The organism is Nostoc sp. (genome assembly GCF_036917375.1).
Taxonomy (GTDB): Bacteria; Cyanobacteriota; Cyanobacteriia; order Cyanobacteriales; family Nostocaceae; genus Nostoc.
Genome location: NZ_JBALDN010000005.1, coordinates 57672 through 166960 on the forward strand (window position 1 = coordinate 57672; position 109289 = coordinate 166960).

Sequence of the window (109289 nt, forward strand, 5' to 3'; positions counted from 1 at the left end):
AAGTCTACCTTAACGGTCAACCCTTGGCAGAAGACTACATCGCTGAACCTCCAAATCAGCCATACCAACCAGTGAAAGTCCCAGAAGACGAGTTTTTTGTTATGGGAGATAATCGCAACGATAGTAATGATTCTCGCTATTGGGGCTTTTTACCCAGAAAAAATGTCATCGGTCGGGCAACGTTTCGCTTTTGGCCTCTCGATCGCATTGGGTTCATTTAATCAGTTTTGGATTTAAGATTTTTCTTTCAATCCAAAATTGCTAGAGTTAGGAGTTATTTTAAGACTTCTAACTTTTAACTTAAAACCTCAAATAATACATTATCTGGGCGATCGCATCACCAGTTAACTCCAGTCGTCGCTGGAAATCAGCCAGGTTACGGTAAGGCCCGGCTGATTGCCGATTTTGCACCACTGCTTCTGCCAAAGACAAATCTATAAATGGAATTTGTGCTAATTTTTCAACGGTTGCTGTGTTCGGGTTGAGTAAATGGGTAGGATTTTCTAAAGACTCGTGGTCATAGTAAATAAAATTCAGCAGAGGCTTTAATGGCTCTAGACGCGTTGCTGGTATACCCAAAGCCGCAGCGATATCTTCAATACAGTAAAATTTCACACCTGAATGTGAAAGTTCCACAAGCGATCGCGCTTGGTGAATTGACAAACCTGGTAGGCGTAACCAATCATCTACAGTGGCTTGATTAGCATCAATGCGGATACCTAATTGGGCCGCTATCTGAATTTCTTCCCCAGATTGTAGGCGATAGTAGGGATCGTTGAGGAGCTTGGCGCGAAGTTTTTGCAGTCTGGAATTTAAAGGTAGCCAATTATTCATGATTGTCGCTTACCTCAAGAAATCTGGTCTAGCAATTGGCGGCGCTTTTGTTCAAATTCATACTCTGAAATCAGTCCATCCTGGCGCAAAGCATCTAATTCCCGCATTGCATCAGCGATCGCTCCTACTTGATTAATCGCCTTTTGTGAAGTCTTCGCTGCTGACTTGCCTAGATTAAAATTGCGATCGAAAGCTTCTTCATCTTGGGCTAAATACCAAACTCCCTCAATCGCACTAGCTACCTTGGGGATCGGTGTCCAGGAAAGCAACACATACAAAACACCCCACAGCGGCTGTCCCAAATAGAATTTATGTAATCCTGAAATTGTCAGCGTGCCAGAAAAAGCTAAAACAGCGGCAACACTTCGACTTTTGCGCTTAGTCAACATATTTCTAATAAATATACGAATACCATAGTTCCTACAATAAGACAGCCAAAAGGCAGAGAAACAATTAAAAATGTTCGCGCAGCGTTTCGTAGAGAAAAACGCATGGCTGCCCCTAAGCTTTAAGGAAAACAAATTGAATAAATTTCGCCATGTCGAGCATATACGCCAAAACCATCAGCAAATTGAATTGCAGGCTCTTCATCAGCATGGAGTTTACCTCGATCGTCAAGCAGTAATTTTGTTGGCCGATCGCAAATTATGTAATGTCTAGGCGATGGTAGAAACCACCAGCCACACTCACTACATACAGCTTGGTAAACATTCCATTCCTCTTGATCGTGTTGATAACTTAGTTCGTTGATACAAAAATCAAATAACCCAGCGTAACTTGCCCATTCTGAGTCACGATCAATAAAGTTATTGTAAAAACAGTAATAAGCATCAGGAGTATCTTTCAACTCACTCCATAACCTTTCGGTAAGCCAATTCCATAAAACTTTCCACAACTGTTCATGAATTGTCATACCTACTTCATCTACAAGACTTTTTGTTAAAACTTCCCAAAGCTCCTGATTAATTTGGGGATTCAATTTGAGAGGAGATAAATACGTATGCAAATCAAACCATAAATCAGTTCTTACCTGACCTTCACCACGAAGAGTTTGTAAACTAGCTACTTCATTGATTATCTCATCATCAGTCAGACCGTTAAAGTTAGCTGTTGCAACTATCAACTCAGCACTAAAAGCACCATAAGGACTCTCAAAAAAAATGACTTCAGGCATTGGGCCTTCGGGATACAAACTATATACATCCTCAAGTACAGCTAATAGTCGCTTGCGGTCAATACGCTCTGTTGATAAGCTAATTGCTTTCCATTTTCGTTGATATGATGCAATCAACTCTTGTTGTTGAGGTGTAAATTTTGTAATCATTACTTGAATTTATGTTCTTTTATTTAGCTCGACTTTATCCAAATTAAGAACTCAGTTTTCGGTATCCAGCAAAAACCCTGACTCATTTATGTTTTGCGGATGAGTCTATTTTAGTCAACCACCCCGTTTTGCCCTTCCGACTTTTGAGTGGTAAGCCCCACAATTTAATATTTGAAGAAATTTGAGTAAGTTTCACATGACTGTGCATTGAGCTTTGATGTTAATTTTAAGTTTTTAACAGATCAGATTACTGCAATGTCACAGACCTTCCTACCGCCAGAATGGTTTAAACAGCTTTGCGATCCTTACGCTGTGCTAGGAATTTCTGTGAGTGCTGACGATCGCCAGATTTTTAAACGCTATCACACTTTAGCGAAGCTGCTACATCCCGATCGCTATGCTAAAAGCTGCAATTCAGACGAAGGATTAGCAACGGCAATACTCAGCTATTTAATCAATCCAGCTTACGAACAACTCAAAAATCGACACAAGCGCTTGATTGCCATAGCTATGCTGCGATCGGACGCAAGAGTATTACAGCAGGAAGCTTTGTGTGGGAAAAGTGCCATAGCTCAAGAACTTAGAGAAATGTCTGCACCCCAAGCAGAATTATTTTACGAAGAAGCGATCGCCTCTTATGCAGAAGCTCAATACAAATCACTCCATCAGTTCTATCAAATTACACAACAAATTAGCATACTGAATTTAGTTTACTTACAGTTGCATAAACCTGACTTGTTTCTACCACAAAAACCCGTTCGCATCATTCCTGAAATAGAAGTAAAGCCAGTTAAATTAACATTAGATGAAAAAACTAATGTCGAACCAGTTTTGACAAACTACGCTCAACGTCACTACCAGCGAGCTATTGAGTACGTCAGGCTAGCCAATTGGGCCCTAGCTGTGCAAGAACTGCGCGATGCCATCAAGTTAGAGCCAAATAACAGCGACTATTATGCCTTATTAGGTTTAGTACATCTAAAACAGAAATTTATCGGGATGGCCAGGGTTTACATCCGTCAAGCATTAAAACTTAACCCGCAAGATTTACTAGCTCAGAAATACGCTACCAGACTGAAAATTGAACCGGGTGAAAATACCAATCCGAAATCAATGGCTAAAGCTCTGAGTATCGCGGCTTTATTAAGTCGATTTAACAAGGGGAAACCTTCTCAAGTCAAGTGTTGAAATTTCGGTAACAAACCGTACCAAAACCGAAGCTTCGTGACTAGATTACTCCCCTAGACTAAAATAATAAATAGAAGTAAAACTATTAAGCTACTGAGTCTAGGCGCTCAGTTTAATATAAGCAATATGGGATTCTTCGATTCTGAAATAGTTCAGCAAGAAGCAAAACAGCTGTTTGAGGATTATCAAGCGCTGATCAAGCTTGGCAACAGCTACGGTAAATTTGACCGCGATGGGAAAAAGCTGTTTATTGAGCAAATGGAAACCATGATGGATCGGTACCGCATCTTTATGAAGCGCTTCGAGCTATCAGAAGATTTCATGGCACAAATGACAGTGGAACAACTGAAAACGCAATTAGGTCAGTTCGGTGTCACCCCGCAACAAATGTTTGACCAAATGCACCTCACTTTAGAACGGATGAAAGCCGAGCTAGAAAAACAGCCCTAGTCAATTTTAGATTTTGCGGAAAGTCAGATCGCCGGAAGTCGGCGCTCCAACCTTCCCAGACATATTTTGGATTCATTGGCAATCCAAAATTCAAAATCTAAAATTAAATTATTGTGACTTGGGACGAGAAAACTGGGAAGGTGACTTGAAGTTTTCTACGGGTACGTTCTTAAGTGCCTTCTCCATAAAATCTTTCCAAATGGGAGCGACCATAACACCACCTGTGGCATGGTCAGCTAATTGTCTGTTGTCATCTCTTCCTACCCAGACAGCAGTTGTCAACTGTGGTACAGTCCCAACAAACCAAATATCTTTTTCTGATGATGTTGTTCCCGTTTTCCCAGCGGCTGGGCGACCGATGGCAGCACCTTTACCTGTACCTTCAGAGATTACCGATCGCATCACATCGATAATTGCTGCTGATGCCCAAGGATCGAGAACTAGTTGCGGTTTCGGGGTATTATCCAGCAACACATTACCACTACTATCGGTGACACGAGCAATTACAGTTGGTGGAGATTGCCAGCCGTAATTAGCAAAGGTAGCATAAGCACTAGCCATTTCCAAAGGTGTGACACCAATTGCCCCAAGTGGCAAGGAAGTCACAGGTTCCATCGGACTTGTAATTCCTAAAGTCCGGCAGGTTTCTATGACTCTATTCATCCCTACAGCCTTACCAATCTTGATCACGGGAATATTTCGCGATTGCGCTAAAGCTGTGCGGATTGGCATCGATCCCCTAAAACTACCATCATAATTTCTGGGAAAGTACCAACCGTTACCATCTCGATAACTGACTGGAGAATCATCCACCGTTGAGTCTGGCGCATATTTACCACTAGCGAAAGCAGTATAATATACAAAGGGTTTAAAAGAAGATCCGGGCTGGCGCTGAGATTGAGTCGCACGATTGAATTCACTGGTCTTAGGATCTATACCGCCCACCAATGCTTTGATAAAATGCGTGCGTGGATCGACTGCTACCAAGGCCATTTGATTCTTATATAATCCCTGATCTAAAAGTGTTTTATGCCACTTTGTAACAGTTTCTTCTGCCATAATTTGGAAGTTGGCATCAACTGTAGTTTGCACTCGCATCCCGCCTTTGAGTAGTGTCTCACGCCCAAACTTCTTAGCCAATTCCTGCGCTACGGTATTGGTTACATAAGGGAGGGCACTACCTTGAAAAGATTTGATTTTACCAAGTTTGATTTCTTGCTTGAGAGCATCGTCGTACTCTGACTGGGTAATCCAGTTCAATTCCAGCATCCGTCCCAGCACTTCTTTTTGTTTCTGTTTTGCCAGCTTCATGCTCACAAACGGGCTGAATTCTTCTGGTGCTTGGATCAACCCCGCCATCATTGCTGACTCACCCAAGCTTAAATATTCTGATGATTTATTAAAGTAACTGCGGGCTGCCGTTTGTACACCATAATTGTTATGACCCCAATAAACTTGATTGAGGTACATTTCTAATATTTGGTCTTTAGTGAGAATTTGTTCTAACCGGATTGCTAGCACAGCCTCTGCTAACTTACGGGTAAAGGCCCGCTTTTGAGACAAAAACAGGTTTTTTACCAACTGCATAGTAACAGTAGAGCCACCCTCTTTGACTCCACCTGCTACAGCGTTAACTACTATAGCCCGGCCAACACCAGTAGGGTTAATACCGTGGTGATCGTAGAAGTGGCTATCCTCACTTGCTAATACCGCCCGTTTTAAGTTCGGAGAAATTCTATCTAAAGGTACGACTTCCCGATTGGCTTCCCCGTGAATACTCGCTAAGAGCTTGCCCTTAACGTCATAAATATAAGTTGTTTCTGAGGGAAAGAAGTTACGTAGCTGTCTTACATCTGGCAAATTACGGAAACTGATGGCTAAACCAACCAGTCCTCCGGCTACAATGGAACTTGCCAGCATGGTAATTGAGAGGAGAGTACCGCCAGTTACCTGACCGACTCCTTTCAAAAACTCAAAACCTGATGAAGCCCGACGCTGTGGCTGTTTATCTTCAAAAGTCCTAGACGACGACACGGCTATTTCACTTCCTCATTTGTAAATTTAACTGTAATTGATTGGGTGAAGCAAGGCGGTTAGTTTTTTGCAATTATAGTAGTTTGGCAGATGAGAAAGTGGATAAATTGCAAGTGTTTATAACCAACTTAACTTCTAGTGTGCAAAACATAGCTAATAATGAATCTCTTAGCATGACGCCAGATTTTGCTTGGTTGCGTCGTGGTGTAGTAGAAGTTTTCCCACAATCAGTTGATGTTAACAGCGAAAGTTTAGAAAGGCTCTTACTAACTACAAACCAACCCTTGAGGGTCAAATTGGGGATTGACCCTACTGGTACTGATATTCATCTAGGTCATAGCATACCAGTACGAAAACTGCGAGGATTTCAAGATGCAGGTCATACAGCAGTTTTAATTATTGGTGATTTTACCGCGCGTATTGGCGATCCAACTGGTAAATCTGAAGTGCGTCGTCAGCTTACAGAAGCAGATGTAGCTCAAAATGCTCAGACTTATCTCGATCAAGTACGTCCTATCTTGGATTTTGACACACCAGGAAGGTTAGAGGTGCGCTATAACTCCGAATGGCTCTCTAAGCTCAACTTAGAGAAAATTTTGGAGTTACTCTCCACGATGACGGTGGGGCAGATGTTAGCGAAAGAAGGATTTGCCGATCGCTATAAAAAAGAGAATCCGATTTTTATCCATGAGTTCCTGTACCCGTTAATGCAAGGTTTTGATTCGGTTGCAGTTGAGGCAGATGTGGAATTAGGCGGCACCGATCAGAAATTTAATATTGCTGTAGGCAGAGATTTGCAGCGCCATTTTGGTCAAAAGCCCCAATTTGGTATGCTGCTGCCAATTTTGATTGGCACGGATGGCGTGCAAAAAATGTCTAAGTCTTTAGGTAATTATATCGGATTGTCAGAACACCCAGGGCAAAAGTATCAAAAGTTGCAAGGAGTTCCCGATAATCTCTTAGAACAGTATTTTGAACTGTTGACGGATTTACCTTTGGACAAGCTGCCAGAAAATCCCCGCGATCGCCAAACACTCTTAGCATGGGAAGTTGTTAAACAGTACCACGGCGAACAAGCAGCCCAAGAAGCGAAAGAAGCAGCCCAAAGCGGCGGTAAGGAAGGTGCAGTTCCAGAATTCTCTCTAGCTGGCGTGCAGCAGTTCCCTACGAAGTTAGCGTATATTCTCAATGTCACTGGCTTGTGCAAAAGTACAGGGGAAGGAAAGCGGAAAATTCAAGAGGGTGGAGTGCGCCTAGATGGCGATCGCATCACTGATGCTGATACCACTTTCGATGCTCCTAGTCAATTACAAGGTAAAGTTTTACAAGTTGGGAAAAATAAGTTCGTGCGCTTAGTACCTTAAATGGGGAGTCGGGAATGAGGAACAGGGAACAGTTAGAACAACAAGTTATTGTGGCTTTGGATGTGCCAGATGAACAAAGTGCGATCGCTCTTATAGATCGGCTACCGCAAGTAGTTTGGTGGAAAGTCGGTTTAGAGTTGTTTACCAGCACTGGCCCGACAATTCTGGAAGTGTTAAAGTCTCGGCAAAAGCGCATTTTCTTGGATTTAAAGTTTGATGATATCCCCAATACCGTTGCTGGTGCTTGCCGCAGTGCAGCTAGATACGGAGTGGATTTACTGACAATTCATGCTACTGCTGGTAGAGATGCCCTGAAAGCCGCAACTGAAGCGGCACAGGAAGGGGCTGCAAAAGCAGGTGTAGAACCACCAAAGTTAATTGCGATTACTCTGCTAACGAGCATTTCTGCTCGGCAGTTGGCATTTGATTTAAAAATCCCCCTAGAATTGCCAGAATATGCTATAGAAATGGCCCTGCTGGCTCAAGAATCTGGTTTGGATGGGGTAGTTTGTTCGCCTCAAGAGGTGGCACAGCTACGACAAAGTTGTGGAAATGACTTTTTGCTAGTTTGTCCGGGGGTTAGACCAACTTGGGCTGATATTGGCGATCAAAAGCGATCGCTGACTCCAGCCCAAGCAATTATTGCTGGTGCAGATTATCTCGTGATTGGGCGTCCTATCACCACTGCTACTGAGCCTGAGCTAGCCTGGAAGAGGATTTCTGAGGAGTTAACCACGGTGGCATGAAGCTAAGAGTCAGTGAGAAACTCAGAGTGCAGGGTGTAGGGGAGAACAATCTTGCCTCTTCGCTCAGGAAAAAAAATTATAGTTTCCTTTTTGCTTGTGGCTTCTGGGTTGTAGTCTCAAATAGCTTTGCTTACCCAGCCTTCTCGATAAACCCTACCCCTAAACCCTCGGCACTAGCAGAAACGGAAAATGTCAACAGTAGCGCGAAGTCTTTGTGTTCTGAGCAAAATTTAGAAACATTAATTATACAGCTATTGCAAAAATTACCTAGTTATACCAATCGCGCTAGTCAACGCGCCCGTCGCCTCAGTAGAAGCAGTCAGGTTTATAGTTATATGTTGGTAGCAGGAAAACCTGAGTTTACTCCTCTGCCCCTTAACCTTGAAGAATATAGTGCAGATGCGTCTAAAAGTGCTGTATCAGGAGTTAAGCAAGTTTTCTTTACTACCTTGGAGCGGCAGTATATAGGTAAGAAAGTTGTAGAATTACAACAATTTCACTGGTTGTTATTGACTAAAACTAAAAGTGGTTGGCAACTAGTGATGATGTTTTCTCAAGCTGGTTCCGATTCACAACAGCAGCCACTATCCCCACCACGCGATAGTAGTAATGGTACTGTTGCCCAAGGGGTTAAAGCTTGGTTGCGCGATTGTGAAGCTGGAAGTGTGCGTCAATAAAACCTAATTCCAAATCTTTGCAAATTAGGAGAATATTAAATCATCTCTAAAATACTCACTCAAATTCTCTATAAACAGAATTATCACTTGTGGTTAGAAACTACATTGAAACAATTGCAAGAAAAAGATTTAGAGTATCTTGATTGGGATGAATCATTTGATTGAGGAGATTGAAAGATTAGGTGATGAACAGAAGCACTAAGCTCAAAAGTGATTTACTCCAACTTCTCAAACATTTGCTTTTGTATCAACATTGGAGTCTCTCTGAATGTAAAAATCATTGGAAAGCGGAAATTGATAATTTTCAAGTGGAACTCAGGAAATTAACTAAATCTAAAAACCTCTACAACTATCTGCTTACCGTGCTTGAGGAAATTTACATTGAGGCGCTACGACAAGCAAAAAGGAAAAGTGGATTGAATTCTTTTCCGCAAACTTGTCCTTATAGCATTGAGCAAACTTTAGATGTGGATTATTTACCACCATTTGAATTTTGAATTCCGTTTTGCGGCACTAGTCCCTTTACATAAAGATAAAAATACATTATCTAATTAGCTTGGATCGGTGGAATTACACCTGTATCTTTAGGAATATTTTTAGGAAAAATAGCTGATAAATAGCTAAAAGAAGGAAACTTTATTTAAAAACCTAGACTGGCTTGAATTTAAGCGTTGTAACTCCCATTTTTTGGCGATAACATGGAAAGAAGTTTATTTCAAGCTTTATCAAACCGCCTTTAGCGTCAGTTTTTTTATGGACATTCAGTTAATCAACATCGGCTTTGGTAACATCGTGTCTGCTAACCGAGTAGTTGCCATTGTCAGTCCAGAGTCTGCCCCGATTAAGCGGATAATTACCGATGCACGAGACAGAGGTCAACTGATTGATGCAACTTACGGTCGTCGGACTAGGGCTGTAATTATCACCGATTCTAGCCACGTAATTCTGTCAGCGATTCAGCCGGAAACGGTAGCGAATCGCTTTGTGATTTCTCGCGAGCATCAAACTGTAGATAATTGATTAGCAGTGGGTTTTTCCTGCTCCTCTTTGCACCGTATCGGTAGTACCATGTGAATTAGACAAATTTTCTGTCACTCTTGCTACAAATTCCTTAGTCACCAGTGGACTAGACCAGGAACACAAGACTAATGAATAATATGTATTGATTGATTCACAGGTTGAAGGGATGATGCCAGTTTTACCCATCCAGAGTAGTGCGACTACCGAAGAATGCTTATATTTAGGCAGGTTAATTGTTTTAACTGGCCCCAGTGGGGTCGGGAAAGGCACTTTAATGCGATCGCTCCTAGAGCGTCATCCAGAACTCTATTATTCCGTATCCGTGACAACTCGTTCTCCCCGTCCAGGGGAAATCGATGGCAAAAGTTATTACTTTATCAGCCGCAGTAAGTTTGAACAATTAGTTGCTGAAGGTGAATTTTTAGAATGGGCAGAATTTGCTGGTAACTATTACGGCACACCCCGTGAAGCAGTACTTAACCAAATTCATGCCGGTAAGTTGGTGGTGCTGGAAATTGAACTAGAAGGGGCAAGACAAATTCGTGCTTCCTTTCCCAGTGCCCTCAGCATTTTTATTTTACCGCCTTCCTTTGATGAATTAGAAAAACGAATACGCTCTCGTGCCCAAGATTCTGAAGAAGCGATCGCCCGTCGTCTGCTTCGCGCCCAAGAAGAAATTCAAGCCGCAGATGAATTTGATATTCAAATCGTTAATGACGATTTTGAAACTGCTTTAAATGATATTGAAGGAGTTTTGTTTAAATAAGTTAGGAGTTAAGAGTTAGAAATTAGAATTTAACTTCCTAACTCCTAACTCCTAATTTCTAGTAATTAACCAAATAAACCTTGAATTAGTGCCAAATTACTAGTCAAAAAGTAAGCAACTACTGCACCACCAATACCACCAATCAAGAAAGAACTGCCGAAGTTGTTCCAGCTTTCTTTAGAGTTAAAAGCATCTGCTGGAGGCTTGGGTACGGTAACACTAGGAAGTGCTTTGGGTGGATTGCTATTTGCATACAGTGATAGAGCGCCTGTGAGAACTACAACCAAGCCAATGGCTGACAGTAACCCAGCTAAGTTAGCATTATCTGTGTCCCGCAGTGGGCCTAATTTGGCAAAGGGGCCAAATAACCAGTAACCATGAGCCATACCAACTTCTAAACCGCGTCTAGCAGGAGCCAGACCTGGGCGATAAGCAGGTAAATTATTAATAAACCCCTTGACCAAGGGAGAAGAATTAACCGGCGTTTCTAGGTTGCCTATCTGTGGATCGCCAAATGCGGGAAAAACAACTTCCCGATTTCTAGGATCGCTAGGAAGATTCTTTGATGCATCTACTGCTTGTGCCATATTTTATGTTCGCCTCTAAATTAAAATGGTGGCATTTTTATATTAATAATAATTGTCGCTAAAGAAGCATTTTGTTTAGGAAGTTTAGAAAAATTAATTTAGCTTATTTTAAAGCTGTGAAACTCGCGATCTGTAAACAGTATCACGAGTTTCAAAAAACTATTTTTGCCAGCTATTTTAGTGATAATTCTGCCTAACTAAGCTGAAAAAATCATCTACACAATATTAGGCAAAAAACAAGACATCGATTCAACTGTCCTAAATTCCATTTGACACTTATGGTAGTGGGTGGAAAAGTAGGTCGGGGAAAAAGCGGTTGAATTCAATCAAGATACCTGCTGTGATGAACAGCCATATCGTAGCGGCCACGGGCGCTGTGGAAATGAATTTAATCAAATAAGCTGATTGATCGCCTTTGTCTGCCATGAATTTAATCTCCAAAACGAATGAATTAGTTAAGCTGATTTAGCGTGGGGAAATGGGGATTTCTGTATCTTTGGCTGCTAATTTTCCAGACAGAAGTTCTTGGACTGCTGCTACTGGCCAAGTAAAGCCTGACGCTATGATAGGTAGTGCCAAACCAATATCGATTTGGATTTCTTTTAGTTCAGTGTTCGGGTCTTTTTTGACCGCTTGCAGATAGGCACGACCTACCCAGCCAATCCAACCAGCAATATATAGAAACAAAATGCTAGGGATCAAAAAGTCACCAGCATGATCTAGACGACCATCAACAATCAAGTGGGGATACCCCTCAGGACCACACAGTTCTTGAGAATAACGCTCAAATCGCTTTCTCCCAGATTCGGGATCGGCGGTGGTATTACGGGCATTAGCAGCTAGCTCTTGAAAAGCGGGATTGTCTTTGCACGGTGTCAAATTAGCTCCTAAAGCTTGTGCTGGGGGGGCAAAGTTGAACCAAAGACTAATCGCTAACATCAAAGCAAACAATCGTCGCATAGAGTTGTTTCCTTTTATTACAAAACAAGAAGTTTTTTGTACAAAACGAAGCGGCTTGTACAGTTGTTTATTTGCATAACTAGGAAGTCATCATACTCTTGGGTGGGAACCGAGTAAAGTTTAAGTAAATAAAAGTTAAAGCTTCTCAACCAAAATTAGCGCTGAGTGCTGAGTTCCGAGTGCCGAGTATAAGAATTGTTGTTGTAGGGTAGTAAAGAAGGAAGATTTTTTCTCTACTATTCAGGATTCAGGACTCAGACTCAGCACTCAGCACTCAGCACTCAGCACTCTCAATGACAACCGTTTTAGCAATAGAAACCAGTTGTGATGAAACAGCCGTCGCAATTGTTAACAATCGTAAAGTTTGCAGCAGTATTGTAGCCTCACAAATCCCAGTCCATCAGCAGTATGGCGGGGTAGTGCCAGAAGTCGCCTCTCGCCAGCACCTAGAAACGATAAATGTTGCGATCGCACAAGCCTTAGAGCAAGCCCAACTAAATTGGGAACAAATTGACGCAATTGCCGCCACTTGTGCCCCTGGACTTGTAGGAGCGCTATTAGTAGGGTTAACTGCTGCCAAAACCTTGGCAATGGTACACAACAAGCCATTTTTGGGAGTTCATCACCTCGAAGGTCACATTTACGCAACTTACTTGAGCGAATCAACTTTAAATCCCCCTTTTCTTAGCTTACTGGTTTCAGGGGGACATACAAGCTTGATTTATGTCAAAGATTGTGGTAATTACGAAACATTAGGACAAACCCGTGATGATGCTGCGGGTGAAGCCTTTGATAAAGTGGCGCGATTGTTAAAGCTGGGTTATCCGGGTGGGCCAGTGATTGACAAGTTGGCACAGCAGGGTAATCCTCAAGCCTTTGCTTTACCGGAAGGAAGAGTTTCTCTACCTGGTGGAGGATTTCATCGTTATGATGCGAGTTTTAGTGGGTTAAAAACGGCTGTATTACGTTTAGTGCAGCAGTTAGAAAAAGATAGTGGACAAATACCAGTGGCAGATGTAGCAGCTAGCTTTCAGGATGCGGTAGCGCGATCGCTAACCAAAAGAGCGATCGCCTGTGCCCTTGACTATGGTCTAGACACAATTGCCATTGGTGGCGGTGTAGCAGCTAATAGCGGGTTGAGAAAAAATCTCCAAGCCGCTGCCGTTAAACATAACCTACGCGTCCTATTCCCACCTCTAAAATTCTGTACCGATAACGCCGCCATGATTGGCTGTGCCGCCGCTGACCATCTATCCCGCGGTCATACATCGCCCTTCACGCTAGGCGTTGAGTCTAGGTTAGGGCTTACCCTGGTAATGAATTTATATCAACCTGTTGAGTAGTCATTTGTCATTTGTCATTTGTAATCACCAATGCCCTTCAGGAGTACTGAGTGCTGTTAGCGGATAGCTAAGGTTTAGCCCGTGCTGAGTGGGGAATTTCACTTCTTTACTCAGCACTCGGAACTCGGAACTCGGAACTGCTTTGCCCTATACCCTATAACTATTGACTATTGCCCGGATGCGATCGGCCACTGCATCCGGCTGTTCCAACATAGCCAGGTGTCCGCAATTAGGAATTTCCAGAACATTGTCACCACAATATTGAAAAAGCCTGTGAAAGCTGGCTAAATGGCGCACATACTTGGGTTCCATAACCTTGTCTTCCGCACCAGCCAAAAAATAAACTGGCTGCTTCAGTTGGGATACTAGCTCAGGTAAACGATTGATTTCTTCTTCAGTTGTGGAGTCTAACAAAGTTCCTAGAGCCGCTTCTGGGTCAGCCACAACGAAATCTATTACTCGCTGACGTGCCCAATAGCGCTCCAAAGGACGAGCTACACTAGCTCTGGTAAACAGCAAATCAATCAAAGGCAATTGGGACAGCCAGCGCGGACGGAGTTGCAAAAATTTCTGACCCGCCGAGCGAAACTGCTCAAAGGCCTCTTTGAGGTAAATACCACCGCCAGCGTTGATACAGATAACTCCCTTAACACACTCAGGCATTCGATCTGCTCCCCAAAGAGCGATCGTCCCGCCTAATGAGTGACCAATTAGCCAAGCACTCTTAATATTTAGCTGTTTCAGGAGAACTGCTAAATCCTGAGTATACGCAGCAGGAGTATAAAGAGAATCAAAAGATGAGTCAGCCGTACTACTAGAGATGGGTGTCAGACTCAAAGACGTTTGCGATCGACTAAAATCAGTTTTTACCTGGGATTGGGATTCACCAAAACCCCGCAAATCATAGGACAGGCACTGCAAATCATCTGATAGGCGGGAAATCACAGGTTGCCAATATCCACGGCTATTGAGCCAACCGTGGATAAATACTAAAGCATGGGGGCAGGAAGTGGGAGCCGTTAGCTCGTATGCGTGTGGAACGCCCAAGATTTCGATAGTTGCCATACTTGTATCGTACCCTTAAGGGCGGGTGCGACTAAATACTAAAGTAGAAAGAGTTAGAAGTTAGGAGTGAGGAATTTTAACTCATAACTGATAACTTCTCACTTTTTTTATTTACCCAGCAACCTCTGTCGCACTCCTTCAGCAATTTTGTGACCTAGATATTCAGGAATGAGACTTTCATTCGGCCCTAACAAGTAGAGAATTAGCCGTGTACGTCCGCGCCAAACCAGTAAATTCGCATTGACTACCAGAAGGTCTTCCTGCCAGATAGCGTACATTACTTTATAGAATAATCCTGGTTGATTATCAGCTTCAATCACTAAGGCAGGGAGATGAAATACCGGATCTACATAGAATTCAGTTTGTACCTGCTCTAAGCCAGTGTCAAGATTAAATTCTACTGCCAGCATCTCTTCTACCTCAAACCGACCTCCTAAAGCCTCGCGAATGGCGCGACAAACATTTTCTGCGGTTTTCTCGGTTAAGGCTTTACTACCACGAGATACCAACAGTTTGATAAAAACTAACATTGGCGGCCGGATTTGACCGTATAGACTTAAACCGTGGATAGTCAACCCATAAGCTGCTAGTACACCAAAAATATCGCTGAGGAGAAAAGACTGGTTGCGGTAAGCAAAATGCAGGGCACTTTTGCTTCCTTCCGGTTTCAGTTCAATAACAGCGCGTCTAGTTTTATAGAGACGGTAGGCTAGCCGCAAATTTTGCAGTTGAATTTCACTACTGACGAATTGCTCATAAAACTGGGGAAACGCTCGGTTAAAGCGCTTTAGGAGTTCCAGTGTCGAAGATTTTAAACCAGAAGCCATTGTTAAGGGTAAAACTCGCTTGCTTTCGTCATCTGGGGGGCTGGGGGTTGGGGGTTGGGTGTTAAGGACTAGGGACTGGGAGGACAAGGGGACAACAGAAGAGTGTTCTCGATACCTAATGCCCAATCCCTTGTATACAATTCACTTCTAAGCTAACTTGCATTTAAGCTCTATAGGAGCAATTGCCAGGATTAGGTTTTTCCATTATGAATTTTGAATTGTTTATATCCTTACCCTTTTGATGAATTTCTCCTAGCCTTTACAACAAAATGCTAAAGTTGAAAATGATTGGTGTGAAACACGCTCTAACTGGCTGTTACCATTGCAAATCCCGAAAACAACCGAAAAACTTTGAGTGTAATAGGGTAATAAATGGGGGTAGCGATGTTAAAAGTGAATCAACACTCCTAAGAGTGGAAACCAATTCAGTTATACTACCCGAACCGCGTTGGCATGGGTTTTTGGAAAACTTGGTTTAGTACTCCTGAATCTGTAGGGACAACTAGGACAAATCTCTTTGAAGAGCATACAGCAGAAACTGCGGGCAACTCTAGCCCCAGTAGTATTAGCGAAGCTGCTTCCAAGGAGGCTCGGATCGTGTTCAGCACGGAACGAGATATTGACCTATATGAGCTAGAAGAACTCTGTGATGCAGTTGGTTGGTCGCGTCGTCCTCTAAGAAAAGTAAAAAAAGCTATTGAGCATAGTTTTCTCGTTGCTTCAATGTGGCAAGTGAGAGGAAACCAAAAGCGGCTCATTGGTTTTGCCCGTGCTACCTCAGATCACGCCTTTAATGCCACTATCTGGGATGTAGTGGTTCACCCAGACTTTCAAAGTCAAGGACTGGGCAAGGCGCTGATGAAATACGTTCTCAAAAAACTTAGGAGTGAAGAAATTAGTAATGTCACTCTCTTCGCTGACCCCCATGTTGTAGATTTCTACCGGACTATGGGGTTTATGGCCGATCCAGAAGGCATCAAAGGCATGTTCTGGTATCCTCACTAATGCTCAATCCAAATAAAACCCGATTCGCACAATAAAATCAGGTATAGTAGTACAAATCTATTATTTAAATTTGGTTTGACGAGGTTTAGCCGACGAACGCACAAGTAATATTTCTTGTAAAACTAAGTCGGCAGACAAACCTTTAACCTTTATCAGTCCAAATATCTAATCTAGCTAGTATTTGCAAAAGATATAAATATATTAGGCATGAGCGATGTTATGTGATATGATTGCCTTAACGCTTTTGTGAAAGCGCGATCGCTTTGATGGGGATTTAAAACCAAACCCAAAAAAGTGAACGAGTATAACGGGATGTAGCGCAGCTTGGTAGCGCGCCTGCTTTGGGAGCAGGATGCCGCAGGTTCAAATCCTGTCATCCCGATTTAATTAATATAGTTAACAGTTAGGGCAGTTAGTTAGGTTTTCTTTACTAACATCTGCAATTTAATTAGATATTTTTATGGAGAAGACCAATTAACCTGTTGTGCTATTGAAGCTTAACAGGCAAATTTCATAATTAAGTAGTAAGGTAATTTTTAACACTGAGCTTTGTATAGATTTGAGAAGATGTTAAAGCAATCGCAGATGGAACGATTGATTAACTAATAGCGTCAACCAATTTTAGAAAAAGCCGATAAAATGGCATTTATCATCTCTAATTTTGGAGAGATGGAAAGACTTTTTGCTGTTTGAGAAGACATATAATAAGCATCTACGGCATTTCGCGGTCAATAGCGAAGCGAAACCTAGAAAAACACAACGTTAGCACAGCCAATTTGTGAAAACGATACTATAGCAGCTCTAAATAGTTAGGGAACATTGGATTTTGACCGTTGACGCTTAACACTCAACCTCAACGCGCACAATGAATTTTTCACAACTGAAATAGATTGCTATATAACTAAAGCTAGTTGGTGCTGTGCAAATCCAACCATTTGTTTAATTTAATTGGACTATTGATGCGAGGAGCAGTCATGAAATCATTTATTCGCTTAGGTGCAACATTGGGTATAGCTGGCAGTGTATTTTTAACAGGGCTTTCAGGAATAGGCAATATACCAGGAATGGGCAATCTAGAGGCGATCGCTCTGCCACAAGATCAGGTCGTGAAAAAGCTCCAAGAAGTACCTGTATTCACGCTCACCAATCCTAAAGGCGAATTCGTAGTTCTTTCAAGAAACAACGCATCCAAGCCGATCTCACAAGTGGGATTTTTTATTAGCAAGCAAGATGCTCAAAAATTCCTTGACAATCGGCTCAAAAAAGAAAATCCCCAGTTAGCAGGCACTCTACAGGTTAGACCTTTGTCATTGGCAGACTACTATAAAATAGTCCAAGAAAGCAAAAAGAAATCAGATTCTGTGATTTATACTTTAGTGCCGACGCAACAGCAAGTAGCTTCGGCAACAAGTATGCTCAATCAAAATGGTAAAAAGGTAGAGCAATTCAATGGTATTCCCTTATTTGTACCAAAATTTAAGAAAGATAATAGCTATCTGACTATTCCCCTTGCTAAAGGTAATGAGCGATACATCCCTTTCTTTTTTGAGAAAGAACAAGCAGTTGCTCTGTTAGAGGAATTCAAAAAAGCCGTTCCCAAGGAAGCAGCCAATACTGAAATTCAGGTGGTAGATTTGTACGGCGTTATGGAAGCTCTCAATAGCAGCAGCGATCCTAGTATCAATAAAATTGTTCTGTATCCATCACGGGAGTCAATCAACTTTATTCGCTCCCTGGCGCCAAATCAATCACCAGCAGCCAAGCCAGCTGCTGCCCCCGCTCCGAAAAAATAACGGATATGCGCTCCAAGGTTGAGGTATGGGGGAGAAACATCTGATAGTTTCTGGTTTACAACTTTGGCAGTGGCGGAATGCAGCTCTCAAAGCAGCGATCGCCACTGATGTCCCACCAATGGAGATAGATTGGTTGCTCCTCGAAGTTGCTGGATTAGACCGCTTGGCACTGCGTTTAGAGTCTTTTAAAAACTGGCCGCAAATTCAACTGCAATTGCCGCTAGAAGAGTTAGAACAGTTGTGGCAGAGGCGATTAAATGACCGCTTACCAGTGCAGTATATTGCGGGAGCTACAACTTGGCGTCAGTTTAAAATTGCGGTGTCGAGTGCGGTTTTGATTCCTAGACCAGAGACAGAGTGTTTAATCGATTTAGCTGAAGCATCTACTAGCAATACTTCAGGACACTGGGCAGATTTAGGGACTGGGAGTGGTGCGATCGCACTGGGATTAGCAGATGTCTTGCCAAAAGCAACAATTCATGCAGTTGATTACAGTTTAGAGGCTCTGGCGATCGCCCGATCCAACGCTGATAATTTAGGTCTTGCTGACCGGATTCAATTTTATCAAGGTTCCTGGTGGGAGCCACTGACATTCTTAAAAGGTCAGTTCAGTGGTATGGTGTCAAATCCCCCTTACATACCCACTAACACCTTACCTACTTTACAACCAGAAGTCGTTAACCACGAACCACATCTGGCTTTAGATGGTGGCGCTGATGGCTTAGATTGCATTCGTCATTTGATCGAAATCTCCCCCAGTTATTTGCAATCGGGTGGCGTGTGGCTGATTGAGATGATGGCAGGACAAGCGGATGCAGTGCGAGAACTTTTACAAAATCAAGGTAGTTATTGTAAGATTCAAATTCACGCTGATTTAGCTGGAATTGAACGTTTTGCCCTGGCCTACAAAAGTTAGGAGTGATGAGTGATGAGTTATGAGTTATAAAATTACTCACTCCTAACTTCTAACTCCTAACTTTGTAGTAAACATGACCCAAGTTTCTCTAACAAATTTAATAGCTGGCGCACGTGCTGGTCTTTTGGTGAGCTTTCCGACGGATACTGTTCCGGCACTTGCAGCGATGCCAGAAAAAGCAGCATTAATTTTTGCGGCGAAACAACGCAGTCAAGACAAACCTTTGATTTTGATGGCGGCTAGTGCTGAAGATTTGTGGCCGTATGTCAAAGGTAGTGAGAATGAATATAAAGTTTGGCAAGAAGTAGCAGATAAATATTGGCCAGGAGGGCTGACATTAGTTTTGCCAGCAAGTGAACGCTTACCAAAAGTTATGAATCCCATCGATCCAACAACAATTGGGATTCGAGTACCGAGCAGTGCGATCGCTCAAACTATTTTGGCGCAAACAGGCCCTCTTGCCACCACTAGCGCCAATTTTTCTGGTCAGCCGCCTTTGCAAACAATGACAGAAATTGAGACTCAGTTTCCCCAGGTTCTGACTTTAGCAACGACAGAATCCCAGAGTGAAATACCAGGGATGGGTATACCTTCCACCGTTGCTAAATGGACAGGGATAAATTGGCAGATTTTGCGACAAGGTGCGATCGAGTTAGATTTATCGAGTGATAACAAAGTATAGGTAGCTATGTAGCTATAATGTTGTTTTCATGATGTTAACAACAGAGAAATCTGAAATTTTAGTTTGCGCTGTTGTACTTAATTAACAAGTTAATAATTGCCAGATATGAATTGGAGCAACTGGATATATCTAGGAGCAGGAATAGCACTAGGTATGGTTTTTCATCAGTTATTTGGGCGATGGCTACGCTTAAAGCAGGCATCGCCTAATGTTTCATCTAGCTCATCCCCAGTAGCGCCATCAGCTGAACAGGATATGCCACCAATATCGCAACAGCTACAGCAAACACAACTGGCATACCTGATGGCAAAGGAAATGAGCCAGTTTAAAGCTGGTTTTTTGGCGCGGACTACCCATGAATTGCGATCGCCTTTTAATGGTTTGATTGGCTTACATCAATTAATTTTGTCAGATTTGTGTGAAAATCCAGCTGAAGAGCGAGAATTTATTGCCCAAGCTCACGAGCGAACGCTGAAGTTGCTGAAGCTAATGGATGAAATTCTCAATGTTGCTAGAACTGAACACGGCACCAATAAATTAGATATTCAGCCCAGACCCTTAGCCCAAATTTTAGAGGAGGTTCATGACTTAACTTATATGCTGGCGGCAAATCGCAATTTTCCCTTAAAATTATTACCCACCGACTCAGAAATTTATGTTTTGACAGATTACCTCTGCCTCCGCCAATTATTGATAAGTTTAATAGACACTGCCATTACTCAGATGGAGGAAGGCAGCATTTGTATTTCCACTAGCACTCTACCTACAAACAATTTTGTAAACATTTGGCTAGATTTACCAACTCATGCTGTACCTTTGAGTGAGCCGATTGATTTGCTCAAATTTGAAGAGCGGTTGACTCCGATTGACCAAAAGAACGCTGTTCTTTCCCCAGGAATGAGGCTATTAATCAATCAGACTCTACTGGAAGTTATGGGAGGAAAGTTAGAAATCCTGCCCTCGACTATTGTGAAGGAATCACTTCAACAGCTTACCAGACTACAAATCTCTATCCCTCTTGTGAGTAGTGCTGAGTGCTGTTAGCGGTAGCAGGGTGTTTAGCCCGTGCTGAGTGTAGAGATGAAATCTTGCTTTTTGATTATCCTACTACTACAACAATTCTTATACTCAGCACTCAGCACTCATTGCTCGGAACTGCTGCGTTGATTCTTGAAGCTGAACTTCTGTACCAGAAACGAAAGCATGGTTAGCTTGATTGTGTAGTATCATCGTAGTTGTGCTGTTGGTTTGAAAACCAATCTTTTCGTAGAAACCCTGCTGGTGAGTAGTCATCAGGTAAACACGCTCAACCCACTTCATACGGGGATGTCTCAAAACAGTTTCTACTAAATTGCTTCCCAAGCCACTATGTTGATACTCTGGATGAATCACAACATCCCAAATTGTGGCGCGATAGATGCCATCAGATGTTGCTCTTGCAAAGCCAATGAGCCGATCGCTATTCCAGACGGAAATCACTGGCTCACTGTTGGCAATAGCTATACCTAAGTCTTCAATACTGCGTCCTTTTGCCCAGAAAGCGGAAACGTTTAACAGTTCTTGGAGTTGATAAAGGTCAATTTCAGACTTGCGATCGCTAAATTTAATCTGAAGATCGTTCATGTATGGCATCCACTTTTGGCGTATCTTTGAGCAAACATTTGCTGAAATTAAAATACACGATCTAGAAATCCTGTAGAGACGTAGCACTGCTAAGTCTCTACATTCTTTTTCAGGAGATGTCTAGTTTGGTTAAGTCATATTTTGCTATAAATTGCTGTACGTGTAGAGAAAGAAAATTTAATGACAAACCCACTTCCATAGAGGATGAGTTGCTCCCTGTTGACGTATCCGATAAACTTGTTTTTCTAAACGTTGTTTTTCCTGTGGTGGTAGTCCAAGTAGAATATTCCGACTTTGCCAAACTAAAACAGCAGCAGTCATCCCCAGACAAAAAGCGAGACCGAAGGTAGACAGTGGATGGTAGAACAATCCAAATCTCACTGCCACCCAGGTAAAATATTGTTGCCAAAGAGCAATTTCTCCACGTAGACCCCACAAGCAGACAGGCGCAATGGTCAGCCATAAACAGCCCACAAACAGCCACCTGCCATATACTGTTAGCTGATGTAGCCTTTGTACTTGTTGAGCAAACGATGGGTCAGATTTCTCCAAGTCTGGGCCAGTATTTAATCGTTCTTCCGGTTGATCCATAGGGAATAAAATTGCAAGGCGTGGGTGAGCAATTCAAAATGCTTTCACCCAATTGTGAAATATACACAAGTTTAACTATCCTGGGAACTGGGAGATGTATCAATCGAATCAGCGTTGTCTAACACCTGAGATTCTCCTTTACGCTCTCGCCACCAAGTTAGAAGAGTACTGGCAATGAAAATACTCGAATAAGCTCCCATTGTGAAGCCAATAATCAAAGCCAGGGAAAAGTATTTCAGTGTTTCCCCGCCAAATAGAAAGATTGCAGATAATGTCAGTAATACGGTTAAGGTAGTGTTGATCGATCTTGTCAATGTTTGGTTAACCGCATCATCTACAATTTCGGCAATCGGCTGTTCGGGATGGATTTTAATGGTTTCCCGAATGCGATCGTAAATCACCACTGTATCGTTGACTGAAAAACCTGTGATCGTAAGTAAGGCAACGATAAAAAGGCTATCTACTTCGATGCCCGCCACCAAACCCAAAATTGAAAAAGCCCCTACCGTAATTAAGATATCGTGGAATAGCGCAACGATCGCAAACACAGCATAATCTAACTGGAAACGGAAGCTCATGTAGATAGTAATACCGATGAAGGAGACTATCAGAGCTAACATCCCGGATGTAAACAGTTCTTTTCCCAAGGTGGGGCCAACGGAGTCAATCTGGTTCTTTTGCGGGTCAAAAACGCCGATTTCTTCGCTCAAAGCGTTTTGTAATTTGGTACGCTGATCGACACCCAAATCTTTTGACCGAATTAGTACACCATTTTCTGCACCATTTTCCGAGACAAGTTGGATACTGCTATCACCTAGCCCCTGCGCTTTTGCTACTTCCCGAACAGCGTTGATATCAATTGGTTTGTCGCAGTTACCGGGTTTGGTGCAATCTCGAACAAACTGCAACCGCGTACCACCGATAAAATCTAAACCGGGGCGTAGGGGGGAACGAATATTCGGTTGTTGCCAAGAAATCACCATTGAGATGATACCAGCGATGATGATAACGGCAGAAATAGTCCACCAAAGCGATCGCGATTTATTAATACTTAGTTTCATTGAGTCACCTCTGCCCTATTTGATGCTGGCAGGTTTGGACAGAAAAGTTCTGTCTTCCGCAAGGAGTGAATTGAAATTGCCAAAAACAGCAATGTCCGACTACAAGTAATTGCAGTAAACATACTCACACCTACCCCCAAAGCTAAGGTAAGAGCAAAGCCTTTGACTAAACCAGACCCCAGCCAAAACAGGGCAGCGCAAGCAATCCATGTAGTGACGTTGCTATCTAAAATACTAGAAAATGCCCGATAAAAACCCGATTCTACAGAACGATACAGAGATTTACCCGCCCGCAATTCTTCCCGCGTCCTTTCAAAAATTAGCACATTGGCATCAACTGCCATCCCAATACTGAGAATAAAACCAGCAATTCCCGGCAAAGTTAGGGTAACGCCCAACAAAGCAAAGGTTGCCCAAGTTAAGAGGGAGTAGATCACTAGTGATATATCCGCAATCAATCCTGGTAGTCGATAGTAAACCACCATGAATATTAATACTAAAGTCAAACCACCGACTCCAGCATAAATACTACTTTGAATGCTATCTTTACCCAAGGTTGCTCCGACTGTCCGCCTTTCTGCGATTTCTACTGGTACGGGTAATGCGCCACCGCGTAGTTGCACACCTAAGTCATTGGCTTGTTGGGCGGTAAACCGTCCTGTAATCACGGCAGAACCACCAGTAATGCCAGTAGCAGCAAATTCTATACCCACGGTAGGAGCGCTAATCAATTCATTGTCCAGAAAAACACCAATGCTACGCCCAGTACCGGCGAGGTTTTTGGTTAAATTGGCAAACAGTTCACCACCCTTTTGGTCGAAGCGAATGGCAACATTCCAGTTGTTACCTTGAGTGGGTTCACCATAGGCATCCTTGAGGTATTTGCCAATTAGTGGTGGATTAGTGCTTTCAAATAATTCTGCGATCGCTTGATTATTTTTCTGTAAATCTTCTTGATTCTTGACAATTGCCGCTTTGTCGGTACTCTTTCTTAATTCTTCTTGCTTAAATTTCAATTCGGCTCTTGATGCTTGAAAAGCAAGTAGTTGAGTTTCTGTATTCGGCTTTTGAGTACGAAATTCTAACTGTGCCGTACCCCCTAAAACCCGTTCAGCTTGCTCTGGATCGTTAACTCCTGGTAGTTGCACCAATATTTTATCTGTGCCGACTGTTTGGATCACTGGTTCAGAAACACCCAGACCATTAATCCGGCCTTCGACAACTTTCTTCACACCTTCCAATTCTCGTTCGGTGATTTTGGGAATATCCGCTGATGGTTTCACCTGAATTGTGAGCTGTGAACCTCCCCGCAAGTCCAGTCCAAGGGGTATCGGAATTGTGGCAATCACCGTAAAAGCGGCGATTATCAGGACTAAAATCAAAATTAAAAGCGATCGCTGTCTTTGCATACCATAACTCGCAACTGACAAAGGCTATAATAGCGCTCTTTTATGGAGTTATGAGCAAGTATTGGGTACTGGGGATCGGGGATTGGGCATTGGTTATTCTCTTTGTACCCAGTTCCCAGTCCCCATTACCCGTTATCCCTAGACTCGCAAAGCTACCATTTTTTCCACAGCTTCGACTATTTGCTCTGGTTGGACAATTGTCAGTCGCTCCAGATTGCCGTTATAGGGTGTGGGGATATCTTGGGAAGAAAGCCGCAGTACGGGCGCATCCAATTCATCGAATAAGCGATCGTTTATTGAGGCGATGACTTCTGCTCCAATACCCGCAGTTCGCATGGATTCTTCCACAACAATAACTTTATGGGTTTTACGTATTGATGCGCCAATTGTATCAAAATCTAATGGTTTGAGGGATATTAGGTCGATAACTTCTGGATCGTATCCTTGTTTTTCAAGAGTTTTTACTGCTTGCACCACATGATGGCGCATCCGCGAGTAAGTAATAATGGTTACATCTTTTCCGGGGCGCACAATTTCAGCTTTATCCAGAGGTAGCAAGTATTCTTCTTCTGGTAAATCTTCTTTCAAGTTGTAAAGCAGAACGTGTTCAAAGAACAACACTGGATTATCATTGCGGATAGCGGATTTCAGTAGTCCTTTAGCGTTTCTTGGTGTGGAGCAGGCAACAATCTTCAAACCTGGCACAGCTTGAAAGTAGGTTTCTAGTCGCTGGGAATGTTCTGCGCCTAGCTGTCGTCCCACACCTCCAGGGCCTCGAATTACCATCGGAATTTTAAAGTTACCGCCAGAAGTATAGCGCAGCATCCCAGCGTTATTGGCTATTTGGTTGAAGGCGAGTAGTAAAAAGCCCATATTCATGCCTTCAATGATCGGACGCAATCCAGTCATTGCTGCTCCCACAGCCATGCCAGTAAAGCTATTTTCAGCGATGGGGGTGTCTAGAACGCGGAGTTCGCCATATTTTTGGTACAGGTCTTTGGTAACTTTATAGGAACCACCGTAGTGTCCGACATCTTCACCGAGAACAAATACGCTGGGGTCACGCGCCATTTCTTCATCAATGGCTTCCCGTAAGGCGTTGAAAAATAGTGTTTCTGCCATTTAGACCTTTTAGTACGATTATAGTTTTAGAATTTTATCGTGCGGCTGTCGCAAATACAGTTAGCGATCGCACTAGTTAGAGATTGGGTTTTTTAAACGAAATGCCCCAAACATAGAGCGAGTAATTGCCATAACTATATCAAAGCTATTTTATTTAGATTTTAGAGGTTTTATGAGCGATCGCCTGACACTCTGGCAAACGCGGCTGATTTATCTATGTAATAAGACATAGGCTTTTGTGTAAAATATACTCAAAAATTCCTGAGTGAAAAATACTAAGTTAATTCCAGTCATACCAGTGTAAAAAATTTGTTGTAGCAATAATTTAAATATGCCTACTGTAGAACAATTGAAAACGTTGTTTATCTTAAGTTTTTGGGCTACTAAAATGTATTTACCTGTGTTTTTAGTGCGAATCGATGAACGAACAAAAAATCTTGTAATTCTCGCTGGTGAAGAAAATGAAATTATAATTTACCTAGACGGGAAGTGGAGATATGTATGAGTAAGCCAGATTTTATGACAATGCCCCGTGTCCAATTGCGTCAATATATCCTTGACCACAGAGAAGATGATGAAGCCTTTCAAACTTATTTAGATCGATTCACCTCTGAAGATGCTGTAATCTTCCCTGCGCCGCAGTCAATAGATGATTTAGAAAACTTCCCAGAGTTACATGAACAGAACCTAGAAAGACTACGAAATCAAGCTTAAGCCCTCGCAACCCTTAAATCAAATTTTATCAGCGATCGCCTCTCCCTTTAGCAAACGAGGGAACATTCTACTACTATTTCTAAGATACAAGGTTGGGTTGAGGAACAAAACCCCACAAAATGTTGGGTTTGTTGGCTAACGCTTAAATTTTAGGGATCTTAGCTAGTGGTGTCCGGTGAAAAAATTATCATTAAGTAGCGATCGCATCCCTAAAACACCCGCTCAAAAGGTTTTTTCCGATAACGCCGATAAATATTAAAATCACTATCTAAAGTAGCGTAGGCGTAGCCCGCCGCAGGCATCGCAGCAATATCCAAACGCTCTGAAATGACAATCAAGGATAAATCTGCAAAATCCCCTGGTAAATCTCTGTACTGAGTATTCAACTCAGCAATGCGCGAAAAATCTTGTGGCAATAGTTGCTCACACTCGTAGAGTTGTTTAGCAACATCTAGAAGAAACTCGTTTTGTGTACGCCAATCAAAGTTGAGCAACCACACCACTTCTGCAATACAAATAGGCGTAGTCACCAGCCTAGAAGTACAGTTCTCAAAAAAACGACGCACCTGTTGGTGATACCGATCTCTGGCGCTGTAGTACGCAAACAAAAACCCGCTATCCGCGAGTATAAGCGGATAATAGGTCATGAATGCCGCTTGTTGAGATATTGAGCGATCGCTTTTTGACGGTTTGAGCGTTCCGATAAATCCGTTGGTGCATCTTGTAGCAGATATTCAGGGTGTCCACCCCGCCTTTCAACCAAAGTTTTACCCGCTTGCAAAGTTAGCCAGCGTTCCGCAATCAAGCGTCGGATTAACTCGCTCTTGTCTGTTTGCTCGTGAGCCAAGATATCAGCTAGCTCCTGTTCTGTTTCTTCGTCCAGCCTGACATTGAGTATAAATTTTATCGCGTTTGCGATATACGTATGAAAATTATAACGCAATACGGTTCAGATAAGCCCAAAACCCTCATGTAGAGACGCGATTTATCGCGTCTTAAAGACCAATTACCTACACCAATAACCCTTAACTGAACCGTATTGAATTATAACGCGGATTAGTTAGATTTTGTTTGAATTTCGCACCAACCAAACCCAAAATATAAAGAATCTCACACCCAAACGCCAAAACACAACTCTGTGTCTTCGCGCCTCTGCGTGAGATTTCCCCCTAAATTAGTATTCAGTATGCCTAGCCTACTTTAACCATCGCGCCGCATCTTTGGCATGATAAGTCAAAATCAAATCTGCACCAGCGCGTTTAAACCCAGTTAAAGTTTCCATAACCACCCGCTCTTCATCAATCCAACCATTGAGAGCCGCAGCTTTTACCATCGCATACTCACCAGAAACATTGTAAGCTGCAACTGGCAAGTTACTCGCTTCCTTAACGCGCCAGATAATATCCATATATGCCAAGGCTGGCTTAACCATGAGCATATCAGCACCTTCAGCAATATCTAATTCAATCTCTTTAATCGCTTCGCGGGCGTTACCTGGGTCCATTTGGTAAGTTCTTCTGTCCCCAAATTGTGGTGTCGAGTCTGCTGCATCTCGAAATGGGCCATAATAACCCGAAGCATACTTAGCAGCATAAGATAAAATCGGTGTATCTTGAAATCCTGCTTCATCCAAACCCTGACGAATTGCTTGCACAAACCCATCCATCATCCCCGAAGGGGCGATGATATCAGCACCGGCTTTTGCTTGAGAAACTGCCGTTTTCTTCAACAATTCCAGAGTTGGATCGTTTAAAACTCGTCCTGTTAAATCACCAGTTTGTAAATAACCACAATGACCGTGACTAGTATATTCACATAAACAAGTGTCAGCAATTACAACCAAATCTGGCATTGCTGCTTTTACCGCCGTCGCCGCCTTTTGGACGATACCGCAATCATGCCAAGCGCCAGTGGCATCCACATCTTTATCAGATGGAATCCCAAATAGAATAATCGAAGGAATGCCTAAGTCGTAAACTTCTTTTGCTTCTTCAACAATTTTATCTACCGAAAGTTGGTAGACTCCAGGCATCGATTTCACCTCATTGGCGATTCTTTCACCCGGTACAGCAAATAGTGGGTAGATTAAATCGTTTGTTGTTAAAACAGTTTCACGAACCATCCGGCGCAGTTGGGGATGAGTACGCAGACGACGGGGGCGATGTGTAGGAAACATAAAATTTTATGGAGAAAAACAACCTAAATAGACACAAAACAAAGCGTCACAAAAGCAGGCTAAAATTTTCCTGCCGTCAGACAGACTACAAACAGTGCTTAACTGTCCTTTGCCCTACTCTTAATCAAGTTGTAGGGCAATTTTGTATTTTACAGCTTGGTTGCACCTATCCGACGGACTGGAAAAAAAACAACATTATGAAGAAATTCAAAATTCAAAAATTTAAACGCAAAGTGGCGCAAAGGTAAACGCAGAGGCACGCAGAGAATTTGCTACTAAGTTTAATGAAATGTTGTGTTTGGTAGTAAATAACTGACAATTACCAATGCTCTATGCCTAATCCCATAAATTTCTGTTAAAAAACTCGGAAAATATAGGGATAACGGAAGGGTATATCAGGATTGCTGAAAACTCCAATGAGCGCCCAAATTGTTAATCCCCAGTGTAATAGATATCCCAGACCGGCTAGTGGCCCTAGCAATAATAGGGGTAACACTAACCAGCCGAATAGAAAAAATAGCGCTCCCAGAATTGCACCATAAAACCAAACATTAAAGTGGAAATTGATGGATTCTTTAGCGTTTTCTTTAACAACAGGATCGTCAGATACAAGCAGTATGGCGATAGGTATACCTACAGATACCAATGTTGTGCTGAAAAAAATCGCTCCATGAGACAAGGCAGATAGAAGCTTTCGCTTGTCTGTGTCGTACATTGCTTTCTCCTATTTAGTCAGATTGTTGGTTATACTACGACCCTATCATGAGCATCGTTGTCTTAAGATTAAAAGACTTACCAGAGTCAAAAAAAATTAAGCAAGCTTTCAAACAAATACATTTATGTCTACTGAACTTCAGTCTGAACTTATTCAAGCAGTTGAACTTCGCCGCAACTTTGCGATTATATCTCACCCCGATGCTGGTAAAACTACACTAACTGAAAAGCTACTCCTGTACGGGGGTGCAATTCACGAAGCTGGGGCCGTTAAGGCGCGACGGGCACAGCGCAAAGCTACTTCTGACTGGATGGCGATGGAGCAACAACGGGGTATTTCCATTACTTCCACAGTGTTGCAATTTGAATACCGGAATTGTCAAATCAATTTATTAGACACTCCCGGACACCAAGATTTCAGTGAAGATACTTATCGTACCCTCGCCGCCGCCGATAATGCAGTTATGTTAATTGATGCGGCCAAAGGTTTGGAACCCCAAACGCGCAAATTGTTTGAAGTGTGTAAGTTGCGGGGTATCCCAATTTTTACATTTATCAACAAGCTCGATCGCCCAGGAAGGGAACCTCTGGAATTGTTGGATGAAATTGAGCAAGAATTAGGATTGCAAACCTATGCAGTCAACTGGCCGATTGGGATGGGCGATCGCTTTAAAGGTGTTTTTGACCGACACAAGCAACAAATTCACTTGTTTGAACGCAGTGCCCACGGCAGCCGAGAAGCCCGCGATACCATAGTGGAATTAGGCGATCCGAGAATAGAAGAACAGCTAGAACAAAGCCTGTACCACCAACTGAAAAATGATTTAGAACTGTTAGAAGGAGTTGGGCCAGAGTTAGATTTACAGTTGATACACGAAGGCAAAATGACGCCTGTGTTCTTTGGTAGCGCCATGACTAACTTCGGGGTCGAGTTATTCCTCAAGTATTTCCTCGACTATGCCCTCAAACCCGGTTCTCATGTCAGCAGTGTTGGCGAAGTTCCCCCTACATACCCGGAGTTTTCGGGGTTTGTCTTTAAACTGCAAGCAAATATGGACCCGAAACACCGCGATCGCGTCGCATTTATCCGGGTTTGCACTGGTAAGTTTGAAAAAGATATGATGGTGAATCACGCTCGTATTGGTAAACTCATCCGTCTATCTCGCCCGCAAAAACTCTTTGCTCAAGAGCGAGAATCGATTGATGTGGCTTATCCTGGCGATGTGATCGGTTTGAATAATCCCGGTGTTTTTGCGATCGGGGATACAATTTACACGGGACAAAAGCTCGAATATGAGGGGATTCCGTATTTCTCGCCGGAACTGTTTGCATCTTTGAGGAATCCCAACCCCTCGAAGTCTAAACAATTCCAAAAAGGCGTTGCGGAATTGCGAGAAGAAGGTGCTGTGCAAATTATGTATTCAACTGACGAAGCCAAGCGCGATCCAATTTTGGCGGCGGTGGGTCAGTTGCAATTCGAGGTAGTACAGTTTCGCTTACAAAATGAGTATGGTGTAGAAACCATATTAGATTTATTGCCCTACAGTGTCGCCCGTTGGGTTGAGGGTGGTTGGGAAGCATTAGAAAAAGTGGGACGAATATTCAATACCACTACAGTTAAAGACAGTATGGGACGACCAGTGTTGCTATTCCGCAATGAATGGAATTGTCAACAGTTAATGGGCGACCACCCAGAGTTAAAATTAAGCGCGATCGCTCCAGTATTTTCTAGTCAACAACCAGTGGAGGAATGAAGAAGAATACAGAATTCAGAATCCAGAATTCAGATGAAGACTCAACTGAATTCTGACTCCTGACTCCTGAATTCTAATCTTTATCATTCACTTGACAAACAAAACTTGAGCGCGGTTGATTTCCACGGCATCCGAGGTTCGCGCTTTTGCACAAACGTGGATCATTTAGAAGAGATTGGAGTGCCAGAATTTGTATGCCTTCACATGCCAAACCGTCTTTGGAGGCTGGTTTAGTTGCCCTCAAGCAGGGAAATTACCAAACAGCGATCGCCCAACTAGAACCTATTGCTAGCAGCCAAAATAATGGGACTGCTAGCTTACAAGCTCAGGTTGGTTTAGTGATGGCTTATGCTCGCACTGGCGAAGTTCCCAAAGCGATCGCTATTTCCCAGAATCTCATTGAGAGTAACAATCCGCAAGTTCAAGAGTGGGCAACACGCGCTCTCGAACACCTGACAAAACGTAAAAAATCCGATCGAGAATCAACAAAAGTCGAAACTGGATTTGTTCCCTTTGAGAATTCAACACCAGATTCAACCCCCATTACTCCCCCGGAAACTCCTACATCAGAGGAAAAACCGAACGAGCGAGTCATAGAAACCAAAAGCGACGACATCCCGCCGATGGTGCCACTAGCTAGGCCCAAAGCTACATTAGCAACACCGCCACCACCGCCACCACCTGCTACACCCCTAAGCGGCTTCATGGGTTCCGTTACCCGCACGCAAGCCAAATTATTCGGTGTTATTTACTGGCGACAAGCACAACGCGCTAAAGCATGGCAACCCCTACGTAAACCAAAATTAATTCCCTTGCGGCTACTGTCCGCCGGGACATTTATCGCCCTGTTTTGGGTGATCCGAGAAATCCTCAAGTTAGCATTGGGATTAATCAACCAGACTTTAGTCAAACTACCTTATCTAGAGCCGATACAGTTTTTATACCAAGATCCTACTCAACTGTTGCTAATCGCATTGGTGATTTTAATCGGAGTATCACCTTGGTTGCTGGATCTGCTACTGGCAAACTTGTATGGTCAGCGAGAATTCTCTAAAGATGTATTGAATACCCATAGCCGCGAAGCCGTTAGGGTGCTACAACGTTGTTGCCAACAGCGGCACTGGCCGTTACCCAAACTGCGAATTTTACCAACGGCTGCACCAATTATTCTGACTTATGGTAGTCTACCACGTAATGCCAGAATTGTTGTGAGTCAAGGGCTATTAGAGCAGCTGGCAGATGATGAAATCGCCGTTATTTACGCCACGCAACTAGGACATATTGCTCACTGGGATTTTGCTGTAATGTCTTTGTTGCTGCTGGTGACACTACCAACTCATAAGCTATATCAGCAAGTGTCGGAGTTGGGAGACAAAATATCGGCAAAAATTTGGCGCTGGCCAGTGACAATTTTGGCGAGTCTAATTTATGGAATTTGGTGTTTGCTGACTGGGACTGGATTGTGGTTGTCGCGGTTGCGGCTTTATTATAGCGATCGCGTCGCCGCTGAAATTACTGGTAATCCCAATGCTCTGATTCGTGCCTTACTCAAAATCGCCATTGGCATTGCTGCTGATATCCAAAAACAAGAACACACCAGTTGGCAACTGGAAAGCTTAAACCTTTTAACACCAGTCAGCTACCAACAGAGTTTATCTTTGGGCACTATTGCCAGTAATCTATCTTTTGAATCCTTTTTGAAGTGGGATACAGCCAATCCTTATCGCCGATGGTTTACGATTAATAATAGCCATCCTTTAATGGGCGATCGCATCGAACGCCTCTGCCAAATAGCTCGTCACTGGCATCTAGACACCGAACTACATTTTGATAGCGTTCCATCAAAGGTTAAGCGTCAGTCTTTTCTATTACAAGTCGCTCCCTGGCTGGGAATTCCTCTAGGGGTTCTGTTTGCAGCTTTCGTCTGGCTAACCTGGCAACTAGCATTCACACTCAAGTTTTTAAATCTAAAGTGGATATATGAAGATTGGTCTTTCATTACAGGCTGCCTTCTGATTGGCTTTAGCATCGGTACTGTGATGCGGATTAATTCTTTCTTCCCCGATATTAAACCTGCCACCGTACAAACTGACGACAGCTTACCCAACCTGTTAGCTGACCCTTCTGCCTTACCTATTGATAGCGTCAGCGTGCGTCTTGTGGGTAAATTATTAGGTCGTCAAGGCACTAGTAACACCCTAGCGCAAGATTTAATCTTGCAATCCAGCGCGGGTTTGGTGAAATTGCACCATATTTCTTGGCTAGGACAGTCAGTCAATCACCAGGATCTAATCGGGCGGCAAATTATCGTCACAGGTTGGTTCCGGCGAGGAGCAACACCTTGGATTGATATCCAAACCCTAGAAACTCAAAGTGGTAAAACCATTCATAGCCCTCATCCTATTTGGTCTACTTTTTTAGCTGTTGCAGCACAGGCTTGGGGCGCATACGTCTTTCTAACTGGTTAGTCATTGACAAAGGACAAATCGGAATGTAAACAAAAGTTGCAGCTTTTCTTAACAAGTGTTACATTTATTTACACAAACAATAGTAACCGACATAACTCAGCATCACCGCTTAGTTATGAATTTAGGTGCTTTTTCCCCTCTCTATACCTTTTTATCCTCCCAACACAGCAGCAAATTAACCAGCCACTGGCTGGTTTTTGTTTCAAAATATGCTCACTTGAATAAAAAATGTGTTTTATGTTACGATGCAGTAATACTAATGCCGAAAAGATATGCGCTAAACTAGCTACGTAGAAAATACCGTGGTAATGTAAGGAATGGTATTTGATTCTGCGAAAAAGGGCATAGAAGAAAGCGTGTACTTTAGCAGGCAATAGGCTATTAAATTTACAATTCTTAGAATTAAGGTGTTATTAGCTCACCATAGTGTGAGCCTTTGGATTAAACAAGCTTGATCCCGACGAAAAACTGTATTGTTGTATAGGTTGACAGTTTCGAGCAAAAAAATTGGTTTATGGCAGTCTTGGTCAATAGCATCTATTTAAAAGCCAAAGCTAAGTGATTGTTTTCTTGCCTTGCCATGTTCATTCAACTCTGGAGGTATAGTTCATGTCCGTTCGCCTATATATAGGTAATTTGCCTAAAGATGAAATAGATCGTCAAGATCTGCAAGCCGTTTTTGCAGCAGAAGGTGATGCTGTAACTACTAAATTAATTAAAGACCGCAAAACTGGCAAATGCCGTGGTTTCGGTTTTCTTACAGTCAACAATGACGAACAAGCTGACGAAATTATTGAAAAGTATAATGGTCAGATGTTCAAAGACACTCCCATTAAGCTAGAGAAGGCATTACCTCGGACAAAGGGTGAAGAGGGCGACGAGCAAGCTCCTAAACCAGTTACTCTTGCTAGTAATAGTACGCCGACTCCTACCCCGAATAGAGAAGGTAGCCGTCGTGAGAAAAGCTCTAAGAAGCCTCGTCGTGGCGGCGGTGGCGGAGGTTCTCGCGAAACCAGCACCACAACCACCGATTCAGACGCTATTCGTCCAGATCCTCGTTGGGCTTCGGAATTAGAAAAGCTGAAGCAGATGCTAGCTGCACAAACTACGAATTAATCCTCAAGGGAGAGAAATTAAAAATTAAAAATCAGAATTTTTTTTGATTTTTAATTTTTAATTGTTGATAATTATCTAGCTGCTTAGTTTAATGAACTTGCAGCTAATTTTGTGAGTACGTAGGCGCAGTGCACTGTAAGTATCGCATCGCCACTAGTCACACCAAGTCGTACCTCAGAGTTAGCAGTTAAGAGCGTGCAAACCGCCCAAGCTCAATAAAATTTATCTGGATTTTAATCAAATCAAACGAGACATAAGTTTCACGAATTCATTATACTTGCGTAATAAAAAAGTATATATTGATGCAACTATAGTTTCTGTAGACTTATTGTTAAAGCTTGCTGATAAAAAAATAAAATTAAGTTATTGTGATTGGGGTCAAATGAGTAGTGATACCGTGTTAGAGGGCGATCGCACTCACTACCCCTACCGCAATCCCCTGCAAATTTATGCTTAAAGATATATTGACAAAATTCACTTATTTTTAAATTGTGACAAATGGGAGGGGTGTGGGGATATGTTTCTATTGAGTGCATAAATCAGAAAATGCATCGTACTAAACAAAATGGGATGGATAAATATATCCCTAGCATTGGATATTGCATTTAATTGGAGTATTACGTATGAATTCTCAACACTCGCAATTTAGTTCAGACAATAAAACAGATTTAGAAGCTCTAGGTTTAATCAAAAAGTTAGATAACGAGACCTCTCAAGTTATTAGCGGTGGAGCCAACCCTGGACCCTTTGGACTCATAGCCAACCCAACACTTACACCCAATCCCAATCCCAATCCAACCGGATCGAAAAACTCACTTGACATATACAATGGGACTTCTTCTGCGCTCTATTTTGATTTAAGCTTTGGTAATACAATTTCGCAAGACCTTCAACTAAAACCCGGTAATTCAATAGTCTTTTCAGACCAAGCAACAATAGCTGATGTTAGGTTTGATGGAGATTTGAACACAGCTGGTATTCAACTAAATAAAACTACCGTCAACGCTCCTGGAAATTATGCTTTTGTCTTAGGTTCCAATGGGATACTAAGTCTCATCTAATGCAACGCTTCTTAATTGCAAATATTTTTAAAATACTAGTCTGCCATGATTTGTTATATAAAACAATCATGGCAGACAGCGTGAAAACAAAAAATTACAGCAGTGCTTATAATAGCTTAATTGGTATACTGAGAATTGCCAAAAATATTGATTGATATAATGCTTATCTAGCAAGGGTTACAGCCTTAACGGAACTTTCTGTTCGATTGCTCATTACCCCCTGATACACACATAAAAAAACCCGATCTTTATCAATGCGATCGCAGTAATTATCTGGCTTTGATAAATTAGAGTCAGTAATGCCAAGAGAACCGGAGGCGCGATCGCTCTAAAGATAATCTACACTCAAGGAGATACCGATCGTTTTCAGCTTCTGTTATGTCCTCAACTCTAGATTCTTTGCCACCTGCGCTCGCTAAAATTGTCCAGCGCTTTCAACGCGCTTCCGAACCGAAGCGACGCTACGAACAGCTAATCTGGTATGCTCAGAAGCTCAATGAGTTCCCAGAAGCTGATAAATTACCCGAAAACAAAGTTCCTGGTTGCGTGTCTCAAGTTTATATCACCGCAGCTTTGGATGACGGTAAGGTTGTATTTCAGGGCGATTCCGATTCCCAGTTAACTAAAGGATTAGTTGGGCTTCTGGTTGAAGGATTACATGGACTAACGCCAACTGAGATTGTCCAACTTACTCCAGATTTTATTCAAGAAACAGGTTTAAATGTTAGCCTGACACCTTCCCGTGCGAATGGGTTTTACAACATTTTTAAAACCATGCAAAAAAAAGCATTGGAATGTAAGTTAGATTTGCCTAGCTAAACTTGGTCATTGGTCATTTGCAAAGGACAAAGGACAAATGACAAATAAGGTACAACTACCAAAATTTAGTGTCATGTCAACCAATGTATTATCTACCTCTGCTGCTATTGGCTTTGGTGGAGTAGTTCAAGAATATCTCTGGAATTTTGAAAATCAGCAATTGCGCGTTGTTTATGAAACCCTCGGTAAAGGTTCACCGCTATTGCTGCTACCAGCTTTCAGCAGTGTTTCGACGCGTTTGGAAGTCGGCGAACTTGCCAAATTACTAGCCCCCAATTTTCAAGTTGTAGCCGTAGACTGGCCTGGATTTGGAGAATCTTCTCGCCCTAGTTTGAATTATCGACCGGAAATTTATCAGCAATTTCTGGAAGATTTTGTCAAAGCTGTACTTCGACGCCGCTCAGTACAAGTTTTTAATACTCCTATTACTGTGGTGGCGGCTGGTCATGCTGCTAGTTACGTTTTACAATTAGCTGTCAAGCAGGCTGCTTTCTCAAGGATTGTATTGTTGGCTCCTACTTGGCGTGGGCCTTTGCCGACAATGGGGGCAAGTCAGCAAATAGCTGGCATTGTGAGAGGATTGGTGCGATCGCCTATACTTGGTCAAGCTCTCTACAAACTCAACACTACTCAATCTTTCTTAAGTTTTATGTATTGCCGTCATGTATTTACTGACGCGGCTAAAATTACACCCAGTTTCATTGAGAAGAAGTGGCACACAACTCAGCAACCAGGAGCGCGATTTGCATCTGCTGCCTTTGTAACTGGTAATCTCGATGCTGTACGCGAACAATCTGCTTTTTTGGAACTTGTAAAGTCTTTAACCGTACCACTCATGGTAGTAATTGGGGAATCCAGTCCCCCCAAATCACGAGAAGAAATGAACGCTTTGGTAGCCTTACCAGGAGTGAGAAGCGTTGTTGTTCCTGGTTCTCTGGGACTGCATGAAGAATATCCAGCAGTTGTTTTAGAAGCAGTTCAAGATTTTTTGTTCTCTTGAGAAAATTAAATCCTCGCACAAGACGCAAAGATCATTTTGCGCCTTGGCGAGAGATTTAGATTCATTTAAGCAACTGCAAGTAAGTTTTTGCAAGCGAGAAAAGTAGGTGGTAATATTGTCACCGGGTTATGCCAACTTATGAATATTTATTACTTATTGCAGATGCATAAAAATAAAATGTTTTGTGATTAAATTATGTGATTATTTTGCTGAAAGCCAAAATAACAGCAATTTAGCACAAAAATATAAAAAGATTTATCATAGGCGAAAATGATTATCCATAAGGTGAGACAAGAGGAATTTAGAGTATGGTGGCTGACGTAATCGACAATTCAGTTCCCGTTACTGTTCTTACAGGCTACTTGGGAGCAGGTAAAACGACTCTACTCAATCACATCCTCACCTACGAACACGGCAAAAAAGTTGCTGTGATTGTCAATGAATTTGGGGAAGTGGGTATTGATAATCAATTGATTATCGATGCAGATGAAGAAATATTTGAAATGAATAATGGCTGTATCTGTTGCACAGTGCGCGGTGATTTAATTCGCATCATTGGCAATTTGATGAAGCGGCGCGATAAATTTGACCATTTAGTAATTGAAACAACTGGATTAGCCGATCCAGCACCAGTGATTCAGACATTTTTTGTTGATGAAGATTTGCAAAGTCAACTGTCTCTAGATGCAGTGGTGACAGTCGTAGATGCCAAGCATATTTGGCAGCACTGGGATGCAGACGAAGCACAAGAACAGATTGCTTTTGCCGATGTAATTTTACTTAATAAAACAGATTTGGTAGCACCAGAAGAGTTAGATGAATTAGAAAAACGGATTCGGGCGATGAATGCGATCGCAAAAATCTATCGTACCCAAAATTCTGAACTCGGAATGGATGCTTTATTAGGTGTAAAAGCCTTTGATTTAGATCGTGCATTAGAAATCGATCCAGATTTCTTAGGAGAAGATGCCCATGTACACGATGAAACTGTCTTTTCTGTGGCTTTAGTAGAAGCAGGTGCAGTCGATGGAGAAAAATTAAACGCTTGGATTTCCGAGTTACTGCGTACCCAAGGGCCAGATATATTTCGGATGAAAGGCATTTTAAATATTGCTGGAGAAGAGAATCGATTTGTATTCCAAGGAGTCCACATGATATTTGATGGCAAACCCGATCGCCCCTGGAAACCAAGCGAAACCCCCAAAAACGAATTAGTATTCATCGGCCGCAACCTTGATGCAGACCAACTCAAGCAAGATTTTCTTGCTTGTCTAGCTTAATTTAAGGAGTGGGGAGTAGGGAATAGGGAATTCCCCATTCCCCCTTCCCCATTCCCCATTCCCCACTCCCCCTTTACAAATATGAACTCCACAACCAAATCTAAGGAATTTGAACAACACTATTCGGGGACACTTTCAGATTATGTAACTGCGATCGCTTGGTCGCCACAAGGTCAAACTTTAGCAGCAACTTCCGCCGCCGGAGAAGTCGTTCTGTGGAATGATAGCGAACTCACAACCTTAGAAACTGGTAACGGTAAATCAGTAGACTGTCTGGCATTTTCCCCCGATGGCAAATTTTTAGCCGTTGGCGGACAAGATGGACAAGTAAAAATTTGGCGCGACACAGAATTAATCGCCACGTTGGAAAATGCCCCCGCATGGGTTGACAAGCTAGCTTGGAATTACACCAGTAACCAACTAGCTTTTAGTTTGGGGCGTTACGTCCAAGTTTGGGATGCAGATACTCGTGAAATTGTCGTGACGCTGAATTTTGACAACTCTTCAGTATTGGGTATAGATTGGCGTATTGACGGGGAATACTTAGCCATTAGTGGTTATAAAGGAGTCAAAATTTGGCACAGTCAAAACTGGGATGAAGAACCATACAACCTAGATATGACTACTGTCAGTTTAGCGATGGCTTGGTCGCCCGATGGCAAATTCCTGGCTTCTGGCAACATGGATCGTAGTGTCACCGTTTTAGAATGGAACAATCCCGACCCTTGGGTAATGCGTGGCTTCCCTGGTAAAATTCGCCAATTGGCATGGTCAGAAGCTATGACCAAAGTGGGTGCGCCAATATTGGCATCTTCTAGCGTTGAAGGTATTGTAGTTTGGGAAAAACTAGAAGATGATTCTTTAGGTTGGGAAGCGCGAGTATTAACTAATCATGTGGGCGTGATTAATGCGATCGCCTTTGCACCTAAAAGCTTCCTTCTCGCTTCTGCTGCTGCTGACGGTTGGTTATGTTTGTGGAACAAAGCTAAGGAAGTATCCCAAATTATCACAGGTGTCTCAGCAGGATTTTCCACCCTAGCTTGGCATCCCCAAGGTAAGTTACTGGCCGCAGGGGGTGAACAGGGCGAACTAGTCGTTTGGTCAAAGGTTTTACGGGGTCAAGGATTCGGGCGTAGTTAAACAATACTTGAGACCTCTTGGCATTTGTCGGAAAAAAGGAAAGGGGGAAAGGGTAAAGGTTTTGTATTTTCCCTTCCCCTTTAACATGCGCCTTTTTCCCACGAGAGTGCAAAAAGCACAAATGCCAAGAAGTCTTTGATAATTAAAATTGAAGGTGGGCAATTTATTAGCTATGCTGTATCAGCAAAGCTATCTTTGTGTAAATTATGAACATAGTCAAACTGATTTTACTCGCCTGTCCTGCATTTCTGGTATCTATGCTGTTGGTAGTCAATCCAGCAAACGCATTTAGCCTAAAATCTACATACGCTACCCAAATTATGACGGTAGTATCTACACAACAAATTCCCGATCTGGCAACACCAAACTTGATTCAAACATCTAATCCGATAATTGATCCAGTTTGTTGCAATTGTGCCAACTGCGTTCAGTCTAAATTTCAATTGCTACAAGGCAAGCTGCCATCAGTCGATTTTTAATAAAGTTAGGAGTTATAAATATTATCGGGGCACAGCAATGCTGTGCCCTTATTAATTTTATAAGCTTTTTGTACGTAAGTATCGCACTGATTGCAGCATAATTATTATGATATTTGCTAAAAGTCACGCCTAAAAAACGAAGTAGGAAAGTTGTTAAGTGAATCCCTGGATACTGAGAAAGCTGCTGGTAAAGTAGTAAGGTTGGTGCAATCGCCATCTGCATCCAAGCTGTTAAGCTCTTGTTAAAAGAGCTAGTCCGGGGATTAGAAAACTTGCTAGAGTGAACAGAGTTAGCCTTAATGTCTAATCGCCAAAACCTATACATCTCATGGATTTTGCTAATATTGCATCCCAGCTAAACGCTGGAACGATTTTACCAGAGGGGATTGTTATTCTCACCCTCTTGGGGGTTTTGATTGTTGATTTGATTTTGGGGCGTACATCCGCGCGCTGGATTGGATATCTAGCGATCGCAGGTTTATTTGCTTCGATTGTCGCCCTATATTTTCAATGGGACGCTCCTAATCCCATCGGTTTTACTGGTAGCTTTAACAGTGATGACCTGAGTATCGTCTTTCGCGGTATTATTGCCTTGTCTGCGATTGTGACTATACTGATGTCAATTCGCTACGTTGAGCAGAGCGGCACTGCTTTAGCCGAATTCCTCGCTATTTTGCTGAGTGCTACTTTAGGAGGGATGTTTTTATCCGGGGCTAGTGAGTTGGTGATGATTTTCATCTCCCTAGAAACCCTGAGTATCTCCTCCTACCTGTTAACAGGTTATACCAAGCGTGACCCCCGCTCCAACGAAGCGGCACTGAAATACTTGTTAATTGGAGCTTCCAGTACAGCAATATTTTTGTACGGTGTATCCCTGCTGTATGGACTATCTGGAGGACAAACTGAACTAAGTGCGATCGCTAATGGCATTGCCACAGCAAAAGTGGGACAATCTTTAGGTTTAGTGATTGCCCTGGTTTTTGCGATCGCGGGTATTGGCTTCAAAATCTCTGCTGCGCCCTTCCACCAGTGGACACCAGACGTTTATGAAGGCGCTCCCACCCCAGTCATCGCCTTTTTATCAGTCGGTTCCAAAGCAGCTGGTTTTGCCTTAGCCATCCGCTTGTTGACAACAGCTTTCCCTCTTGTTGCTGACGAGTGGAGGTTTGTCTTCACAGCTCTGGCCGTTCTCAGCATGATCTTGGGTAACGTAGTCGCCCTAGCCCAAACCAGTATGAAACGGATGCTAGCGTATTCATCCATTGCCCAAGCTGGGTTTGTGATGATTGGCTTGATTGCTGGTACTCAAGCAGGCTATGCCAGTATGATATTCTACTTACTGGTTTACCTGTTCATGAACCTGTGCGGCTTTACCTGCATTATCCTGTTCTCACTGCGGACGGGAACTGACCAGATTGCCGAATACTCCGGCTTATATCAAAAAGACCCACTCCTAACACTGGGGTTGAGTATCTCCCTGCTTTCCTTGGGTGGTATTCCACCATTGGCTGGGTTTTTCGGCAAGATTTACTTATTCTGGGCTGGTTGGCAAGCAGGACTTTATTGGTTAGTTTTGCTGGGCTTAGTTACTACCGTCGTCTCCATCTACTATTACATTCGCGTAGTTAAGATGATGGTAGTCAAAGAACCCCATGAAATGTCCGACGCGGTGAAGAATTATCCACAAGTGCGTTGGGATTTGCCTGGGCTAAGACCTTTGCAAGTTGGGTTGGTGGTAACATTAATTGCCACTTCTATAGCAGGGATTTTGTCAAATCCACTGTTTACATTGGCTAACAATTCCATCTCCCATACCCCATTTTTGCAAGCAACAATCAACACTAATGTAAAAGCAGAAAATCCACTACTTTTACCAAAGTTAGATTCGGTTAGTCAGTCTGGATCCTCTGTTGATTCTACTGCCAAGATATAACTGAGTCTCAACCAGATTTTGTAATCAAAGACGCGCCTGTTTGCTAATGAGCAGACAGGCGTTGTTATATAGCCGTAGTCACATAGGTTAGGACATTTGGAAAGAATAGACTTCTTGCAAAAGTGGGGGAAAAGGGGAAGGTGGGGCCCCCTCTGGGGATAAGGGGCGGGGGTAAAGGGTAATAAACTCAAAATCCTTTCCCTTTAACATGCACCCTTTTCCCTCTCTTGCAAAAATACATTTTTGCAAGAGGTCTAATGAATGCTAGAGTTAGCAATAGTTTTACCTCCTGCCTCCTGCTATATCTTTAAACTGAAATTTTATAAGGCTGATTGAATAGGTATTTTAATTACAAATTCTGCACCTTTTCCTGGAACAGAAAAACAGTTAAGTTGCCCGTTATGTTTTTCAACTATAATTTGATAGCTTATATATAGCCCTAGTCCAGTACCTTTGCCCACAGTTTTAGTGGTAAAAAACGGATCGAATAGCTTTGAGCGAACTTGTTCATTTATCCCCAAACCATTATCAGCAATACTAACCTCTATCCACTTTTCATCGATTAGCTCAGTTTTAATTTGAATTTGGGGATGATTATTTATCAGTTTTTGACTTTCAGTTTTTTGTGTATTTACTTCTGAATACTGACTGTTGAGCGCTGATGCTTCCAGTGCATCGATTGCATTAGCAAGAATATTCATAAACACTTGATTGAGTTGACCAGGATAGCAAGTTACATTCGGTAGCTGACTATATTTTTTGATGACTTTGATTTCTGGGTACTCATGCCTAGCTTGCAGGCGATGCTCCAAAATCATCAAAGTACTATCAATTCCTTCATGGATATTGACTTGCTTAAGTTCTGCTTCATCCAGCCTGGAAAAATTACGTAGTGATTTAACAATTTCCTGAATGCGTTCTGCTCCCACTTTCATGGACTGGAAGAGTTTAGTTATATCTTGAATCAAAAAATCTAAATCTATTTCTTCTACTTGCTGTTGGATTTCTGGAAGAGTATTTGGAAAAGCTTGTTGATAAACTTCGATTAATTTTAGTAAATCCTGAGTGTATTTATGAGCGTGGTGAAGGTTCCCATAAATAAAACTCACGGGGTTATTAATTTCATGAGCAATACCAGCGACCATCTGACCTAAACTAGACATTTTCTCAGCTTGGATAAGCTGAGTTTGGGTAAGCTGTAGTTCATTTAGTGTGTCTTGTAAAGCAGTTGTACGTTCCTCGACCCTAATTTCTAGCTCTTGATTCGCTTTCTTTAGCGCTTCCTCTGCTTGTTTCCGTCTCTGAACTTCTTTGGCTAACTCATCAATTTTTTCGTTCAACAGAACGAAATTACTACTGGTCAGAGTTCTATTTTCCAAGCGTAAGAGAATCAAAGCTGAAGATTCAGGAGACCAAGGTTGAATAACGGCTCCTTGGCTACGACATATTAACGTTTGTCCATCATTCTTTCGTAAAGTCAAAGAGCCAATCACCATTGCCCTGCTACTTGAACAAGCTTGCAGATACTTTACAATATCGTTGGCAGGCTCAGTTACAATATCATAAAGCATTCTTCCCCGCAATTCCTGACGGCGTAACCCCAACATCTCTGCTAATGGTTGATTGGTAGCTAAGAGCTGACCCTCTCCACTTACCAGAAGTAAAGGTTCTGGTAAAACTCTGGCAAATTCAAGAAATTGTTCGGGAGTCATGGGGCTTCAACTTTCACGGTTTGACTCTACTTTACATATCTGCACTAAGCTTAATCCTGAAGTTATTTTGTTTGATGGTGAAGGATTTACACAGATTCTACTCCCCTAAAGTATTCTCGACCTTCTGCATCTTCTGCCTCTTCTGTAAGTTTTAAGTAAACAATAACTTTACATCCAGAATAACCTTGTGCTATCGTCTCTTGCAATTCTACTTTTGCATATCCTAGATTATTAGCTGCGATCGTTCCAAAAACGTTTGAAGTCATCATGCACATGGCAGGGCGATTAAGTACTTTGTCGCCAAATGGGCAAACACGGTTGCCAAAGACAATTTTTTCATCATTCTGCTCAATGATATAAAAATCGCCCTGGATTCGTTTTTTTAAATCAATCAGGACATCAGCTACCTGCCTACGAGAAAGGTTAGAGATTTCCAGGGCAGATTTATAATCTTGGTTAATCTGCCTTCCCATCCTTTCACCAACAACGCTAATAAATCCCGAAGCTTCTTCTAAACCAACTACATCCTGCAAAGTACCAGATAATTCTCTGATTAGTGTACGTAAAAATATATCGCGTTCTAAAGAAAGATTAAGCGTAGCTATTGAGTGCTTGGGTACATCGATCATAAATTTTGAGGATACAATCTTGGAAGTACAGTTATAGAGTTCCCCAAAATATCTCTAAAGTAACTACTTAATCTTTTTATTCTAAGAATTTAATGTTTGCTTTCGGTTGTAATGAAAAAAATGTCCATAATAAATTTTGAGCCTAATCATTGTGACAGTTTATGGTTTTGCATAGTCTCTTCTATGTTAAGTCCCCATTATCCTTTCTAACCCTCCTTTAGAAGTAGGGAATTAGATCGAGTCTGAAAAAGTTAACCAGCAAAACATTAAGTATTTTCCCCATAGTAGTAGGCTTGGGTTGAGAGAATCTTTTGGGACAAAATATTTTTAATACTAAACATATTTTACGATCGATCCACATAAAAATATACTTATTCGGAATCAATATACAAGGTTTATGTTTTTTAGAACTAAATTTTCTTGCTTTGAAAAAGTAATGTAATTAATTACAAGCTAGGAAGTATGAAAAATTACGTTGGTGTAACTTGCTAATATATTAAAAAGTTATTTTTAATAGTTAAAGCAATCTCTATTTTCGCTATATTAATAAATAGGGATAGTGATGATAAACTCAGAACCTTTTTCTAACACAGAATTGACTTCTAGAGTTCCTTTATGTTTTTGAACAATTATCTGATAAGCAATTGATAATCCTAATCCTGTTCCTTTCCCTACAGGTTTGGTTGTGAATAAATGATCGAATATTTTTTGCTGAACATCAGCCGATATCCCCACCCCATTATCTTGAATCCGAATCGAGACATGATTCTTATCTTCAGTGAGAGCAGTATGAATTGTAATTTGATTGGGATTTAGCTTAATATCATTAAAACTCAGCCCAGCATTAGACTCATCTAAAGCATCAATGGCATTTGCCAGTAGATTCATAAATACCTGATTCAATTGCCCTGGAAAGCATTCCACTAAGGGAAAGTCTTCGTAATCTTGAACTACTTGAATAGCAGGACGAATCTTATTAGCTTGTAACCGATGTTTGAGTATGAGGAGAGTACTGTTAATACCTTCATTAATATTAAACAGAGTTTTTTCTTCTGTATCTGCTCTAGAGAAAGTTCGCAAGCTGTCACTAATATTGGAAATACGATCTGTACCTTCTCTCATTGAAGAAATGAGAGAAGGTAGATCCTCGCGTACATATTCTAGATCAATCATTTTGATTGTTTCTTGAATTTGCTGAGATGCTTTGGGATAGGTCTGCTGATAAAGGTCAATTAGATGTAATAAATTTTCAATATACTCTTTCACTGGAGCCAGATTACCTGCAATAAATCCAACTGGGTTATTAATCTCATGAGCTACATCCGCTACCATACTTCCCAAAGTAGACATCTTATTCTCCATTATTTGAAGATTAAGAAGCATCATTTCTAGCTCATAGCTTCTTTCTTCTAATTTATTTTGATATTCCTTTAATTCATCAATTACTCTCCTGAGCAAAGATTCTTTTTTTTGATTTGTTTCTTCAAGTTTTCTTCGATCTGATTCAGAACGCTCTAATTTCTTTTGAATAATTCGATTGGCTTTTTTTAAGTCCTTTATTTCTTGTTGGTAATCTAATATTTCCATTAATCTTTACTGATTTCCCAAAATTAAAGTTACAAAAGTTTCATTATGGAATTGCGTCTGGCTAATTCCATCTATAGGAGCAATTTCTCCATAAGAATAAAATCCACAGGCAGGTAAATAGTCAGTCAGACAAAGTTTTGTATTTTGATACTCTTCTTGTGCCTTAGTACCAAGTATTTGCCGACGAGCTACACATGAAAAAAATAAAACAGCACTTGGTTTTGTTCCAGGATAATTATTTAAGGCATTCATAAATGATGCCTTGGAAGCTGCCAAAATATCTTCATAAGCTGCTTCAGAAATTTGAACAATTGCTCTATCGGGAATATCTCCAAAAAAGGTTATGCTACTAGATTCTTTATTGTAAGCAATAGGTGCTCTGATATAAAAATTGTCTTCATTCTCATCAAACACTGCTAGTGGATATTCCATTGAAGGTGGAAGCAAACCTAAATAATGATGATAAAAATCTAAAGCTGGTTTACCATCTATTTCATAGACTATGTTTTTATCTACCTTAGTCACTTTGCTTGTTTGACCAATGGGATGCCAACCACTTGCAACAGCGTGAGAAAACAATATTGTGCCGGAAAAAAGTAGAATTGGTACAGAATCACTTAATACTTCTGTTTGAAAAAATTGATACGTACTTTGATATCTTGATTGATCGCCTGCCAAACCACCAAATATTGGCACATATTGACCAAGAGCTAGCTTTAAGCCATTTAATATAGAGACACCACTAGTTGTGAGGCTCTCTGGATGAGTTAAGCATAGCTTCGGAACTGCGGTACTTTTTGCTTTGGCTTGCTCCACAGCTTGTTTAGTTGCAGTAATTGGATCGTCTGAAACTTTGCGTCCAACTCCTGCATAAATTTCAACTTCGTCTGAGCAAAACAACATCAAAGTAATTGAATCTTGCTGAAACTCTAAGACTGAAGAGATTTCTCCATCTGTTGTTCCACCAATCAACTCAATCCCCGGAAAAAACCGATCGATTTGCTGCAAAATCAGAGCATGATCGAAGTCAATTGCAGCAAATATAATCCCAGCTTTTGGTATATCTCCTGCAAGAGAACTGGCACATTGCTGAATAACTTCTTCAACTGCTGCAAGAGAATCTGGATCGTTACTGTGACCTACTACTGCCTTGAACATAAATTAAATTTATTTGTTATGTTGATAAACGGAACTTACTATAATTATTAAATGGGAAGTTTAATGATAAATTCTGAACCTTGCCCTATTGCTGAATTTACCTCTATAGTTCCTCCATGTTTTTCAACAACAATTTGACGAGCAATTGATAACCCTAATCCTGTACCTTGACCCACAGGCTTGGTGGTGAATAAATAGTCAAAGATTTTTTTTTGGACATCAGCCGATATTCCCACGCCATTATCTTTAATCTTAATCAAGATATAATTTTTATCTTCAGTGAGAGTAGTTTGAATCAAAATTTGATTAGGATTTGCTTCAATTTCCATATAGGTAAGTCCTAGATTAGACTCCTCTAAAGCATCAATAGCATTAGCTAATAAATTCATAAATACCTGATTTAGTTGTCCGATAAAACATTCTAGTTCTGGCAATATATCGTAATCTCTAATTACTTGAATATCGGGTCGAACTTCGGATGCTTTTAAACGGTGTTTGAGAATCATAATTGTACTGTCTATGCCATCATGAATGTTGCAAGACACTTTGCGATCGCTATCTGCTCGAGAAAAGGTTCTCAAGCTGGTACTAATGTTGCGAATGCGCTGAACTCCCTCTTTCATTGAGGAAATTAAATTAGGTAGATCGGCAAGTATATACTTCAAATCTATGGCTGCAATTTCCTCTTGAATTTCTGGAACTGGATTAGGATAGTGTTCCTGATAAAGGTCAATAATGTTAATCATATTTTGGAAATATACTGAAGCGTGTCCAAGATTGCCATGAATAAAACCAACTGGATTATTAATTTCATGAGCAACTCCTGCTACTAGTTGACCAAGAGCAGACATTTTTTCCGTCTGTACAAGCTGAAGTTGAGATTCTTGTAGGTCTTTTAATGCCCTAGATAATGCTGATGTCCTTTCTAAAACTCGTTTTTCTAAAGTTTTTGTAAGATTTCGTAATTGAAGATGGGTTTTAATTCTAGCTAATAACTCTTCTTGATTAAAGGGTTTTGTGATGTAATCAACTGCTCCTATATTTAGACCTTTTACTTTACTATGACTATCAGAATTTGCTGTCATAAAAATTACAGGAATATCACAAGTAACTGAATTTGCTTTCAGTCTTTTACAAGTCTCAAATCCATCGATTCCTGGCATCATCACATCTAATAAAATTAAGTCAGGAAGTTCATATTCAACCTGCTTTAGTGCTCTTTCTCCATCATTTTCTGCGATCACTTTAAAGCCTACATTAGTTAATATATCAAAAACAATTTCTAAATTAGTAGTAGTATCATCTACCACTAAGATTAAACTATCTTCTGGGGTATAAAGCATTTCCATATCTGGTTTTTCATTCATATATTTAAATTAATTTTATTCATTGTTAGTTATTCCCTATTTGCACTGCGATCGCAGCTAAGTCCCCGCTATTTTCTTGGTAGACAGGCTGCCAATTTATCGTCTGACAACCCTATAGTTCCCAAAAACTCTGATAACAGCAACATTTTTACGCTAAATTGCCTATAGCTTTGCGTTGGGGCGATCGCTAATGGACATCGATGGCCAAAGTTTAAAATCCTCTTTTATAAAGGCGATCGCTGTGAAATTAGTTATTTTCACTCTTGTTTTATTAGAAAATTAGCGCTAACTAAGAGCAATATTTTTGATGCCTTAAGTCCAATACGGTTCAGTTAAGGCTGAAAAACTGATTAGTGATATGAAATTTATAAGCTTCAACTGTCCAGTACCTCTATGTTTTGGCTTTTTAGAGCGAAACTTTGATACAGGTTTTTTCAGAACTTTGGGGTTATTAGGTGAAACTCGTTCGGGTAATCTGGAGACACCAATGATAAATCTTTGAGATGCACCACGCGCTGATTTTCATTTTTGAGACAATGCTTAATTTACACGACTTTCAGCCTTAACTGAATCGTATTGGACTATGCTCATAATTATTGTTTCTATGGCTTATTATTCCTGCCCAAAGACTATTTTCATCATGAAATAGGATTTTTTGTTTAATTTGTATTAGAAAATATGATTTTTAATATATTTTTTTATAAATATCTGAATCTTAAACTGTAGTGTTTTCTCATCAAGTGAAGTCCATATCAAAATCTCAACACAACCCTTCTCCGAACTTAGTAAAAGAGAAGATAAAGTACAGCTTTACCGGGCTTAGGTCAAGCTGTACCTCACTAAACAATGATGATTTATCAACATAAGTGTTTTTGAACTAACTATTTTTATCCGCTTTTAATCGGACACCAGTATAGATGGTGTATTTTTGGCTGCGATAATAATAACGAGCACAAATACTACTTAATTTTTTGTTTAATAAAAGTCACCACCTGAGTTAACTGTTTCTTCAAACCATCAATTTCTGCTTGCATTTTGACAATTTTCTCATTCAATGCATTAATTTCTGCCTCGGAGACTCCTCCAGTACTAGGGGTTGCGACGTTAGAGGTTGCAACGCTAGGAGCTACTACCGTACCATTGGCGACAGCAGAGGTTGATAACGTGCTGTTTTTTACGGAAACTCCTGCTCCTACTGAGACTAGTTCTGGGCGTGGCTGTTTCGCCTTGGCCATAGCTAGCTTAATCGCACCAATTAGTTGTTTCTGATCAAAAGGTTTGCCCAGAAATTCAAAATATTCAAATGGTTCTGTGATTTTCTCAGTCACCTCTTCCTTGCGACCAGACATGATCACTAAAGGAATTTTCCTTAACTCTGGATCGGCTTGAACTTTCTGGAAAACCTCCCAGCCACTCATTTTAGGCAACAGGAAATCCAGCATAATCAGGCTGAGTTTTTCCTGAAGAATGAAATTTAGTCCTTCCACACCGTCTTTTGCTTCCAGTACCTCAAAATTGCCCGGAGGCAACATTTCTCGTACTTTTACCCTGACAACTGTAGTGTCATCGATAACTAAAATCTTGTTGCTTGCCACGACTGTTTGCTCTAACAGAAACTATAAGTGTAAATAGCGGCTTTGCCGATTGTCCTTGAGAATCCTCCCACTATATACATAATTTCTAGCAATTGGGGGATAGTATATTTCGGTATAAATGACATTGTTAGAAGTGTTTTGCAAAACTTTTGCTCGCGCCCTTTTAAATTTGTGTCATTGTGATATTTAATCAACAGACCACTACATCTATATCCGCATCTTGCTTGGATGTCTATGATTTCGTCACAACAAGCCAAACTAAAGTCTGAAATTAAGGCAATGCCTAGCTGGTTACGTCGTCCGATTGGTAAAGCTAGTGAAATCTCTACCGTACAACGCATTATTAAGCAGCGCCAAATTCACACGATTTGCGAAGAGGGACGCTGCCCTAACCGCGGAGAGTGCTATGCCCAAAAAACTGCAACTTTTTTGCTAATGGGGCCCACATGCACGCGCTCTTGTGCTTTCTGTCAAGTAGATAAAGGTCATGCACCAATGCCTCTTGATTTAGAGGAACCAGAAAAGGTTGCCCAGGCGGTGCAGCTTTTGGGATTGCGTTATGTGGTGCTGACTTCTGTAGCCCGTGATGACTTGCCCGATCAGGGTGCAGGGCACTTTGTAAAGACGATCGCGACTATCCGCCAATTGAACCCAGAGACTCAAATTGAAGTGCTGACCCCAGATTTTTGGGGTGGTGCTGGTGTTGGAGAGTCAGGTCAACGCCAGCGGATAGCGATGATTGTCAAAGCCAAACCAGCTTGTTTTAATCACAATATCGAGACAGTGCAACGGTTAACTGGCCCAGTGCGCCGGGGAGCCAAGTACGATCGCTCCCTCTTGGTGCTGGCTACGGTTAAAGAAATCGATTCGACAATTCCCACCAAATCAGGTTTGATGCTGGGACATGGAGAAACGGTTGATGAAGTTATTGAAGCAATGGCTGATTTAAGGGCTGTAGGATGCGATCGCTTGACTCTTGGGCAGTATATGCGTCCTTCTTTAGAACATTTGCCAGTCCAAAAATATTGGACTCCAGAGGAATTCGATCGGCTTGGCAGATTAGCATGGGAAATGGGCTTCAACCATGTTCGTTCTGGGCCTCTGGTTCGCAGTTCCTATCATGCTGGAGAAGAGGAATGAGGGAGCAGGGGGAGCAGGGGGAGCAGGGGGGGGCAGGGGAAGAAATAACCAATGCCCAATACCCAATGCCCCATGCCCAATGCCCAATTTCCAAATTCACACAAATATTCTTAAAGAATTTGGGTATTTGGTACGCCAGTTTGGTATTTCTTAAAAAGTCATGACATAGGAGAATCGGATTATGACCTCTAAAACAACAAAGAATCCTGCAGATTTACCAGTTGCCGACAGTGGAGCTAAACCTCCCTACGCCTATCGCACAGGCTGGGCAATATTCTTGTTAGCTATCAATTTTTTGGTAGCAGCCTGGTATTTCCACATTATTGAGTAGTTAGAAGTGGATAGGTGCTGCTCAAATCGTTCCTTTAAATAAACCTTTGGGGCGAATGAGCAGCACCAAAATCATGATTAACAGTGCGACACCTTGTTTATACTGGGAACCCAGCCAAGGAGTGCTGGTTTCCTGGACGATGCCAATGATAAAAGCTGCTGCGATCGCACCGTAGGGATTGCCAATTCCACCAAGTATTACTGAGGCAAATAATGGTAATATTAGGAACCAACCCATATTTGGGCGCACAGCCGTAATTAACCCATACATACTGCCGCCCAATGACGTAAGAGTGCCAGCAATTACCCAAGTCCAGAAAATTACTCGATCGACATTGATACCTGAAACCCTGGCTAAGTCCAGATCGTCGGCAACTGCTCGCATCGCCTTACCAATTTTGGTATTTTGCAGCAGGTAATGCAGCGCCAAAATTGCTAGCACCGCCAACCCTAATACCAATAATTGATTTTGCGGTATCTTTAAACCCAAAATATCTAAAGCCGGAGTAACAGGTAAATTATAATTTTGGTTCCTGCCACCCCAGATAAAAATAATCCCATTGCGAAGAAATAAGGCAAGTCCAATAGAAATAATAATTAGCGTAGTCGAAGTAGCACGGATAGAGCGCATCTTTGACCACAGTAATTTTTCCGATAACAGCATTGCTGCTACTGTTCCCGCCGCCGCTAGAATCATCGACAGCCAAATATTAACTCCAATGATATTTATCAGCCAAGTTAGATAGGCTCCTAAAGTGAGAAAGTCACCATGAGCAAAGTTAGATAGCCGTAAAATTCCATAAGTAAGAGTCAGTCCGACTGCGGCTAGAGCAATAATGCTCCCCACCGCAATCCCATTCACGATTAGTTGGGCGAATTGTGCATCCATAAGTCTTAAGTTGCGTTGAAAAAATTTTAGGTTAGTGGTTCTTACAATAATTTTTTTCTGGACTAGCTGCTAAACTCGACATCATAAGTTATGGTTTATAACAACATAAGTTATCGTTTATAAATAAAAAAGAATTGTCCGCTAATATACATAAAATCCTGTTGGGATTTTTATGCGTAGCTAAACTTGTTCAGCGGTCTAGTTGACCATGCAGCAGTATTCAAGCTTACCAGACCAGAACTCACTGATAGATTTAACGCCAAAACTTTTGACAACAATTGAGCAACTTCGCGCGCAACTGTGGCTGGAGAGCAGCTTAAACCAATTGCAAAGTCGCCTTAATGATTGCTTGCTTTCTGCTTGTAATACTGTCCCACAGGCAGAAGCCGCACAAGCGGAAATTTTCCAAACCGTGGTTAACGAGATTAACAGTGCTGTTTACAGCAGTAATCTGGCACTCACAGAATGTGCCGTAGGCATCGCTATCTGTCAACCACAAGAAAATGTTGCCACTGTTTGCTATGTTTCTCCTTCTTCATCTCCAAATTCACCACCTTTATTTCTAGAAGTGCTGACAGCAGAAAAAAAGCTGCTGTTGAGATTGCAAGAGGTGATAAAACTTGAAGATTTGCAACAGCTTGAGAATCAACAACTACCGAGCGCTTGGCGGTTGGCTGATGATTCTGGCAGCGTTATGGGCTGGCTAATTATTGCCACAGCATCCCGAAGTTCTCATCATGAGTCGCTCATAGAATCGCAAGTTCAACTCAGATCGCAATTGATGGCAAGGTCTGCCAAATGCTGTAGTACAGCCTTGGTTCAACTTAGACACATCCTGTCTTGGCCGCAACGGTGTCAACAGTTAAGTAACTCTAATCAAGAATTGGAGCGCACCAATCAACTGAAAAATCAATTTCTGGCAAATACCAGCCACGAAATTCGCACACCGCTTAGTTCCATTATTGGGTTTACCCATCTGCTTTTAGCTCCAGGGTACGAACCAACTAAAGAACGGCAGCAAGAGTATTTAAATATCATTCAGTCTAGCGGTAAACACTTACTAGCTCTGATTAATGATATTTTGGATCTCTCTAAAATTGAAGCAAATCAGCTAGAAGTACAGTGGGAAACAGTAGATGTGCCACTGCTGTGTAACAATGTTTTGGCATTGGTGAAAGAGAAAGCTGCTAATAAGGGTTTGAAACTGTGTCTAGAACTTGAACCCGATATTACAACCTTAGTAGCTGACCCCTTACGACTCAAGCAAATGTTGTTGAATTTACTCTTCAACGCCCTAAAGTTTACCAGTAAAGGAAGTGTTGGCTTACAGATTGCTTCCAAAGGTGTATTTGTGCATTTTACAGTTTGGGATACTGGCACTGGCATTTCCCAAGAAGACCAAGTTCAACTGTTTCAACCATATTTCCAAATTGCCAAGGCCGTAGCAGATGGTATTGAAGGCACTGGTTTGGGTTTAGCAGTGACTCAGAAACTCGCCCAAATTCACGGTGGTTGGGTGAAAGTTGAATCTGAAATGGATCGTGGTTCCCGTTTTACTCTTGTACTTCCCCTTAAACAAGAGATGGAAGTCAGGGTAGATGAGGAAGCAGGGGAAGCAAATTTTTCCTCATTTCCTCTGCCTTTGACACCTAGTTCCTCTGTAGAAATTTTGCTGGTAGAAAATGATTTACCCAATGCTGATTTGATGCAAATTTATCTACGTAAATTGGGGTATCAAGTGACTTGGGTTAAAAATGCTGACGAGATGTGGGAAGCTCTAGCACAGTTAGATCCAGCAGTGATTTTAATGGATGTTTGTTTGGCAGATGGAAATGGTCTTAACTTGGTACAACAACTGCGAGAACATCAGCAATATCGGACGATTCCGGTAATTGTTCAAACAGCAATGGCGATGAAAGGCGATCGCGAAACTTGTCTAGCTGCTGGAGTAAATGACTATATTTCTAAACCAATTGATTTACCACTTTTAGCTAGTCTGGTGGCTAAGTACAGCAAACCGCCAATATAGAGAAGAGAGGCAGAGGAGACGAGAAAGCAGGGGAGGTGAGGAGAATAAATAACCCATTCCCAATGCCCAATGCCCAATGCTCTATAACTAATGACTACAATATAAATGATTGGGTGCTGTAGGGTTTTGGCAGGATTGGGAAATGATGCTGACAGAAAAATTTGAGCAATTAAGAGCCTTATTTACAGAAATGGAGCAGGCGTTGATTGCCTACTCTGGGGGCGTTGATAGCACTTTGGTTGCCAAAATTGCTTATGATGTGTTGGGCGATCGCGCTTTGGCTGTCACGGCTGTTTCTCCTTCGCTGTTACCAGAAGAATTGGAAGACGCGAAAATTCAAGCTGCAACAATTGGGATTCCTCATAAAATCGTCCAGACTCACGAGATGGAAAATCCCAATTACACTTCTAACCCGGTTAATCGCTGTTATTTTTGCAAAAGTGAGTTGCACGATACCCTCAAACCTTTAGCTTTACAGTTGGGTTATCCTTATGTGGTGGATGGGGTAAATGCTGATGATTTGCATGATTATCGCCCAGGAATTCAAGCGGCGAAAGAAAGAGGGGCGCGATCGCCTTTAGCAGAAGTGGGTGTCACTAAAGTTGAAGTTCGCCAACTTTCGCAACAACTCGGTTTACCTTGGTGGGATAAACCTGCTCAACCTTGTCTCAGTTCTCGGTTTCCTTACGGTGAAGAAATTACTGTCGCTAAGTTGCAACGAGTTGGCAGAGGAGAAATTTATCTGCGAAAGCTAGGTTGGCAGAATTTACGCGTGCGATCGGAAGGGGATACAGCACGTATTGAATTACCACCAGAACAAATCAAAGAGTTTGTATTAACTAACGATTTACAAACACTAGTTTCGGCATTTCAAGATTTTGGATTTATCTACGTAACCTTAGATTTAGAAGGTTATCGTAGCGGTAAGTTAAATCAGGTTTTAAATAGGGAAGCCTTGGGCGTTAAAGTATAGGATTTCAGTTCTATAAATATAAAGTTTATTTACCATCTAGAGAAACTAGAAAGCAACCGTCAATTCTCCAGATATTATTGGGCTGTTTTTCCATAAAATATAAAGCCCTCAAGGGGACTCCATCAGGAGCAAGTAGCAGCACTGGTTGAGTTATATTTCCCTGGATGGTTGTTATTTTCTCAAAAAATACAGAACGAGGACGGTATACTGCTCGGTAGCTTGTTTTTACCATCTGCATAAAATTTTCTGGGGTTGCGAATTGTGCCTGAATCGCCGGACTAGCAAAGGCAAAAGCGCCTTGGGCATCATCTTTTTTAAAGGCTGCTAATTGGTATTCAATTACAGAACGTATGTTAATGGCATCAGTATCAGTAACTTCCATAAATTTAGAAATTGCGTAGGCGCAGCCCATCGTAGACATTGCAGCAAGTGTCGGCACGATCGCTCAATTCTGACGCTGAGTGAGTGTGTATTCTATCTGCTGTAGTGCCGTTCGCCACACATCATATCCCTCTTGAGACAGGTGCAACCCATCTGTGGTCAACTCTGGGCGCAAATTGCCTTCCATATCCGTAAACCAGCTATAAATATTGAGATAATTAGCACCTTCTTGTTTAGCGATCGCGGTTAGTTGGATGTTGAGGTGACGAATACGGCTATTGGAAATTTTTGGTAGGCGAGTAGGCAAAATTGATTGGACAATGATTTGAGCTTTGGGGTGAGTCTCGCGTAAACGCCGAACAATCCGGCGATAATTATGCAAAATTGTTTCATCACTAGCGCCTTTTCGTAGGTCGTTAATCCCAGCCATGATGTAAATCACATCTGGCCGCGTTGCTGAAAATGCCCCCAATCTTTTTAAAACGCCAGTAGAAGTATCTCCAGATATGCCTTGATTCAGCCACAATTTACCAGCAGGCAGTTTTTCTCTGGGAAACCACATACTCAAAGAATCACCAACTAAGATACTTAGATGATTGGCACCTTGACCTTGAGCGATCGCTCTAGCTTCTAAAGCTAGTAAACTTTTCCAGTCGTCATAAGTTAGCTGACGTTTCTTGATCGACTCCCACAATGATTGCAAATTATCACTATCTACGCGTGTATAAATCTGACCTGTTTTCAGAGCTGCCAATCTTTGGTAGTAAAGTTGATTTCCAGATGTCAATAAGAGGCTAGTTGCTTGGGTGCTGGGGTTGAGTGATGACTCTGTTGATGCTGGTAATCCCTGACTGCTGAATTCTGGTACGCTAGGGACGTTTTTCTCACTTACTATTGGCTGCGAACTTTTTAGGGGTTGGAACGCTTGGCCGCTGAGTTCGGGTAAGGAGAGATCGACGCTATTGATAATTTTTGTACTGACTATTGTCTGCGAACCTTGTTTTAAATCCCACAGGAATCTAGAACTTTCTGGCAGGACAATCGACAGATGTGGAAGAGCCGATGCTGGTATTGCTAATCCTGTTAACAAGCCTGCTGCCAACAGATAAGGGTCCCTCATCGCTTTGTCTCTCCTCTACTCACTGCTTTTCCTTATGACGGCATTAATTGCCTGTATTCAGGAAAATTTTACTTCGGTTAAGTTATTATTCTTATTTACGCTGTATAGTTCTGTAAAGCGTGTTCATGAGATTATATTTGACAATTTACGATCTCTTTAAAGTACGGTTTTCTCGGTGGTATACAAGTCTTATTTGTGCGAATACTTCTACTGAAAGCACTGTTTTCATCAGCCGCTCGCTTTTTCTAACTCAGTTATCACAAATATAACTAGGTTTGTAAACTGGCCATTAGTTCGTGATTTTTGAGGATCTTAGGACAGAGATTTTTGCTTTTGGTGTTGCTAATATGTGAAATAAACATCAGATTTTAGGTTTCTCAATTTCAGTTAATTGTCGCGATCGCGTATTAGCTCGTATCTTTAATATGACGATAATATGACGATTGGGAACTTAGTGAAAATTTGGAAAAAATAGGCAAAATTTTAACTGTTGAGAATATTGATATCATACGATAACGTGTCGCCAATGAGCAAGTATCAGGTGCCATACTGAGAATTTGATAACTTACTATACGTAATTTCAAATTTCTGTTTACTCATTGAAGTATGAGTTGAAACACACTTAAATTAAGTTTTAACTCTAGAGAATAACCTCATTGAAAGTGCTAAGATTTAGGCTGAATCATTAGTGTTTCCTTTTCTTCTGTGGCTAGAGCTAGTACAGCGATTGGTGTCAGTCCCATTATTAAAGAGATTGTGCAAAAACAGGCACATTCCACACGTTTGACCCTGAAAGAAGTTATTCTAATGGGTATGTTAGCTATTGATCAACTAGATGATCGAGGTCGTCAAGAGCTAGCCGATCGAGTTCATCAAATGCAGGTGAATGGAGAAATTTAATTGAGTAGCTATGAGTTAAGAGTTATAAGTTATCAATTTTAACTTCTCACTCCTGACTCTTTACTTAATTTGGTTATTGGCTAAATCGATAACGACTTCCCATTACATAATTTTCATTAATTTCAAAAGATATCCATCGGCGTTGCAGAGTTTCAGCAACAAAGCCGGTTGTATTAGAACCTGCAAATGGATCTAATACCATATCACCTTCATCAGTTAAAAATTTAATGAAAAACTCGGCGAACCCTTGAGGAAAACGTGCTGGATGGGGTCTAATTTCTGCTGTTTTGCAGCGTCGTAAATAAGCACTATTGGATTCAGTATTAGCAATTTCTAGCAAATTTGGCGGAATTGCACCTTGATTATCTTTTTGAAATTTATCAGAAATATCATGTCCACTAGGACGTATTTTTGCTTTATAGCCATTTTTGAGTAACTGTTTCATACTTTGGCTATAGGGCTTTAAAACTTTTCTGTTATCTGCTTTAGGATTTGGTGTTTTAGACAACCACCAAACTGTGTTTACAGAATCTTTCACACGAATCCGCCTGATTGTCACCCACTCAGCAGGGCTTGGCAGTCGAGCCGGATTATAGTGGTAGAATTCTTGAGCAAGAAAGAAACCCACTTCCTTACATAATCTAACTAAAAGCTCGTATTGGTAAATACTTCGCACAGGATTACCAGGTAAATAAGCACCACCTAAATCTAGTACGAATGAGCCATTATCTGCCAGTACTCTTTTAAATTCGGATGCAAAAGGTAGAAACCACTCAATATATTTTTCAGCAGTTTCGTTACCATATTCTTTTTTTCGGATGAGTGCGAATGGAGGTGAGGTGATAATTAAATTAATACTATTATCATCAATGAATTTAATAAGTTTAAGGCTATCACCTAAATATGCGGCTCCGTTTTGTTGGGTATAAGAGGGATTAAAAATTATTTCTTTTGGTGGCGTTATTTGTTCTTCTTGCAATAGTTATAAAATTATCTCATTTTTTATAGTTATAACTTGTTTTGATATTGTCTGGATATTTTATTTTAAAAGTTATTTTTCTATCCGTCGTCAAGTGAGTATATGTCTGGTTCATTTTCAAGAAAGTTAAAGGCTCCTCCAGCTTGGGCAAGTAGCATTAAATCACGAGTTGAAGGCGCTGATGAATCGAAAAATAGTTTTTCTTCCAAGAGCGATCGCTCCTCATGAGAGAGAGATAGGATAACTTGCAAGAGTGATTCAACAAGTTTAGTGTTCATTTCGTATTTCGGTTTGTTTTACATACATTTTTTCTATTAACTCCCTTTCGTTTTTTCCTTTTGGGATATGTATCAGAGATAACGAGATACCGATTTCTTGTTCATCTTCTCGATCGAGTGATTCAAATTGCGTGAATTCATCCTCCATTAAGAAGTAACGTGCTTCTTCTTCATTAGAAAATGTGTATTTAGAACCATCACAATCTAATATTTCAGCGGATAAATCATCGTAAGTTCTTAACCTTGCCCAATTTAAGTTAGGAAAACTACATGACATCAGCCACCAATTTTCTTTGATAATAGATTTTTGTTGGAATTGCATTTTCTTTCCATTTACTTTTATAGCACCTTCAACTTCTATTACTGTAAATTTAAACTTAACTAATTCTACAAAAAATCCCCCACCTTGCGGCAGGGGATTTTTATTACTTATCTACAAAACTAGCAGCCGAATTAACCGAACTTACCAGCAGTAGAAGCAATCAAGAATGCGGCGTAAGTGACGATGTAGCCAACTGTGAAGTGAGCTAGACCAACTACACGACCTTGAACGATAGACAGAGCCACGGGCTTATCTTTCCAGCGAACTAGGTTAGCTAGAGGAGTGCGTTCGTGTGCCCAAACAAGGGTTTCAATCAACTCTTGCCAGTAACCTCTCCAGGAGATTAAGAACATGAAGCCAGTTGCCCAAACGAGGTGTCCGAACAGGAACATCCAAGCCCAGACAGACAGGTTATTCACGCCGTAAGGGTTGTAACCGTTAATCAACTGAGCAGAGTTAGCCCAGAGGTAATCGCGGAACCAGCCCATGAGATATGTAGAGTTCTCATTGAACTGGGCTACGTTGCCTTGCCAAATACCTAAATGCTTCCAATGCCAGTAGAACGTAACCCAACCAAGGGTATTGAGCATCCAGAACGCAGCTAGGTAGAAGGAATCCCAACCTGAGATGTCGCAAGTACCGCCACGACCAGGGCCGTCACAAGGGAAGGCATAGCCGAAGTCCTTTTTATCGGGCATCAGCTTAGAACCACGGGCATCCAAAGCACCTTTGACCAAGATCAAGGTGGTGGTGTGCAGACCCAAAGCGATCGCATGGTGTACCAAGAAGTCGCCAGGGCCAATTGTCAAGAACAGGGAGTTAGTACCAGCATTGATGGCATCTAACCAGCCTGGCAACCAAACGTTAGCGTAGTTGGGCCATGCTGTGTAAGCAATACTATCTGGGTTAGATAGCAAGGTGTCTAAACCGTACAGTACTTTACCGTTTGCAGCTTGGACGAATTGAGCAAATACTGGCTCAATCAAGATTTGCTTTTCAGGAGTGCCGAAAGCAACCACTACATCGTTGTGGACGTACAAGCTGAGGGTGTGGAAGCCCAAGAAAAGGGATACCCAGCTAAGGTGGGAAATAATCGCTTCTTTGTGCTTCAGCACGCGCTCAAGTACGTTGCCTTTATTTTGCTCTGGATCGTAGTCACGTACCCAGAAGATTGCTCCGTGAGCAAAAGCACCGAGCATCAGGAATCCAGCAATATACTGGTGATGCGTGTACAACGCTGCCTGAGTTGTGTAGTCCTTCGCAATAAATGCGTAAGAAGGCATGGAGTACATGTGCTGCGCTACCAGGGAAGTAACAACACCTAGCGCTGCTAAGTGCCATCCCAATTGGAAGTGCAGGGAGTTGTTGTAGGTGTCGTAGATACCTTGGTGAGGTAGGTTGAACGGTCCTTCAACAGGAATACCAAAGAAATTCTTGGCATTCAAGGCTTCTTTAAGACTGTGACCAATCCCAAAGTTTGTCCGGTACATGTGACCAGCAACAATGAATAAAACTGCGATCGCTAGGTGGTGATGAGCTATGTCAGTCAGCCACAAAGCTTCTGTCTGGGGATGGAAACCACCCAAGAAACTCAGAATTGCAGTTCCTGCACCTTGCGATGTCCCGAAGATATGTCCAGGAGTGTCAGGGTTTTGAGAGTAAACACCCCAATTGCCTGTAAAGAATGGTGTCAAACCTGCTGGGTGGGGTGGGGTATTCAGGAAGTTATCCCAACCTACGTGCTGACCGCGAGATTCGGGGACAGCAACGTGAATTAAGTGACCAGCCCATGCCAAGGAACTAACACCAAACAAACCTGCTAAGTGGTGGTTTAGGCGATGTTCAGCGCTCTTAAACCATGCCAAGCTAGGACGGTACTTGGGTTGCAAATGCAGCCAACCAGCAAACAATAATACAGCAGCGAATAATAGCAAGAACACTGAACCGTTGTACAGTTCGCCGTTATTCCGCATACCGATGGTATACCACCAATGGTAGAGACCAGAGTAGGTAATGTTTACCGGATTGCTAGCGCCAGCTTGGGTAAAAGCTTCGATCGCTGGTTTACCAAAGTGGGGATCCCAAATCGCATGGGCGATGGGACGGATGTGAAGGGGATCTTTAATCCACTGTTCAAAGTTACCTTGCCAGGCTACGTGGAACAGGAGGCTGGATGCCCACAGGAAGATGATTGCCAAGTGACCGAAGTGAGTTGCGAAAATCTTTTGGTAAAGATTTTCTTCCGTCATGCCATCATGGGTTTCAAAGTCGTTGCCTGTAGCGATCGCATACCATATCCGACGAGTCGTCGGGTCCTGTGCGAGATCCTGGCTAAATTTCGGAAATTTTGTCGCCATAGGTTTAATAAATCCTCTGACCTTTAGCCATCAAATATCAGCGTCTAGAGTCCTGAGTTCTGAGTACCAAGTTTTGAGTATTTTCTCAGCACTCAGCACTCAGCACTCCACAACTGATTGCTACCCTACTGAAAGGATGTGTGCATGGAAGAATGCCCAAGTTGTGGCAATTCCTCCCAAGAGGTAGTGAGCTACCCCTACAGCCCGACCCTGAATAATGCTCAGAGCGCGAGGCTGAATTGCTGGTGCTACCTTCAGTTTGTTATGCGCCCAAACAATGGACTCAATCAGTTCTTGCCAGTAGCCGCGACCACTGAACAGGAACATCAAGCTGAATGCCCAGACAAAGTGAGCGCCTAAGAAGAGTAGACCATAGGCAGATAGCGCGCTGCCATAGGAATTGATGACTTGTGTAGCTTGTGCCCACAAGAAGTCTCGTAACCAACCGTTGATGGTAATAGCACTTTGGGCAAAGTTACCACCAGTGATGTGAGTTACAGTCCCATCTGCATCTACGGTTCCCCACACATCTGATTGCATCTTCCAGCTGAAGTGGAAAATTACAATAGACAGGGAGTTGTACATCCAGAAAAGTCCGAGGAATACGTGATCCCAACCAGAGACTTGACAGGTACCGCCACGACCGGGGCCGTCGCAAGGGAAGCGGAAGCCCAGGTTTGCTTTGTCTGGAATCAGACGAGAGCTACGGGCGTATAGTACACCTTTGAGCAGAATTAGGACGGTGACGTGAATGGTGAAGGCGTGAATGTGGTGAATTAGGAAGTCCGCTGTGCCCAAAACAATGGGTGCAGCTGCCACTTTACCGCCAACAGCCAAGACACCGCCGCCAAAGACATAGCTAACTGGTTCTAGGGCATTGGGTGCAGTTGTACCAGGAGCCAAGGCATGGATATTTTGTATCCACTGGGCAAATACTGGCTGCAATTGAATCCCTGTATCAGAGAACAAGTCTTGAGGACGACCCAATGCACGCATTGTGTCGTTGTGGATGTAAAGTCCAAAGCTATGGAAGCCGAGGAAAATAGACACCCAGTTCAGGTGAGAAATAATCGCGTCACGATGACGAATCACCCGATCCAGCAAGTTGTTTTGATTCACAACTGGATCGTAATCCCGCACCATGAAGATTGCAGCGTGAGCTGCTCCACCAACAATCAAGAAGCCACCAATCCAAATATGGTGAGTGAATATGCACAACTGTGTAGCGTAATCAGTTGCCAAATATGGATAGGGGGGCATCGCGTACATGTGATGCGCGATGATGATGGTCAGCGAACCCAAGAAGGCTAGGTTAGTAGCCAATTGAGCGTGCCAAGATGAGGTCAGGTTTTCGTAGAGACCTTTGTGACCTTCACCGGTGAAAGGACCTTTATGGTTTTCCAGGATCTCTTTAATACTGTGACCAATACCCCAGTTGGTACGGTACTGATGACCAGCAACGATAAAGAGAACTGCGATCGCTAAGTGGTGATGAGAAATATCAGTCAACCACAAGCCGCCTGTTACCGGGTTCAGACCGCCCTTGAAGGTAAGGAAGTCAGCATACTGACCCCAGTTCAAGGTGAAGAAAGGTGCTAAACCAGCTGCAAAGCCAGGGTACAGTTCGGTCAACAAGTCTTTGTTCAAGATGAACTCGTGGGGCAGGGGTATGTCTTTGAGAGCAACGCCTGCATCCAAAAGCTTGTTGGTCGGTGCGGACACGTGGATTAAGTGACCTGCCCATCCCAAGGAACCACAACCTAGCAGTACTTGCAAGTGGTGATTCAGCATCGATTCCACATTCTGGAACCATTCCAGTTTGGGAGCGCGTTTGTGGTAGTGGAACCAGCCGGCAAATAGGAACAAGCCTGCTAATACCAATCCACCGATCGCAGTCACGTAAAGCTGGAAGGAGTTTGTGATACCCCAGCCACGCCATACTTGGAACAAACCGGAGGTGATTTGAATACCGTGGAAACCACCGCCAACATCACCGTTTAGAATGTCTTGTCCCACAATGGGCCAAACAACTTGAGCACTAGGCTTAACGTTCAACGGGTCGCTTAGCCAAGCTTCGTAGTTAGAAAACTTCGCGCCGTGGAAAATCATCCCGCTCAACCAGATTGTCACTACTGCCAAGTGGCCGAAGTGGGCTGAGAATATCTTGCGGGAAATGTCTTCTAAATCGCTTGTATGTGTATCAAAATCATGGGCGAGTGCGTGCAGGTTCCAAATCCATGTGGTGGTTTTGGGACCTCTGGCTAAGGATCTGTCAAAGTGTCCAGGTTGCGCCCATCTCTCGAATGAGGTTGGAACTGGATCGTTATCGACGATTACTCTTGCCTTTTTTTCCTCTCGCTCCGGAGGACTTATTGTCATTCGACCTCCTCTCTTGATAAGGAATGAGGAATCATGTATACCACAAAATGAACCATTACCGCATACTCCAGAATTTTACTGAAGCCGCGATCAAGACCCGATGTGGAGAGTTGTTTCTCGTTGAATTATAGAGTCTTCACTTGTACATTGTTAGAGATATTTTAACAATAATTCAAACTTGCTCAAATATTGCTGAAATTCATGCCTTAACTGGCTTTTAACTTCAAACTTTTTGTCCAAAAGTCAATAGTTTAGCTATTTAATTTACAAACAATAACAATTCGTAAAATTTATGGTTTGGTTGTATGTAGCTGATGTCCCAACTTTTACTGCGATTACTCATGAATATTTATGTCATATTTCAATTTTTGCAAGAAAAACGCTGTAGAGAATATGACTTATTTTAAAATTTGATGAGATATAAAGGAAAACTTATAGGATGTGAGGCAGATTTCACCTTTTGGGCTATAGTTCCAAATGGACAGTTTGAGCCAAAATAATCTGTCAATTGTCGAAGACTATCACTGGGTGCAACGCATGAACTCGTGGCAGAAAAGGGTGTTAGAGAAGCTCCTCCCTCAGAGGTTCCCGATTCTCAGGTGGGTAATGATATTAGTGCTGGTATTAAGCTTGACTAGTTGCGGTGAGAAAGCCGACAGCCAGGAAGTATCTACTGGCTATAAAGAAAACTCTCCAAAGATTTCTCAAATTTCAAAGCAATTTTCGGAAGTTTCTCCTCCATCTGTTATTCAAGAACTGCGTCCAATTTTGGAAGTTTATCAGCCACAAGTGACAATTGTTACTCCAAAATTTGATGAAGTTCTTCAAGACAACAAAGTTACAGCCAGTTTTCAGGTTAAGGATCTACCGATATTTAAAGACCCACAATTACAACTGGGGCCACATTTACACGTAATTCTGGATAATCAACCTTATATACCTGTTTACGACCTGAATCAACCCTTAGTTTTGCCAGACTTGTCTCCAGGTAGTCATACCTTGCGTGTCTTTGCCTCTCGTCCTTGGCATGAAAGCTTTAAGAATGAAGGCGCTTATGCCCAAACAACATTTCACGTCTTCACCAAAACCGACGACAACACCCCAGATCCTAAATTACCCCTGCTGACTTACAGCCGTCCTCAAAGTAGCTACGGGGCAGAACCAATCTTATTGGACTTTTACTTAACTAACGCCCCTCTGCACCTTGTTGGTAAGGAAAACCCCAACGACGAGTTCAGTGATTGGCGCATCCGCTCCACTATTAATGATGAAAGCTTTATTTTCGATCGCTGGCAAGCAGTTTACCTTAAAGGCTTCCGTCCAGGGAAAAACTGGGTAAAGCTAGAATTTCTCGATAATCAGGGAAATGCGGTCAAAAATGCTTTTAATACTACAGTTAGATTGATTGACTACCAGCCAAAGGGTAAAGATACTCTGTCGAGAATTGTCAGAGGAGAACTCACAGCAGATGAGGTACGTGGTATTGTAGACCCGAATTATAAACTTGCACCCACACCCACACCTGTTGAAAAAACACCTCCAACACAGCCCAAGGTAGAAAAACAGCCAATTCCTGAAACTGAAATTCCAGAAAAATCCAAAACACAACCAGAACAACCAAAATTAGAAGTTCCCACGGCTACACCATCTCCCAGCTTGCCACCGACACTACCAGAAATTATTGAGCCTCCAGCACCAGAACCACAGCCGGAGGTAATACCAACTCCCGAATCAACACCGTTACCTGAAAAAGTAACGCCTCAGACAACAAAACCTAGATTTGGTGGATTTTTTAACCGTGGGACTGGCAAAGTTCCCACTCCAGAAGCACCAGTTGTACCATCTCCTAGTTTGCCACCTACGCTACCAGAGATTATTGAGTCTCCTGCACCAGAAATTATTACGCCAACACCAGAACCACAGCCAGAGGTAACGCCAACTCCTGAATCAAAGCCGTTACCCGAAAAAGTTGCGCCTCAGCCAGCAAAATCTAGATTTGGTGGATTTTTTCAACGTCGAACGACCAAGACACCTACTCCCCAAGTAACGGTTGCCCCATCTCCTAGTTTGCCACCAACGCTGCCAGAGATTATTGAATCTCCAGCACCCGAAATTATTATGCCAACACCTCCTTCTACTGAATTACCCGAAAAACAAGTGCAACAGCCATAAAAAACAGGATTTAGTTATACCCTGAAGACTAGTAGAGGCAGCAGAAAAGTGAAATAAATCACTTTTCTTCTGCCTCATCGGACTCAGCAATATGTGTTAGAAAATTTCAAAATTTTTGCTTTTACTGAATAACTGGGAATTCTAAGTAAGCATTGACTCTTATTTTACTTAGGATTAATATGGCTTTCCAAATTCCAGATGCTGATATCGCCGTCGTACAATCGAGCCGAAAAGGCTGGTTATCAAAAATTACCAACGGTCTGAGTATTGGCAACAAAATTAAATTTGGCTACAGTCTTGCTCTCGGTGTGGGAATTGTCGGAACTACAATTGGGTTAGTTTTAGGAGATCGCTATCAGCAACAGGCATTGCAGCAGCAACAAAATGCTTTTAAGGAACTCAATTTGCTCTATCGTCTCCAGACAAGTATCCTGCAAACCCGGACGCACCAGCAGCAACTCATTCCCTTGGTTGGAAATCTAAAGCTGTACAAAGAGGAATATACCCACATTACCAATACACATGCACCTGAAATTAAACAGGTTTGGTTGGAACTAGAAACGTATATAAAAACTGTCGATTATGCGAACCAAAAACACAGTGAGAATATTCCCTTAGTTCTAAAAACTTATGAAGGGATAACACAAACTTATGTGCAGCAACTTGAGGAACTATCTCAACAACTCGATTTATCGATTTTAACTGAGAATAAAATTGCGATCGCACAACAAAGACTGTTGAAGTTTACCAATAGTGAGTTAGCACTTAAGTTTGACAGTATCTCCGATGAACTAGTCACTGTCATCAATGCTTCTTATCAAGAATTACAAGCAGCAACGACAACGTTCAAAACAGCCGCACAAATACGCATTCAAATTATTGTTGCTAGCATTCTGTTGTCAGCAGTAATTGCTACTCTTTTAGCTTTTTTGACAAGTCGAACCATTACCCATCCTGTCGAAGTGCTGACGAATGTGGCGCAGCGAGTCACCAAAGAATCTAACTTTGAGCTGCAAGCACCCGTCATGACCACAGATGAAATTGGTATCCTTGCTACTGCATTTAACCAAGTTTTGCACAGGGTTAAATGCTTGCTGGAAGAACAGCAAGCAGCTGCCTTTCGTCAGCAGCAAATGCAAGAAGCACAATTGCTTCAAAGTGAGAAAATGTCTAGTTTAGGACGAATGGTAGCTGGCATTGCCCACGAAATTAATAATCCGGTAAATTTTATCTACGGCAATTTAGATCCTGCTATTGAGCATGTAGACGATTTATTAGCATTGTTACAAACCTATCGCCAAGAAATACCTAATCCACCTCTAGCGGTACAAGACCACGCCACTGAAATTGATGCAGAATTTGTGGAAGAAGATTTACCTAAAGTTTTACAGTCAATGAAGTTCGGTGCCGATCGCGTCCGGCAAATTGTCTTGAGTTTGAAAAACTTCTCTCGTCTAGATGAAGCAGAAGCCCATGCAGTCAATTTGCATGAATGTATTGAGAGTACGCTACTCATCCTCAATAACCAGATCAAAAAAGGCGTTACGATTGAGCGCTGCTACGGTGATATTCCCAATAATATTGAAGGTTTTTCTAGCTCGCTTTACCAAGTGTTCATGAATATTATCAATAATGCGCTTGATGCTGTCGAGGAACAGCACAATATTCAAGACAACCCACGAATTACCATCGCTACCGAACTTCAAGAGAAAAACTGGGTAGTTATCCGTATTGCTGATAACGGTTCTGGTATTGCCCCTGATACTCAAGAGAAAATTTTTGAGATGTTCTTTACCACCAAACCAACAGGCGTTGGCACTGGGATGGGACTTTCGATTAGTCATCAGATTGTTGTCGAAAAACATGGAGGACAACTAATCTGTAAATCTGAGGTGGGTAGTGGTACGGAATTTATCATTTCTCTCCCCGTTCAACAGCAGGATTTAGCCAAAAATACTCAACTGCAACTCTTGTGCTAAAGCCTCAACAAAAACAAGCCCTGCTACCGGATTTCCTACAATATCCAAGGTTGGACTATAACAAGCGATCGCTCCCTCACCTGGTACTATTGCTACAAGCCCACCACCAATCCCTGATTTCATCGGTAAACCAATTCTGACTGCAAACTCGGCAGAAGCTTCATAAAGCCCACAAGTTAACATCACAGCATTGACAATCCGACGGTTTTGTGAAGATAAATAGCTATTTTCATAAGCTAGCAGTTTTCCTAACAAGGCTAAATCTTCAACTTGCCCAGCAATACAACATATTTGCTCATAAGTATCAAGTGCTGTTTCAATATTTTCTAAATGACCCGCTTGGGCGAGATAATTAGCGATCGCTTTATTAGCCGTTGAGCGGCTTAATCGCACTGAAGCTAGCATCTCCTCATCTAACCTGAGTTTACAACCTGCTAATTGGTTGAGCCATTGACAAAATAAAAGAGTGCGTTGATTGGCATCCTTTCCTGGTAATTTATCAGCAAGGGTAATGGCCCCACTATTAATCATGGGGTTGCGAGGATGACCGCGATCGCTAATTAATTGTTCTAAAGAATTGAAGGGTGCATCTGATGGTTCCACCCCAACCCAGCCGAAAATCGTTTCTGCTCCTAGATGTTCGAGCAAATAAAGTAGAGAGAATGTCTTAATGACGCTCATTAGCGGGAAGACACAAGCGGTATCGCCAAAGCTGATATTTTTCCCCGATTCACAGCAGATGTGAACTGCAAACCAACTAGGATCGGCTAAAGCTAATCGCGGAATCCGATCGGCAAATTGTCCTCGTTCAACTTGGGTTTTAGCTAGCTGCACCCAAGCTGATAACTTCGTAGTAGTTAATTTTTCAAGTCTTTTCAAAGTGTAAATAGCAATACGATTCGGTTAAGGAGACGCGATAAATCGCCGTCTTTACAATAGACTTCTTGGCATTTGTCGGGAAAAGGGGAAGGTGGGGCCCCCTCTGGGGGTAAGGGGCGGGGGGGAAGGGGAAAAGGTTCTGCAAAAGTCCCTTTCCCCTTTAACCTTTACCCTTTTCCCCAAGAGTGCAAAAAGCACAAATGCCAAGAGGTCTAATTATTGGCGCGATGGTTTCTGACCAAAGCCATAGCGCAGTGTATGCATAATCCAAGTTTGAAAGTTGTCGATGTAGCTAAATATGACTGGTACTACCACTAGTGTCAACAGAGTGGAAGTTGTAAAACCGCCCATAATGGCAATTCCCATCGGTTGACGAACTTCAGAACCCGCGCCAATTCCCAATGCTAAGGGCAGAATCCCGGCGATCGTTGCCAGAGAAGTCATTAAAATTGGGCGCAGACGCGATACGCCTGATTCAACGAGTGCCTGACGTTGGGTTTTGCCTTCTTGCATATTGATGATTGTATAGTCAACTAACAGAATCGAGTTTTTGGTGACAATCCCCAACAGCAACACAATACCAATCAGGGCATATATTCCCAAGGGTTTTTGAGCAACCATCAACGCTACCAATGCGCCGCCTAAACAAAAGGGTAAGGCTGCCATAATCGATAATGGATGGAGGAAGTTGTTATACAGCAGCACCAGAATTGCATAGATACACATTAATGCCAGCCCCAACGCACCGCCAAAGCGACCAAAAATGTCTTGCATAATTTTGGCGCTACCTGATGGTTGCTGTACTACTCCTGGCGGTAAGTTTTGCATTGCAGGTAGTTTGTTGATTGTCTGGACTGCCTCTCCTAAAGAAAGGCCTTGCAAATTCGCTTCTACAGCTACTTGACGGGCGCGATCGTAACGGTTGATAGTAGCAGGGCCGCTACCAAAACGGATGTCTGCCACTGCTATGAGAGGAACTAATCTCCCATTTTGACTGGGAACTTGCAGATTTGTGATTGTGTTGATATCAGCCCGCGCTTGCGGATCGATTTGCACGCGAATGGGGATTTGGCGATCGCTTAAATTAAATTTCGCCAAGTTGGCCTCATTGTCGCCGATGGTAGCAAGGGATGCAGTCCGAGCGATCGCTTGCACTGTCACCCCCAAATCTGCCGCTCGTTGTGGGTTGGGAATTACCAAAATCTCTGGTTTGACTAAACTTGCTGTAGAAGCCACTTCTACCAATCCAGCGATGGATCGCATCTGCTTTTCTAAAGCATCAGCAGCTTGATTCAAAGCTTCAGGGTTTTCACTTCTGAGGACAATTGATAAGCCTTTACGACTGTCACCTGGTGACTGACTTTGAAAACTAATTCTCGCTCCTGGTATTTGCTCAAAGTTAGGACGTACTTGTTCCTCAAACTGTTTTTGGGAAATATTTCGTTTCTCTTTGGGTTTGAGATTAATCGCAAGGCTGGCAGAATTGATCTCTTCCGTTGCTAGTACGCGTTCAACTACTGGATTTTGGCGGATAATATCAGTTGCTTGTGTGACTACCTTGTTAACGTCTTCTAATGTGGAACCAGGAGGTAATTCTATAGATACGTTGGAAATTCCGAAATCGCCATCATCAACAAAACCCTTGGGAATTAAAGGAACTAGCGTCAGACTGGCAATAAAAAAAGCTAAAGCGATCGCCATTGTTGTCAATCTATGGCGTAATGCCCACTGTAAAAGCAATCTATAAGGTTGAAAGCCTTGATGCTTTTCATCTCCAAGCTTTCTACTTCCGTTCCCACCACCTGGAAGTGTAAATTTAAAATTTAAAATTTTTATTACTCCCCTGCCCCCCTGCCCCTCCTTTAAAAGATACGCCCCCATCATCGGCGTAACCATCCGCGCGACAAGAGTTGAGAAAATTGTGGAAACGGCAACGGTAACGCCAAATGGTTGAAAAAATTGTCCCGGAATCCCACCCATAAAGGCAACAGGCAGAAACACTGCAATAATCGTTGCTGAACTGGCGATTACCGCTAATCCTACTTCGTCGGAAGAGTCAAAAGCAGCTTCCCAAGCTGACTTGCCCATAGCCATGTGGCGTTCCATATTTTCAATTTCGACAACGGCATCATCTACCAAGTTGCCCACTGCCAGCGCTAATGCCAACAAAGTCATGTTGTTGAGGGTGTAACCAAGGGCTTGCTGCACTGCGAAGGTGGGAATTATTGATAGTGGTAAGGCAACAGCGGTAATTAATGTTGCTCGCCAGTCCCGCAAAAACACTAAAATAACGATGACCGCCAGCAGCGAAGCTTGAACCAATTCATCAATGGTGCTTTGGTAAGATTGGCGGACAATATCGGCTCTAGTAAAAATTAAATCCAGTTGGACATCTGGAGGAAGGGTTTTTTCCAGTTGTTTGACTGCTGCTTTCACTCCTTCTTCTACTGTCACCAAAACGCTGCCAGTACTACGTAAGACTTGAAAAGCTACCACAGGTTGATTATTCAAACGGGCGGCTTGGCGCACGTCACCAAATTTATCTTCTACAGTTCCCAGGCTAGATAAAGGTACAGAACCACCTTGTGGTAAAACGATTTCGTAGGTTTTCAAAATATCCACACTGACAGCACTTCCTAAAGTACGGATACTTTGTTCGCTACCACCAACTTCAGCACGTCCGCCAGGTAAGTTAATGTTCAAAGCGCGGATTTGGTCGTTTACCTGAGTGGCAGTGATCGCTAGAGATTGTAGGCGGTCTGGATTAAGATTAATGCGAATTTCTCGGTCAACACCACCCACGCGCTGAATTTGGGCTACACCACGAACTCCCAACAAGGCACGGCTAATAGTTTGGTCTACGAGATTGCTTAATTCTTCTACAGAACGCCGATCTGATTTAACTGCGTAGGTAATCACCGGGCCGCCGGAAAATTCTAAGCGTTCCACAATTGGATCGTTAATATCTTGGGGTAAATCTTGGCGAATTTGAGCGATCGCATTCCGAACATCATTGGTGGCGCGATCGCTATCTGTACCCAAAACAAAATTGATTGTCGTCTTAGAATTCCCATCGCTAACGGTAGAAATCATGTAATCGATATTGCCCAACCCCGCCACAGCATCTTCAATTTTTTTCGTCACTTGGGATTCTAGTTCTGCTGGGCCTGCACCTGGTTGGGTGACTTTGATCGAAACTGTTGGCACATCAATATTTGGGTTAGTATCAATCCCCAAGGATATGAATGAGAACCAACCGACAACTGTCAAAATTAAAAATAAAACTATTGTGGGAACAGGTTTTTTTATCGACCAGGCTGAGATATTAAAAGACATTGGGAAATTTTAGATTTGGGATTTGGGACTTTCCTGCGGAACGCTACGCGTAGCTTGGCTTGCTTCCCCGGAGGGGTACGACTACGCTCAGTCGAACGATTTGGGATTCGACATCTCAGTGCAAGAATTTAGAATCCAGAATTCAGAATTCAGAATCCAGAAAACTTTAATACTCAAGCTTGATAACACACCAATTCGCTCAAGTCGAGAAATCTTGTCAGGACTGCCTTATCAAGTGACTGCTCGACTTCCCGCTAAATCGCCCACTGATTGGATTCAAAATTCTGACTTCTGACTTCTGAATTCTGACTCCTGCTTCAACTTGCAACTCTAACCCCATCGCCATCTTTGAGATAGCCTGCACCATCAACGACAACGCGATCGCCTAACTGTAACCCACTCTTGATTTCCACTGTGTCGTTATTGCCAGGATCTCCTAACTCTACTTTCTGGCTGCGAACTGTATTTTCACCCGATAAGATGAATACAATTACACTTGAGTCAGCTTGGGACTGCACTGCTTTTTGTGGCACCACCATTTTCATCCCTGAGTCAGTAGTAATTGCAGCACTAGCAAACATTCCTGGTTTTAGTAAAGTTGTTGGCGGCAAGTCAATTTTTACTGTCGCTTCCCGTCTTTGATCGTTGAGTTGTGGTTGTATGTCTCTGACTCGTCCTTGCGATCGCACCCGCCGATCGACATCAGAAGTAATTTGCACCGATGCGCCAATTTTCACCTGAGTTAGTTGAGTTTCGGGCACCTTCGCCTGAAGTTCTAGCTTTTCATCTCGGATAATTGAAAATAGCTTTTGTGTGCCACCAATCACAGTTCCCATCTGGGTTTGCGGCGGTACACCAGTGACATCACCGACTCTAGCCAGTTTCTCGGCAATTACTCCCGAAACCGGCGCACGTACTACAGTTTGTCCCAACTGAGTTTGCAGTTGTTGCACTTTAGCAGCACTGCTTTTGACATCAGCTTTGGCTTTGTCGACGATCGCTTGGGCGTTCTTAATATTGGCTTGGGCACTGCCGATATTAGCCTGGGCACTACGTATATTTTCTTGGGATAGGTTCACAACTTCTATGGCAGTTTTCACATTGTAGGAACGAGTATCAAGTTCTTGTTTGCTAATCGTCCCAGAGTCAGCGAGTTGCTGATAGCGCTGATAATTCTTGGCTGCTTCCTCCAACCTTGCCTTAGCTTGAGCTAAATCGGCTCGTTTTTGCTGGACTATTGCTTTATTTGATACCAAATCTGCCTGCTTAGATGCCAAATCGGCTTGTTTGGATGCCACATCTGCTTGTTTCGATTCCACATCTGCTTTTGCTTGGCTAATTTGGTTTTGCAGTATGGAACCATCTAACACCGCCAACACTTGACCTTGTTTGACAAAAGCTCCTTCTTTGACATCTACAGGGATGCTTTTAATTTGTAAACCGTTTGTTTGCGGTAGCACCGGAATTAAATCACTCGCGGCTACAGTCCCAGTAGTTTTGAGTGTACGCACAACACGGGCGGTTTCTACTGTGGCGATAGTAACTGTCATCGCTGGGTTAACTTTTTTATCCGCTACCGCGCTTTGTTGACGGGATGGAAAACGATTTAATACACTCATCCCAACCAAGGCGATCGCAATTCCTAAACCAGTACCCAAGAATAATGGCTTCAACCATACACTGGTTTGCTTTTGATCTGATTTGCTTAAAAAATTCCTATCTTCAGAGGTTATAGCTTCTTCCACCTCAACTTCTGAAAGACTTTCATCGCTCACAGTTTCACCTCTACTTGCTGTTTATACATACCAAACCTTGGTATTTTCTTAAGAAAACTTGAAGTTTATTTACTTCGATATCAACTATGACGTATTTCATAGTGAATGTCTTTGATCTGCAACAGTATATAATACAACTTCTCAACTAAGAGAAATTACTACCAAAAAATGATAATAAATTTTATGTAGATTATGATACAAAAAATTCTCTCATCTCATAGCGCTACTCTATGTCACACACCACCTGTATTGAGATCACTGTCAACCAATGCTTAGATATGAAAAACTGAATATAGCCGATCTAGATTTATCTAATTAGAATCGAAAGTATTTATGTACCTTGGTAGACCAGGAAATTATTTTTTACACGTAATCAATTATTTCTCTAAAGCCTTTGTGTTGCTATGAAGCCATATATCGAGGCATAGATAAAGCTAGCGTCTACAGGTACACGTGAGTTACAAAGGAGCAAACTCCATTGCCTGAAATTCCAGCAAGGGTGGCCTTGATTATGGAATTTTAAAATCAATCAAAATCAATAAAAAATTAGTATTTACCAGAGTTACCAGATATGTTCAATGCCACTGAAATTTTAATTGATGCCTTCGTAAATGAAATTCGAGACGGCTACCGTCGCACTTATGGCTGCTTTAAAAATGATTATCAGGACATTATCGCCTGGGCAGGTAACATGGCTTTGGAAAATATTGCCAATAGTGATGCTCTTTACCACAATGTTGAACACACTGTCTTAGTCACCCTGGTGGGACAAGAAATTTTACGTGGCAAACACATCAGGGAAGGCGGTGTTTCTAGTGAAGACTGGTTGCATTGTATTATTTCTTTAGTCAGTCATGATATTGGCTACGTTAAAGGAGTTTGCCGACAAGACCGAGAAACAGCAAACTTATATGCCACAGGTAAAAATGGCAGAATGATTTCTGTGGCTGCTGGCGCTTCTGATGCCAGTCTGACGCCGTATCATGTTGATAGAGCCAAGCTGTTTATTGATGAACGGTTTGGAGGTCACAAGTTAATCGATGCTGAGGCAATTAAGAGCAATATTGAATTGACTCGATTTCCCGTGCCGGCGGCGGAAGATCATCAAGATACAAAGTGCTTTGCAGGATTAGTCCGTGCTGCTGATTTGATTGGTCAACTAAGCGATCCGCGTTACCTGAAGAAAATTACATCTTTATTTTACGAATTTGAAGAAACTGGCGTAAATAAAGTTTTGGGCTATAAAACCCCTGCCGATTTGCGTAACAACTACGCTAAGTTTTACTGGAATGGCGTATACCCCTATATCCAAGAAGGACTGCATTACCTATCATTGACACAACAAGGAAAACAAATTCTTGCTAATCTCTACTCAAACGTGTTTGTTGTGGAACATGAAAAACAACAGGAAGAACAGCAACGGTATTTAGAGAAGTTAGCAGTTAAGAGTTAAGAGAGACGCGATTAACCCTTGTCTGTACAGGAGTTAGGAGTTGAAAATTATTAATCATGAGTTATGAATTAAGATAAAAGCTTAATAACTCATAACTCGTAACTTATAACTCCTAACTACTATGGATTGGTGGCGACGACTTAAGAAAAATCCTTTGGCACGATTTGGGGCAATTTTACTGTTAATTTTCTATATAGGAGTAATTGCAGCTGATTTCGTAGCTCCTTATGACCCCTATGCCTCACAGCCTAATGGTTCACTGCTGCCACCAACGAAGATACATTGGGTTTCTCAGTCAGGGCAGTTTATTGGGCCTTATGTTTATCCGACGACTCAGGGAGATACGAATTTAGATACAGGCGATCGCCAACTCATTGTAGACTCGAAAAAGCCTTCGCCTCTGCGTCTATTTGTCTCCGGGCCAGAATACCGATTGTTGCAGATGAGTTTGCCACTACCGCCTACGTGGGATGAAGTCACAATCTTTAGTGGTATCCCCTTAAATTGGCATTTATTTGGCACAACAACTGGCGCAAAAGTCAATATTTTGGGTACTGATGACCAAGGCCGCGACCAATTTAGTCGCCTGCTGCATGGCGGTCGCATCAGTATGTTTATCGGGATTTTTGGCATTATCATTACCTATCCCCTCGGTTTACTTATCGGGGGAATTTCCGGCTATTTTGGCGGTGTGACTGATAGCGTGATTATGCGCTTGGCAGAAGTGCTAATGACTTTCCCTAGTATTTATCTTTTGGTAACATTGGGGGCAGTCTTACCAGCGGGTTTAAGTAGTACCCAGCGCTTTTTGCTCATTGTGGTGATTACTTCGGTGATTAGCTGGGCTGGTTTAGCACGGGTCATTCGGGGACAGGTACTATCAATTAAAGAGCGAGAATTTGTTCAAGCCTCGCGTGCAATGGGCGGAAACCCAATTTATATCATCGTCCGCCACGTTTTACCGCAAACGGCTAGTTATGTAGTTATCTCTGCAACTCTTGCAATTCCCAGCTTTATTGGTGCAGAGGCGATACTAAGTCTCATCGGCTTGGGTATTCAACAACCAGACCCTTCTTGGGGAAATATGCTTTCTCTGGCTAGTAATGCTTCAATTTTGGTGTTGCAACCTTGGTTAATTTGGCCGCCAGCTGTGCTAATTATTCTCACAGTGCTGGCATTTAATTTACTCGGTGATGGACTGAGAGATGCACTCGATCCTCGTAGTTTGAGGAGATAAGCGTTTAGAATAGCAAATGGTGTCGCCGAAATAGCAAATGCGATCGCTGAAATAGCAAATGCGAATGCCGAAATAACAAATGCGAACTCCGAAATAACAAATGCGATCGCTGAAATAGCAAATGCGTACTCCGAAGTAACAAATGCGTACTCCGAAATAACAAATGCGATCGCCAAAATAACAAATGCGTAGGCGCAGCCAGCCGTAGGCATCGCTCTACTCTACTGCTGCAAAACCCAACGGCGAAAAAGTTCTACCATAATCCGCCAGCTTCCCAGAGTTCTTGTAACTAGCGGCATCGAGCCGAGATGGCTGCAAAAACGCAAATAGAGGCTGAAAAAGCTTGTCCTATATTCTTAACTTTAATAATTTCGTTACTTTTTTCTAGAATAAAGTACTCCAATGCTTGACTTTAAACTCGAACCTTCAGAATTTAGTGATTATAATTTTGAAGAATTGTATGAGGAGCTTAGTAAAATTTCTGATAATTTTATTTTAGAAATCCCCTGTTATTCAATTAACTCATCTCAGTATAATACAGACTTAGCTTACGATTATCTCTGGGCATCATTTGTGATAGAAAGTATAGGTGAATTTTGTGAAAAGATATCCTTTCAAGTAAATTATGAGGAGATGCCAGTTAAAATTTGTTGTGATTTTAAACCCAAAAACTTAATTGAGTTAACTAAAGTACTGTTTTTGCTTTTACCGACATTTGATGATGACTATGATTTTGAGAATGATGAGCGTGTGCCATTAATGTATGAGGAATTTCAAAATACTTTAGAAAAGCGTAGACTTTATTGTCCAGATATAGCTGACTCCTATATAGCTAATTTTGTGGCTGGTATATATTCTCTATATGAAGAGGAAGAGGAAGAAGAACAAGAAAAACTTATAGAAGAGGTATATAATAAACATCCTGAGTGGAGATATAGTTTCTGGCGTTCATACTGGAGTAATAATGTTGGGTTTGATTTATATGTATCTTCAGATAGTTGGATAACTCCTGTAAATGTAAATGTTAGTGATTTACTTAAACAAAAAGGTGGTTTTTACTATCGATTACCTACAATGCTTGAAGCACAAAAAATATCATTTTTAAATCAAGACCCAATTGTTTTTAATGAATCAAGTATAATTCTATATCCTAAAAATAAAATCGATAACGCACAAATATGCTCAAAAGAAATTTGGGCTAAAAATTATGGATACCAATCTCAAAATAGTGATTTAATCGTTACATATAATAATTTTAATAATCGTAGTTTAATAAATAAAATATTTTTGTCTCAAGAAGGAGAAATTATTATAGCTTATGACAAAGTTGCTCAATACATTATTTTCAATAATAATTTAGATAAAGTGAGTAAAGAAACAATAAATAAGTATTTAGATATAACTATTAATTTTACTGGAAGTGCCAAAAATTTGTTAGGAATATCAAGTAAAATTGCTTGCAATTGGCATGAACTAGATGATGAAAAATTTGAAGAGCTTTGCTATGACATTATTCTTTGCCGTTATCAACCTTATAAAATTGTGAAAATGGGAAAGTCGCGCTCTCGTGATGGCGGTAGAGATATAGAATTTACAACATTTCCACGTACTGGCAAAAATAATAAAACTTCAATTAAGTGGATCGTACAATGTAAGCTAATCAAAGATGGAAGTTCACTCACGGGTAAAAAAGTTGAAGTAGCCGATACAGTTGCCCAGTATGGTGCAGACGGTTTCTGTGTTATGACTAGCGGGGTTATTGATAGTACGTTACATGATAAATTAGAAGGAATTGCTCGCAATAGAGATATTGAGATAGATGAGTGGTCTAGGCTAGAAATAGAACGCTTTTTAGCAAAGCATCCAGAAATTCGAGATAGATACTTCGGTCAAAACTTGTAATTTAATAGGCTGTATCGCACTACAGTTTTACTCACGTCATGAAAACTCCATTTTCCGTCCCTGAAGCGATCGCTGTTACGGGTTAATCGGGGGTTGAATGACTTACATTCGTAGCTTTCACTCTAATGTCGTCTAAAGCGCTTTTGCCGACGTTTGAGTAGCATCCATACAAGAACTTACGCGGTGCTTATGCTGCTTGTAGCCGTTTCAATTCTTGTATCAACGCAAGACATTGTTTACTAGCGTCTCTAGCTTGCCGCATTAAATCAAGTCCTTCTTTTCGATCTACTTTAGAAACTTCTACTGACTGATTGCTTAATTGAGCGGCTTTTAGGCTGAGTTCTTTTATTTTGGCTTTGAGTGCTTCATGCTCTACTGTTGATGGCATCTTAGGTCATTTACGGAGCAGTCATAACTGGCAGTATTTGGCAATTCCTCAAATTACAACAACAAACATTGACCATTGATTTAAGCGAATATTATCTCAAAGATGTAAATAAAATTCTGGGGATTTTAGCCAGTGGTATTTCTCAAGAAATTTAATACCGAATTCGCGGATCTACATAAGCATTTAAAATATCAATTAAAATGCTGGCGCTGACAACGATCGCACCAAAAAATACCAGCACTCCCTGGACTGTGGGATAATCGCGATCGGCGATCGCTTGATACAATCGATTAGCTAGCCCAGGCCAAGAAAATGTTACCTCTGTCAAAATCGCTCCACCCAACAGAGATGCAAAGGTTAATCCCAAGACTGTAATCACTGGAATTAGCGCATTTTTTAAAGCGTGGGAAGCTAAAATCTTATTTTCACCAATACCTCTAGCTCTAGCGGCTTCTACATAATCTGCTTGCAAGGTTTGCTTTAAATTCACTCGCACAATTCGCTCAAAAATCCCACTGAGCAAAATTCCTAATGTGAGACTTGGTAGAGCCAGATGATGCAAAGATGTGAAAAACTGAGTGAAATTTCCACCGAGTAAGCTATCAATTGTATACAATCCAGTGACAGTAGTCGGAGCCGGCAAATTGGGCGGAAAGCGATTGGAATTAGGAAACCAACCCAATTGGACTGAGAAAATCAACTGCAAAAGCATTCCCGCCCAAAACATAGGGAGTGCGTAAGTGATGATACCAAATAAACGCCCGCCGACATCGAAATATGTCCCAGGACGAGAAGCCGAAAGAGTTCCAACCGCAATTCCAACGATGAGTGCAACCGCCATACTACATACTGCTAACTCCACCGTCGCCGGGAAATATTGGCCAATTATGTCCCAAACATTTTGTCCGCGACTCATTAAAGAGGTTCCCAAGTCAAAGCGTAGTATGCTTCCCAAATAATTTAGATACTGTAGCCACAGAGGAAGGTTTAAACCAAGTTGTTTTCGCAATTCTTCTTTAGCTGCTTCTGGCGCACGTCCACCAAGAATTGCATCTGCTGGATCTCCTGGTGTTGCTCTTAGTAAAAGAAATACAATGGTGATAATCGTTAATAGCTGAAGTGGCGCAAGAAGCAGCCGAGAAACAATGTAATATTGTAAAGCTTTAGAACGAGACATAAGCAATTCAAAGTTTAAAATTAAAAATGCAGTTTTTGTAATTATCTTAGCTATTAACTAAAAATGTATTGAACATGAAAGATTTTATTGAATAGTCAAAAGTCAATAGTCAACAGTTATTACTAATGACTAATAACTTTTGACCAATGACTACTTTTTAAGTGTCTGGTAAACCAAAATTTGGGTAGGGTTAAGTTTTACGCCATTAACACCATTTCGGGCAAATACATAGTCTTTGTTTTGCCATAAGGGAACGTAAGGTACATCAGTAGTAACTTGCGTTTGAATTTCGTTAAAAATTTTCTGACGCGCTTCGGGGTTTTGTTCTTTGCGTTGCCCATCAATCAATTTATTTATGGCTTCGTTATAGTAGAACGAACCCTGAGTTTGACTCCCTCCATCTTCGCATCCTTTAGCAATTGAACCTTTGTCACAAGATAAAAATGGCTGGACGTAATTATCTGGATCTAAAAAGTCTGGATACCAATCAAGTAAAGCTGCCGGATACAAACCCTTGGCAATGTCTTTAAAGAAGGCAGGCCCTTCCGCTTGGGTAACTTCAAATTGGAGTATTCCATCCATTTTGACATCGACAAGAGATTTGAGTGTCTGTGCTGCCAAACTCCGAGTAGGTGAACTAGAAGGATACCAAACTTGCACTTTTGCAGGATTTTCTTTGGAGAAGCCAGCAGTAGTTAATAATTTTTTAGCTTGATCGAAGTTAGCATCGCCATATTTATCTTTGAATAATGGCACAGAAACTTTAAATGTTGTGGGAATCATGCTATATAGCGGATCTGCTTGACCAAGTAACACTCGCTCGTTTAAAAGTGGACGGTCAATGATGGATGCGATCGCTTGTCTTACCTCTAATTTATCTAAAGGCTTTTGATTCCGGTTTAATACCAAATAACTTACTACACTACCTTCAGCTGCGATCGCTTGCCAATCCCCTTTTTTACCACCTTCTTCCAAACTCCGATTTTGATCTGGTTGCAGCGACAGATAAGCTACATCCACTGCACCTGTACGAAAAGCATTAAACAAATTAACCGGACTAGTTTGAATTTGGAGATTAACACCCTTGTTAACTGGTTTTTCTCCCCAATATTTATCAAACGCATCAAATCGGATGGAATCAGTACCATACTGTCCTAATTTGTAAGGGCCAGTTCCCACAAAAATATTCGGCTTGAATTTACCAGCACCGACTTCGTAAGCTTTTGGAGAAACGGCACACACCCCAGGAAACGCCAGCAGTGAGGGAAACGCTGCAAAGGCCTTTTTCAGCTTGATGGTTAACTCATACTCGCTTGTCGGTTTTATCGAATCTACTATATCAGCTAGTAAAAATGAGGGTTTTCCTTTATTTTCAATAAAGCGCTGAATGGTAAAGGCCATTGCTTGAGCATTGAAGGGAGTACCATCATGAAAAACTACTCCCTGGCGTAAGGGGATGGTATAAGTTAAGCCGTCTTGACTAACTTTGGGTAATGCTGTAGCTAGTTGGGGTTTAATTTCGGTGCTTCCTGGTTCGTAATTATAGAGGCGATCGCTCATATTAAACACCAAACCTAAAGATGCTAACTCATAAGCATCAGCCGGATCGAGAGTTCTTGGTTTTGCTGTTGTACCGATAGTAATCCGACCATCACCTGTAGGGGTATTTACAGAACCAGATGGCGGCGTAGTTGACTGCGGACGAGGAGCGCAACTAACAACTAAAAATAAACATAGACAGAACAAAGATAGGAATTGTGTAATCCGACCCCACCGTTTCACGGACAAGGAAAACCAAGTCATGGCAGTAATATATTTGATATCAGCGGTCAGCAATTTTACTACATTTGTGACTCTTATGCTGAATCTTCACAATTTATAGCAGTTTTTGTTTCGATGGAATACTCAGTAGCCATCTAAATCACAAATTTGTGGCGGATACACAACTTCATCATTAAGTTTATTGCTACTGTGCGATGTCTACACCTATGCACTATTTGGTTACAAAAAATCATTGATAAAATACATAATGTTAAATTTAAGATTTGTTAAGTATTGAAAAGTTTTTATTTAATTAAAATTTTCAACATTGGTTAAATTTGTCTTAAATTCATAGTTACTGGAAAAATAGGTCTTGGTAAGGTTTCACCTTAGCCCAAGTAGTGTACGTTGAGATTTTACCTGTTGCTGCTTGGTAACAGATACCGATAGAGCAGTTTATCGTCAAGATTGGCTGTATTGTCAAAAAGAAGAGTGTTTGAACATCAGCGACTAAAGCGATCGCGATATTGTTAACAGCAGATTGAAAGTCTAATAGTGAGACTAAGACCGTGAAGTATTTCTTTCTATCTGAGGGATGGGCAGTTGCAAGAGTTTGGGCATCTGATGGACTCTGGCAAATAACTGCATGGCGACGCCAACCAGATATTCAGCGAATGAATATTTGTTTAGTCGAAGAAAATGAATTGTTGTGGCTTTATCGAGTTGAAGAAGCCGTTTTAACCGTGGAAGTGAAGCCAACAACACCAGTAATTGGCAGTCAGACCATCGGTCAAGTAGTACTCAAGCGTCTGATGAGCGCCGAACAAGTAATCGAACGCCTGGGTACAGCTGAAGCCAAGTGTCAACTGCAAAATATCCACTTGGTGGTTCAGTAGATATCAGGAATGGGGCATGAGAGGCAGAGGGGCAGAGGGGATAAAACTTACTAAAACTTCTCTGCTCCCCTTCTCCCCACTCTCCAGGTAAAGAAAAGATAAGCAAATTTCATCCCCGATGGGTATTGGTAGCGAAAAAACTTGGAGATGCTACGCGATCGCATCAATTTACACGCTTGCAAACAATTCCATCAATAGTTACACTTTTTAAAACATTCTCATTTTTGCTTGGAGATGGCTACCCTAACATAGGTAAACCTCCCGAAGCGAGTAAGCATTGCCAAAGCACCCACGCTGTCTGACTTATTAAGACTAAGGGGTGGTGATACTCTGGCTCTGGCAATAACAAAAAACAAGAGAGAGTTTTATGAGTGGCGATTTTCGTCTCTCATAACCTCAGTAAGAAAATTGCTTTGTAAACTAACTCATCGAGGAGGAGCGTAGTCGATGGGACTACCCTGGTACCGAGTACATACAGTCGTTCTGAATGATCCAGGGCGACTGATTTCTGTACACCTAATGCACACAGCCTTAGTAGCAGGCTGGGCTGGTTCGATGGCACTCTACGAACTAGCTGTTTTTGACCCTAGCGATCCAGTTCTCAACCCGATGTGGCGTCAAGGGATGTTCGTCTTGCCGTTCATGTCACGTTTGGGCGTTACTCAATCTTGGGGTGGTTGGAACGTTACTGGTGGACCATCAACCGATCCTGGCTTCTGGTCATTTGAAGGCGTTGCTGCCGCTCATATTGTTCTTTCCGGTCTGCTGTTCCTAGCCGCCGTATGGCACTGGGTTTACTGGGATTTGGAACTTTTTAGAGATCCCCGCACTGGTGAACCCGCCTTAGACTTGCCAAAGATGTTTGGCATTCACCTGTTCTTATCTGGTCTACTTTGTTTTGGATTTGGTGCTTTTCACGTCACCGGACTATTTGGGCCGGGGATATGGGTTTCTGATGCTTATGGTATAACTGGCGCCGCCCAGGCGGTAGCACCAGAATGGGGCCCAGATGGTTTTAACCCCTATAACCCTGGTGGCATTGCGGCTCACCACATTGCCGCTGGTGTTGTTGGTATTATTGCAGGCTTATTCCACCTGACAGTTAGACCCCCCGAACGGCTCTACAAAGCCCTACGGATGGGGAACATTGAAACAGTACTTTCTAGCAGTATTGCAGCAGTCTTCTTCGCTGCTTTCGTTGTTGCTGGTACTATGTGGTACGGTAACGCCGCCACACCCATCGAATTGTTTGGCCCTACCCGCTATCAATGGGATCAACGCTACTTCGGTCAAGAAATTCAGCGCCGCGTCCAAACTAGCGTTGCTGAAGGTGCAACCCTTGAGCAAGCTTGGTCGCAGATTCCTGAAAAATTGGCTTTCTACGATTACGTCGGTAATAGCCCCGCTAAAGGCGGTCTATTCCGTACAGGGCCAATGGTGAAGGGTGATGGCATTGCCCAATCTTGGCAAGGTCACGCCGTATTCAAAGATTCTGAAGGACGGGAATTAACTGTACGTCGTCTCCCCAACTTCTTTGAAACCTTCCCAGTGATTTTGACTGATGCAGATGGAATTGTCCGCGCTGACATTCCCTTCCGTCGGGCAGAATCTAAGTATAGCTTCGAGCAATCTGGTGTTACCGTTAGTTTCTACGGTGGCGATCTGAATGGTAAGACCTTTACAGAACCAGCTGATGTGAAGAAGTATGCCCGTAAGGCTCAAGGTGGTGAAATCTTTGAATTTGACCGGGAAACCTTGAACTCTGATGGTGTATTCCGCACCAGTCCTAGAGGTTGGTTTACCTTTGGACACGCCGTATTTGCTCTGTTGTTCTTCTTTGGTCATCTCTGGCATGGCGCTCGGACAATCTACCGAGATGTATTTGCTGGTGTTGACGCGGATCTTGAAGAGCAAGTTGAGTGGGGTCTGTTCCAGAAAGTGGGTGACAAATCAACCCGCCGGAAAGAAGCCCTTTAATTTCAGTGCTAAGTTGTGAGTGCTGAGTTCTGAGTTAAAGCTCTGACTCAGCACTTAGCACTCAGCATTAAAAACTTTAATTACTGGCTGGATAAAGAGGAAATCGTAATATGGAAAGCGTTGCGTACATCTTGATTTTTACTCTGTGTATAGGTACTCTCTTCTTTGCGATCGCATTTCGCGAACCACCTCGCTTTGAGAAACCAAAAGATAAGTAAATCCTATCCACAGACTTTTAAGCGGATTTAATCTTAATATCCGTTGCTACTAAGTATGGTGGCAACGGATATTATTGTGTTCGTCCTTTGTTGGTTTTCACTACTAAGTAAATGACAAATCATTTTTAGATTGTGATATAATTTCCAATCTTGGGAGTAGATATGTGTTAATGCTAGCTTTTCTGCGCTAGGATGAAAAAGGATGTTTTGTGTAAGCTGCCATAGTATTGCTTACATAACGCATCGCGCTTGTCGCACCACCTTTACGGAGACTAGAACCAGGAACAAATCAGCATGGTCAATCAGAATTTAACCGCTACAGAAATTGGATTCACTCACGAAGATTTCGCTGCTCTACTTGACAAATACGATTATCATTTTAGCCCTGGCGATGTTGTCCCAGGAACAGTTTTCAGTATAGAGCCGCGCGGCGCTCTGATTGACATTGGTGCTAAAACCGCAGCATATATACCTATACAAGAAATGTCTATTAACCGGGTGGATAGCCCGGAAGAAGTATTACAGTCAAACGAAACGCGCGAATTTTTTATCCTTACCGATGAAAATGAAGATGGTCAATTAACCCTTTCCATTCGCCGTATTGAATATATGCGAGCTTGGGAACGCGTGCGGCAGTTGCAAGCAGAAGATGCTACTGTCCGTTCTGGCGTATTTGCAACCAATCGCGGTGGAGCATTGGTACGAATTGAGGGATTACGTGGCTTTATTCCAGGTTCCCACATCAGTACCCGCAAACCTAAAGAAGAATTGGTAGGTGAGGATCTACCGTTGAAATTCCTAGAGGTAGACGAAGAACGTAACCGTCTGGTTCTATCTCATCGTCGGGCGCTGGTTGAGCGCAAGATGAACCGTTTAGAAGTCGGCGAAGTAGTAATTGGTACGGTTCGTGGTATCAAACCCTACGGTGCTTTCATCGACATTGGCGGCGTCAGTGGTCTACTGCACATTTCTGAGATTTCTCACGAACATATTGATACACCTCATAGCGTGTTCAATGTCAATGATGAAGTGAAAGTTATGATCATTGACTTGGATGCAGAAAGGGGTCGCATTTCCCTATCTACCAAGCAGCTTGAACCCGAACCCGGCGACATGATTAAGAACCGGGATTTGGTTTACGATAAAGCAGAAGAAATGGCTGCTAAGTATCGCGAACAGCTATTAGCCAAGCAGCAAGGTGCTAGTGCTGCGGCTGCACCTGCGGAAGTTCTTGCAGACGAAGATATTCCACCAGCAACAGAACTTGATGAAGATATTCCACCAGCAGCAGAACTTGACGAAGATATTCCAGTAGTTGCGGCAATAGAAGAGGAAATTCCAGCAGCAACGGAAATTGAAGAGGAAATTCCAGCAGCTATTGAAGAGTAATAGATTTTTTATAGTTTTACTTGTTTTTAAGTAAGAGTATTAAATCATTTTATAAAGAGGGTTTTTCCCTCTTTTTTTATGTGGAGAATCGGTGAAAATGAAGAGTTAGAAGTAGTTAGAAGTTAAATATTATGGCAACCATTAAATGTAGAAATATCACTTTTGATAATATCCAGGCAATTTTGTTTGATAAAAACGGTACTCTAGAAGATTCAGAAACGTATTTGCGATCGCTAGCACAAAAGGCAGCAAGATTAATAGATGCTCAAATCCCTGGAACTGGGGAACCTTTATTAATGGCATTTGGCATCAATGGCAATTTTCTAGATCCCGCAGGTTTAATATCAGTAGCAAGCCGCCGTGAAACAGAAGTTGCGGCTGCGGCATATATTGCCGAAACTGGAAGAGGATGGTTTGAGTGCTTAAAAATAGCCCGTCAAGCTTTGGATGAAGCGGAAAAATACATTGGACAAACTCCTTCACCACTATTTGTAGGTAGCCTAGAAATTTTGAAATACCTGCGGGAGGGTGGACTAAAACTTGGTATCCTCTCAGCTGCGACAACTGAAGAAGTACGTAATTTTGTAGCCAATCACCAGTTAAGTGATTATATCCAGTTGGAAATGGGAGTAGATCAAGGGCCAAGTAAACCAGATCCAGTGCTATTTTTGCAAGCTTGCCAAGCTTTGGGAGTCGAACCGAGCGCTACATTGATGGTTGGTGATTCAGTTGGTGATATGCAAATGGCGCGTAATGCTAAAGCCGCAGGTTGTATTGGTATCACTTGGGTAGGTAAGTCAGATAATGTCCGAGGTGCGGATGTGGTGATTAATCAACTTGATGAAATCAAAATTTTAGAGGGTTAATTTAATGCGAGTTCGATCAACTCAAAAAACGGCAGTTGGTGCTTTTTCTGACACATTAGTTTTCAGATGGCATAGAAATCATCTATGTCACAAAATTTCTGTGTCATATCAATAAACATCTTACAAAAGTAACTTTTGCAAGATGCTGGGAAAAGGTTAAAGGGTAAGGGAAAATTCCATATCTTTACCCTTAACACCTTAACCTTTTCCCTACTTCTGCAAGATGTCTAATCAAGATAACTTAGTGTCCATCTATACCTCAGAAGAGCTTTTCTATTTTATTTGCAAAAATCATGTTAACTTAACATATCAAGATATTTTTGCATCTTTCTTTAGATAGATTGTTAAATAAATCCGTAATATCTCTCATAGAATAAAATGCGAAATTTTTTAGAATCAAGGTAAAGGCATTTTAATTCCATAATCCATGCCCAGCATGGCTTTAAAATTTAGTCCCAAAAATAAATAATGCTTGAAACTCTTATCTAGTAAGCATTATAAAAATAAGATGCGTTTGCCTTGTTTTTGAAAATGAAGACATTGCAATCCGATCGCAATCTCAACTAATTTTGGATCGTTTTTTATTGGTAGAAGCGCATGAATTTTCAAAGCTCTGCTTCACCTGTCATCATTTTTGATTCTAATGATGTCAAAGCTGAAATGTCTTATGTTCAGGGGATGGAGCATTTAATTGAGGTTGTTCAAGCATTGTCACTAGCACGAACGCTAGAGCAAATCATGGAAATTGTGCGAAAGTCTGCGCGTGAGTTGACCGGGGCAGATGGGGCTAGTTTTGTACTACGAGATGGAGATCAATGTTATTACGCAGATGAAGATGCGATCGCTCCCTTATGGAAAGGGCGACGTTTTCCGATGAGTATTTGCATTAGTGGGCATACAATGCGAAATCGTCAACCCGTTGTGATTAGCGATATTTATGGAGATGAACGGATTCCATTTGCAGCTTACCAACCGACTTTTGTCAAAAGTTTGGCAATGGTGCCGATCCGAGCGTGTAACCCAATCGGTGCAATTGGAACATATTGGGCAACCTTACATCAGCCAACGGAAGAAAAAGTAAAGCTATTACAGGCATTGGCAGACACAACATCTGTCGCAATGGAAAACGTGCAGATTTATAATGAATTAGAACAAAGAGTCTACAATCGAACTGCTGCACTAGAAAAAGAAATAGAAGGGTATCAAAAAGTTGAGGCAGAAGTTAGGCGCTTATCTCTAACAGATGAATTAACTGGAGTGTACAATCGACGAGGCTTTTTTATATTTGCAGATCAGCAATTAAAACTAGCGCATCAGCTACAAAAGCCCTGTTGCCTCTTATTTATAGATATAGATGGATTGAAGCAAATCAATGATACGTTTGGACATGAAGTTGGAGATTGTGTAATAGTAGACGCCGCAAACTTACTAAGTCAAACCTATCGAGATTCTGACATCGTTGCCCGATGGGGAGGTGATGAGTTTGTTGTATTCATTCCTAAATGTTCAGATCGCACGAATGCAATTAGTATTCGCCTACAAACTAACATTGATTTATTTAATCAGAATCGAGGTAGAAGTTATCATCTATCAATGAGTATTGGAGTTCAAGAGTGCGTTATAAATGAAGATGTTTCATTGGAAAAACTCATATTCGAGGCAGATGAGCTGATGTACCAGCAAAAACGTGCCAAAACCAAAAGTTGACTATATAATGATATCCCTGTTGTTAGGTTTGAAATTAGTGTTAATATTTAGACTTACCAATGCCGGGAGAATTACACCACCAAGAATAGTTTTTATTTGTAAAAAATAATGGCGATCGCGCGATAAATTCGCCTTATTTTCCATCCAGAGTACTTGTTCTAACCAGCGCGATCGCCAAAAATGTTTTTGCACATCACCTAAGTTAATATCTGCCAATAATTTGTTAAAATCTTCTTTTAAAAATTCGTGATAACTATATTTTTTTGCCATTTTTTACTCCTAATTAGAAAGTAACCCTTTAATTACTTTGCCTAAATTCTCAACTCCTTTCTCTATGTCGAGTAAGTCGATGTATTGTAATGTACCAGATTTAGCTAGCTTTATGGCTCGTTCATCACTAGCCTTTCCACGCAAAGCATCGGCAAGTATATCTGCGGTTCTACCACTACCAGCAATCACAATAACTAATCTTCCACTATCAACGCTACAAAACGCATCCTTAAAGGTAATTTTGCCACCGTTCAAGAGTAGTGTCATCGAAGGTGCATCATTAGCCAGTATAGTTGCAACGCAAGATATCCAAGGAGACTCGTCGCCCCAATTATTACCAGGAACTAGCACGAAATGAGTATGGTTTGGCTCTAAGGGTATTAAATTAGCAGCAGTTTCCGAATGATTAGGTAAAGCCACTTTACTTTCGGGTGTCACACCAACCAAAGCAAACTTAGCACCTATCTGGGTACGAGCCGCACCCATCATTCGCATAATTCCTACATCCGTACCTCCATCCACGACATAAGCCCCTAAAGTTTCGACAATGGGGGCTAAAACTTCCACAAACAACCGTTGAATTCAGAGAAAGTCAGCTTCATTGATGTTACTTGCACCCCCCACTACTACTAAAACAGGACGCGAACCGCCAAGCCCTATTTCCTCAAGAGCATTTGGCAATTCTGCTTGCCGCTCAACTTGAGTAGCTAATGCTGTTTGCCCATTGTCAAAGGTAAGCTTTAAACAACTTTTCATTTTTTAAAAATACTGACTGCTTAGGTTTCCCAGCGTAGTGCCTCGCAGTCATTTTCTGCAAGTGTTGTATTCCGTTCTCATCTGAAGAATAAAAAATTTTATGATATTTTTGTAGTGGTTGAGCGTTGATTAATGTGCTACCAAATTTACTTTTATATGTAAATAGCGATGCTTGCTGTGGTAACAGAGCTTTGTCGTTTGCATAGTGTCTCGTAGAGAAGTGCAAACTACACTTACACTCAAGTTTTTTACGATTATTTTTCTTACTGGAAAATTTTTAATGCACAAAGCAATAGCTTATTGTTTGTTAGCATCATAAACTATAATTTTGCACTTTATTCATGAACAAAATCGCCGATTTTTAAATTAATCTAAATGATTGGATTTTAACTATAAGTTCCTGCTCTATCAGTTATTACCGTAACAGGTTCTGACTCTATATCCTCTATCTTATTAAACTCTCCAGCTTGCCAGCTATCTGTTGTATCCTTAATAAAACTGGCAATCGGGATTGCAATTAACAAACCCAGTACTCCTCCCAACTTTGCGCCCAGCAATAAAGAAATTACCACCCACACAGGATTTAAGCCAGTCAAATTGCTGAGAATTCGAGGTGCAATAATATTAGAATTAATTTGATCGATCGCAACAGCTACACCTAAGACTTCCACCCCTAACCAAAAATTTTGCAGCGCTACCAATAAACTTACTATGGCGATACCTACCCCCGTACCAAAGGGGAAGAGTGAAAATAAGCCAATACCAATGCCAAAAAGTAAAGCTAAGGGAACTTGCAGCGCCAAAAACACCAGGGTAATTGTCACCCCTAACACAGCTCCCAATGTTGCTTGACCGATGAAGTAATTGTGGAAATCTTCTCGCAGTAATTCCCGTACTCTTGGCCCAATATTAGGGGGAAACCACTGAAAAATTCCGTCCCAAAGACGTTCACCATTCAATATTAGGTAGATAGTCAATACTACTGCCAGCAGCACATTGAGGACAATACCAATAGTATCGACGGCAAAACCAAGAATTCTACCAGTGAAGGACTGAAGTTGGTTAGATAATCGTTCCAGAACTTGGGTAAATAAACCACTTAAATTAATTGGAAGTTGCTGTTGACTTAACGCCCAATCCTGAAAAGTTTGCAGCTGCTGAGTACCAGAATCAATCCAACTGGGCAAAATATTAGCCAGTTCAACGAGCTGTTGAATAATCAAGGGAACCAAGGTGATGCCTAAAGCTACTAAAACCACTAGAGTCAAAAGCAACACACCCCCGATCGCTAAATTGGGTTTCACTCCTTGTTCCTGGAGAAACTGGATTGGATAATTCAAGACAAAAGCCAGTAGGATGGCGGCGGCGATAATGCTAACTAAGGGTTGAAAATACTGTATAACTTGGAGCAATAGCCAGCCGTTGAGAATGGCAATGGGAAATGCCAATCCTATAGTTAACCATCGCGGCAGTTTGTTTGCTGATTGCATTAGCGATCACCTCATAAGAGTTCTAACTTTATTTTGGCTTCTAGGGATGTGGGGAATGGGGTAATTGTTTATCTCCCCCTTGCCCTTTGCCCCTTGCCCCTCTGCCTCTCGTGCCCAATTACAAATGACTTATCCCCAAATTATGTTGGATTTTTCTCAATAAAATCCAACATAATTTTCTGATGCATTGCCCCTAAAGGTCGCACTTCGCCAGCATTTTGTGAATAACAGTTACCTTGGCGAATATCTTCTGGCGTAAATAACGCCATATCCCAACCCTCATTCAGCACTAGTTGATTTAATTCCACCAAGAGTGGTGCATGAAAGACATGACGAACAACTCTTTCGTTGGGATAACAGCCAAATTCAACGAAAGGTGGTAGGTTATAGCCGATTTCTTCTAATATTTCTCGTTTTACTGCTACATCTGGCGTTTCGCCAGGTTCGATGTGTCCGCCGAACAGCGCCCAGTAACCAGGGTAGAGAATACCGGGGATGTTGTCACGCAACTGCATGAGAAACTTGTTTTTCTGGTAGAGAATTGCGATCGCTACGTGCACCTGTTGATTGTTCATATCTTTATTTTTTATTGCGGATTATTCTTCTTCTAAATAAACTTCCCCCAATTCTTTGCCAGCTAAGGGAATACTTCGGTAGCGAACTTTACCCTTAATTACAACTTCTGAACCTTCACCGAGATTCTTTTGATTGGTGACAACCCAAATTTTGCCTGTTGAGTCCTTAATTTTATAAGCCCACTGTTCGATCAGGGGAGCTTGCTTTTCTACCTGACCTTGGATGTAAACTATAGCCTGATTGTCTTGTTTTGGTTTAATTTCTCCAATTGGAGTGACATTTGTCCCAATTTTTAAGCCATTACCACGCAAACCAGGCGATGTCAAATTACCACAACTACAAAGTCCTGCTATCAGAAAAAAACTTAACCCCAAGCGGTAAGGAACAATACTGTGCCCGTACAAGAATGAAAGAGATAAATTTCTTATTTGTCGCATAAAAGCCACCGATTTATTTATTTTGGGCATTTGGCACAAGAGGCAGAAGTGCAAAGGCGAAAGACTTACTGCAACTTATTTCTCCCCTGCCCCTCCGCTCCTCTGCCCCTCTGCTCCTTCCCTTCCACTCTCCCAATTCTTTATTCTTCAGATGATGCCGTTGATCTGAGAAAATAAACATTATGAATTTACTGTGAGAGAAACGCTACGACATCAAACAGCAACACAATAATAGTCGAAAGTCAAGAGTTAAGAATCAATATTTTCATTTTGGACTTTGGACAACAAGCGAACATAGCTGGGAATTTTCATGGAAACAAAAACTGCCAAAATCCTTGATGGGAAAGCTTTAGCTGCAAAAATTCAGCAAGAACTTTCTGTTGCGATTACACAATTACAACCAAAAATTGGACGACCACCTGGTTTAGCAGTGTTGATGGTTGGCGATAACCCAGCATCAGCGGCTTATGTACGCAATAAAGAAAAAGCCTGCGCTAAAGTTGGGATCGCTTCTTTTGGTAAGCATTTTCCTGCCGAAACTACCCTTGAGGAGTTAGAAGAGGTAATTGCTGCACTCAACCACGATGAAAGAGTGGATGGCATTCTTGTGCAATTGCCTTTACCTAACCATCTGGATGCTGTAACTCTGCTACATCAAATCGATCCCGATAAAGATGCTGATGGACTCCACCCAGTTAACTTGGGGCGATTAGTGCGGGGAGAAAGCGGTTTACGTAGCTGCACCCCGGCTGGTGTGATGCGGCTTTTAGAAGAATATGAGATTCCTTTGCAGGGAAAACAGGCAGTAGTGGTGGGGCGCAGTATTTTAGTGGGTAAACCGATGGCGCTGATGCTATTAGAAGCTGATGCCACAGTCACGATCGCTCACTCGCGATCGCATGACCTCAAAACCATCACCCAAAATGCTGATATTCTAATTGCAGCAGTAGGTCGTCCCGGATTAATCTCTGCTGATATGGTGAAACCGGGCGCTGTTGTGGTAGATGTGGGAATGAATCGCGTCACCGATGCTAATGGCAAAAGTCGTCTCATTGGCGATGTCCATTTTGAATCAACCGCTGATGTCGCAGGATTTATCACCCCAGTTCCTGGTGGTGTTGGCCCGATGACTGTTGCCATATTGTTAGAAAATACATTTGCTAGCTATTCCAGAGCGGCAAAAGAAGAAAGAGGAGTGAAAAGTTAAAAGTTATTCTTAATAACTCTTAACTTCTAAATCCCGTACAGACAAGGGTTAATCGCGTCTTTGCTCCTAACTCTTCATTTTTTTCAGTCCCCCAGCACCTTAAAATTGTGACGTATAAGGCAAAAATCGCAAAATGTCAGGAATTAAAGAATGGTAGCAACTGATAACGTCCAAAAGACACCACCAGAAGAAGCCACATTTAACTTAGCAGCTTATTTAAAAGAGCGACAAAAGCTTTGTGATAATGCTTTGGATCGGTCTATCACGGTCATTTATCCAGAAAAGATTTATGAGGCGATGCGCTACTCGTTATTAGCTGGAGGAAAGCGTGTACGTCCCATTCTTTGCCTTGCCACCTGTGAAATGATGGGTGGAACCATTGACATGGCCATGCCAACAGCTTGTGCTGTGGAGATGATCCATACAATGTCGTTGATACATGACGACCTGCCAGCGATGGATAATGACGATTACCGTCGTGGAAAGCTAACGAATCATAAAGTCTATGGGGAAGATGTAGCGATTTTGGCTGGCGATGGCTTGTTGGCTCTTGCTTTTGAGTCTGTTGCCATTCAAACCCCCCAAAGCGTTAAGAGAGAGGTAGTTTTACAGGTTATAGCCCGTCTTGGTCGAGCATTAGGGGCAGGTGGTTTGGTTGGCGGTCAAGTTGTCGATTTAGAGTCGGAAGGTAAATCTGATATTTCCTTAGAAACCTTAAATTTTATTCATAAACACAAAACAGCCGCACTTTTGGAAGCTTGCGTAGTTTGTGGCGGGCTGATTGCTAATGCATCATCTGAAGATGTGCAGCGACTAACCCGTTATGCTCAAAATATTGGGCTAGCATTCCAAATCATCGATGATATTTTGGATATCACTTCTACCCAAGAGCAATTAGGTAAAACCGCTGGTAAAGACCAAAAAGCTCAGAAAGTTACCTATCCCAGTCTTTGGGGACTTGAGGAATCGCGATCAATTGCCCAAGAGCTAGTTAAAGAAGCTTGTGTGGAATTAGAACCATTTGGAGATAGAGCTAAACCACTCCAAGCGATCGCTCATTTTATTACCAGTCGTAATAACTAGTAACGCGGAAATAGGTAGTTTATTTACACCATACTGTATCACTACTGCCCAGCGGAATTCAAAATTCACTCATTCAAAATTAAAAAAGCTTACTTAATAAGCTTTTAGGTGATTTTGAATAGTTGGTCTGTTTCCACCGTGATGTACTAGATTAATTTGGGATTTTGGGTTGAATCTAAATGTTTCCTCAACCAACAACTGCTGCTAATATTTACTAACCTAACCAAAATAACATGCAGGACATAGGCAACATTTTAGACAACCGGGTGCTGCTGGTTGCTCTGGTAGCTTGTTTAATTGCTCAAGCATTAAAGCTCGTAGTTGAGATCGTCAAACATCGCAAACTGAATGTGCGTGTTTTGGTGACAACCGGAGGTATGCCCAGTGCCCATTCGGCTCTGGTTACGGCTCTAGCCGCTGGTGTAGGGCAAACACTGGGTTGGGCATCTCCTGATTTTGCCGTTGCGATCGTTTTTGCCATCATTGTCATGTATGATGCAGCTGGAGTTCGTCAAGCGGCTGGCAAGCAAGCTCGTATTCTCAATCAAATGATTGATGAATTATTCCATGAAAAACCAGACTTTAGCCAAGACCGTCTGAAAGAATTACTCGGACATACACCAGTTCAGGTAATCGCTGGATCGGCTTTGGGTATAACCATCTATTGGTTAGCTCGGTCTGCTTATTAAACTAAGGCAATAAATCTTTGTTTGAGGGGATATTGATAATTAGTAACTGGTAATTTGTCAATCAATTTTAGATTTTAGATTTACCCCATGAATAAATTCAGGGGATTAAGAATGAAAGGATTTGTTCTAAATAACTTGTTTTTCACAGAGCGAGTATAAATATATTCGCTGAAAACCCTTTGAAATTTTGAATTTAAAATCCAAAATTTAAAATCTAAAATTAGGTCAATTGACAAATTACCAATCTGGTAGATCGCATCAGGATACCAGTGAAGTTAATATAACTAAAACCGCACAGTCGAGCGCAGCAGAATCACTTTACGACTATCTACTAGGCTGGCAACGAAACCACCATTGTTTAGCTTTTGCAATGTATTATAGGCTTCAGTTTGGTTAGTGGTATGAACTGCTAGCAAGTAAGGGCGTTGTCCATAAGAAACAAATCCGACGTTACCTCCTACCACTTGCTGCACACTATTTACTAATTCTGGACGGTTGTAATAATCTACCAGTACTGCATAACCTTCTCCTAATGATTGAGGATTATAGCTGACTGTCTGCTGAGGTGGTTTTGGCTGTGACTGTGGTTGTGACTGTGGTTGTGGCTGCACATCTGCCGTTGTTGTTGGCCGAGTTGTAATTATGGCAGACAAGCCAACAATATTGCTGACATATCTTGCCCAACGATTGGCATCGTCGATTTTATTAAAACCCCCGACTCGCGTTACGGTTTCGTTGAGATATTTGCAGGTGATAGTTTTTAGTTCGGGTGGTAAGGCGCTACGTAACTGCTTTTGATTATTTGCTGTGGGACTGACTACTAATAAAAGATACTCACCCGCATTTGGTGGTTGACAAGAGGGAATGGTTTTTTGAGCAAGTACAGAACTCATGCCACCAATCAACCCTACAATCGCTAATCCTAAAACACTTGGTAAATTCTGAAATCTATGCACAAAAGTTAGATTATGTAAATTAAGGTGTCTTAGAAGATTTTATAAGAAAAAAGCTGAAAACCTAGCTACTTCAGTATGGTGATGAAATATGTGTCAAAAAATATATTTTGTTACTCAAAAATAAAATTAGGGAACGGGGAAGAGGCAGAGGGGCAGGGGAGCAGAGGAGACAAGGGGATAAGGGGGAATTGATTGAACAAGTCTCTCCTTCGTCTCCCCCATCTTCCTTGTCTTTTCTCCATGCCCAATATCCAATGCCCTATGCCTAAGATACAGTAGTAAGCGATGCTAAAGCATCTGGTATTGCCTCAGAAGGAGCCTGGAATTCTCCAGTAATGACGTACTCTAAACGCAGTTTTAACCAAGTAATAAATTGAGGATTTGTAGAAATAATTGCTACTGCTGGTTGGGGACACTTCGCTTTTAGCTCTTTAAACTGCGGCGCTTCCAAGAAAGCTGGTTGTTCAACCAACCAAAAATCTATTTGTTTTTCTTGTTCGTGGTAGTTACGAGTGCGTTCTTTGAGAACTTCGTGTATCGGTTCTTCTTCGAGAAGAAAGCGTTGACTTGCCAAAACGTAATGGTATGTTTGCATTTTCATCCTTTGGTTGCTATGTGGATAATTTCAGGGCACAGTGATTCTGTACCCTGACAAAACTAACTTTTCTGGGATTTCTTGAACCAAGAGCTGAACGGACAAGCACTTTTTTGGTTTTCAGATTTTGTCTGTTTGCCACCAGATGTTAGCTTTTCCAAGAAAAGATTATTGTCGAAATAATGTTCTAAGGAAATAATCTTCAAGTCATCGGTAACTTTTGCAATGGTCATGCCGATAATTTCTAGCGTCTCTCCAGTAGGTGCATGGTCTTTGTATTCTCCGTTAAAATGTCCCCAATGCCGCCATTTAAATGTTACATTCGGTGGCCCTGAGTAAACTTCCAGCACTTCCCAAGGAAATCCTTGGGGAAATGTTGTGTGGAAGACTTTTGCAGATGATTCAAAACTTTCTTCTGAAGCTTTGTAATGTTCTGAATCAGCCATAAATAAATTGTAAGTACCTTGGGCTGATACATCTGCTGCGGTATACTCTACTCCGCCATTGGTACTGACGCGAAAGTTGTCATTCACAATGGATAACCACTCTTGCGGGTTAGCTTTGAAGGATACCTCCATCTCGAAGGTTCGCACCAAATTTTGCACGATCGCTTCTAGTGTTCCTTCAAGATGATTGTAGGTACTTTCTTTAGCAAGATTCTCATTTGAACGGGAATAATCAGGCGGTGTCTGATAGCGCCACTCGGCATCAGTGCTTTCTGCTATCACCTTATCCCGATCCTGTACCCAAAGTGGCAGGTTGTTAGATTGTGTTGCGCTCATAGAAGTTTTTGCTGAAGATTTGATCCCAATTTCTAGATTTCGCAGTGACAACCCCTCTTTTAAGATACGGAGTGGGGCAGGGGGCAGGGGAGAATATTTAATAATCAATGCCTATTGCCCCTATTCCCTATTCCCCCTTATAACTTGTTTGATCTCGCGGACTGCTGGTTCTATACCTTTACCCTTTCCCCTTTCCCCTTTCCCCTTTCCCCTTTACCCTTTTATAGCTTGCTTCATCTCCCGGACTGCCCTTTCCATACCTACTAATGCTGCCCGACTGATGATGGTATGACCAATGTTCAGTTCTTCCATGCCTGGAAGTGCAGCCACCGGATAAACGTTCCAGTAGGTGAGTCCATGACCAGCGTTGACTCGCAATCCGGCTTGAATCGCTTGTTCACAACCTTTAGCTAATATGGCTAATTCTCGGTGGCGATTTGTTTCATCTTTAGCCTCAGCATATTGTCCGGTGTGCAATTCAATAAATTGCGCCTGTGTCTTGACAGATGCTTCAATTTGTGCAGGTTCGGCATCGATAAATAAACTAACTGGAATGTTAGCGCTTTGCAATTTATCGACTATTTCACCTATTCTAGCAATTTGCAGGGCAATATCTAGTCCGCCTTCTGTTGTCACTTCTTCGCGCTTTTCGGGGACTAAAGTCACGTAATCTGGTTTGATATCAAGAGCGATCGCTAGCATTTCGTCTGTAGCGGCCATTTCTAAATTAAGATGCGATCGCACTGTTTGCCGCAATATCCGCACATCCCGATCTTGGATATGCCGCCGATCTTCGCGCAGATGCACCGTAATTCCATCAGCACCCGCTAATTCTGCCAGCACCGCCGCCGCCACGGGGTCTGGTTCCACCGTCCGCCGCGCTTGCCGGATAGTGGCGATGTGGTCAATGTTAACGCCAAGTGTAGGCACCCCAAGTTTCTCCCAAATCCACAGTCCTTAGAACTTGATTTTACCGGAAATAGCGGTAGTTTTGCTGAAGTAGCTACAGACAGATTACACACGTAAAATGTGATGGCTACAACGGGCTTTTCGGTGTCTCCCAAAAGAAAACTGAGTTAGCAAAAGCTTATTCTTGGGCAAACTACTTTAAATAAGTAGCTGATTTCACAAGAGTTGATGAAGTATGAATACAGCAGTTGAGCCGATGGACAAGCTTTTGAACTATCAAATTAGCGAACAACTTTATGCAGGCTCTAGAACCTTAGTTTACCGTGCTATTCGAGAGGCGGATCGACTTCCGGTTGTGATTAAACTGCTCCAGCAAGAGTATCCTACCTTCAATGAACTGCTGCTGTTCCGTAATCAGTACACTATTGCTAAAAATCTTGACCTACCCGGTATTGTTCGTCCCTACAGTCTGGAACCTTACCGCAACAGCTATGCTTTGGTGATGGAGGATTTTGGTGGTATTTCCCTCAGAGATTGGCTCAATCAAAAAATGGCGAGCAACCAATATACTCTCACAGAGTTTTTGGATATTGCGATCGCTCTGAGCAATACTCTTGACGGACTATATCGCCATCAGGTTATCCACAAAGATATTAAGCCCGCCAACATCCTCATCAACCCGGAAACTAAGCAAGTCAAGTTAATTGACTTTAGTATTGCCTCTCTTTTACCTAGAGAAACCCGCGAAATTCACAGTCCCAACGTCTTAGAAGGGACTCTCGCCTACCTTTCCCCCGAACAAACCGGGCGGATGAATCGCGGAATTGACTATCGCAGTGATTACTATTCCCTCGGCGTTACCTTCTATGAATTGCTGGCTGGACATCTACCCTTTCAGTCTAACGATCCGATGGAGTTGGTTCACTGTCATATTGCCAAGCAACCAGAACAATTAGGAGGCAGGGGGGAAGAAGAAATTCCCGAAGTTCTTTGTGAGATTGTGATGAAGTTGATGGCGAAAAATGCTGAAGACCGCTATCAGAGTGCATTAGGGTTGAAATTTGATTTAGAAAAATGTTTGTCTCAATTGCAAGAAATTGGCTCGATTAAATCTTTTGAATTAGGTGAGCGGGATATTTGCGATCGCTTCATCATCCCAGAAAAGCTCTACGGTCGCCAAGCTGAAGTTGAAAGCTTACTGGATGCCTTTGAAAGAATCAGTCAGGGAAGCACTGAAATTATGTTGGTAGCAGGCTTCTCTGGTATTGGCAAAACTGCTGTGGTAAACGAAGTTCACAAGCCAATTGTGCGACAACGGGGTTATTTCATTAAAGGTAAATTTGACCAGTTCCAGCGCAACATCCCTTTCTCTGCTTTTGTGCAAGCTTTTCGAGACTTAATCGGGCAACTGCTAAGTGAAACTGACGCCCAATTTGAGCAATGGAAGCGCAAAATTCTTTCTGCTTTGGGTGAGCATGGACAAGTGATGATCGAGCTGATTCCAGAACTGGAAAGTATGATTGGTAAACAGCCACCTGCACCGGAACTCTCTGGAAGTGCGGCACAAAATCGCTTCAATTTGCTGTTTTTGAAGTTCACTCAAGTCTTCACTGCATCAGAACATCCATTAGCGATATTTATTGACGATTTGCAATGGGCAGATGCTGCTTCTTTAAACTTAATGCACTTGTTGATGAGTGAAACTGACATCGGCTATTTATTGTTAATTGGTGCTTATCGAGATAACGAAGTCAACCCAGTACATCCGTTGATGCTGACTTTGGAAGAGATTCAGAAATTAGATGCCACAGTCAATACGATTACCTTATTACCCCTCGATCGGGTTTCTATCAATCATTTGGTTGCAGATACATTGAGTTGCTCTTTAGCTTTAGCCACACCTTTAACAGAATTAGTATTGAGCAAAACTCAAGGGAATCCTTTCTTCAGCAACCAGTTTCTCAAAGCGCTACATCAAGATCGACTAATTACATTTAATTTTCATGGTGGTTATTGGGAATGTGATATTGCTCAGGTGCGATCGCTCGCTCTTACCGATGATGTAGTAGAGTTTATGGCAATTCAGCTTCAGAAATTGTCAGCAAAAACTCAAGAAGTTTTGAAGTTAGCAGCTTGTATAGGAAACCAATTTGATTTAAAGACATTAGCGATCGTCTATGAAAAATCCCAGTTGGAAACAGCCACAGATTTTTGGAAGGCTGTACAATATGGGTTGATTATTCCTACCAGTGAGGTTTATAAGTTCTACCACGATGAGTCTGAATTTAGAATTCATAATTCAGAATTTCAGCAACACAATTCTCCTGACTCTTGCTCTTACAGATTTCTTCATGACCGTGTTCAGCAAGCGGCCTATTCTCTTATCCCTGAATCTCAACGAAAAGCTACTCATTTCAAGATTGGGCAATTACTGTTAAACAATACATCACCTGAAGCGCTTGAAACCAGCATTTTTGACATTGTTAATCAGCTAAATGAAGGAATTGACATAATTGATGAACAATCTCAAAGATATGAACTAGCTCAACTGAATTTAATTGCTGGTAAGAAAGCAAAAGCTTCTACTGCTTATAAAGCAGCGCTGAAATATTTTACATTGGGTAGAAGTTTGCTGCTAGCAGAAAGTTGGTTAACTAACTATAAAATTACGTTTGAATTATATCGAGAATCCGCAGAATCTGAATATCTAACTGGCAGTTTTGACCAAGCCGAGAAATTATTTGAGATAGCGTTAGCTCAAAGCCAAGATAGGTTTGAACAAGTAGAGATTTATCGGATTCAGATGTATCTGAAAATGACTCAGGGTGAAAATATCGCAGCTAGTATTAAAGCTGGAGTAAAAGGCTTGAGCATTATGGGGATGAATCTGACAGTCACTCCTGAAGAACAGCAAGCTGCTATCGAAACTGAACTTCAAGAATTAAAAGCTAAACTGCAAACGGTTCGTATATCAGATTTATTCGATCTGCCTGAGATGACAGATCGAGAGCAAAAGGTTTGTATGGGTCTTTTAGCTGACCTTTGGGCAGCAGCTTACATGGGAGGAGATGAATATCTCAGTTGCTTGGCTCCTCCATTAATGATCGGTTTATCGTTGAAATATGGCAATGCAGAAAGCTCTGGTTTTGCTTACTGTTTATATGGAATGAATCTGGCAAATCAAGGAAATTATCAAACGGCTTATGAGTTCGGTACATTAGCACTAAAACTCGATCGCCACTTCAATAGTACCCAGTTTATTTTTAAGACCAATAATATCTTTGCCCACACCATCAATCCCTATAATCAGCATTTAAAAACAAATTTGCCACTTTCTCAACAATCATTCCAAGTCTGTCAAGAAACTGGAAATTTGGTGTTTGGTGTTTGGGCGGTTTCGTTTTTGATTTGGGCGATGTTAATTAAGGGCGATCGCCTCTCAGAGGTTTACGCGGAAACTGAAAAATATCTGAGTTATGTCCAACAGGTTAATGATGTCAATATGCTGTATGCGTTTACTTTACAGCGCCAGTTTTTATTGAATTTGCAAGATATATCTAAAAACACCGATTTATTAGACGATCGCAATGACGAAGATATTCCTTATATAGAAGTATGGAGACAGAAGAACAATTTCGATCATGGAATTAATTGGTACTGCTTTCTCAAAATCCAATTATCGTACCTTTATGGTCGTTACACAGATGCTGTGCAAGCAGCAGAAGAAGCTGAAAAAACTCTTGCTTGTAACTCTGGTTTTTTCCCAATTATTCAGTATCATTTCTATTATCCACTCAGCTTGATAGCTCTCTATCCCAATGTGACATTAGAGAAGAAAAAGCAGTATTGGGACATTATTCGCGAGCATCAACAAATTCAGAAAAATTGGGCGAATAGTTGCCCAGACAACTTTCTACATCGATATCTCTTATTATCTGCGGAAATAGCAAGAATTTCTGGCAAGTATATGGATGCAATCGAGTCATACGATCGCGCCATTGCTAAAGCTAAAGAAAACGAATATGTCAACGAAGAAGCTCTCGCTAACGAACTTGCAGCCAAGTTCTATTTAGAATGGGGCAAAGAACGCATTGCTCAAGAATATTTGATTAATGCTTACTATTGCTACACACGTTGGGATGCTAAAGCCAAAGTCGACGATCTAGAACAGCATTATCCACAACTGCTAGCCCCAATTTTACAACAGAGGCGCTCGCTACTCACACCCAATGAGACATTCGCAAATATTGACACCATTGCTACCTTCCATCCAAGCATTCAGAAATCAGTAACCTCTAGCAGCAACACATCAGTAATGCTAGATTTGGCAACAGTTTTAAAAGCCTCTCAGACTCTCTCCAGTGAAATTGAACTAGATAAATTACTTACGAAACTACTGCAAGTGGTAATTGAAAATGCTGGAGCAGATAAGTGTGCGTTACTACTACTTAAAGAAGGTAGATTGCTAGTTGAAGGAACTGCTCAAGTTGGGCAGCAATCAACGGTGTTACAGTCCATTTGTGTGGAAGATAGTGCAGATGTTCCTCATAGCTTAATTTACGCCGTCAAACGCAGCCTGGAACCTACAGTTATCCTTGATACAACATTGCATCCGGCGTTGATAGCCGATCCCTATATTATTCGTCAGCAACCTAAAAGCTTGCTGTGTACACCGATTTTCTATCAAGGGAAACTGTTAGGAATTTTGTATTTAGAAAACAATTTAATGACTGGAGCGTTTACTAGCGATCGCGTCGAAATACTCAATTTGTTATGTACTCAAGCTGCAATATCCTTAGAAAATGCCCGACTTTATCAGCAAGCACAAGATACTCTAGAAAACTTGGGACAGACTGAACAATTTTTGCGGTTAATTATCGACAATATCCCACAATCTGTTTTCTGGAAAGACTGCAATAGTGTTTATTTAGGCTGTAACCATAACTTTACGCAAACTTGGGGTCTAGGAGTGCCAGAAAATGTTATTGGTAAAACAGACTACGACCTTCCCTGGACTAACGAGCAATCAGATTTTTTCGTAGCGCGCGATCGCCGCATTATGGAATCTGAGCAACCTGAACTCAACATTATCGAAACAGTGCAGCAAGCAGATGGGAAAGAAAAGTGGTCGAATACAAATAAAATTCCCTTAAAAAATAAAGAAGGAAAGGTTTTTGGCATCCTTAGCACCTCTGAAGACATCACCGAGCGCCAGCAAGCACAACAATTACTGCAACAGCAAAAACAACAATTAGAACAAGCTTTGCAAGAACTCCAAACGATGCAATTACAGTTAGTGCAAGGTGAAAAAATGTCTGCACTTGGTAATTTGGTAGCAGGTGTTGCCCATGAAATCAACAATCCTGTTGGCTTCATTGCTGGTAACTTAGAACCAGCTAAAGATTATGTAAAAGATTTGTTTGGACTAATTAACCTTTATCAAGAGAAGTTTCCTAATCCTGGCTTAGATATTCAAGATGAAATTGATGCCATCGACCTGAATTATTTACGCGAAGATTTACCTAAATTGCTGGACTCGATGAAATTGGGTGTTAACCGTATTCGCAGTATTAGTACCAGTTTGCGAACCTTTTCTAGAGCAGATAAAGATTATAAAGTTCCTTTTGATATTCACGAAGGCATTGATAGCACTATTCTGATTCTCAGACACCGTTTAAAAGCTAATGAAAACCGTCCTGCGATTGAGGTTGTTAAAAATTATGGCAAATTACCCCTAGTGGAATGCTTTGCTGGACAACTTAATCAGGTGTTTATGAACTTATTAGCAAATGCTATTGATGCACTTGAACAATACAATTCAGAGCATAGCCTAGAAACCATTCTCGCTAACCCAAATTGCATCACCATTGAAACCCGTGTAGCAGACTCAGGTCAGCACGTTTTGATTAAAATTGCCGATAACGGGGTAGGAATGTCACCAGAGGTCAAACAAAAAGTATTTGACCATTTATTCACCACCAAGCCAGTCGGAAAAGGCACAGGATTGGGATTAGCGATCGCTCGTCAAATTGTGGTAGAAGCACATGGAGGTTCACTTTCCTGCACTTCAGAAGTTGGACAGGGTACAGAGTTTGTCATTCAAATTGCTACTCAACAACAATAATGAGTGCTAAGTGCTAAGTGCTGAGTAATTTCTACTTTACTCAGCACTTTTCATTTTTATTTTTTAAATTTTAACTTGAAGTAAAACGACGATGATGCTTAAATTGCGGAAAGTATGGTTGAAAATCAATTCCCGATGGTATGCCTTAAGCAACAAAAGTTACAACTTATTTAAATGGCGATCGCGGAACTTTATATTATTATCAATTGTGATAATTCTGTCTATTAGCATTAGCGCCACTGCCATCACTAGTTACAAGATTGTTAAGGGATTGTTGCTCACTAGTCTCAAAGAACAAGTACTATTAAAAACACGCAAAGGTCAGGATGATATCGATAACTGGTTAGCCATTCGTAAAACAGAAATTAAGACTTTGGCAAATTCTGGTGTGGTGCGATCGCTAAATTGGCCTGTGATAGAACCTTACTTGCAATCTGAATTGAAGCGGCTACAAACGTTTTTGCTTATGGCATTGGCTACATCAGATAGTGCATTAATCAATACTCACGGAGATCATCTCAATGTTAAAGACCGAGAATTTTTTCAGCGGAGTATGGCGGGTGAAACGATAGCAGCCGATCCAATTATTGGACGCACAACCAAACAGTTACAAATCCAGATTAGTTCGCCGATTCCTGCCGAAAGAGGTACAAAGCCAGCAGGTGTTTTAATGGGAGGAATTCCAATTAACCGAGTCGTTGAGGTCATCAGCAATTTACATCAAGGTAAAGGCAGCTATGCTTTTGCGCTTAATTCTCAAGGAATTCCCATCGCGCATCCTAACACGGAACTGATTGGTACACCCGAAGAAGCTGCCAAGAGTTTTCTGAACTCGCGCAATCCCAGATTAGTTGAAATTAGCCAAAAAATGGTAGCTAAACGCACAAATATTGAATTGGTTCAACTGGATGGTAAATGGAGCTATGTTGCTTACACTCCTCTGAGAGAAGCAAATTGGTCAGTAGCGTTAATTGTGCCAAAAGAAATTATTGAATCGCCATTACAGGCGTTGAACCTGTTGGCTACAGTTTTGGGAGGATTGCTATTGGTTGGGTTAATTAGTGCATGGCGACAAGTGCAGCTATATGAACAGATTCGCGATCGCGCCTTGATTTCTAGCCAGCAGGCGCAACAACTCAGCAAAACCCTAAAAGAATTGCAAAATACCCAAGCTCAACTCATCCAAACCGAAAAAATGTCTAGCCTGGGACAATTAGTAGCTGGAGTGGCACATGAAATCAATAATCCCGCCAATTTTATCCATGCCAATCTCAACCATGCAAGCGTTTACAGCCAAGACATCCTCGATTTGCTCAAGCTTTATCAACAAACATACCCAAATCCTACCCCCGAAATTAGCGATCGCACCCAAGACCTTGATATTGAGTTTTTAGCAGAAGATTTACCCAAATTAATGGCATCAATGCAAGTGGGAACCAAGCGCATTCGTCAAATTGTGCTGTCGCTGCGTAATTTCTCGCGCCTTGATGAGGCAGACATGAAATTTGTAGACATTAATGAAGGATTAGATAACACTCTGATGATTCTGAATCATCGTCTGACAGCCACGCCTAATCAACCAGAAATTCAGATCGTTAAGAAATATGGTGATTTACCCCTAGTAGAATGCTATGCAGGACAACTCAATCAGGTGTTTATGAATGTTTTAGTGAATGCAATTGATGCTATAGAAGAATCATTAGTAAAGAATGAAGGACAAATTCGCATTCAGACTGAACTCACTGATGAAAAACAAGCGATCATTCAGATTTCCGATAATGGTATTGGGATGTCAGAAGAGGTAAAGCAACGAGTATTTGACTATATGTTCACTACTAAACCTGTAGGTAAAGGAATCGGATTAGGAATGGCGATCGCTTATCAAATTGTTGTAGATAAACATCGAGGAACTATTGAAGTTGATTCTACTCCAGGATGTGGAACAGAGTTTACCATCGTTATTCCTTTAACAAGTAACAAGTGAAAATTACTGATAACATTGAAACAGCCAAAGATTATGTCAATTATTTATTTTACCTAATTTCTGCACTCATGCTCAGAGGCGATATACTTTAAGAAAGTTGATTTGTAAATTCTATCGACTACATAAATTACTACATCAACTCTCTGAGGTGATATGCTTTTAAAACTACAACAAATTATTGTTAAACCTGGTCAACAAATGTTGCTCAAAGATATTAGTTGGCAGCAGTTAGAAAATATTTTAGAAGAAATGGGAGAAAGGCGTGCTGCACGTATTTCTTATAGTAATGGTTGGTTAGAAATTATGGTTCCCCTACCAGAACACGAAAAAGATAAAGAATATATTGGTGAGTTAGTAAGAGTTTTATTAGACAAACTTCAAATTGATTTTGAACCTTTTGGTTCTACAACTCTTAAAAATGGGCGAATGCTGCAAGCAGTAGAACCAGATACCAGTTTTTATATTCAAAATCAAGCTGCTGTAATTGGTAAAAATCGCATTGATTTAAATATAGATCCACCACCAGATTTAGCAATCGAAATTGATATTACTTCTCGCACTAGATTTGATAATTATGAAATTTTGGGAGTTCCTGAACTTTGGCGACATACACAACAAGGTTTAGAAATTTATTTGCTAAAAGAAGGTAAATATATAAAATCTGAATCTAGTCCTAATTTTCCTAATATCCCAATTGTTGAATTAGTTAATGAATATGTTCAGCAGTGTTTAACAATTGGTAGAAGTCAAGCTATGCGTAATTTTCGGGGTTGGGTGAAGAATAATTTATGATAGAAATCTAAGGCTTTCTGAGAAAGGCGATCGCTCATGACTACCGAAAACAACCCAAGAGCCATTCTAGACTGGGAACACCCCACACCGCCCACAAATCTAATTTTTGATGACGGAGAACCCTTGGAATCAAATCGCCACCGTATTGCCATGAATGTGTTGATTCGGTCATTGCAGCAAGCTTGGGCCGATCGCAATGATTTTTTTACTGGTGGCAATATGTTTATTTATTACAGCAGCGCCCAAGTACGTAACCAGGATTTCCGTGGTCCCGATTTCTTTGCTGTCCTGAATGTGGACGGGACTAATTCTCGTCAAGGTTGGGTAGTGTGGGAAGAAAACGGTCGTTATCCTGATGTGATTGTAGAATTAATGTCACCATCTACAGCCAAAATAGATAAGACTGTTAAGAAAGACCTTTACGAACAAACTTTTCATACTTCAGATTATTTTGTCTATGACCCCTTTGACCCGACTTCTTTGCAAGGGTGGCATTTAGATCATAATCAGCAATATCAATCTTTGACACCAAATGAGCGTAGTTGGTTGTGGTGTCAAAAGTTAGGTTTATGGTTGGGAACGTATGAAGGAACAATAGACAGAGAAACGGCGGTATGGTTGCGGTTTTACGATGTAGCTGGCAATTTGGTTTTGTTACCAGACGAAGCTGCTGCTGCACAAGCAGAAATCGCAATCACACAAGCGGAAGCTGCTGCTGCAAAAGCGGCTCGTTTAGCAGCTAGATTAAGAGAGTTGGGGGAAGATCCAGATATTTTGTGATCTGTAAGTGAAAGACTAGATGCGATCGCTATTTTTAAACTTCACAACAAACAAGTGCGTAGTTTACCGCCGTAGGCATCGCTATTAAGTAAAGCTGCAAAACTAACGTTGAATTGGCTTAAACTCATATTTATCAGTGCCAGGTATTTGTTGAATTTTAACTAAAAAGATGTCATTATTTATGCGATCGCCTGATTGTGCAAACTGAATCTTTCCTGTAGCACCATCGACTGAAAAACTTGGACTGTGCAGTACTTGTTGTAATCCCTCACGTGTACTATTTTGCTGCAAGCTTGCGATAATTGCTTTAGTTGCATCATAAGACGTAGCCGTTCGCCAATTCACACGCCCACGCCAAAGTTTTTGAGAATTTTTTAAAAAAGGATTATTAGGGAATGCTGCCGGATGCCAAGGCGCAGCGAGTAAGCTAAAACACATTTAATTTGCATATTAAAATTTTCTCAATGTCTTGTGGGTTGGGCATCTTGCCATTGGTGTCAAGTTAAAGCAGATGCCCAAATGTCAAGCGACCTTGAGGCGTTGCGTCGGTGTCGCTGACGAACAGCTTTAACCAATCCCAT

100 protein-coding genes and 1 tRNA gene (1 of these 101 only partly in view) are annotated in these 109289 nt (G+C 41.7%); 52 read left to right on the forward strand and 49 right to left on the reverse strand.

The annotated features are described in order from the left end of the window. Positions 1 to 221: the 3' end of a signal peptidase I gene (gene lepB, locus V7K45_RS01405; protein WP_334813911.1), read on the forward strand. Its footprint begins 352 nt before the window's first position; the window shows 221 of its 573 coding nt (coding positions 353-573); the start codon falls outside the window, past its left edge; it ends in the stop codon at positions 219 to 221. A gap of 79 nt (positions 222 to 300) precedes the next feature. On the opposite strand, the gene V7K45_RS01410 is transcribed toward lepB, so the two are convergent. The 3 genes from V7K45_RS01410 to V7K45_RS01420 all read right to left on the reverse strand — a co-directional run bounded on the left by V7K45_RS01410 (position 301) and on the right by V7K45_RS01420 (position 2158). Further along, the gene (locus V7K45_RS01410) at positions 301 to 834 is read right to left on the reverse strand and encodes a ComEA family DNA-binding protein (protein ID WP_334999662.1); all 534 of its coding nucleotides are present in this window, start codon (positions 832 to 834) and stop codon (positions 301 to 303) included. A 14-nt stretch (positions 835 to 848) separates the two neighbouring features. After that, on the reverse strand, positions 849 to 1223 hold the full coding sequence (locus V7K45_RS01415) for an NINE protein (RefSeq protein WP_334719543.1): 375 nt from the start codon (positions 1221 to 1223) through the stop codon (positions 849 to 851). Between the two features lie 119 nt (positions 1224 to 1342). Further along, positions 1343 to 2158 (reverse strand): DUF6745 domain-containing protein, encoded by an 816-nt coding sequence (locus V7K45_RS01420; protein ID WP_334999664.1) that lies wholly within the window; start codon positions 2156 to 2158, stop codon positions 1343 to 1345. 255 nt (positions 2159 to 2413) lie between these two features. Between V7K45_RS01420 and V7K45_RS01425 the strand changes: the two genes are divergently transcribed. Together V7K45_RS01425 and V7K45_RS01430 are read left to right on the forward strand one after the other, a co-directional pair. After that, complete coding sequence (locus V7K45_RS01425) at positions 2414 to 3346, forward strand: J domain-containing protein (RefSeq protein ID WP_334999666.1); 933 nt, start codon at positions 2414 to 2416, stop codon at positions 3344 to 3346. Positions 3347 to 3472: 126 nt separating this feature from the next. Next, positions 3473 to 3796, forward strand: a complete 324-nt coding sequence (locus V7K45_RS01430) for a DUF1825 family protein (RefSeq protein WP_094349476.1) — start codon at positions 3473 to 3475, stop codon at positions 3794 to 3796. A gap of 108 nt (positions 3797 to 3904) precedes the next feature. On the opposite strand, the gene V7K45_RS01435 is transcribed toward V7K45_RS01430, so the two are convergent. After that, positions 3905 to 5830 (reverse strand): transglycosylase domain-containing protein, encoded by a 1926-nt coding sequence (locus V7K45_RS01435; protein WP_334999668.1) that lies wholly within the window; start codon positions 5828 to 5830, stop codon positions 3905 to 3907. Between the two features lie 173 nt (positions 5831 to 6003). On the opposite strand from V7K45_RS01435, the gene tyrS reads away from it, so the two are divergent. The 7 genes from tyrS to gmk all read left to right on the forward strand — a co-directional run bounded on the left by tyrS (position 6004) and on the right by gmk (position 10403). Continuing rightward, positions 6004 to 7194, forward strand: a complete 1191-nt coding sequence (gene tyrS, locus V7K45_RS01440) for a tyrosine--tRNA ligase (protein ID WP_334999670.1) — start codon at positions 6004 to 6006, stop codon at positions 7192 to 7194. 14 nt (positions 7195 to 7208) lie between these two features. Then, on the forward strand, positions 7209 to 7940 hold the full coding sequence (gene pyrF / locus V7K45_RS01445) for an orotidine-5'-phosphate decarboxylase (RefSeq protein ID WP_334999672.1): 732 nt from the start codon (positions 7209 to 7211) through the stop codon (positions 7938 to 7940). After that, complete coding sequence (locus tag V7K45_RS01450; RefSeq protein ID WP_334999674.1) at positions 7937 to 8617, forward strand: hypothetical protein; 681 nt, start codon at positions 7937 to 7939, stop codon at positions 8615 to 8617. Before pyrF ends, V7K45_RS01450 begins: the two co-directional genes overlap by 4 nt. Positions 8618 to 8722: 105 nt before the next feature. Beyond that, positions 8723 to 8782 carry a hypothetical protein gene (locus V7K45_RS01455; RefSeq protein WP_334999812.1) on the forward strand — a complete coding sequence of 20 codons (60 nt, stop codon included), beginning with the start codon at positions 8723 to 8725 and terminating at the stop codon, positions 8780 to 8782. A gap of 20 nt (positions 8783 to 8802) precedes the next feature. Then, positions 8803 to 9114 carry a DUF29 domain-containing protein gene (locus V7K45_RS01460; RefSeq protein WP_334999676.1) on the forward strand — a complete coding sequence of 104 codons (312 nt, stop codon included), beginning with the start codon at positions 8803 to 8805 and terminating at the stop codon, positions 9112 to 9114. 256 nt (positions 9115 to 9370) lie between these two features. Further along, positions 9371 to 9637, forward strand: coding sequence for an extracellular matrix/biofilm regulator RemA (gene remA / locus V7K45_RS01465; protein WP_041233849.1), 267 nt, complete (start codon positions 9371 to 9373; stop codon positions 9635 to 9637). 166 nt (positions 9638 to 9803) lie between these two features. Then, positions 9804 to 10403, forward strand: coding sequence for a guanylate kinase (gmk, locus tag V7K45_RS01470; RefSeq protein WP_334999814.1), 600 nt, complete (start codon positions 9804 to 9806; stop codon positions 10401 to 10403). A 65-nt stretch (positions 10404 to 10468) separates the two neighbouring features. On the opposite strand, the gene V7K45_RS01475 is transcribed toward gmk, so the two are convergent. The 3 genes from V7K45_RS01475 to V7K45_RS01485 form a co-directional block, all read right to left on the reverse strand. Further along, positions 10469 to 10990, reverse strand: a complete 522-nt coding sequence (locus V7K45_RS01475) for a photosystem I reaction center protein subunit XI (RefSeq protein WP_322671975.1) — start codon at positions 10988 to 10990, stop codon at positions 10469 to 10471. A 276-nt stretch (positions 10991 to 11266) separates the two neighbouring features. Further along, positions 11267 to 11416, reverse strand: a complete 150-nt coding sequence (gene psaJ, locus V7K45_RS01480) for a photosystem I reaction center subunit IX (RefSeq protein ID WP_094349471.1) — start codon at positions 11414 to 11416, stop codon at positions 11267 to 11269. A gap of 39 nt (positions 11417 to 11455) precedes the next feature. After that, positions 11456 to 11950: a Photosystem I reaction center subunit III gene (locus V7K45_RS01485; RefSeq protein WP_334999678.1), complete on the reverse strand. Its 495-nt coding sequence runs from the start codon at positions 11948 to 11950 to the stop codon at positions 11456 to 11458. Positions 11951 to 12243: 293 nt separating this feature from the next. On the opposite strand from V7K45_RS01485, the gene tsaD reads away from it, so the two are divergent. Continuing rightward, positions 12244 to 13293 carry a tRNA (adenosine(37)-N6)-threonylcarbamoyltransferase complex transferase subunit TsaD gene (tsaD, locus tag V7K45_RS01490; protein ID WP_334999680.1) on the forward strand — a complete coding sequence of 350 codons (1050 nt, stop codon included), beginning with the start codon at positions 12244 to 12246 and terminating at the stop codon, positions 13291 to 13293. Between the two features lie 147 nt (positions 13294 to 13440). Here the strand turns inward: tsaD and V7K45_RS01495 are convergent, their stop codons facing one another. After that, positions 13441 to 14358, reverse strand: a complete 918-nt coding sequence (locus V7K45_RS01495; protein ID WP_334999682.1) for an alpha/beta fold hydrolase — start codon at positions 14356 to 14358, stop codon at positions 13441 to 13443. A 107-nt stretch (positions 14359 to 14465) separates the two neighbouring features. Further along, positions 14466 to 15185 carry a hypothetical protein gene (locus V7K45_RS01500; RefSeq protein WP_012410214.1) on the reverse strand — a complete coding sequence of 240 codons (720 nt, stop codon included), beginning with the start codon at positions 15183 to 15185 and terminating at the stop codon, positions 14466 to 14468. Between the two features lie 453 nt (positions 15186 to 15638). On the opposite strand from V7K45_RS01500, the gene V7K45_RS01505 reads away from it, so the two are divergent. From V7K45_RS01505 to V7K45_RS01530, 6 genes are all read left to right on the forward strand, one after another. Then, a complete protein-coding gene (locus V7K45_RS01505) occupies positions 15639 to 16190 on the forward strand; it encodes a GNAT family N-acetyltransferase (protein WP_322671979.1) in 552 nt (183 codons plus the stop codon). A 308-nt stretch (positions 16191 to 16498) separates the two neighbouring features. Further along, a tRNA-Pro gene (locus V7K45_RS01510) sits at positions 16499 to 16572 on the forward strand. A 592-nt stretch (positions 16573 to 17164) separates the two neighbouring features. Next, positions 17165 to 17983: a Tic22 family protein gene (locus V7K45_RS01515; RefSeq protein ID WP_334999684.1), complete on the forward strand. Its 819-nt coding sequence runs from the start codon at positions 17165 to 17167 to the stop codon at positions 17981 to 17983. A 25-nt stretch (positions 17984 to 18008) separates the two neighbouring features. Continuing rightward, entirely contained in the window at positions 18009 to 18899 is an 891-nt protein-coding gene (gene prmC / locus V7K45_RS01520; protein WP_334999686.1) for a peptide chain release factor N(5)-glutamine methyltransferase, read from the forward strand. 73 nt (positions 18900 to 18972) lie between these two features. Beyond that, positions 18973 to 19581: an L-threonylcarbamoyladenylate synthase gene (locus tag V7K45_RS01525; protein WP_334999688.1), complete on the forward strand. Its 609-nt coding sequence runs from the start codon at positions 18973 to 18975 to the stop codon at positions 19579 to 19581. 105 nt (positions 19582 to 19686) lie between these two features. Then, positions 19687 to 20625 carry a sensor histidine kinase gene (locus V7K45_RS01530; protein ID WP_334999690.1) on the forward strand — a complete coding sequence of 313 codons (939 nt, stop codon included), beginning with the start codon at positions 19687 to 19689 and terminating at the stop codon, positions 20623 to 20625. A gap of 84 nt (positions 20626 to 20709) precedes the next feature. On the opposite strand, the gene V7K45_RS01535 is transcribed toward V7K45_RS01530, so the two are convergent. The 5 genes from V7K45_RS01535 to V7K45_RS01555 form a co-directional block, all read right to left on the reverse strand. Further along, positions 20710 to 21204 (reverse strand): GNAT family N-acetyltransferase, encoded by a 495-nt coding sequence (locus V7K45_RS01535; protein WP_334999692.1) that lies wholly within the window; start codon positions 21202 to 21204, stop codon positions 20710 to 20712. Between the two features lie 177 nt (positions 21205 to 21381). Further along, a complete protein-coding gene (locus tag V7K45_RS01540; protein ID WP_334999694.1) occupies positions 21382 to 21795 on the reverse strand; it encodes a hypothetical protein in 414 nt (137 codons plus the stop codon). A 71-nt stretch (positions 21796 to 21866) separates the two neighbouring features. Next, complete coding sequence (gene secF, locus V7K45_RS01545) at positions 21867 to 22856, reverse strand: protein translocase subunit SecF (RefSeq protein WP_334999696.1); 990 nt, start codon at positions 22854 to 22856, stop codon at positions 21867 to 21869. Then, positions 22853 to 24265: a protein translocase subunit SecD gene (secD, locus tag V7K45_RS01550; protein WP_334999816.1), complete on the reverse strand. Its 1413-nt coding sequence runs from the start codon at positions 24263 to 24265 to the stop codon at positions 22853 to 22855. The genes secF and secD overlap by 4 nt, the downstream gene beginning before the upstream one ends. Before the next feature lie 138 nt (positions 24266 to 24403). Next, positions 24404 to 25387, reverse strand: a complete 984-nt coding sequence (locus V7K45_RS01555; RefSeq protein WP_334999698.1) for an alpha-ketoacid dehydrogenase subunit beta — start codon at positions 25385 to 25387, stop codon at positions 24404 to 24406. Positions 25388 to 25718: 331 nt separating this feature from the next. Here V7K45_RS01555 and V7K45_RS32875 point away from each other — a divergent pair, with 331 nt between their 5' ends. Next, positions 25719 to 25892, forward strand: a complete 174-nt coding sequence (locus V7K45_RS32875; protein WP_292706907.1) for a DUF6888 family protein — start codon at positions 25719 to 25721, stop codon at positions 25890 to 25892. Then, positions 25889 to 26101: a DUF6887 family protein gene (locus tag V7K45_RS01560; protein ID WP_334999700.1), complete on the forward strand. Its 213-nt coding sequence runs from the start codon at positions 25889 to 25891 to the stop codon at positions 26099 to 26101. The genes V7K45_RS32875 and V7K45_RS01560 overlap by 4 nt, the downstream gene beginning before the upstream one ends. 209 nt (positions 26102 to 26310) lie before the next feature. Here the strand turns inward: V7K45_RS01560 and V7K45_RS01565 are convergent, their stop codons facing one another. The 4 genes from V7K45_RS01565 to V7K45_RS01580 form a co-directional block, all read right to left on the reverse strand. After that, a complete protein-coding gene (locus V7K45_RS01565) occupies positions 26311 to 26748 on the reverse strand; it encodes a type II toxin-antitoxin system VapC family toxin (RefSeq protein WP_334999702.1) in 438 nt (145 codons plus the stop codon). Then, the gene (locus V7K45_RS01570; protein ID WP_334999704.1) at positions 26745 to 26948 is read right to left on the reverse strand and encodes a hypothetical protein; all 204 of its coding nucleotides are present in this window, start codon (positions 26946 to 26948) and stop codon (positions 26745 to 26747) included. The genes V7K45_RS01565 and V7K45_RS01570 overlap by 4 nt, the downstream gene beginning before the upstream one ends. Before the next feature lie 348 nt (positions 26949 to 27296). Then, positions 27297 to 28277, reverse strand: a complete 981-nt coding sequence (hemB, locus tag V7K45_RS01575) for a porphobilinogen synthase (RefSeq protein WP_334999706.1) — start codon at positions 28275 to 28277, stop codon at positions 27297 to 27299. Between the two features lie 355 nt (positions 28278 to 28632). Beyond that, a complete protein-coding gene (locus V7K45_RS01580; RefSeq protein WP_322640530.1) occupies positions 28633 to 28992 on the reverse strand; it encodes a DUF4870 domain-containing protein in 360 nt (119 codons plus the stop codon). 124 nt (positions 28993 to 29116) lie between these two features. Between V7K45_RS01580 and prfC the strand changes: the two genes are divergently transcribed. The 10 genes from prfC to V7K45_RS01630 all read left to right on the forward strand — a co-directional run bounded on the left by prfC (position 29117) and on the right by V7K45_RS01630 (position 42041). Further along, positions 29117 to 30745, forward strand: a complete 1629-nt coding sequence (gene prfC, locus V7K45_RS01585; RefSeq protein WP_334999713.1) for a peptide chain release factor 3 — start codon at positions 29117 to 29119, stop codon at positions 30743 to 30745. A gap of 194 nt (positions 30746 to 30939) precedes the next feature. After that, entirely contained in the window at positions 30940 to 33213 is a 2274-nt protein-coding gene (locus tag V7K45_RS01590; protein WP_334999715.1) for a M48 family metalloprotease, read from the forward strand. A gap of 609 nt (positions 33214 to 33822) precedes the next feature. Continuing rightward, entirely contained in the window at positions 33823 to 34329 is a 507-nt protein-coding gene (locus V7K45_RS01595) for an RNA recognition motif domain-containing protein (protein ID WP_334999717.1), read from the forward strand. Positions 34330 to 34952: 623 nt separating this feature from the next. Next, positions 34953 to 35390: a hypothetical protein gene (locus V7K45_RS01600; protein WP_334999719.1), complete on the forward strand. Its 438-nt coding sequence runs from the start codon at positions 34953 to 34955 to the stop codon at positions 35388 to 35390. Between the two features lie 378 nt (positions 35391 to 35768). After that, positions 35769 to 36209: a SufE family protein gene (locus V7K45_RS01605; RefSeq protein ID WP_334770680.1), complete on the forward strand. Its 441-nt coding sequence runs from the start codon at positions 35769 to 35771 to the stop codon at positions 36207 to 36209. 73 nt (positions 36210 to 36282) lie between these two features. Then, complete coding sequence (locus V7K45_RS01610; protein ID WP_334999818.1) at positions 36283 to 37209, forward strand: alpha/beta fold hydrolase; 927 nt, start codon at positions 36283 to 36285, stop codon at positions 37207 to 37209. Between the two features lie 308 nt (positions 37210 to 37517). Next, positions 37518 to 38489: a CobW family GTP-binding protein gene (locus V7K45_RS01615; RefSeq protein ID WP_334999722.1), complete on the forward strand. Its 972-nt coding sequence runs from the start codon at positions 37518 to 37520 to the stop codon at positions 38487 to 38489. An 81-nt stretch (positions 38490 to 38570) separates the two neighbouring features. Further along, positions 38571 to 39629 (forward strand): WD40 repeat domain-containing protein, encoded by a 1059-nt coding sequence (locus V7K45_RS01620; protein WP_334999724.1) that lies wholly within the window; start codon positions 38571 to 38573, stop codon positions 39627 to 39629. 206 nt (positions 39630 to 39835) lie between these two features. Further along, the gene (locus V7K45_RS01625) at positions 39836 to 40108 is read left to right on the forward strand and encodes a hypothetical protein (protein WP_334999726.1); all 273 of its coding nucleotides are present in this window, start codon (positions 39836 to 39838) and stop codon (positions 40106 to 40108) included. 328 nt (positions 40109 to 40436) lie between these two features. Beyond that, positions 40437 to 42041 carry an NAD(P)H-quinone oxidoreductase subunit N gene (locus V7K45_RS01630; RefSeq protein WP_334999727.1) on the forward strand — a complete coding sequence of 535 codons (1605 nt, stop codon included), beginning with the start codon at positions 40437 to 40439 and terminating at the stop codon, positions 42039 to 42041. 320 nt (positions 42042 to 42361) lie between these two features. Here the strand turns inward: V7K45_RS01630 and V7K45_RS01635 are convergent, their stop codons facing one another. The 6 genes from V7K45_RS01635 to V7K45_RS01660 all read right to left on the reverse strand — a co-directional run bounded on the left by V7K45_RS01635 (position 42362) and on the right by V7K45_RS01660 (position 50089). Further along, positions 42362 to 43753: an ATP-binding protein gene (locus V7K45_RS01635; RefSeq protein WP_334999729.1), complete on the reverse strand. Its 1392-nt coding sequence runs from the start codon at positions 43751 to 43753 to the stop codon at positions 42362 to 42364. Between the two features lie 86 nt (positions 43754 to 43839). Further along, positions 43840 to 44382: a methanogen output domain 1-containing protein gene (locus tag V7K45_RS01640; protein WP_334999731.1), complete on the reverse strand. Its 543-nt coding sequence runs from the start codon at positions 44380 to 44382 to the stop codon at positions 43840 to 43842. Between the two features lie 543 nt (positions 44383 to 44925). Continuing rightward, positions 44926 to 45969, reverse strand: a complete 1044-nt coding sequence (locus V7K45_RS01645; RefSeq protein ID WP_334999733.1) for a sensor histidine kinase — start codon at positions 45967 to 45969, stop codon at positions 44926 to 44928. Between the two features lie 6 nt (positions 45970 to 45975). Beyond that, complete coding sequence (locus tag V7K45_RS01650) at positions 45976 to 47127, reverse strand: FIST signal transduction protein (RefSeq protein ID WP_334999735.1); 1152 nt, start codon at positions 47125 to 47127, stop codon at positions 45976 to 45978. 47 nt (positions 47128 to 47174) lie between these two features. After that, positions 47175 to 48494: a hybrid sensor histidine kinase/response regulator gene (locus V7K45_RS01655; protein ID WP_334999737.1), complete on the reverse strand. Its 1320-nt coding sequence runs from the start codon at positions 48492 to 48494 to the stop codon at positions 47175 to 47177. Positions 48495 to 49453: 959 nt separating this feature from the next. After that, a complete protein-coding gene (locus tag V7K45_RS01660; protein ID WP_334999739.1) occupies positions 49454 to 50089 on the reverse strand; it encodes a response regulator in 636 nt (211 codons plus the stop codon). A gap of 234 nt (positions 50090 to 50323) precedes the next feature. Between V7K45_RS01660 and lipA the strand changes: the two genes are divergently transcribed. Together lipA and V7K45_RS01670 are read left to right on the forward strand one after the other, a co-directional pair. Further along, positions 50324 to 51229, forward strand: a complete 906-nt coding sequence (gene lipA / locus V7K45_RS01665) for a lipoyl synthase (protein ID WP_334999820.1) — start codon at positions 50324 to 50326, stop codon at positions 51227 to 51229. A gap of 181 nt (positions 51230 to 51410) precedes the next feature. After that, complete coding sequence (locus tag V7K45_RS01670) at positions 51411 to 51560, forward strand: photosystem I protein PsaX (RefSeq protein ID WP_194041075.1); 150 nt, start codon at positions 51411 to 51413, stop codon at positions 51558 to 51560. Between the two features lie 21 nt (positions 51561 to 51581). On the opposite strand, the gene V7K45_RS01675 is transcribed toward V7K45_RS01670, so the two are convergent. Next, positions 51582 to 52448: a branched-chain amino acid ABC transporter permease gene (locus V7K45_RS01675; RefSeq protein ID WP_334999741.1), complete on the reverse strand. Its 867-nt coding sequence runs from the start codon at positions 52446 to 52448 to the stop codon at positions 51582 to 51584. 208 nt (positions 52449 to 52656) lie between these two features. On the opposite strand from V7K45_RS01675, the gene hrmK reads away from it, so the two are divergent. After that, positions 52657 to 54477, forward strand: a complete 1821-nt coding sequence (gene hrmK / locus V7K45_RS01680) for a hybrid histidine kinase/response regulator HrmK (protein WP_334999743.1) — start codon at positions 52657 to 52659, stop codon at positions 54475 to 54477. A 145-nt stretch (positions 54478 to 54622) separates the two neighbouring features. Next, positions 54623 to 55450, forward strand: a complete 828-nt coding sequence (gene larE / locus V7K45_RS01685) for an ATP-dependent sacrificial sulfur transferase LarE (RefSeq protein ID WP_334999822.1) — start codon at positions 54623 to 54625, stop codon at positions 55448 to 55450. Between the two features lie 25 nt (positions 55451 to 55475). Here larE and V7K45_RS01690 read toward each other — a convergent pair whose 3' ends face one another. Both V7K45_RS01690 and V7K45_RS01695 read right to left on the reverse strand, forming a co-directional pair. Then, a complete protein-coding gene (locus V7K45_RS01690) occupies positions 55476 to 55832 on the reverse strand; it encodes a DUF4864 domain-containing protein (RefSeq protein WP_334999824.1) in 357 nt (118 codons plus the stop codon). 63 nt (positions 55833 to 55895) lie between these two features. Further along, positions 55896 to 56951, reverse strand: a complete 1056-nt coding sequence (locus V7K45_RS01695) for an SGNH/GDSL hydrolase family protein (RefSeq protein ID WP_334999745.1) — start codon at positions 56949 to 56951, stop codon at positions 55896 to 55898. Positions 56952 to 57656: 705 nt separating this feature from the next. On the opposite strand from V7K45_RS01695, the gene V7K45_RS01700 reads away from it, so the two are divergent. After that, entirely contained in the window at positions 57657 to 57851 is a 195-nt protein-coding gene (locus tag V7K45_RS01700; RefSeq protein ID WP_334999747.1) for a hypothetical protein, read from the forward strand. 73 nt (positions 57852 to 57924) lie between these two features. Here V7K45_RS01700 and V7K45_RS01705 read toward each other — a convergent pair whose 3' ends face one another. From V7K45_RS01705 to psaA, 5 genes are all read right to left on the reverse strand, one after another. Then, positions 57925 to 58830, reverse strand: a complete 906-nt coding sequence (locus tag V7K45_RS01705; protein WP_334999749.1) for a DNA-methyltransferase — start codon at positions 58828 to 58830, stop codon at positions 57925 to 57927. 80 nt (positions 58831 to 58910) lie between these two features. Beyond that, positions 58911 to 59108 carry a hypothetical protein gene (locus V7K45_RS01710; protein WP_334999751.1) on the reverse strand — a complete coding sequence of 66 codons (198 nt, stop codon included), beginning with the start codon at positions 59106 to 59108 and terminating at the stop codon, positions 58911 to 58913. Then, a complete protein-coding gene (locus V7K45_RS01715) occupies positions 59098 to 59430 on the reverse strand; it encodes a hypothetical protein (RefSeq protein WP_334999753.1) in 333 nt (110 codons plus the stop codon). The genes V7K45_RS01710 and V7K45_RS01715 overlap by 11 nt, the downstream gene beginning before the upstream one ends. Before the next feature lie 131 nt (positions 59431 to 59561). Further along, complete coding sequence (psaB, locus tag V7K45_RS01720; RefSeq protein ID WP_334999755.1) at positions 59562 to 61787, reverse strand: photosystem I core protein PsaB; 2226 nt, start codon at positions 61785 to 61787, stop codon at positions 59562 to 59564. A gap of 120 nt (positions 61788 to 61907) precedes the next feature. Further along, the gene (gene psaA, locus V7K45_RS01725) at positions 61908 to 64166 is read right to left on the reverse strand and encodes a photosystem I core protein PsaA (protein WP_334999757.1); all 2259 of its coding nucleotides are present in this window, start codon (positions 64164 to 64166) and stop codon (positions 61908 to 61910) included. A gap of 537 nt (positions 64167 to 64703) precedes the next feature. On the opposite strand from psaA, the gene V7K45_RS01730 reads away from it, so the two are divergent. Continuing rightward, positions 64704 to 66338 carry a hypothetical protein gene (locus V7K45_RS01730; protein ID WP_334999826.1) on the forward strand — a complete coding sequence of 545 codons (1635 nt, stop codon included), beginning with the start codon at positions 64704 to 64706 and terminating at the stop codon, positions 66336 to 66338. A gap of 179 nt (positions 66339 to 66517) precedes the next feature. After that, positions 66518 to 68317, forward strand: a complete 1800-nt coding sequence (locus tag V7K45_RS01735; RefSeq protein ID WP_334999759.1) for an ATP-binding protein — start codon at positions 66518 to 66520, stop codon at positions 68315 to 68317. Here the strand turns inward: V7K45_RS01735 and glsA are convergent. From glsA to V7K45_RS01750, 3 genes are all read right to left on the reverse strand, one after another. Further along, positions 68282 to 69196, reverse strand: coding sequence for a glutaminase A (gene glsA, locus V7K45_RS01740; protein ID WP_334999761.1), 915 nt, complete (start codon positions 69194 to 69196; stop codon positions 68282 to 68284). The genes V7K45_RS01735 and glsA overlap by 36 nt on opposite strands. 216 nt (positions 69197 to 69412) lie before the next feature. Then, a complete protein-coding gene (locus tag V7K45_RS01745; RefSeq protein ID WP_334999763.1) occupies positions 69413 to 72532 on the reverse strand; it encodes an efflux RND transporter permease subunit in 3120 nt (1039 codons plus the stop codon). A gap of 317 nt (positions 72533 to 72849) precedes the next feature. Further along, a complete protein-coding gene (locus V7K45_RS01750) occupies positions 72850 to 74307 on the reverse strand; it encodes an efflux RND transporter periplasmic adaptor subunit (protein WP_334999765.1) in 1458 nt (485 codons plus the stop codon). Positions 74308 to 74878: 571 nt separating this feature from the next. On the opposite strand from V7K45_RS01750, the gene V7K45_RS01755 reads away from it, so the two are divergent. From V7K45_RS01755 to V7K45_RS01765, 3 genes are all read left to right on the forward strand, one after another. After that, positions 74879 to 75760, forward strand: coding sequence for an Npun_R2479 family HD domain-containing metalloprotein (locus tag V7K45_RS01755; protein ID WP_334999767.1), 882 nt, complete (start codon positions 74879 to 74881; stop codon positions 75758 to 75760). A 121-nt stretch (positions 75761 to 75881) separates the two neighbouring features. Next, positions 75882 to 76997 (forward strand): ABC transporter permease, encoded by a 1116-nt coding sequence (locus tag V7K45_RS01760; RefSeq protein WP_334999768.1) that lies wholly within the window; start codon positions 75882 to 75884, stop codon positions 76995 to 76997. Between the two features lie 402 nt (positions 76998 to 77399). Then, complete coding sequence (locus V7K45_RS01765; protein WP_334999769.1) at positions 77400 to 78899, forward strand: hypothetical protein; 1500 nt, start codon at positions 77400 to 77402, stop codon at positions 78897 to 78899. Between the two features lie 187 nt (positions 78900 to 79086). Here V7K45_RS01765 and V7K45_RS01770 read toward each other — a convergent pair whose 3' ends face one another. The 3 genes from V7K45_RS01770 to V7K45_RS01780 form a co-directional block, all read right to left on the reverse strand. After that, positions 79087 to 79287 carry a hypothetical protein gene (locus tag V7K45_RS01770; RefSeq protein ID WP_334999771.1) on the reverse strand — a complete coding sequence of 67 codons (201 nt, stop codon included), beginning with the start codon at positions 79285 to 79287 and terminating at the stop codon, positions 79087 to 79089. Between the two features lie 151 nt (positions 79288 to 79438). Continuing rightward, complete coding sequence (locus V7K45_RS01775) at positions 79439 to 80464, reverse strand: ABC transporter permease (RefSeq protein ID WP_118169532.1); 1026 nt, start codon at positions 80462 to 80464, stop codon at positions 79439 to 79441. Between the two features lie 150 nt (positions 80465 to 80614). Next, the gene (locus V7K45_RS01780; protein ID WP_334999828.1) at positions 80615 to 82267 is read right to left on the reverse strand and encodes an ABC transporter substrate-binding protein; all 1653 of its coding nucleotides are present in this window, start codon (positions 82265 to 82267) and stop codon (positions 80615 to 80617) included. A 527-nt stretch (positions 82268 to 82794) separates the two neighbouring features. Here V7K45_RS01780 and V7K45_RS01785 point away from each other — a divergent pair. From V7K45_RS01785 to V7K45_RS01810, 6 genes are all read left to right on the forward strand, one after another. Then, positions 82795 to 83121: a hypothetical protein gene (locus V7K45_RS01785; RefSeq protein WP_289795423.1), complete on the forward strand. Its 327-nt coding sequence runs from the start codon at positions 82795 to 82797 to the stop codon at positions 83119 to 83121. Positions 83122 to 83568: 447 nt separating this feature from the next. Then, the gene (gene psbB, locus V7K45_RS01790) at positions 83569 to 85098 is read left to right on the forward strand and encodes a photosystem II chlorophyll-binding protein CP47 (RefSeq protein WP_334999773.1); all 1530 of its coding nucleotides are present in this window, start codon (positions 83569 to 83571) and stop codon (positions 85096 to 85098) included. A gap of 110 nt (positions 85099 to 85208) precedes the next feature. Then, the gene (locus V7K45_RS01795) at positions 85209 to 85316 is read left to right on the forward strand and encodes a photosystem II reaction center protein T (RefSeq protein WP_084227385.1); all 108 of its coding nucleotides are present in this window, start codon (positions 85209 to 85211) and stop codon (positions 85314 to 85316) included. Between the two features lie 294 nt (positions 85317 to 85610). After that, positions 85611 to 86705: a 30S ribosomal protein S1 gene (locus V7K45_RS01800; RefSeq protein WP_334999775.1), complete on the forward strand. Its 1095-nt coding sequence runs from the start codon at positions 85611 to 85613 to the stop codon at positions 86703 to 86705. Between the two features lie 131 nt (positions 86706 to 86836). Beyond that, a complete protein-coding gene (locus V7K45_RS01805) occupies positions 86837 to 87571 on the forward strand; it encodes an HAD family hydrolase (protein ID WP_334999777.1) in 735 nt (244 codons plus the stop codon). Between the two features lie 597 nt (positions 87572 to 88168). Next, positions 88169 to 89278, forward strand: a complete 1110-nt coding sequence (locus tag V7K45_RS01810; protein ID WP_334999779.1) for a sensor domain-containing diguanylate cyclase — start codon at positions 88169 to 88171, stop codon at positions 89276 to 89278. On the opposite strand, the gene V7K45_RS01815 is transcribed toward V7K45_RS01810, so the two are convergent. The 6 genes from V7K45_RS01815 to V7K45_RS01840 all read right to left on the reverse strand — a co-directional run bounded on the left by V7K45_RS01815 (position 89279) and on the right by V7K45_RS01840 (position 92807). Continuing rightward, positions 89279 to 89548 (reverse strand): DUF4231 domain-containing protein, encoded by a 270-nt coding sequence (locus V7K45_RS01815; RefSeq protein WP_334999781.1) that lies wholly within the window; start codon positions 89546 to 89548, stop codon positions 89279 to 89281. A 9-nt stretch (positions 89549 to 89557) separates the two neighbouring features. After that, positions 89558 to 90115: a hypothetical protein gene (locus tag V7K45_RS01820; protein WP_334999783.1), complete on the reverse strand. Its 558-nt coding sequence runs from the start codon at positions 90113 to 90115 to the stop codon at positions 89558 to 89560. A 15-nt stretch (positions 90116 to 90130) separates the two neighbouring features. Then, positions 90131 to 90304, reverse strand: coding sequence for a hypothetical protein (locus V7K45_RS01825; RefSeq protein WP_334999785.1), 174 nt, complete (start codon positions 90302 to 90304; stop codon positions 90131 to 90133). Between the two features lie 386 nt (positions 90305 to 90690). Then, positions 90691 to 91794, reverse strand: a complete 1104-nt coding sequence (locus V7K45_RS01830; RefSeq protein WP_334999787.1) for an AI-2E family transporter — start codon at positions 91792 to 91794, stop codon at positions 90691 to 90693. A gap of 140 nt (positions 91795 to 91934) precedes the next feature. Next, positions 91935 to 92369 (reverse strand): NUDIX hydrolase, encoded by a 435-nt coding sequence (locus V7K45_RS01835; protein ID WP_094350476.1) that lies wholly within the window; start codon positions 92367 to 92369, stop codon positions 91935 to 91937. 21 nt (positions 92370 to 92390) lie between these two features. Continuing rightward, on the reverse strand, positions 92391 to 92807 hold the full coding sequence (locus V7K45_RS01840) for a hypothetical protein (RefSeq protein ID WP_334999789.1): 417 nt from the start codon (positions 92805 to 92807) through the stop codon (positions 92391 to 92393). Positions 92808 to 93117: 310 nt separating this feature from the next. On the opposite strand from V7K45_RS01840, the gene folD reads away from it, so the two are divergent. The 3 genes from folD to V7K45_RS01855 all read left to right on the forward strand — a co-directional run bounded on the left by folD (position 93118) and on the right by V7K45_RS01855 (position 95786). Further along, entirely contained in the window at positions 93118 to 94014 is an 897-nt protein-coding gene (gene folD, locus V7K45_RS01845) for a bifunctional methylenetetrahydrofolate dehydrogenase/methenyltetrahydrofolate cyclohydrolase FolD (protein WP_334999791.1), read from the forward strand. Positions 94015 to 94164: 150 nt separating this feature from the next. Continuing rightward, entirely contained in the window at positions 94165 to 95097 is a 933-nt protein-coding gene (gene crtE, locus V7K45_RS01850; protein ID WP_334999793.1) for a geranylgeranyl diphosphate synthase CrtE, read from the forward strand. A gap of 233 nt (positions 95098 to 95330) precedes the next feature. Next, the gene (locus tag V7K45_RS01855) at positions 95331 to 95786 is read left to right on the forward strand and encodes a divergent PAP2 family protein (RefSeq protein ID WP_094350479.1); all 456 of its coding nucleotides are present in this window, start codon (positions 95331 to 95333) and stop codon (positions 95784 to 95786) included. Positions 95787 to 96070: 284 nt separating this feature from the next. Here the strand turns inward: V7K45_RS01855 and V7K45_RS01860 are convergent, their stop codons facing one another. The 4 genes from V7K45_RS01860 to V7K45_RS01875 all read right to left on the reverse strand — a co-directional run bounded on the left by V7K45_RS01860 (position 96071) and on the right by V7K45_RS01875 (position 99049). After that, on the reverse strand, positions 96071 to 96742 hold the full coding sequence (locus tag V7K45_RS01860; protein WP_334999794.1) for a hypothetical protein: 672 nt from the start codon (positions 96740 to 96742) through the stop codon (positions 96071 to 96073). A gap of 265 nt (positions 96743 to 97007) precedes the next feature. Beyond that, a complete protein-coding gene (locus V7K45_RS01865; RefSeq protein ID WP_322695881.1) occupies positions 97008 to 97337 on the reverse strand; it encodes an MgPME-cyclase complex family protein in 330 nt (109 codons plus the stop codon). 62 nt (positions 97338 to 97399) lie between these two features. After that, on the reverse strand, positions 97400 to 98119 hold the full coding sequence (locus tag V7K45_RS01870; RefSeq protein ID WP_334999796.1) for a SnoaL-like polyketide cyclase: 720 nt from the start codon (positions 98117 to 98119) through the stop codon (positions 97400 to 97402). A gap of 213 nt (positions 98120 to 98332) precedes the next feature. Continuing rightward, entirely contained in the window at positions 98333 to 99049 is a 717-nt protein-coding gene (locus tag V7K45_RS01875; protein WP_334999798.1) for a pyridoxine 5'-phosphate synthase, read from the reverse strand. A 214-nt stretch (positions 99050 to 99263) separates the two neighbouring features. Here V7K45_RS01875 and V7K45_RS01880 point away from each other — a divergent pair, with 214 nt between their 5' ends. The 4 genes from V7K45_RS01880 to V7K45_RS01895 all read left to right on the forward strand — a co-directional run bounded on the left by V7K45_RS01880 (position 99264) and on the right by V7K45_RS01895 (position 108708). After that, positions 99264 to 105152: a trifunctional serine/threonine-protein kinase/ATP-binding protein/sensor histidine kinase gene (locus V7K45_RS01880; RefSeq protein ID WP_334999800.1), complete on the forward strand. Its 5889-nt coding sequence runs from the start codon at positions 99264 to 99266 to the stop codon at positions 105150 to 105152. 91 nt (positions 105153 to 105243) lie between these two features. Beyond that, entirely contained in the window at positions 105244 to 107136 is a 1893-nt protein-coding gene (locus V7K45_RS01885) for a sensor histidine kinase (protein ID WP_334999802.1), read from the forward strand. Positions 107137 to 107289: 153 nt separating this feature from the next. Next, positions 107290 to 107928: a Uma2 family endonuclease gene (locus V7K45_RS01890; RefSeq protein WP_334999804.1), complete on the forward strand. Its 639-nt coding sequence runs from the start codon at positions 107290 to 107292 to the stop codon at positions 107926 to 107928. Positions 107929 to 107964: 36 nt separating this feature from the next. Further along, on the forward strand, positions 107965 to 108708 hold the full coding sequence (locus V7K45_RS01895; protein WP_334999806.1) for a Uma2 family endonuclease: 744 nt from the start codon (positions 107965 to 107967) through the stop codon (positions 108706 to 108708). Between the two features lie 102 nt (positions 108709 to 108810). Here V7K45_RS01895 and V7K45_RS01900 read toward each other — a convergent pair whose 3' ends face one another. After that, on the reverse strand, positions 108811 to 109146 hold the full coding sequence (locus V7K45_RS01900) for a hypothetical protein (protein ID WP_334999808.1): 336 nt from the start codon (positions 109144 to 109146) through the stop codon (positions 108811 to 108813). Positions 109147 to 109289 lie beyond the last annotated feature (143 nt).

What these genes read in the sequence shown, in the direction of transcription:
- V7K45_RS01650 (WP_334999735.1), bottom strand. Translation starts at nt 47,127, where the DNA reads ATGTTCAAGGCAGTAGTAGGTCACAGTAACGATCCAGATTCTCTTGCA.
- V7K45_RS01630 (WP_334999727.1), top strand. Translation starts at nt 40,437, where the DNA reads ATGGATTTTGCTAATATTGCATCCCAGCTAAACGCTGGAACGATTTTA.
- V7K45_RS01715 (WP_334999753.1), bottom strand. Translation starts at nt 59,430, where the DNA reads ATGCAATTCCAACAAAAATCTATTATCAAAGAAAATTGGTGGCTGATG.
- tsaD (WP_334999680.1), top strand. Translation starts at nt 12,244, where the DNA reads ATGACAACCGTTTTAGCAATAGAAACCAGTTGTGATGAAACAGCCGTC.
- V7K45_RS01535 (WP_334999692.1), bottom strand. Translation starts at nt 21,204, where the DNA reads ATGAACGATCTTCAGATTAAATTTAGCGATCGCAAGTCTGAAATTGAC.
- V7K45_RS01735 (WP_334999759.1), top strand. Translation starts at nt 66,518, where the DNA reads ATGGCTTTCCAAATTCCAGATGCTGATATCGCCGTCGTACAATCGAGC.
- V7K45_RS01555 (WP_334999698.1), bottom strand. Translation starts at nt 25,387, where the DNA reads ATGGCAGAAACACTATTTTTCAACGCCTTACGGGAAGCCATTGATGAA.
- tyrS (WP_334999670.1), top strand. Translation starts at nt 6,004, where the DNA reads ATGACGCCAGATTTTGCTTGGTTGCGTCGTGGTGTAGTAGAAGTTTTC.
- psaA (WP_334999757.1), bottom strand. Translation starts at nt 64,166, where the DNA reads ATGACAATAAGTCCTCCGGAGCGAGAGGAAAAAAAGGCAAGAGTAATC.
- hrmK (WP_334999743.1), top strand. Translation starts at nt 52,657, where the DNA reads ATGCAGCAGTATTCAAGCTTACCAGACCAGAACTCACTGATAGATTTA.
- V7K45_RS01565 (WP_334999702.1), bottom strand. Translation starts at nt 26,748, where the DNA reads ATGACCTATTATCCGCTTATACTCGCGGATAGCGGGTTTTTGTTTGCG.
- prmC (WP_334999686.1), top strand. Translation starts at nt 18,009, where the DNA reads ATGGGGGAGAAACATCTGATAGTTTCTGGTTTACAACTTTGGCAGTGG.
- V7K45_RS01805 (WP_334999777.1), top strand. Translation starts at nt 86,837, where the DNA reads ATGGCAACCATTAAATGTAGAAATATCACTTTTGATAATATCCAGGCA.
- V7K45_RS01880 (WP_334999800.1), top strand. Translation starts at nt 99,264, where the DNA reads ATGAATACAGCAGTTGAGCCGATGGACAAGCTTTTGAACTATCAAATT.
- V7K45_RS01560 (WP_334999700.1), top strand. Translation starts at nt 25,889, where the DNA reads ATGAGTAAGCCAGATTTTATGACAATGCCCCGTGTCCAATTGCGTCAA.
- V7K45_RS01645 (WP_334999733.1), bottom strand. Translation starts at nt 45,969, where the DNA reads ATGGAAATATTAGATTACCAACAAGAAATAAAGGACTTAAAAAAAGCC.
- secD (WP_334999816.1), bottom strand. Translation starts at nt 24,265, where the DNA reads ATGCAAAGACAGCGATCGCTTTTAATTTTGATTTTAGTCCTGATAATC.
- lipA (WP_334999820.1), top strand. Translation starts at nt 50,324, where the DNA reads ATGATTTCGTCACAACAAGCCAAACTAAAGTCTGAAATTAAGGCAATG.
- V7K45_RS01540 (WP_334999694.1), bottom strand. Translation starts at nt 21,795, where the DNA reads ATGGATCAACCGGAAGAACGATTAAATACTGGCCCAGACTTGGAGAAA.
- V7K45_RS01890 (WP_334999804.1), top strand. Translation starts at nt 107,290, where the DNA reads ATGCTTTTAAAACTACAACAAATTATTGTTAAACCTGGTCAACAAATG.
- psaJ (WP_094349471.1), bottom strand. Translation starts at nt 11,416, where the DNA reads ATGGCAGACAAAGGCGATCAATCAGCTTATTTGATTAAATTCATTTCC.
- V7K45_RS01420 (WP_334999664.1), bottom strand. Translation starts at nt 2,158, where the DNA reads ATGATTACAAAATTTACACCTCAACAACAAGAGTTGATTGCATCATAT.
- V7K45_RS01760 (WP_334999768.1), top strand. Translation starts at nt 75,882, where the DNA reads ATGGATTGGTGGCGACGACTTAAGAAAAATCCTTTGGCACGATTTGGG.
- larE (WP_334999822.1), top strand. Translation starts at nt 54,623, where the DNA reads ATGCTGACAGAAAAATTTGAGCAATTAAGAGCCTTATTTACAGAAATG.
- V7K45_RS01895 (WP_334999806.1), top strand. Translation starts at nt 107,965, where the DNA reads ATGACTACCGAAAACAACCCAAGAGCCATTCTAGACTGGGAACACCCC.
- V7K45_RS01745 (WP_334999763.1), bottom strand. Translation starts at nt 72,532, where the DNA reads ATGTCTTTTAATATCTCAGCCTGGTCGATAAAAAAACCTGTTCCCACA.
- V7K45_RS01730 (WP_334999826.1), top strand. Translation starts at nt 64,704, where the DNA reads ATGAACTCGTGGCAGAAAAGGGTGTTAGAGAAGCTCCTCCCTCAGAGG.
- V7K45_RS01835 (WP_094350476.1), bottom strand. Translation starts at nt 92,369, where the DNA reads ATGAACAATCAACAGGTGCACGTAGCGATCGCAATTCTCTACCAGAAA.
- V7K45_RS01605 (WP_334770680.1), top strand. Translation starts at nt 35,769, where the DNA reads ATGTCCTCAACTCTAGATTCTTTGCCACCTGCGCTCGCTAAAATTGTC.
- V7K45_RS01625 (WP_334999726.1), top strand. Translation starts at nt 39,836, where the DNA reads ATGAACATAGTCAAACTGATTTTACTCGCCTGTCCTGCATTTCTGGTA.
- psaB (WP_334999755.1), bottom strand. Translation starts at nt 61,787, where the DNA reads ATGGCGACAAAATTTCCGAAATTTAGCCAGGATCTCGCACAGGACCCG.
- V7K45_RS01695 (WP_334999745.1), bottom strand. Translation starts at nt 56,951, where the DNA reads ATGAGGGACCCTTATCTGTTGGCAGCAGGCTTGTTAACAGGATTAGCA.
- V7K45_RS01770 (WP_334999771.1), bottom strand. Translation starts at nt 79,287, where the DNA reads ATGCCATCAACAGTAGAGCATGAAGCACTCAAAGCCAAAATAAAAGAA.
- V7K45_RS01505 (WP_322671979.1), top strand. Translation starts at nt 15,639, where the DNA reads ATGGGTTTTTGGAAAACTTGGTTTAGTACTCCTGAATCTGTAGGGACA.
- secF (WP_334999696.1), bottom strand. Translation starts at nt 22,856, where the DNA reads ATGAAACTAAGTATTAATAAATCGCGATCGCTTTGGTGGACTATTTCT.
- V7K45_RS01775 (WP_118169532.1), bottom strand. Translation starts at nt 80,464, where the DNA reads ATGTCTCGTTCTAAAGCTTTACAATATTACATTGTTTCTCGGCTGCTT.
- V7K45_RS01815 (WP_334999781.1), bottom strand. Translation starts at nt 89,548, where the DNA reads ATGGCAAAAAAATATAGTTATCACGAATTTTTAAAAGAAGATTTTAAC.
- folD (WP_334999791.1), top strand. Translation starts at nt 93,118, where the DNA reads ATGGAAACAAAAACTGCCAAAATCCTTGATGGGAAAGCTTTAGCTGCA.
- V7K45_RS01415 (WP_334719543.1), bottom strand. Translation starts at nt 1,223, where the DNA reads ATGTTGACTAAGCGCAAAAGTCGAAGTGTTGCCGCTGTTTTAGCTTTT.
- V7K45_RS01460 (WP_334999676.1), top strand. Translation starts at nt 8,803, where the DNA reads ATGAACAGAAGCACTAAGCTCAAAAGTGATTTACTCCAACTTCTCAAA.
- gmk (WP_334999814.1), top strand. Translation starts at nt 9,804, where the DNA reads ATGATGCCAGTTTTACCCATCCAGAGTAGTGCGACTACCGAAGAATGC.
- V7K45_RS01610 (WP_334999818.1), top strand. Translation starts at nt 36,283, where the DNA reads ATGTCAACCAATGTATTATCTACCTCTGCTGCTATTGGCTTTGGTGGA.
- V7K45_RS01525 (WP_334999688.1), top strand. Translation starts at nt 18,973, where the DNA reads ATGACCCAAGTTTCTCTAACAAATTTAATAGCTGGCGCACGTGCTGGT.
- V7K45_RS01425 (WP_334999666.1), top strand. Translation starts at nt 2,414, where the DNA reads ATGTCACAGACCTTCCTACCGCCAGAATGGTTTAAACAGCTTTGCGAT.
- V7K45_RS01870 (WP_334999796.1), bottom strand. Translation starts at nt 98,119, where the DNA reads ATGAGCGCAACACAATCTAACAACCTGCCACTTTGGGTACAGGATCGG.
- V7K45_RS01450 (WP_334999674.1), top strand. Translation starts at nt 7,937, where the DNA reads ATGAAGCTAAGAGTCAGTGAGAAACTCAGAGTGCAGGGTGTAGGGGAG.
- V7K45_RS01640 (WP_334999731.1), bottom strand. Translation starts at nt 44,382, where the DNA reads ATGATCGATGTACCCAAGCACTCAATAGCTACGCTTAATCTTTCTTTA.
- V7K45_RS01810 (WP_334999779.1), top strand. Translation starts at nt 88,169, where the DNA reads ATGAATTTTCAAAGCTCTGCTTCACCTGTCATCATTTTTGATTCTAAT.
- V7K45_RS01840 (WP_334999789.1), bottom strand. Translation starts at nt 92,807, where the DNA reads ATGCGACAAATAAGAAATTTATCTCTTTCATTCTTGTACGGGCACAGT.
- V7K45_RS01800 (WP_334999775.1), top strand. Translation starts at nt 85,611, where the DNA reads ATGGTCAATCAGAATTTAACCGCTACAGAAATTGGATTCACTCACGAA.
- V7K45_RS01885 (WP_334999802.1), top strand. Translation starts at nt 105,244, where the DNA reads ATGATGCTTAAATTGCGGAAAGTATGGTTGAAAATCAATTCCCGATGG.
- V7K45_RS01595 (WP_334999717.1), top strand. Translation starts at nt 33,823, where the DNA reads ATGTCCGTTCGCCTATATATAGGTAATTTGCCTAAAGATGAAATAGAT.
- V7K45_RS01900 (WP_334999808.1), bottom strand. Translation starts at nt 109,146, where the DNA reads ATGTGTTTTAGCTTACTCGCTGCGCCTTGGCATCCGGCAGCATTCCCT.
- crtE (WP_334999793.1), top strand. Translation starts at nt 94,165, where the DNA reads ATGGTAGCAACTGATAACGTCCAAAAGACACCACCAGAAGAAGCCACA.
- V7K45_RS01615 (WP_334999722.1), top strand. Translation starts at nt 37,518, where the DNA reads ATGGTGGCTGACGTAATCGACAATTCAGTTCCCGTTACTGTTCTTACA.
- remA (WP_041233849.1), top strand. Translation starts at nt 9,371, where the DNA reads ATGGACATTCAGTTAATCAACATCGGCTTTGGTAACATCGTGTCTGCT.
- V7K45_RS01580 (WP_322640530.1), bottom strand. Translation starts at nt 28,992, where the DNA reads ATGTACGACACAGACAAGCGAAAGCTTCTATCTGCCTTGTCTCATGGA.
- V7K45_RS01500 (WP_012410214.1), bottom strand. Translation starts at nt 15,185, where the DNA reads ATGGCTTCTGGTTTAAAATCTTCGACACTGGAACTCCTAAAGCGCTTT.
- V7K45_RS01670 (WP_194041075.1), top strand. Translation starts at nt 51,411, where the DNA reads ATGACCTCTAAAACAACAAAGAATCCTGCAGATTTACCAGTTGCCGAC.
- V7K45_RS01485 (WP_334999678.1), bottom strand. Translation starts at nt 11,950, where the DNA reads ATGCGACGATTGTTTGCTTTGATGTTAGCGATTAGTCTTTGGTTCAAC.
- V7K45_RS01495 (WP_334999682.1), bottom strand. Translation starts at nt 14,358, where the DNA reads ATGGCAACTATCGAAATCTTGGGCGTTCCACACGCATACGAGCTAACG.
- psbB (WP_334999773.1), top strand. Translation starts at nt 83,569, where the DNA reads ATGGGACTACCCTGGTACCGAGTACATACAGTCGTTCTGAATGATCCA.
- V7K45_RS01830 (WP_334999787.1), bottom strand. Translation starts at nt 91,794, where the DNA reads ATGCAATCAGCAAACAAACTGCCGCGATGGTTAACTATAGGATTGGCA.
- V7K45_RS01620 (WP_334999724.1), top strand. Translation starts at nt 38,571, where the DNA reads ATGAACTCCACAACCAAATCTAAGGAATTTGAACAACACTATTCGGGG.
- V7K45_RS01655 (WP_334999737.1), bottom strand. Translation starts at nt 48,494, where the DNA reads ATGAATGAAAAACCAGATATGGAAATGCTTTATACCCCAGAAGATAGT.
- V7K45_RS01795 (WP_084227385.1), top strand. Translation starts at nt 85,209, where the DNA reads ATGGAAAGCGTTGCGTACATCTTGATTTTTACTCTGTGTATAGGTACT.
- V7K45_RS32875 (WP_292706907.1), top strand. Translation starts at nt 25,719, where the DNA reads ATGCCTACTGTAGAACAATTGAAAACGTTGTTTATCTTAAGTTTTTGG.
- prfC (WP_334999713.1), top strand. Translation starts at nt 29,117, where the DNA reads ATGTCTACTGAACTTCAGTCTGAACTTATTCAAGCAGTTGAACTTCGC.
- pyrF (WP_334999672.1), top strand. Translation starts at nt 7,209, where the DNA reads ATGAGGAACAGGGAACAGTTAGAACAACAAGTTATTGTGGCTTTGGAT.
- V7K45_RS01635 (WP_334999729.1), bottom strand. Translation starts at nt 43,753, where the DNA reads ATGACTCCCGAACAATTTCTTGAATTTGCCAGAGTTTTACCAGAACCT.
- V7K45_RS01515 (WP_334999684.1), top strand. Translation starts at nt 17,165, where the DNA reads ATGAAATCATTTATTCGCTTAGGTGCAACATTGGGTATAGCTGGCAGT.
- V7K45_RS01600 (WP_334999719.1), top strand. Translation starts at nt 34,953, where the DNA reads ATGAATTCTCAACACTCGCAATTTAGTTCAGACAATAAAACAGATTTA.
- V7K45_RS01865 (WP_322695881.1), bottom strand. Translation starts at nt 97,337, where the DNA reads ATGCAAACATACCATTACGTTTTGGCAAGTCAACGCTTTCTTCTCGAA.
- hemB (WP_334999706.1), bottom strand. Translation starts at nt 28,277, where the DNA reads ATGTTTCCTACACATCGCCCCCGTCGTCTGCGTACTCATCCCCAACTG.
- V7K45_RS01530 (WP_334999690.1), top strand. Translation starts at nt 19,687, where the DNA reads ATGAATTGGAGCAACTGGATATATCTAGGAGCAGGAATAGCACTAGGT.
- V7K45_RS01590 (WP_334999715.1), top strand. Translation starts at nt 30,940, where the DNA reads ATGCCTTCACATGCCAAACCGTCTTTGGAGGCTGGTTTAGTTGCCCTC.
- V7K45_RS01825 (WP_334999785.1), bottom strand. Translation starts at nt 90,304, where the DNA reads ATGAAAAGTTGTTTAAAGCTTACCTTTGACAATGGGCAAACAGCATTA.
- V7K45_RS01430 (WP_094349476.1), top strand. Translation starts at nt 3,473, where the DNA reads ATGGGATTCTTCGATTCTGAAATAGTTCAGCAAGAAGCAAAACAGCTG.
- V7K45_RS01410 (WP_334999662.1), bottom strand. Translation starts at nt 834, where the DNA reads ATGAATAATTGGCTACCTTTAAATTCCAGACTGCAAAAACTTCGCGCC.
- V7K45_RS01780 (WP_334999828.1), bottom strand. Translation starts at nt 82,267, where the DNA reads ATGACTTGGTTTTCCTTGTCCGTGAAACGGTGGGGTCGGATTACACAA.
- V7K45_RS01855 (WP_094350479.1), top strand. Translation starts at nt 95,331, where the DNA reads ATGCAGGACATAGGCAACATTTTAGACAACCGGGTGCTGCTGGTTGCT.
- V7K45_RS01765 (WP_334999769.1), top strand. Translation starts at nt 77,400, where the DNA reads ATGCTTGACTTTAAACTCGAACCTTCAGAATTTAGTGATTATAATTTT.
- V7K45_RS01675 (WP_334999741.1), bottom strand. Translation starts at nt 52,448, where the DNA reads ATGGATGCACAATTCGCCCAACTAATCGTGAATGGGATTGCGGTGGGG.
- V7K45_RS01755 (WP_334999767.1), top strand. Translation starts at nt 74,879, where the DNA reads ATGTTCAATGCCACTGAAATTTTAATTGATGCCTTCGTAAATGAAATT.
- V7K45_RS01690 (WP_334999824.1), bottom strand. Translation starts at nt 55,832, where the DNA reads ATGGAAGTTACTGATACTGATGCCATTAACATACGTTCTGTAATTGAA.
- V7K45_RS01475 (WP_322671975.1), bottom strand. Translation starts at nt 10,990, where the DNA reads ATGGCACAAGCAGTAGATGCATCAAAGAATCTTCCTAGCGATCCTAGA.
- V7K45_RS01710 (WP_334999751.1), bottom strand. Translation starts at nt 59,108, where the DNA reads ATGAACACTAAACTTGTTGAATCACTCTTGCAAGTTATCCTATCTCTC.